The sequence below is a fragment of the Sphingomonas sp. DG1-23 genome, from assembly GCF_030730875.1.
GTDB lineage: Bacteria > Pseudomonadota > Alphaproteobacteria > Sphingomonadales > Sphingomonadaceae > Sphingomonas.
Genome location: NZ_JAVAMA010000008.1, coordinates 53,530 through 167,967, shown reverse-complemented (window position 1 = coordinate 167,967; position 114,438 = coordinate 53,530). Strand labels below are relative to the sequence as shown.

The 114,438-nt window shown below is 65.6% G+C and carries 99 protein-coding genes, 1 tRNA gene and 3 pseudogenes (2 of these 103 cut by a window edge); 50 read left to right on the top strand and 53 right to left on the bottom strand.

Features of this window, described 5'->3' with window-relative positions; translation table 11 throughout:
• Positions 1–266, bottom strand: partial view of a hydantoinase/oxoprolinase family protein gene (locus Q9Q95_RS14315; RefSeq protein ID WP_306097812.1) — the 5' portion only. Its footprint begins 1,360 nt before the window's first position; only the first 266 of its 1,626 coding nucleotides appear in the window; its start codon is at positions 264–266; its stop codon lies beyond the left edge, outside the window.
• Positions 267–487: 221 nt separating this feature from the next.
• Between Q9Q95_RS14315 and Q9Q95_RS14310 the strand changes: the two genes are divergently transcribed.
• The 3 genes from Q9Q95_RS14310 (at position 488) to Q9Q95_RS14300 (ending at position 7,249) form a co-directional block, all read left to right on the top strand.
• Positions 488–3,175: a LuxR C-terminal-related transcriptional regulator gene (locus Q9Q95_RS14310; protein ID WP_306097811.1), complete on the top strand. Its 2,688-nt coding sequence runs from the start codon at positions 488–490 to the stop codon at positions 3,173–3,175.
• A 289-nt stretch (positions 3,176–3,464) separates the two neighbouring features.
• Positions 3,465–5,453, top strand: coding sequence for a TonB-dependent siderophore receptor (locus Q9Q95_RS14305; RefSeq protein WP_306097810.1), 1,989 nt, complete (start codon positions 3,465–3,467; stop codon positions 5,451–5,453).
• Between the two features lie 65 nt (positions 5,454–5,518).
• The gene (locus Q9Q95_RS14300) at positions 5,519–7,249 is read left to right on the top strand and encodes an amidohydrolase (RefSeq protein WP_306097809.1); all 1,731 of its coding nucleotides are present in this window, start codon (positions 5,519–5,521) and stop codon (positions 7,247–7,249) included.
• Between the two features lie 52 nt (positions 7,250–7,301).
• Here the strand turns inward: Q9Q95_RS14300 and Q9Q95_RS14295 are convergent, their stop codons facing one another.
• Positions 7,302–7,727 (bottom strand): Lrp/AsnC family transcriptional regulator, encoded by a 426-nt coding sequence (locus Q9Q95_RS14295; RefSeq protein WP_306097808.1) that lies wholly within the window; start codon positions 7,725–7,727, stop codon positions 7,302–7,304.
• Between the two features lie 128 nt (positions 7,728–7,855).
• Between Q9Q95_RS14295 and Q9Q95_RS14290 the strand changes: the two genes are divergently transcribed.
• The 4 genes from Q9Q95_RS14290 to Q9Q95_RS14275 all read left to right on the top strand — a co-directional run bounded on the left by Q9Q95_RS14290 (position 7,856) and on the right by Q9Q95_RS14275 (position 10,744).
• Positions 7,856–8,911: an ornithine cyclodeaminase gene (locus Q9Q95_RS14290; RefSeq protein ID WP_306097807.1), complete on the top strand. Its 1,056-nt coding sequence runs from the start codon at positions 7,856–7,858 to the stop codon at positions 8,909–8,911.
• Positions 8,912–8,937: 26 nt separating this feature from the next.
• Positions 8,938–9,846, top strand: coding sequence for an alpha/beta hydrolase (locus Q9Q95_RS14285; protein WP_306097806.1), 909 nt, complete (start codon positions 8,938–8,940; stop codon positions 9,844–9,846).
• Between the two features lie 437 nt (positions 9,847–10,283).
• Entirely contained in the window at positions 10,284–10,454 is a 171-nt protein-coding gene (locus Q9Q95_RS14280) for a hypothetical protein (protein ID WP_306097805.1), read from the top strand.
• Positions 10,454–10,744, top strand: a complete 291-nt coding sequence (locus Q9Q95_RS14275; RefSeq protein WP_306097804.1) for a hypothetical protein — start codon at positions 10,454–10,456, stop codon at positions 10,742–10,744. Before Q9Q95_RS14280 ends, Q9Q95_RS14275 begins: the two co-directional genes overlap by 1 nt.
• A gap of 371 nt (positions 10,745–11,115) precedes the next feature.
• On the opposite strand, the gene Q9Q95_RS14270 is transcribed toward Q9Q95_RS14275, so the two are convergent.
• From Q9Q95_RS14270 to Q9Q95_RS14255, 4 genes are all read right to left on the bottom strand, one after another.
• Positions 11,116–12,135, bottom strand: a complete 1,020-nt coding sequence (locus tag Q9Q95_RS14270; protein WP_306097803.1) for an AraC family transcriptional regulator — start codon at positions 12,133–12,135, stop codon at positions 11,116–11,118.
• A gap of 88 nt (positions 12,136–12,223) precedes the next feature.
• A complete protein-coding gene (locus Q9Q95_RS14265) occupies positions 12,224–13,192 on the bottom strand; it encodes a hypothetical protein (protein ID WP_306097802.1) in 969 nt (322 codons plus the stop codon).
• Positions 13,193–13,671: 479 nt separating this feature from the next.
• Positions 13,672–14,973: an MFS transporter gene (locus Q9Q95_RS14260; RefSeq protein ID WP_306097801.1), complete on the bottom strand. Its 1,302-nt coding sequence runs from the start codon at positions 14,971–14,973 to the stop codon at positions 13,672–13,674.
• A complete protein-coding gene (locus Q9Q95_RS14255; RefSeq protein ID WP_306097800.1) occupies positions 14,970–15,908 on the bottom strand; it encodes an SDR family oxidoreductase in 939 nt (312 codons plus the stop codon). Before Q9Q95_RS14255 ends, Q9Q95_RS14260 begins: the two co-directional genes overlap by 4 nt.
• Positions 15,909–15,988: 80 nt before the next feature.
• Between Q9Q95_RS14255 and Q9Q95_RS14250 the strand changes: the two genes are divergently transcribed.
• Complete coding sequence (locus Q9Q95_RS14250; protein ID WP_306097799.1) at positions 15,989–16,591, top strand: TetR/AcrR family transcriptional regulator; 603 nt, start codon at positions 15,989–15,991, stop codon at positions 16,589–16,591.
• On the opposite strand, the gene Q9Q95_RS14245 is transcribed toward Q9Q95_RS14250, so the two are convergent.
• The 4 genes and pseudogenes from Q9Q95_RS14245 to Q9Q95_RS14230 all read right to left on the bottom strand — a co-directional run bounded on the left by Q9Q95_RS14245 (position 16,588) and on the right by Q9Q95_RS14230 (position 20,471).
• Entirely contained in the window at positions 16,588–17,136 is a 549-nt protein-coding gene (locus Q9Q95_RS14245) for a LysR substrate-binding domain-containing protein (RefSeq protein ID WP_306097881.1), read from the bottom strand. The two genes, Q9Q95_RS14250 and Q9Q95_RS14245, sit on opposite strands and share 4 nt — an antisense overlap.
• A 66-nt stretch (positions 17,137–17,202) precedes the next feature.
• Positions 17,203–17,358 (bottom strand): annotated as a pseudogene (locus Q9Q95_RS14240) (LysR family transcriptional regulator); the annotation flags it as partial.
• Positions 17,359–17,790: 432 nt separating this feature from the next.
• Positions 17,791–19,464: a hypothetical protein gene (locus Q9Q95_RS14235; protein ID WP_306097798.1), complete on the bottom strand. Its 1,674-nt coding sequence runs from the start codon at positions 19,462–19,464 to the stop codon at positions 17,791–17,793.
• 380 nt (positions 19,465–19,844) lie between these two features.
• Positions 19,845–20,471, bottom strand: coding sequence for an SOS response-associated peptidase (locus Q9Q95_RS14230; protein WP_371876770.1), 627 nt, complete (start codon positions 20,469–20,471; stop codon positions 19,845–19,847).
• Between the two features lie 103 nt (positions 20,472–20,574).
• On the opposite strand from Q9Q95_RS14230, the gene Q9Q95_RS14225 reads away from it, so the two are divergent.
• Together Q9Q95_RS14225 and Q9Q95_RS14220 are read left to right on the top strand one after the other, a co-directional pair.
• Entirely contained in the window at positions 20,575–21,042 is a 468-nt protein-coding gene (locus Q9Q95_RS14225; protein WP_306097796.1) for an SOS response-associated peptidase family protein, read from the top strand.
• 15 nt (positions 21,043–21,057) lie between these two features.
• Positions 21,058–21,468, top strand: a complete 411-nt coding sequence (locus Q9Q95_RS14220) for a hypothetical protein (RefSeq protein WP_306097795.1) — start codon at positions 21,058–21,060, stop codon at positions 21,466–21,468.
• Positions 21,469–21,508: 40 nt separating this feature from the next.
• Here the strand turns inward: Q9Q95_RS14220 and Q9Q95_RS14215 are convergent, their stop codons facing one another.
• The 3 genes from Q9Q95_RS14215 to Q9Q95_RS14205 form a co-directional block, all read right to left on the bottom strand.
• Entirely contained in the window at positions 21,509–21,685 is a 177-nt protein-coding gene (locus Q9Q95_RS14215) for a DUF3606 domain-containing protein (protein ID WP_306097794.1), read from the bottom strand.
• 183 nt (positions 21,686–21,868) lie between these two features.
• The gene (gene chrA, locus Q9Q95_RS14210) at positions 21,869–23,266 is read right to left on the bottom strand and encodes a chromate efflux transporter (RefSeq protein ID WP_306097793.1); all 1,398 of its coding nucleotides are present in this window, start codon (positions 23,264–23,266) and stop codon (positions 21,869–21,871) included.
• Positions 23,263–24,222, bottom strand: coding sequence for a chromate resistance protein ChrB domain-containing protein (locus tag Q9Q95_RS14205; RefSeq protein WP_306097792.1), 960 nt, complete (start codon positions 24,220–24,222; stop codon positions 23,263–23,265). Before Q9Q95_RS14205 ends, chrA begins: the two co-directional genes overlap by 4 nt.
• A 46-nt stretch (positions 24,223–24,268) precedes the next feature.
• Here Q9Q95_RS14205 and Q9Q95_RS14200 point away from each other — a divergent pair, with 46 nt between their 5' ends.
• Positions 24,269–25,627 carry an alginate export family protein gene (locus tag Q9Q95_RS14200; protein WP_306097791.1) on the top strand — a complete coding sequence of 453 codons (1,359 nt, stop codon included), beginning with the start codon at positions 24,269–24,271 and terminating at the stop codon, positions 25,625–25,627.
• A gap of 37 nt (positions 25,628–25,664) precedes the next feature.
• Here Q9Q95_RS14200 and Q9Q95_RS14195 read toward each other — a convergent pair whose 3' ends face one another.
• The 4 genes from Q9Q95_RS14195 to Q9Q95_RS14180 form a co-directional block, all read right to left on the bottom strand.
• Positions 25,665–26,000 (bottom strand): hypothetical protein, encoded by a 336-nt coding sequence (locus tag Q9Q95_RS14195; RefSeq protein ID WP_306097790.1) that lies wholly within the window; start codon positions 25,998–26,000, stop codon positions 25,665–25,667.
• Between the two features lie 15 nt (positions 26,001–26,015).
• Positions 26,016–26,279, bottom strand: a complete 264-nt coding sequence (locus Q9Q95_RS14190; RefSeq protein ID WP_306097789.1) for a DksA/TraR family C4-type zinc finger protein — start codon at positions 26,277–26,279, stop codon at positions 26,016–26,018.
• A gap of 391 nt (positions 26,280–26,670) precedes the next feature.
• Entirely contained in the window at positions 26,671–29,988 is a 3,318-nt protein-coding gene (locus Q9Q95_RS14185) for an error-prone DNA polymerase (protein WP_306097788.1), read from the bottom strand.
• Positions 29,989–30,067: 79 nt separating this feature from the next.
• On the bottom strand, positions 30,068–30,442 hold the full coding sequence (locus Q9Q95_RS14180; RefSeq protein WP_306097787.1) for a hypothetical protein: 375 nt from the start codon (positions 30,440–30,442) through the stop codon (positions 30,068–30,070).
• Between the two features lie 153 nt (positions 30,443–30,595).
• Between Q9Q95_RS14180 and Q9Q95_RS14175 the strand changes: the two genes are divergently transcribed.
• The gene (locus tag Q9Q95_RS14175) at positions 30,596–31,267 is read left to right on the top strand and encodes a hypothetical protein (protein WP_306097786.1); all 672 of its coding nucleotides are present in this window, start codon (positions 30,596–30,598) and stop codon (positions 31,265–31,267) included.
• Between the two features lie 2 nt (positions 31,268–31,269).
• On the opposite strand, the gene Q9Q95_RS14170 is transcribed toward Q9Q95_RS14175, so the two are convergent.
• The 3 genes from Q9Q95_RS14170 to Q9Q95_RS14160 form a co-directional block, all read right to left on the bottom strand.
• The gene (locus Q9Q95_RS14170) at positions 31,270–32,814 is read right to left on the bottom strand and encodes a DNA polymerase Y family protein (RefSeq protein ID WP_306097785.1); all 1,545 of its coding nucleotides are present in this window, start codon (positions 32,812–32,814) and stop codon (positions 31,270–31,272) included.
• Positions 32,735–33,466 carry an ImuA family protein gene (locus Q9Q95_RS14165; RefSeq protein WP_306097784.1) on the bottom strand — a complete coding sequence of 244 codons (732 nt, stop codon included), beginning with the start codon at positions 33,464–33,466 and terminating at the stop codon, positions 32,735–32,737. The genes Q9Q95_RS14170 and Q9Q95_RS14165 overlap by 80 nt, the downstream gene beginning before the upstream one ends.
• A gap of 63 nt (positions 33,467–33,529) precedes the next feature.
• Positions 33,530–33,793, bottom strand: coding sequence for a hypothetical protein (locus tag Q9Q95_RS14160; RefSeq protein ID WP_306097884.1), 264 nt, complete (start codon positions 33,791–33,793; stop codon positions 33,530–33,532).
• 542 nt (positions 33,794–34,335) lie between these two features.
• On the opposite strand from Q9Q95_RS14160, the pseudogene Q9Q95_RS14150 reads away from it, so the two are divergent.
• From Q9Q95_RS14150 to Q9Q95_RS14135, 4 genes and pseudogenes are all read left to right on the top strand, one after another.
• A pseudogene (locus tag Q9Q95_RS14150) lies at positions 34,336–34,737 on the top strand (TrbI/VirB10 family protein); the annotation flags it as partial.
• Position 34,738: 1 nt separating this feature from the next.
• Entirely contained in the window at positions 34,739–34,951 is a 213-nt protein-coding gene (locus tag Q9Q95_RS14145; RefSeq protein ID WP_306097783.1) for a DUF2274 domain-containing protein, read from the top strand.
• Positions 34,952–35,149: 198 nt separating this feature from the next.
• A pseudogene (locus Q9Q95_RS14140) lies at positions 35,150–35,915 on the top strand (IS5 family transposase).
• A 360-nt stretch (positions 35,916–36,275) separates the two neighbouring features.
• Positions 36,276–36,593: a hypothetical protein gene (locus Q9Q95_RS14135; protein ID WP_306097782.1), complete on the top strand. Its 318-nt coding sequence runs from the start codon at positions 36,276–36,278 to the stop codon at positions 36,591–36,593.
• Between the two features lie 245 nt (positions 36,594–36,838).
• On the opposite strand, the gene Q9Q95_RS14130 is transcribed toward Q9Q95_RS14135, so the two are convergent.
• Both Q9Q95_RS14130 and Q9Q95_RS14125 read right to left on the bottom strand, forming a co-directional pair.
• Positions 36,839–39,277, bottom strand: coding sequence for an RHS repeat-associated core domain-containing protein (locus tag Q9Q95_RS14130; protein WP_306097781.1), 2,439 nt, complete (start codon positions 39,275–39,277; stop codon positions 36,839–36,841).
• The gene (locus tag Q9Q95_RS14125; protein WP_306097780.1) at positions 39,274–41,310 is read right to left on the bottom strand and encodes a hypothetical protein; all 2,037 of its coding nucleotides are present in this window, start codon (positions 41,308–41,310) and stop codon (positions 39,274–39,276) included. The genes Q9Q95_RS14130 and Q9Q95_RS14125 overlap by 4 nt, the downstream gene beginning before the upstream one ends.
• A gap of 1,339 nt (positions 41,311–42,649) precedes the next feature.
• Here Q9Q95_RS14125 and Q9Q95_RS14120 point away from each other — a divergent pair.
• The 6 genes from Q9Q95_RS14120 (at position 42,650) to Q9Q95_RS14095 (ending at position 48,423) form a co-directional block, all read left to right on the top strand.
• Positions 42,650–42,871, top strand: a complete 222-nt coding sequence (locus Q9Q95_RS14120) for an AlpA family transcriptional regulator (RefSeq protein ID WP_306097779.1) — start codon at positions 42,650–42,652, stop codon at positions 42,869–42,871.
• Between the two features lie 295 nt (positions 42,872–43,166).
• Positions 43,167–43,682, top strand: coding sequence for a hypothetical protein (locus Q9Q95_RS14115; RefSeq protein ID WP_306097778.1), 516 nt, complete (start codon positions 43,167–43,169; stop codon positions 43,680–43,682).
• Positions 43,679–44,209: a dCTP deaminase gene (dcd, locus tag Q9Q95_RS14110; protein WP_306097777.1), complete on the top strand. Its 531-nt coding sequence runs from the start codon at positions 43,679–43,681 to the stop codon at positions 44,207–44,209. The genes Q9Q95_RS14115 and dcd overlap by 4 nt, the downstream gene beginning before the upstream one ends.
• Positions 44,210–46,180: a TIR domain-containing protein gene (locus tag Q9Q95_RS14105; protein WP_306097776.1), complete on the top strand. Its 1,971-nt coding sequence runs from the start codon at positions 44,210–44,212 to the stop codon at positions 46,178–46,180. It begins immediately after the preceding gene.
• Positions 46,177–47,205 (top strand): thiamine-phosphate kinase, encoded by a 1,029-nt coding sequence (gene thiL, locus Q9Q95_RS14100; RefSeq protein WP_306097775.1) that lies wholly within the window; start codon positions 46,177–46,179, stop codon positions 47,203–47,205. The genes Q9Q95_RS14105 and thiL overlap by 4 nt, the downstream gene beginning before the upstream one ends.
• A gap of 417 nt (positions 47,206–47,622) precedes the next feature.
• Positions 47,623–48,423, top strand: a complete 801-nt coding sequence (locus Q9Q95_RS14095; RefSeq protein ID WP_306097774.1) for an inositol monophosphatase — start codon at positions 47,623–47,625, stop codon at positions 48,421–48,423.
• Positions 48,424–48,426: 3 nt separating this feature from the next.
• On the opposite strand, the gene kdsA is transcribed toward Q9Q95_RS14095, so the two are convergent.
• The 5 genes from kdsA to Q9Q95_RS14070 all read right to left on the bottom strand — a co-directional run bounded on the left by kdsA (position 48,427) and on the right by Q9Q95_RS14070 (position 53,307).
• On the bottom strand, positions 48,427–49,254 hold the full coding sequence (gene kdsA, locus Q9Q95_RS14090) for a 3-deoxy-8-phosphooctulonate synthase (RefSeq protein WP_306097773.1): 828 nt from the start codon (positions 49,252–49,254) through the stop codon (positions 48,427–48,429).
• Between the two features lie 2 nt (positions 49,255–49,256).
• The gene (locus Q9Q95_RS14085; protein WP_306097772.1) at positions 49,257–50,567 is read right to left on the bottom strand and encodes a cytidylyltransferase domain-containing protein; all 1,311 of its coding nucleotides are present in this window, start codon (positions 50,565–50,567) and stop codon (positions 49,257–49,259) included.
• Positions 50,568–50,570: 3 nt separating this feature from the next.
• Positions 50,571–51,563, bottom strand: coding sequence for an SIS domain-containing protein (locus Q9Q95_RS14080; protein WP_306097771.1), 993 nt, complete (start codon positions 51,561–51,563; stop codon positions 50,571–50,573).
• Positions 51,560–52,735, bottom strand: coding sequence for a hypothetical protein (locus Q9Q95_RS14075; protein ID WP_306097770.1), 1,176 nt, complete (start codon positions 52,733–52,735; stop codon positions 51,560–51,562). Before Q9Q95_RS14075 ends, Q9Q95_RS14080 begins: the two co-directional genes overlap by 4 nt.
• A gap of 218 nt (positions 52,736–52,953) precedes the next feature.
• A complete protein-coding gene (locus Q9Q95_RS14070) occupies positions 52,954–53,307 on the bottom strand; it encodes a DUF3060 domain-containing protein (protein WP_306097769.1) in 354 nt (117 codons plus the stop codon).
• A gap of 656 nt (positions 53,308–53,963) precedes the next feature.
• On the opposite strand from Q9Q95_RS14070, the gene epsC reads away from it, so the two are divergent.
• Complete coding sequence (epsC, locus tag Q9Q95_RS14065) at positions 53,964–54,923, top strand: serine O-acetyltransferase EpsC (RefSeq protein WP_306097768.1); 960 nt, start codon at positions 53,964–53,966, stop codon at positions 54,921–54,923.
• Entirely contained in the window at positions 54,920–55,702 is a 783-nt protein-coding gene (locus Q9Q95_RS14060; RefSeq protein WP_306097767.1) for a gamma-glutamyl-gamma-aminobutyrate hydrolase family protein, read from the top strand. The genes epsC and Q9Q95_RS14060 overlap by 4 nt, the downstream gene beginning before the upstream one ends.
• 28 nt (positions 55,703–55,730) lie before the next feature.
• Here Q9Q95_RS14060 and Q9Q95_RS14055 read toward each other — a convergent pair whose 3' ends face one another.
• Positions 55,731–57,095, bottom strand: coding sequence for an MFS transporter (locus tag Q9Q95_RS14055; RefSeq protein WP_306097766.1), 1,365 nt, complete (start codon positions 57,093–57,095; stop codon positions 55,731–55,733).
• A gap of 149 nt (positions 57,096–57,244) precedes the next feature.
• Here Q9Q95_RS14055 and cyoA point away from each other — a divergent pair, with 149 nt between their 5' ends.
• From cyoA to Q9Q95_RS14020, 7 genes are read left to right on the top strand one after another with little or no spacing between them, the layout of a single operon-like run.
• Complete coding sequence (gene cyoA, locus Q9Q95_RS14050; RefSeq protein WP_306097765.1) at positions 57,245–58,270, top strand: ubiquinol oxidase subunit II; 1,026 nt, start codon at positions 57,245–57,247, stop codon at positions 58,268–58,270.
• Positions 58,271–60,271, top strand: coding sequence for a cytochrome o ubiquinol oxidase subunit I (gene cyoB / locus Q9Q95_RS14045; protein ID WP_306097764.1), 2,001 nt, complete (start codon positions 58,271–58,273; stop codon positions 60,269–60,271).
• A 31-nt stretch (positions 60,272–60,302) separates the two neighbouring features.
• Positions 60,303–60,905, top strand: a complete 603-nt coding sequence (gene cyoC, locus Q9Q95_RS14040; RefSeq protein WP_306097763.1) for a cytochrome o ubiquinol oxidase subunit III — start codon at positions 60,303–60,305, stop codon at positions 60,903–60,905.
• A complete protein-coding gene (gene cyoD, locus Q9Q95_RS14035; protein ID WP_306097762.1) occupies positions 60,902–61,300 on the top strand; it encodes a cytochrome o ubiquinol oxidase subunit IV in 399 nt (132 codons plus the stop codon). The genes cyoC and cyoD overlap by 4 nt, the downstream gene beginning before the upstream one ends.
• Positions 61,231–62,004 (top strand): SURF1 family protein, encoded by a 774-nt coding sequence (locus tag Q9Q95_RS14030; RefSeq protein ID WP_306097761.1) that lies wholly within the window; start codon positions 61,231–61,233, stop codon positions 62,002–62,004. The genes cyoD and Q9Q95_RS14030 overlap by 70 nt, the downstream gene beginning before the upstream one ends.
• Positions 62,004–63,308, top strand: coding sequence for an ATP-binding protein (locus Q9Q95_RS14025; protein ID WP_306097760.1), 1,305 nt, complete (start codon positions 62,004–62,006; stop codon positions 63,306–63,308). The genes Q9Q95_RS14030 and Q9Q95_RS14025 overlap by 1 nt, the downstream gene beginning before the upstream one ends.
• A gap of 1 nt (position 63,309) precedes the next feature.
• The gene (locus tag Q9Q95_RS14020) at positions 63,310–63,840 is read left to right on the top strand and encodes a response regulator transcription factor (protein ID WP_306097759.1); all 531 of its coding nucleotides are present in this window, start codon (positions 63,310–63,312) and stop codon (positions 63,838–63,840) included.
• A gap of 3 nt (positions 63,841–63,843) precedes the next feature.
• On the opposite strand, the gene Q9Q95_RS14015 is transcribed toward Q9Q95_RS14020, so the two are convergent.
• Together Q9Q95_RS14015 and Q9Q95_RS21230 are read right to left on the bottom strand one after the other, a co-directional pair.
• Entirely contained in the window at positions 63,844–67,593 is a 3,750-nt protein-coding gene (locus Q9Q95_RS14015) for an autotransporter domain-containing protein (protein ID WP_306097758.1), read from the bottom strand.
• Positions 67,594–67,793: 200 nt separating this feature from the next.
• Positions 67,794–68,234: a response regulator gene (locus Q9Q95_RS21230; RefSeq protein WP_371876766.1), complete on the bottom strand. Its 441-nt coding sequence runs from the start codon at positions 68,232–68,234 to the stop codon at positions 67,794–67,796.
• Between the two features lie 579 nt (positions 68,235–68,813).
• Here Q9Q95_RS21230 and Q9Q95_RS14005 point away from each other — a divergent pair.
• The 3 genes from Q9Q95_RS14005 to Q9Q95_RS13995 are packed head-to-tail and all read left to right on the top strand — an operon-like array spanning position 68,814 to position 72,993.
• Positions 68,814–69,509 carry a response regulator transcription factor gene (locus Q9Q95_RS14005; RefSeq protein ID WP_306097756.1) on the top strand — a complete coding sequence of 232 codons (696 nt, stop codon included), beginning with the start codon at positions 68,814–68,816 and terminating at the stop codon, positions 69,507–69,509.
• Positions 69,510–69,511: 2 nt separating this feature from the next.
• Entirely contained in the window at positions 69,512–70,816 is a 1,305-nt protein-coding gene (locus Q9Q95_RS14000) for a FecR domain-containing protein (protein ID WP_306097755.1), read from the top strand.
• 2 nt (positions 70,817–70,818) lie between these two features.
• Positions 70,819–72,993 (top strand): CHASE2 domain-containing protein, encoded by a 2,175-nt coding sequence (locus Q9Q95_RS13995; protein WP_306097754.1) that lies wholly within the window; start codon positions 70,819–70,821, stop codon positions 72,991–72,993.
• Here the strand turns inward: Q9Q95_RS13995 and Q9Q95_RS13990 are convergent.
• Positions 72,983–73,465: a hypothetical protein gene (locus Q9Q95_RS13990; protein ID WP_306097753.1), complete on the bottom strand. Its 483-nt coding sequence runs from the start codon at positions 73,463–73,465 to the stop codon at positions 72,983–72,985. The two genes, Q9Q95_RS13995 and Q9Q95_RS13990, sit on opposite strands and share 11 nt — an antisense overlap.
• Positions 73,466–73,834: 369 nt before the next feature.
• On the opposite strand from Q9Q95_RS13990, the gene Q9Q95_RS13985 reads away from it, so the two are divergent.
• Positions 73,835–74,002 carry a hypothetical protein gene (locus Q9Q95_RS13985; RefSeq protein ID WP_306097752.1) on the top strand — a complete coding sequence of 56 codons (168 nt, stop codon included), beginning with the start codon at positions 73,835–73,837 and terminating at the stop codon, positions 74,000–74,002.
• Positions 74,003–74,041: 39 nt separating this feature from the next.
• On the opposite strand, the gene aqpZ is transcribed toward Q9Q95_RS13985, so the two are convergent.
• From aqpZ to Q9Q95_RS13960, 5 genes are all read right to left on the bottom strand, one after another.
• The gene (aqpZ, locus tag Q9Q95_RS13980; RefSeq protein ID WP_306097751.1) at positions 74,042–74,773 is read right to left on the bottom strand and encodes an aquaporin Z; all 732 of its coding nucleotides are present in this window, start codon (positions 74,771–74,773) and stop codon (positions 74,042–74,044) included.
• A 222-nt stretch (positions 74,774–74,995) separates the two neighbouring features.
• Entirely contained in the window at positions 74,996–75,616 is a 621-nt protein-coding gene (locus Q9Q95_RS13975) for a hypothetical protein (protein ID WP_306097750.1), read from the bottom strand.
• Between the two features lie 8 nt (positions 75,617–75,624).
• Entirely contained in the window at positions 75,625–77,418 is a 1,794-nt protein-coding gene (locus Q9Q95_RS13970) for a LysM peptidoglycan-binding domain-containing protein (RefSeq protein ID WP_306097749.1), read from the bottom strand.
• A 105-nt stretch (positions 77,419–77,523) separates the two neighbouring features.
• The gene (locus Q9Q95_RS13965; RefSeq protein WP_306097748.1) at positions 77,524–78,879 is read right to left on the bottom strand and encodes a hypothetical protein; all 1,356 of its coding nucleotides are present in this window, start codon (positions 78,877–78,879) and stop codon (positions 77,524–77,526) included.
• 56 nt (positions 78,880–78,935) lie between these two features.
• The gene (locus Q9Q95_RS13960) at positions 78,936–79,622 is read right to left on the bottom strand and encodes a hypothetical protein (protein WP_306097747.1); all 687 of its coding nucleotides are present in this window, start codon (positions 79,620–79,622) and stop codon (positions 78,936–78,938) included.
• 256 nt (positions 79,623–79,878) lie between these two features.
• Here Q9Q95_RS13960 and Q9Q95_RS13955 point away from each other — a divergent pair, with 256 nt between their 5' ends.
• From Q9Q95_RS13955 to Q9Q95_RS13930, 6 genes are all read left to right on the top strand, one after another.
• On the top strand, positions 79,879–82,647 hold the full coding sequence (locus Q9Q95_RS13955; RefSeq protein ID WP_306097746.1) for a TonB-dependent receptor: 2,769 nt from the start codon (positions 79,879–79,881) through the stop codon (positions 82,645–82,647).
• 669 nt (positions 82,648–83,316) lie between these two features.
• Positions 83,317–83,742: a DUF2946 family protein gene (locus Q9Q95_RS13950; protein WP_306097745.1), complete on the top strand. Its 426-nt coding sequence runs from the start codon at positions 83,317–83,319 to the stop codon at positions 83,740–83,742.
• An 87-nt stretch (positions 83,743–83,829) separates the two neighbouring features.
• Positions 83,830–86,001, top strand: coding sequence for a TonB-dependent receptor (locus tag Q9Q95_RS13945; RefSeq protein ID WP_306097744.1), 2,172 nt, complete (start codon positions 83,830–83,832; stop codon positions 85,999–86,001).
• A 125-nt stretch (positions 86,002–86,126) separates the two neighbouring features.
• Positions 86,127–86,531, top strand: coding sequence for a MerC domain-containing protein (locus Q9Q95_RS13940; RefSeq protein WP_306097743.1), 405 nt, complete (start codon positions 86,127–86,129; stop codon positions 86,529–86,531).
• Positions 86,524–86,919 (top strand): hypothetical protein, encoded by a 396-nt coding sequence (locus Q9Q95_RS13935; protein ID WP_306097742.1) that lies wholly within the window; start codon positions 86,524–86,526, stop codon positions 86,917–86,919. Before Q9Q95_RS13940 ends, Q9Q95_RS13935 begins: the two co-directional genes overlap by 8 nt.
• A 560-nt stretch (positions 86,920–87,479) precedes the next feature.
• A complete protein-coding gene (locus Q9Q95_RS13930) occupies positions 87,480–89,063 on the top strand; it encodes an ABC-F family ATP-binding cassette domain-containing protein (protein WP_306097741.1) in 1,584 nt (527 codons plus the stop codon).
• Here the strand turns inward: Q9Q95_RS13930 and Q9Q95_RS13925 are convergent.
• The 3 genes from Q9Q95_RS13925 to Q9Q95_RS13915 all read right to left on the bottom strand — a co-directional run bounded on the left by Q9Q95_RS13925 (position 89,060) and on the right by Q9Q95_RS13915 (position 93,509).
• Positions 89,060–91,813 carry a winged helix-turn-helix domain-containing protein gene (locus tag Q9Q95_RS13925; protein ID WP_306097740.1) on the bottom strand — a complete coding sequence of 918 codons (2,754 nt, stop codon included), beginning with the start codon at positions 91,811–91,813 and terminating at the stop codon, positions 89,060–89,062. The genes Q9Q95_RS13930 and Q9Q95_RS13925 overlap by 4 nt on opposite strands.
• Positions 91,814–91,885: 72 nt before the next feature.
• Entirely contained in the window at positions 91,886–92,719 is an 834-nt protein-coding gene (locus Q9Q95_RS13920) for an oxidoreductase (protein WP_306097739.1), read from the bottom strand.
• Positions 92,720–92,732: 13 nt separating this feature from the next.
• Positions 92,733–93,509: a thioredoxin gene (locus tag Q9Q95_RS13915; protein ID WP_306097738.1), complete on the bottom strand. Its 777-nt coding sequence runs from the start codon at positions 93,507–93,509 to the stop codon at positions 92,733–92,735.
• 660 nt (positions 93,510–94,169) lie between these two features.
• Here Q9Q95_RS13915 and Q9Q95_RS13910 point away from each other — a divergent pair.
• Genes Q9Q95_RS13910 through Q9Q95_RS13900 form a run of 3 tightly spaced genes read left to right on the top strand, consistent with a single transcriptional unit; the run spans position 94,170 to position 96,521 of the window.
• Positions 94,170–95,285, top strand: a complete 1,116-nt coding sequence (locus Q9Q95_RS13910) for an epoxide hydrolase family protein (RefSeq protein ID WP_306097737.1) — start codon at positions 94,170–94,172, stop codon at positions 95,283–95,285.
• A 23-nt stretch (positions 95,286–95,308) separates the two neighbouring features.
• Entirely contained in the window at positions 95,309–95,722 is a 414-nt protein-coding gene (locus Q9Q95_RS13905; protein ID WP_306097736.1) for an organic hydroperoxide resistance protein, read from the top strand.
• Between the two features lie 22 nt (positions 95,723–95,744).
• Positions 95,745–96,521 (top strand): alpha/beta fold hydrolase, encoded by a 777-nt coding sequence (locus Q9Q95_RS13900; protein ID WP_306097735.1) that lies wholly within the window; start codon positions 95,745–95,747, stop codon positions 96,519–96,521.
• Between the two features lie 84 nt (positions 96,522–96,605).
• Here Q9Q95_RS13900 and Q9Q95_RS13895 read toward each other — a convergent pair whose 3' ends face one another.
• A complete protein-coding gene (locus Q9Q95_RS13895) occupies positions 96,606–97,139 on the bottom strand; it encodes a cytochrome P460 family protein (RefSeq protein ID WP_306097734.1) in 534 nt (177 codons plus the stop codon).
• Positions 97,140–97,149: 10 nt separating this feature from the next.
• The gene (locus Q9Q95_RS13890) at positions 97,150–98,181 is read right to left on the bottom strand and encodes an alpha/beta fold hydrolase (protein ID WP_306097733.1); all 1,032 of its coding nucleotides are present in this window, start codon (positions 98,179–98,181) and stop codon (positions 97,150–97,152) included.
• A 183-nt stretch (positions 98,182–98,364) separates the two neighbouring features.
• Here Q9Q95_RS13890 and Q9Q95_RS13885 point away from each other — a divergent pair, with 183 nt between their 5' ends.
• Complete coding sequence (locus Q9Q95_RS13885; protein WP_306097732.1) at positions 98,365–98,811, top strand: DUF1348 family protein; 447 nt, start codon at positions 98,365–98,367, stop codon at positions 98,809–98,811.
• Here Q9Q95_RS13885 and Q9Q95_RS13880 read toward each other — a convergent pair.
• Positions 98,808–100,043 carry an MFS transporter gene (locus Q9Q95_RS13880; RefSeq protein WP_306097731.1) on the bottom strand — a complete coding sequence of 412 codons (1,236 nt, stop codon included), beginning with the start codon at positions 100,041–100,043 and terminating at the stop codon, positions 98,808–98,810. The genes Q9Q95_RS13885 and Q9Q95_RS13880 overlap by 4 nt on opposite strands.
• Before the next feature lie 79 nt (positions 100,044–100,122).
• Here Q9Q95_RS13880 and Q9Q95_RS13875 point away from each other — a divergent pair, with 79 nt between their 5' ends.
• Both Q9Q95_RS13875 and Q9Q95_RS13870 read left to right on the top strand, forming a co-directional pair.
• Complete coding sequence (locus Q9Q95_RS13875; protein ID WP_306097730.1) at positions 100,123–100,689, top strand: TetR/AcrR family transcriptional regulator; 567 nt, start codon at positions 100,123–100,125, stop codon at positions 100,687–100,689.
• 48 nt (positions 100,690–100,737) lie between these two features.
• On the top strand, positions 100,738–101,706 hold the full coding sequence (locus Q9Q95_RS13870) for a quinone oxidoreductase (protein WP_306097729.1): 969 nt from the start codon (positions 100,738–100,740) through the stop codon (positions 101,704–101,706).
• Between the two features lie 256 nt (positions 101,707–101,962).
• Here the strand turns inward: Q9Q95_RS13870 and Q9Q95_RS13865 are convergent, their stop codons facing one another.
• The 3 genes from Q9Q95_RS13865 to Q9Q95_RS13855 all read right to left on the bottom strand — a co-directional run bounded on the left by Q9Q95_RS13865 (position 101,963) and on the right by Q9Q95_RS13855 (position 102,971).
• The gene (locus Q9Q95_RS13865) at positions 101,963–102,097 is read right to left on the bottom strand and encodes a hypothetical protein (RefSeq protein WP_306097728.1); all 135 of its coding nucleotides are present in this window, start codon (positions 102,095–102,097) and stop codon (positions 101,963–101,965) included.
• Positions 102,098–102,346: 249 nt separating this feature from the next.
• Entirely contained in the window at positions 102,347–102,652 is a 306-nt protein-coding gene (locus Q9Q95_RS13860; protein ID WP_306097727.1) for a hypothetical protein, read from the bottom strand.
• A gap of 226 nt (positions 102,653–102,878) precedes the next feature.
• Positions 102,879–102,971, bottom strand: a tRNA-Ser gene (locus Q9Q95_RS13855).
• A gap of 158 nt (positions 102,972–103,129) precedes the next feature.
• Between Q9Q95_RS13855 and Q9Q95_RS13850 the strand changes: the two genes are divergently transcribed.
• Both Q9Q95_RS13850 and Q9Q95_RS13845 read left to right on the top strand, forming a co-directional pair.
• Positions 103,130–103,882 (top strand): DUF1134 domain-containing protein, encoded by a 753-nt coding sequence (locus Q9Q95_RS13850; RefSeq protein WP_306097726.1) that lies wholly within the window; start codon positions 103,130–103,132, stop codon positions 103,880–103,882.
• Between the two features lie 98 nt (positions 103,883–103,980).
• Positions 103,981–105,945 carry a PAS domain-containing sensor histidine kinase gene (locus Q9Q95_RS13845; RefSeq protein ID WP_306097725.1) on the top strand — a complete coding sequence of 655 codons (1,965 nt, stop codon included), beginning with the start codon at positions 103,981–103,983 and terminating at the stop codon, positions 105,943–105,945.
• A gap of 4 nt (positions 105,946–105,949) precedes the next feature.
• Here Q9Q95_RS13845 and Q9Q95_RS13840 read toward each other — a convergent pair whose 3' ends face one another.
• Positions 105,950–106,729 carry an energy transducer TonB gene (locus tag Q9Q95_RS13840; protein WP_371876765.1) on the bottom strand — a complete coding sequence of 260 codons (780 nt, stop codon included), beginning with the start codon at positions 106,727–106,729 and terminating at the stop codon, positions 105,950–105,952.
• Between the two features lie 57 nt (positions 106,730–106,786).
• Positions 106,787–108,112: a dihydroorotase gene (locus tag Q9Q95_RS13835; RefSeq protein ID WP_306097723.1), complete on the bottom strand. Its 1,326-nt coding sequence runs from the start codon at positions 108,110–108,112 to the stop codon at positions 106,787–106,789.
• A 44-nt stretch (positions 108,113–108,156) separates the two neighbouring features.
• Between Q9Q95_RS13835 and Q9Q95_RS13830 the strand changes: the two genes are divergently transcribed.
• Positions 108,157–108,900 (top strand): folate-binding protein YgfZ, encoded by a 744-nt coding sequence (locus tag Q9Q95_RS13830; RefSeq protein ID WP_306097722.1) that lies wholly within the window; start codon positions 108,157–108,159, stop codon positions 108,898–108,900.
• Between the two features lie 381 nt (positions 108,901–109,281).
• Here the strand turns inward: Q9Q95_RS13830 and Q9Q95_RS13825 are convergent, their stop codons facing one another.
• The 6 genes from Q9Q95_RS13825 to Q9Q95_RS13800 all read right to left on the bottom strand — a co-directional run.
• Positions 109,282–110,415 carry an OmpA family protein gene (locus Q9Q95_RS13825; RefSeq protein WP_306097721.1) on the bottom strand — a complete coding sequence of 378 codons (1,134 nt, stop codon included), beginning with the start codon at positions 110,413–110,415 and terminating at the stop codon, positions 109,282–109,284.
• Between the two features lie 110 nt (positions 110,416–110,525).
• Entirely contained in the window at positions 110,526–111,029 is a 504-nt protein-coding gene (locus tag Q9Q95_RS13820) for a DUF2793 domain-containing protein (protein ID WP_306097720.1), read from the bottom strand.
• Positions 111,029–113,191 carry a phage tail protein gene (locus Q9Q95_RS13815; RefSeq protein ID WP_306097719.1) on the bottom strand — a complete coding sequence of 721 codons (2,163 nt, stop codon included), beginning with the start codon at positions 113,189–113,191 and terminating at the stop codon, positions 111,029–111,031. Before Q9Q95_RS13815 ends, Q9Q95_RS13820 begins: the two co-directional genes overlap by 1 nt.
• Before the next feature lies 1 nt (position 113,192).
• Positions 113,193–113,576, bottom strand: a complete 384-nt coding sequence (locus Q9Q95_RS13810; RefSeq protein ID WP_306097718.1) for an NlpC/P60 family protein — start codon at positions 113,574–113,576, stop codon at positions 113,193–113,195.
• The gene (locus Q9Q95_RS13805; protein ID WP_306097717.1) at positions 113,573–114,379 is read right to left on the bottom strand and encodes a DUF2163 domain-containing protein; all 807 of its coding nucleotides are present in this window, start codon (positions 114,377–114,379) and stop codon (positions 113,573–113,575) included. The genes Q9Q95_RS13810 and Q9Q95_RS13805 overlap by 4 nt, the downstream gene beginning before the upstream one ends.
• Positions 114,376–114,438, bottom strand: partial view of a DUF2460 domain-containing protein gene (locus Q9Q95_RS13800; protein WP_306097716.1) — the end only. It continues 2,190 nt past the right edge of the window; only the last 63 of its 2,253 coding nucleotides appear in the window; its start codon lies beyond the right edge, outside the window; it ends in the stop codon at positions 114,376–114,378. Before Q9Q95_RS13800 ends, Q9Q95_RS13805 begins: the two co-directional genes overlap by 4 nt.

The window sequence follows — 114,438 nt, the reverse complement described above, 5'->3', positions numbered from 1 at the left end:
CCCGAGGGGCTTGCCAGCCGGAGCACCCCGACCCGGTCGAGTTGGCTGCGCTCGACCAAAGCGTTGGCGAAATGGGTGGTGCCGATCATCACCGATGCGATCGTGCCCGGCGTCACCCCCGCCTGTCCTAGCACCGCGGTGATCGCCGCAGCGACTCCCGAACTCACATCGGCGGTGGTCGGCTGCTTGGTCCAGGCGCGCACCTCGCTCCCGTCCATCAGCACCGCGTCGGTATTCGTGCCCCCCACATCGACACCAATGCGCACTGACCTCACTCCTGCCCCGGTAACCCCTTGTGGGTAGGTGCCGCGTCGTTCGGCGCGCAACTCGTAAAACGGGTGCCGGGACAGCTGGTTCGGGTAATTGACCCGCCCAATCGGGTAATTCTTGTTATGGTAGCCTTGAGCGCACCGCAATTCAAAGCCTAGACTTGCCGACGGAGCGGATGCCGGAAAGCGACGAGGAGCTTTGGCGACAGGACGGCAAAGTGGATGAACTGATCCCCACGAAGATCGCGCCTCCCGCCTGGATGGGGAATCAGGTGCGGCGCGATGCGCTGCTCGCGCGGCTCGACGGCGCGCTGACGCGGCGCCTCACGCTCATCCACGCCCCCGCCGGCTATGGCAAGACTAGCCTGCTTTCGCAGTGGCGCGCCCGGGTCGATGGCGACGAAACGCTGGTCGCGTGGCTAACCCTCGAACGCGACGATGCCGATCCCGGGCGCCTCGCCCAGTATATTGCGCTCGCGGTGGACGGCATGGATGCCGAGGGCGAACGCAAGCTGGCCGATCTGCCACCGCGCGCCGCCTTGTCCGCGATCATCAATCGCCTCGCGCGCGAACCGCGCCGGGTGGTGCTGATCCTCGACGATCTCCATCTCGCCGAAGGCGCGCCGGTCGGCGAGTTCCTCAAGGCGCTGATCCAGCTCGCACCGCCCAACTGCCACTTCATCATCGCCTCGCGCGATTATCCCTGGCTCGGCCAGTCGCTGCTCGCGGCCGAGGAGCAATTGCTCGAGCTCCATGCCGAGGACCTCAAATTCTCCGCCGAGGAAGCCGGGGCATTGCTCGCGCGCGGCGACGGCGTCGCGCTCGCGGGCGACGACGTGGCGCGCATCGTCGAGCGTACCGAAGGCTGGGCGATCGCGCTCCAGCTCACTGCGCTCTCGTTGAAGCGCGGCGCCGATCCCCGCCAGCTCGTCGCGCATTTCAGCGGCGCGAGCCCGGAACTGGCGCGCTACCTTTCCGAGCAGGTGCTGATGACCTTAACCGAGGAGACGCAGCAGGTCGTCCTGCGCACTGCGCTGCTCGACCATCTCACCGGCGACACGATCAATTTGCTGTGCGATCGCCACGACGGCTGGCTACTGCTCGAGCGGCTCGAGCAGCAGGGCGTGGTGCTCACGCCGGTTTCGCCCGATCGCCAGGCCTATCGCTATCACCAGCTGTTCGCCGAATATCTGCGCGAACGCCTCGCCCGCGGCGACGCCGCGTTGTTCCGCACGCTGCAGCGGCGGGCGGCCTTGTGGTTCGCCGAGCGGGGCGAAGTGGTCGAAGCGGTAAATCATGCCGTCCAGGCCGGCGACGACGCGCTGCTTGCGACGGTGCTCGAGGATGCTGGCGGGTGGCGGCTGATCCCGCAGGGCTTTCAAGGCCTGGTCGAGCGTGGCCTCGCCGAACTGCCCGCCGCCACCATCGCCGCCCGCCCGCGGCTATTGCTGGCGAATATCTATCTCGAGGTGAAGCGTGGCCAGATGGAAGTCGCCCGCGCCGATTACGATCGCTTCGTCGCGAACGCGGCCCCCGATCTCTCCGCCGATCTATGGACCGAGATCCGCGTAGTCGGCGACGTGCTGGTCGAATATGAGAATTTACCGATGACGTTCGAGACCTTGCTTGAGCGCGAGGCGCTGCTCCGCACGCTGCCGACCGACGATCATCTGGTGCTCGCCAATTTCTACGAGACGCTGGGCGCAAAATATTACGAAGGCGGCTGGCTGGAGCGCGCGCTCCAACCGACGCTCGCCGCGCGCGAGCATTATCAGGCGCTGGGCTCACTATATTCGGACCTGTTCACGCGCTTCCACGAGGCGCGGATCAAGCGCGCCCAAGGCCGCATGCAGGACGCCGCGACGATCCTCGCCGACGCGCGCGAAGAAATCGAGCGCGACTTCGGCGCGCGATCGGACCTCGCGGCCAACTGCGCGGCGTTCGAGGCGGAACTGCTCTATGAGCAGGATCGCGCACCCGAGGCGCTCGCCTTGCTCGAATGGGCGCTGCCGCACATGGAATTGTTCGACGGCTGGGTCGACGTCTATGCCGCCGCTTATTTCACCGCCGCCCGCGCGGCGGCCGGCGACGGTGCGCTTGCCGCGGCGCAGGCATTGCTCGATCGCGCGCGGCGCACCGCCGAACGCCGGCGCTTCCATCAGCTCGGCTTGCTCACCGATCTGTGCGAGCTCGAGCTGCTGCTGCTCCACGCGCCAGACCTCGCCCCCGCGAGGGCAATGGCCGAGCGCATCGGGCTCGACGCGCTTGCGGAGCCGATGCGCGAGGAATCGCCGCGCTATCGCGCAGTGGCGGTTGCCGCCGCGATGTGCCGCGCGCAATTGCATCTGCTGGGCGGCGATCACGCGACCGCGCTTGGGGATCTCGCGCATATGCACCGCTGGGCCAGCCAGCACGGCGCGGGACGGCTGCTGATCGACGTCAATCTGCTCCGCGCGCATGGCCTGCGCCAGGCGGGCGACGGGGGTCGGGCGCAGGCTTGTTTCGACGAGGCGGTCGGCGTCGCGATGTTCCAGGGCGTGGTCCGCCCGTTCGTCGATGCGCGGCGTTTTTCGCGCGAATTGGTCGAGGCGGCGCTCGGCGGCGCCCCGCGGATCGATCGCTTCCGCGCCCAGTTCCTGCGCAATCTCTCCCGCGCCGTCGCCGTCCGCGCCGCGGCGCCGGTCGACGACGATGCGCTCAACCAAGCCGAAACGGCGATCCTCGCGCATCTGAGCTACGGTTATTCGAACAAGGAGATCGCCCGGCTGATCGGTATGTCGCCGGACACGGTAAAATACCGGCTCAAATCGGTTTTCCGCAAGATCGGGGTCAACAAGCGCCGCGATGCGGTGCGCGTCTCGCGCGAGCGGGGTTTCCTGCCGGGCACCGAAACGCCCTCCGCCTGACACCCGCTTGCCTCTGCGAGCTTACCCGTCTTCGCCCCTTGCTTACCCTGATTTGCGCGTGGCGTTGCCACGCCCGTGTTGTTGAATGCCGATGGGAGGACTGGCGCATGCAACGCACTGCGCGCCGGGATCAGCAATGAATTCACAACGACTTCACAAGGGGTGGCATATGGTACGGCAGTTCGAAATACGCGGTTCCCTGAGAACGAAACGACTGCGGTTTGGGCTGCTGTCGGCCTGCGCCACACTTGCCTGGGCCAATGCCGCGCTGGCCCAGGACGCACCGGATGTGAACGGCGAAGATGACATCGTGGTGACCGGCAGCGCGCTTTCGGGCACCAAGACCGATACGCCGCTGACCCAGGTCCCGCAGTCGGTGAGCGTCATCACCAGCGAGGATTTCCAGGATCGCGCCGCGGTCAATTTGCAGGACGTGATCCGCTACAGCGCGGGCGCCACCAGCGAGCTGAACGGCGTCGACACCCGCGGTGACTTCCTCGCGGTGCGCGGCACCGGCGCGGAGCAATATCTTGACGGCCTCAATCGTATGCCCGGCTTCATCTATGGCGGGCGGCTGGAAATCTTCACCGTCGAGCGCGCCGAGCTGCTGCGCGGCCCTTCGTCGACCTTGTACGGCGGCGGTGGCGCGGGCGGCATCCTCAATTCGATCAGCAAGCGGCCGGGGGAGGATTTCGGCGGCGAGGTCGGCGTCACCTACGGCACCGACGATTACAAGCAGGCGCAGCTCGACATCACCGGCCCGATCGTCGACGGCGTCTCGGCGCGGCTGGTCGGTCTGTACCGCGACGCGGACCTGCAGCAGCCGGGGCAGAAGAATGATCGCATCACGGTCATGCCGGCAGTCACGCTCCGGCCCGGTCCGGACACCGAAGTGACCTTCATCGGATTGTATCAGCGCGACAAGCTGGGCAGCCAGACCTATCTGCCGACCAGCAAAACGGTCGACGGCAGCGGCGCCACCCGCATCTCCGACGATTTCTATCTGGGCGAGCCGGACTTCAACCACACCCGCTCGAGCCATTATGCGCTGTCGCTATTGGTGACGCATCGTTTCAACGACAATCTGACGTTCAGCAGCCGCAACCGCACCTTCGAGCAGGACACCGACTATCAGGAAGTGTTCGGCTATACCGGCTTCGGCGGCGCTTATGCCGATGCGGGCCGCACCATCGCCAACCGCGCCTGGTATCTCAACCGCGCCCAATATACCGGCCTCAATAGCGACAACAATCTGGTGCTGAGCTTCGGCACCGGACCGCTCGAGCACCAGATCCTCGCCGGGTTCGACTATACCGAGTTCCGCGAGGACAAGGAGGAAGGCTTCGGCGCCGCGCCCGGGCTCAATCTCTATGCGCCGGTGTACGGCGTGCCCTTCGCAACCGGCGTGGGCTGGACCACCGACACCAAGAATTCGCAGACCGGCTTCTATTTCCAGGATCAGATCCGCGCCTGGGACCGGGTCTCGCTGGTGTTCGGCGCGCGGCACGACAATGTGAAGTCGAACGTCAACAACGTCCAGCTGGAGGCCAACAAGGCGTGGACCTTTCGCGCCGGCATCATCGCCGATCTGGTGAAGGGCGTGTCGCCCTATTTCAATTATTCGGAATCGTTCCTGCCCGTGTTCGGATCGAACTTCTTCGGCGTAGCCTATGTCCCGCGGTCGGGCCGTCAGTATGAAGCGGGCATCAAGTTCCAGCCTTCGTCGCGCATGCTGTTCACGCTCGCGGCCTACGACATCAAGGAACAGAATGTCCTGATCGCCGATCCGAACGAGCTGCAGAACTTCATCCAGGGCGGCTCTACCCGGTCGCGCGGCATCGAGGCGGAAGCCAATATCAAGCTGCCGGCCGATTTCGACGTCACTGCCTCGTACAGCTACACCCGCGCCGAATACCTGGTCGTCGATGGCCGCCTGCGCGGCGACCGGCGAGAGAATCTGCCCGAGCATCAGGCGTCGGTGTGGACGTCGAAGCGGTTCGATCTGGGGGACGAGCTCGGCCTCAAGGTCGGCGCCGGGGTGCGCTATCAGAGCGACAAGGTCAGCTTCGACCAGCTCTATCGGGTCGATCCGGTGACCTTGGCCGATGCCATGCTTGAACTCAGCTACGGCAAATGGTCGCTGTCGGTGAACGGCGCCAACATCTTCGACGAGAACGCCTACACCAACTGCACCTATTCCGCCGGCACGATCAACGAAGGCTATTGCTATCTCGGCAAGGATCGCACCGTCCTCGCCTCGCTGCGCCGCCGTTTCTAAGCGCGCCGCACAGGGCCGGAGCCGCACCGCTCCGGCCCTTCAACCCTAATATCGGGATCGATCGCATGAACCGCCCCACGCCCCGTCTCTTCAAAACCCGCCTCCTGCTGGCCGGCGCAGCGCTGCTCGCGATCGGTGCCGGCCCGGCGCCCAAGGGCCCGGCGGCCGATCTGATCCTGACCAACGCCCGAATCTATACGGTCGAGACCGGCCAGCCCTGGGCCGAGGCGGTGGCGGTCAAGGACGGCAAGATCCTCGCGGTCGGCTCCGCCGCCGAAATCGGCAAGCGCAAGGGGGCGACGACCCGCGTCGTCGATCTCGGCGGCCGTTTCGTGATGCCGGCGTTCGGCGATGCGCATGCCCATCCGATCTTCGGCGGAATGAGCCATGCGCGCTGCTCGCTCCACGCCGGCAAGACCCTCGACGATTATCGCCGGATCATCGCCGATTGCGTCGCGAAGACGCCTGGCACCGGCACGATCTTCGGCTCGGGGTGGAACCAGTCGCTGTTCCCGCCAAAGGGCATTCCCGACAAGGACCTGCTGGATTCGGTCTCGAAGGACCGCGCGCTGATCTTCGAATCCGACGGGCACACCTTGTGGGTCAACTCGAAGGCGCTCGAACTCGCCAAGATCACCCGCGACACGCCCGATCCGAAGAACGGCACGATCGACCGCGACGCCAGTGGTGAACCAGTCGGAGCGCTCGAGGAATCGGCGATGGCACTGGTCGAACCGCTGATCCCGCCACCCACCGCCAAGGACCTCGAAGGCGCGATCACCTACACGGTGACTCTGTTCAACAGCCTCGGCATCACCTCGTGGCACGACGCCTCGCTCGAATGGGACAAGGGCGGCACCAGCAAGGCGCTCGACGCCTATCAGGCGGTCAAGGATCGCGGGGCGCTCACTGCCCACACCGTGATGGACCTGCACTGGAATAACGATCGCGGGCTCGATCAGATGCCCGACATCGTCAAGCTCTCGGCCCGCGCCCGCGAGATCGGGCTCACCGCCAACGGCGTGAAGTTCTTCATCGACGGCGTCATCCCCCAGCAGACCGCGGCAATGCTCGCACCCTATGAGGGCACCGACGTGAAGGGCGCCACCCAGATCACCCTCGACGCGCTCTCCGCGGCCGTGGCGCAGCTCGACGCCCGTAACATGCAGTCGCATTTCCACGCGATCGGCGACGCCGGCGTCCGCCAGGCGCTCGACGCGGTCGAACGCGCCCGCAAGGGCGGCGGCGCGCACGATACCCGCCCGATGATCTCGCACATGAACGTCATCGATCCGGCCGATCAGCCGCGCTTCGCCCGGCTCGACGTCACCGCGATCTTCCAGCCGCTCTGGGCCTGCAACGAAGCCTATATGGACCTTGCGATCGAACGGATCGGCCCGAAGCGTGCCGCCTATATCTACCCCTCGGGAAGCGTGCTGCGCTTCGGCGGGCGGCTGGCTTACGGCGCCGACTGGTCGGTGGCCTCGGCCAATCCGATGGAAGGCATCGAAGTGGCGCTGACCCGCGTCGCGCCGGAGGGGGATCGCCCGCCGCTAGGGCCCAGCGAGCGAGTCACGCTGGCGCAGGCGCTGCGGGCCTATACGCTCAACGTCGCTTATGTGAATCACCTGGACAAGCAGACCGGCTCGCTTGCGCCGGGCAAGAGCGCCGACATCATCGTGCTCGACCGCAATCTGTTCGAGACGCCGGTGCGGCAGATACATTCGACCAAGGTGCTGCTCACCTTGTTCCAGGGCCGCGAAGTGTTCGGCAAGCTCCAGCCGCTGGCGCGCTGAACATGCGCGCCGCCGCACGCCCGCTTTCGCTGGCGGCGGCGTGACGGCGGCGTCAGGCGCTGCTCAGCAGGATGCTGGTCTCGCTGTTGAGGATTCCGTCGATCGCGCGGATCTCACGCAGAACGCGGTCGAACCCCTGAAGCCCCTCGGCGGCGATCTCGGCGACCAGATCCCAGCCGCCATTGGTGGTGTGGAGCGCACGGATCTCGGGAAAGCTGCGCAGGCGCCGGATGATCGCCGACGTGGAGCGGCCGGCGACTTCGATCATCATCACCGCGCGCAGCGATTCCGCACCGCCGGGCTCCTGCACGCGCACTGTGAACCCCAGGATCATGCCGGTATCGAGCAGCCGGTCGAGCCGCGCCTGCACCGTGGCGCGCGACACCTCCAGCATGCTGGCGATCTTGGCGACCGGCGCGCGTCCGTCGCCGCGGAGGACGGCGATGATCCGTCGATCGAGCTCATCGAGGTGCTGCATAGCAATATGCTCAGTCAAACCTGGCAAATTGTCAATTTTTACCGGCAATGTTTGCACATCATGCGCATTCTGCCGGCAACTCTGCTCCGCCTAGTGTCGCATCAATTCACCGCGACAGGGAGCAGAACATGACCAGGTTCATCGGCGTAGAGAGCCTCGCCACTATCGTCCACGAGATTGGCATCGAGCCGTTCCTTGTCGGCCTTGCCGGCTGTATCGAGCAGGATTTCCGCCGCTGGGGCGAGTTTCACAAGGTGCCGCGCCACGCCAGCCATTCCGATCTCGGCGTGGTCGAATTGATGCCGATCAGTGACGCTGCGCAGTTCGGATTCAAGTACGTCAACGGCCATCCCGGCAATGCGCGCGCGGGCCTCCTCACCGTCGCGGCGTTCGGAGTGCTTGCCGACATGGACACCGGTTATCCGCGGCTGGTGGCGGAGATGACGCTGCTCACCGCCTTGCGCACCGCCGCCACCTCGGCGCTGGTCGCCAGCCGCCTCGCCCGCCCGGACAGCCGCGTGATGGCGATGATCGGTCTCGGCGCCCAGTCGGATTTCCAGGCCCTTGCGTTCCGCGCCCTCCTCGGGATCGATCGGCTCCAGGTCTATGACATCGATCCCGCCTCGACCGCGAAGTTCATGCGGAATATGACCGCTCAGGGCTTTGCCGTCGAAACGTTTGACAGCGCGCAGGAAGCCGTGATGTCCGCCGACATCATCACCACCGCCACCGCCGACAAGCGCAATGCCACGATCCTGTCGGGCAATATGGTCGGCGCCGGGATCCACATCAATGCGATCGGCGGCGACTGCCCGGGCAAGACCGAGCTGCAACGCGACATCCTGCTGCGCGCCAGCGTCTTCGTCGAACTGGAGGAGCAGACCCGGATCGAAGGCGAGCTGCAGCAGATGCCCGCCGACTTCCCGGTCACCGAGGTTTGGCGCGTACTCGCGGGGATCGCGCCCGGACGCACCAGCGCGGCACAAGTCACCTTGTTCGACTCGGTCGGCTTCGCGCTCGAAGATTTCTCGGCACTGCGCTATCTCGACGCGCTCACCGCCGACGATGTGAATATCGCCGAGATAGACCTCATCGCCCAGCCAGACGATCCGGTCGACCTGTTCGGGCTGCTGCAACGCTACCGGCCCGCGCCCCACCCGTCGCTGGTGGCGCTATCGGCATGATTCCATAACGATCGAAGGGGAGCACGATGACTGACGTTGCATCACGCCGCTTGCTGGGTGTGGCCGTATTGACCTTGGGCGCACCGCTATCTCCGCCGTTGGCAGCGGCGCAGACGGCGCCGGTCGCCACGCCGACCACCGGCTATGTGCTCCCCGAGAGCGAGACATGGGAACTCAAGTCCGAAGACGGCTATCCCTATCAGATCTTCGTGTCGCAGCCGAAGGACCCGCCGCCGCCCGGGGGCTATCCGGTCCTCTATGTGCTGGACGGCAATGCGATGTTCGCCGGCTTCGCCGAAACCCGGCGAATCCTCGGCTATATGAAGGCGGACCTTGGTAAGACGATCATCGTCGGCGTCGGCTACAAGACCGAAGCCGCCTATGACGTTCGGCGGATCTACGACTTTGTCGAGGATTTCCGCCAGCCGGTCCCGCCCGCCCAGACGTATCTGACCAAATACAAGGCGGGGGGCCGCGCGCAGTTCGCCGCCTTCCTGCTCGATCGGCTGCGTCCCGTGCTCGCCCGGCGCTATTCGGTCAATCCGCATCGGCAGGCGTTATTCGGCCACTCCTTCGGCGGGCTGTTCGCTTTGTACATGCTCTACAACCATCCAGGCGCCTTTCATGCGATCGTCTCCGCCAGCCCGTCGATATTCTGGAACGATCAGGGCATCCTTGCCGAGGAACGCGCCTTCACCGCGAAACTGACCCAAGGAAAGTTGCAGGGTCCCGTCAGCAGACTTCGGCTGGTGACCGGCGAGCTTGATGAGACAGCCCTCGAACGTACCGATGCCGTATCGTTAGCGAAGCGCCTGGAGCCCCTCTCGGCCTATGGCTTGCGCAGCGAGTTCGAGATGTTCGCAGGCGAGACGCACATCACCGTGCCGAGCCGCTCGATCACCTCGACGCTCCGTTTTGCCTTCACCTGGCCGTGACCCGGCGGCACGCCAATAGCGTATCAGTGTCACCCATCTGCTGGCCCAGCGGATAGCCATTTTGAGCTTCTTTCGATCAGCGCTGTACGAGCAGTCTGGAGCGCGTTACCGCATGCATAAGGCCGCCATTCCCGCTCGCCCCAGCCTCATGGTTAGCCCCGCTGTTGAACCGATCTTAGGCAAACTTCCGTTATCGGGCATGAACGAAAGGCAGGTTTCGGGCGTCACAATCTTCATCGCGAATGACCGATTCTGGGGCGCAAAGCTGCCAAAGCTCGTGCGAACGTGCCGCCTTCGGTGACCTCCCGCCAGCTGCGCCGCAGCACGGTTGCGAAACGTTTCTCTCATCCCCATCTACACCCTATCACCGGCTTTCGATCCTTAAGCGCCAGTGGCTGGGTCCGTCATGTTCTCGCTTGCACCGCACGAGGCGTAAAATGGACCTCAATTATCTTCTCTCGCGTCACCAGATTTCGCTGATGCGCGCTCTCGCGGCGCCGTGCGTCGCATCGCGCGCTTCGCACCGTGCCTTCGCCGCCGGCTATGCCGGACGGATCCGTGAACTGCAGCTGGCGCTCGGCGTCCCGCTGTCGGCGGTCGCCGTCTGATGGGGGCGATTACCCGCATCGCGGTGGGCGAGACCTCCGAGGAGCGAGGGCGCAAGCGCTTCCGTTCGGCCACGCGTACCCAATTGGCGCCGGACGTCCACGCGCGCCAATCGCGCATCGCCTTGCTGGCCTTTCAGTCCTTCCCCGACCGCGAGGCCGCCTTGCTGTTCCTCAACGGCGACGACGACGCGCTTGGCGGACGCCCGATCGACGTGGCAAGCGCCAGCGAGGCGGGCGCAGGTCGCGTGGCAGCCGCGCTGCGCAGCCGCGGCGGGCACGCGGCCAGCTGAACCCGACACGCCGCGCATGTCTAGCGCCCGAGCTTGGGGCAGCACTGCCGGCGCGAGGGATCCCCCGCAAGATTGGGTTCCGTCATTGGCGAGGGCGGCCCTGCTACTTCATTCGCAGCGATCGCAGAGCTCGAGTGAGGCGCCCTCCGAAATCTCCCTGCCGTCGGTCCCGACATCGAGAACCACTCCGGCCCTCGCGCCGCCCCGTGTTCGGCCGTTAGCGGACAGGCTGCTTTTGGCCTGAGAAGCTCAATAGCCGCCGCTCGCCCACCGCACGGACGCGAACGACCGCTAATGAAGCGGATTCTGTGAACGCAGGATGCACCGTTATAGATTGGTAGATCAATTGCTGCATTCTGTGTGGCATCGCTTCAGCTTGGATGTAGCGTCGCGTTGCGGCTCCGCCAAACCTGGGGAGTGCAGCCCTCCCAACTGCGGAACGCCCGGTAGAACGAAGTTGTGTCCTGGAATCCGAGGATGCAGGCGACCTCCGCTATGTCGGTGGAATGGTCGGAGAGCAGCTTGCGGCCCAGTTCCTTTCGCGCCTCTTGTACCAGCGCGCGGAAGCTGCCGCCCTCGTTGGTGATACGCCGCTGCAACGTGCGTTCGCTCGTCCCGAGATCCCGCGCGACAGCCGCGATCTCCGGACGTCCGCTCGCGAAGCCGCGCTTCAGCACGGCCTTCACTTGCTCCGAAAAGGAGATGCGGGGCCGGAGGCGGCCGAAGCTTTCCTCCAGCGCCGGCGTGACGATCTCAATCAACTCGGCATTGTGTCCGGGAAAACGCCGATCCAGATCGGACGCCTTGAGCACCAGCGTGTCGCGCGCGCTGGCATAGACGACCGGGCAGCCGAAGAACGCCGCCTGTCCGGCCGTTGGCGCGCCGTCCCGCATCAGCTCAACTCGGATCGGAGTCAGCCTCTGGCCGGTCCCGCGCCGACCGAGCGACAGCAGAAAGGCAAAGCTGACGTCGACCGAGAGATCCGGTTCCTGCCCCGCCGCGTGGAACCAGTGCTTGCTGATATGGACCTCCGCGCCGCGCTCCTCGACCGTGATCCGCTCCGGCATCGTGAATTGCTTCAACCGCGCGATCCGCCGGACGCCATCTCGAAAATCGGACGCGTAGCAGGCGGCCACGAACATTGGCTGGTGCCCAACCGAGTCGGTCGCCTCCACGAACCGGAGCCAATAGTCCGGATCCCCGGCAAGCTCGGACATCGCGGTCCAGAGCGCGAACAGCTGCGCGGTGCTCACGAAGCGGCTTGTGTCGAGGTGCAGTGTCACGGGAAGCCGTGCCTGCGGCAGCACCGCGACGGGGCTCAGGCCGCTCGCCTCCATTGCCGACCAGAAGGACTGCTGCAGGCGGCACTTGTCGGGAATGCTGTTCTTCATCTTCGGCGCCCTCACGAGAGACCAGGTCGCGACGGCGGTCAAGGCCGCCGGGCAGCCCCAGTTGGGCGCCAGGCGATGCAAGCTCCTGTCACTTGACCTCGACCCGCGCATGGGGGGCGCAGTGAGCGACGAGCGCTTGCTCGGCCGCCGCCCAGGCATCGTCCCCCTCGTACAGGGCCGATCGCAGCCACGCCCAGGTTATCCGAAGGGCAATCTCCAGGCGCTCCGGGTCCTCGTCGTCCGTTTCCCGTGCATCATACCCCGCGATGCCGCCGAGCCCATGCTTGCCGCCGATCATGGTCAGCAGCGCCTCGGCGCCCGGACCCTCGTGATAGGCGTCCTCGTGCCAGGCGGGACCACGGACGGTAAGGTGCGCGGAGGCGTCCTCATCGCCGACGACGATCAAAGCCGGCGTGACCAGATATGAAAAGTCCGGGTTGAAGAAGCTGTAGCGGCTTGCCGCCATCTCGCTCAGCGAAGCCCCGCCGTTGCCGGGCGCCGTCAGCATGATCCCGGCCTTGATCCGAGGTTCGTGCATGTCGACATTCTGTGCCACCGGGTCGTTGGGATCGGTCAGCCGTGCGCCCAGCAGGAGGCCTGCGGTCTGGCCACCCATCGAGTGGCCGATGACCGCGATGCGGTCGCGATCGAGGCGCCCCGCGATCGGCGGGACCGCAGCCTCGATCGCGTCGAGCTGGTCGAGGATGGCGACCATGTCCTCGACGCGCGAGCGCCAGAAGAGGGGGCCTCCCGGGGCGTCGGCGGGCAAGCCGGCGACCTTCGAATTGAGGTGAGTCGGCTGGATCACCACGAAGCCGTGCTCGGCGAAGAAATTGACGATGGGTCCGTAGCCGTCCTTCGATGGGAGGTAGAGCGACGGTCCGTGGCCGTGGGAAAGCAGGACCACCGGCAGCTTGTCGCCGGCCAGCGGCGCCGTGATACGCAGTTCGAGCGGGATCGGGCGTCCTTCGACCTTGAGTGTCACGGGGCTGACCGAGATGGTCTGGCGCGGCTCGCTGACGGGGATCCGCAGGGCATCCTTGATGAGATTGTTCATGTGTCCGACTCCATCCATCGGGCCGATGGGAATGGCCCGGTGAAGTCGTGCTAAGCGGCATGCCGCTTGGAGGCATTGGCGCTTCCCGCCAATCGACTTGCAGAAGACGCCAAGTGCTTCAGCTAGGGTTGGTCATCTGTGGGAGCCAGAGCATTTTTGTTGGCACTAACCACCGAAACACCGGTCATAGGCCGATGGGCCAATCAATCAGCAGTTCGTACGCCGCGATCGAACGCGCTCACCCTTGGCAGCTGGGTGGGCCAGAAAGCATGCTGAACGGCGGCAATTAGGGCGCACAGCTGACATTGAGGTGGACGAAACCGCGCGTCCCCTATGCGCCCCCACTCCAGTCGTGCAGATGCGGTTTGCGCAACCATGAAGCTGCCGTCCGCCGCGGCATGACGCTTTCAGGCGCCACAGGGTGGCTCCGTTGGTCCGGCGACCGCGGGACAGGCGGCGGACGCGGCGATCCCCTCTGACTAACTGAAGACCGGTTCTGGTTGCCGGCCGATCCAGGCTGCGATGCGTCGGTTCGCGACCAACATAACAAGGCCGGTCACCAGGCCTGCGGCGGGGGCCATCATCAGACCGAATCCGAGGCCGTTGGAAAGCCCTGCCTCGGTAACGGCGTCGCTGATCATGCCGATGACGACAGGCCCCAGGGCCGGACCAAGCAGGCCGGAGCCGATCAGGACCAGGCCGGACGCCATTGCCTCCTTGCCCTTGCCCGCCACCAGATGCGCGGCCCCGAACGCCCAGGGCAGGAGGAAGGAGAAGGAGAGCATGAACGGCACCAGCAGAGCGATGGAAAGCCACGCGCTGGGGGCAAGCAGGGCCGGAACCGTCGTGATGCTGGCGACCAGGAACAGAATGGCCGGCGGTCCCAGTACCCGGCCGGTGCCGGACCGGACGGCGCGGTCGAAGCCGGCGCCGCCGACCATCGTGCCAACGATGCCCATGAGGCCCTGGAGCAGGCCGAAGCTCAAGCCGACCTCGCTGGCGCTAAGGCCGTAGCTGCGCATCAGGTAAGACGCGGCAAAGACATAGAAGGGTGGACCGGCGAAGCCGACGACCAGCGATCCGATGAAAATCCAGCGGAAAGCGGGATTGGAGAGCAGGCGCAGGCTGGCGCGAACGAAAGGCTCGCTGTTGTCCGGCGTGCATTGAAGCCGCGGGGTCGCGCGGATGGTGATCATGGCGATGAAGGCGATGAGGCCGCCCGCCGCGCCGGCGCCGATCAGCGTGGCACGCCAGCCGATCGCATCGCCCAAGGCGCCTCCGCCGGCAAAGCCCATCATCGTGCCGAGCGGGATACCCATGGTGACGATGCCGATCGCGCGACCGCGGCGCCCCGGCGCAATCTGGCGGGCGATGATGGCATGGGCCGAAGGTATCGCGCCCGCCTCGCCCAGCGCCACGCCGAAACGGGTAATGGCGAGGAAGAGGAAGCTGGCGGCCAGACCGCCGAGCGAAGTCATCGTGCTCCAGATCAGAATGCAGACGATCATGACGATCTTGGGCGAGTTGCGATCAGCCGCGCGCGCCAGCGGCAGTGACATCAGCGAATAGCAGACGGCGAAGGCGAGGCCAGTGACGAGACCGAGCTGGGTGTCGCTGAGGCCGAGATCGCGGCGGATCGTCTCCGCCAGAATGAAGGGGAGGATGCGGTCGATCTGGGAGAAGATGCCGATCAGGAGCAAGGTTCCGAGCAGCACCCAGGTTCTGCGGTGCGAAACGGGATCGACGGCCGATGGGGCGAGGGCTGCCGCAGCGGTGCTCATCGAGCGGCCGCCACTTCGCTTGACGGAAAGCTGGCGCCGGTCAGTTCCTCCGAGACTACCCATAAGCGCGCCATGACCCCCGCATCCAGCGCCTGGGGCGGGATTCGGGCTTCGACAGGATAGCCGCGGGTCTCGCTGAGCCAATTTGGCCCATAATAGCCGCCGCCCTCGGCCAGCGGCGAGGTTGCAGCGTACAAAGTCGGCAGGGCGCCCTGCCAGGCAGGCTGGAACAGGAAAGGCAGATAGCGGCGCACCCGCCCGTTGACGCTGTTGCTGCCCGCGCCGTTGGGGATCAGATCGGTACGGGTGACGCCGGGATGGGCACCGATGCTGTCGATGCCCCAGCCTCCGTCGACGCTGCGCCGGTGCAGTTCGAAGGCGAACATCAGGCAGGCGAGCTTGGACTGACTGTAGACCGGGAACGGACGATAGGCTTTCTTCGCGTCGAGATCGTCGAAGTCGATCGACCCGCTGCGTGCGGCGACGCTGGAAAGGGTCACGACGCGGGCATTGCCGCCACCGCGCAGCAGCGGCAGCAGGCCGGCGGTCAGCGCGAAATGGCCAAGATAGTTGGTGCCGAACTGCAGTTCGAAGCCGTCGCTGGTTTCCTGACGCTCTGGCGGGGCCATGACCGCGGCGTTGTTGACCAGCAGGTGGAGACTCTCACGCTGGTCCTTCAGCCGATCGCAGAAAATGGTGATGGAGCGGAGGCTGGCAAGGTCGACCTCCTCGAACCGCGTGCCGGTCGACCCGCAATCGGCGCGAATCTTCGCGATCGCCTCGGCGCCCTTGCGGGGATTGCGGCCTGCGATGATGACCTCCGCGCCATGCCGGGCGAGCACGAGGGCGGTCTCGTAGCCGAGGCCGCCGGTGCCCGTCACAATCGCCGAACGGCCCTTCTGCGAACGAATATCTGCTTCAGTCCATCGGGACATGGCATTGCCTTTCTGCGGATTTGCACTTAGTGTAAAAACCATATCTACACTGAGTGCGAAATTGCATCAAGGGTAAATTTGTGACAGCCGCGAACAATGAGAGCACGCCGGGCGGGGGGCTGCGGGAGCGCAAGCGACGCGAGACAGCCAAGCGGATCAAGGAAGCCGGGATCCGACTATTCATCGAGCGCGGCTATGACGCCACGACGATCGACGACATCGCTGCGGCCGCCGACATCTCCCGCCGGACGTTCTTCTATTATTACAAGACGAAGGACGACATTCTGCTGACCATGCAGAATGCGATGGGCGAAATCCTGTCGACGCATCTCGCCGCTGAGCCCGCGACCAAGAAGCCGCTGCAGGCGGTACGCGATGCGGCGATCCGGGTCGCGGCGCCGGTGCCGGCGGACGAGTTGCTGAAGCTCGACCGGCTGATGCGGTCAAGCGAGGCGGTGCAGGCACGCAAGGCCGCCAGTTATGTGCGGCACGAGCAGACCCTGTTCGCAGAGCTACGCAAAAAATGGCCGGAGCCGGAGCGCGAGACGGCGCTCAGAATGATCGCGATGCTCTCAATCGGCGCGGTGCGGTTGTCGCTCGACACGTTGGACCGGGAGGACGGCAAGCGCCCTCTGGGCGAGATATTGGCGGCGGCATTCGACGCGCTCGAGCGCGAGATTTAGGCCGGCGACGGAGCTGCGTCGACGGACGCCGCGCTCTCGACCAGTTCGCCAGCGGCGAGGCGATAGCGAGGCGCCTGGATCAAGCCAAAGCCTCTACGCGCCAGATCAGCCGTGGTATCCGAATGATTGGCACTGACCTGCATCGGCAACCGAATATCCATCGCTACGCCATCGACCGTGAATTCGAGTGGCAGGACATCACCGGTCGCGGGGGACAGGAAGCCGACCATGAGATGGCCATCGAGGTCGGCGATCGTCTGCGATACGCCGCGCCGCGCCAGATAGGCAGGGCTCGCCACGGTCACCTCGCGTAGCATTCCCACGCGCCGCATGATCAATCCGCTGTCGGACGGTTCGCCGACCCGGATCGCGCAGTCGATCCCTTCGCGCACAAGGTCGACCAGCCGATCGGCCTGGCCGATCTGAAGCTGGAGCCGGGGATAACGCGACAGGAAGGCCTCTAACTCGGGCACGATGAAGGTGCGGGTGAGCAATCCCGGCGCGTCGATCCGCAGCGCTCCATGGAGCTCGCTGTCGCGCGGCACCGCCTCGGCATCGTCGAGCTCGGCGAGAATGCCAAGGCAGCGTTCATAATAGAGGCGGCCGTCCAGAGTCGGCGCGACATGCCGGGTCGTGCGGTCGAGCAACCGCGCGCCCAATCGCCTTTCGAGTTGCCGGATCGTCTCCGTCGCCGTGGATCGGGGAATACCGAGGTCGTGCGCTGCGGCAGTTAAGCTGCAGCGTTCGACGACACGCAGGAACAGGCGAAGCGAATGGAGGTGATTCGTATATCATTGTTCGCGTTCTCCGAACGCAAATGTCTGATCATCCTAGGAACCGCCCGCTAGCTCTCGCCCTGAAGGAGATAGCCATGCCCAGAAGAGAACCCAACAAATACCGACATCAATTTGAGAAGATTTCTCTAACAAAAATTAAAGTCAATCTTGTACCAGCAAATACACCCCTTCTAACAAGTGAATTTGCGGTTCGAGTTCTCGCCAAGCTGCCTTCACCTGATCTCGCCGACAAGTCCTCCTCTACTACTACTTAGGCACCATGTCCATGCGTACTTACATGGATGCACAGGGCTCAACTGCGTATCCGGTCGGACTCGCATTGTTAAAGTGCAGGACAAGCTGCCGACTCGGGGTCATCAAGAACGAGTTCCGCGAAGTCCCGCGCTAGTTGCATCGTCAGATCTACTCGTCCTGCCACACCTGGTTGAGGATGCGGGCGGCGAGCGCCGCCTTGTCCTGCGGAAGGAAGCGACCGTAGTGCTTGGCCACCATCTCAGGCGTGTCTTGGATGGCGTAACTGGCCTGCTCGTAGGAGCCAGTGCGCTTGAGGATATGTGTGGCGAGCACGTCGCGCACATTGTGTGGCCCGTGGGGAAGCAGCCCCTTGATCGCGCCGCGGCCGGTATAGGGATTGAAGATCGCATAGCGCTGGATCACCAGCCGCCAAGCTTCGTAGAAGGTGGATTGGTTGTACGCCGCGTCGGCGCTACTGCGTTTCACCGTCTTGACGAAGAAGGTGCCCGGATCCTCGGCGTCGCCCAGCAGCAGCGGCCGGTGCCGAGCGATATAGGCTTCGATATGGCTATAAAGGCCGTCGAAATCCGGCAGGAGCAACCGGAAGGGTCGCTTGCCGAAGAAGGAGGAGTTGGCGTTCTTGAACGCGACCGATGGGATCAACACTTCCCAGCCTCCGTCGCGCGCGTTCCAGTGCAGCTCGCCGCGTCGCAGATTTTCCAGTTGTCGCTCGGTGCGATGGGGGGTGCCACGCGGGCAGAGCAGCAACTGGCGCAGATTCTTCTGGCGGACGCCGAGATGGAGACCCAAGCGCAGCATTAGGAAACCGCGCACCGCCTCGGCAGCGGCACGTGGATAGCGGTGCATGTCCGGCATCCGATCGAGGATCTCGGCGGTAATTCTGCGATACGCGCCGACCGGGCTTTCTTGTTCAAGGATCGGCAGGATCGGCTCAAACGGATCTCGGTGCACCCTGGCGATGCGGGCGATCTCTCGAGTGCGCGTCAGCGTGTGCGCATGCACGGCGTCGCAAAAGCCGTCCCAGTCGCTACGCGCTCGCTCAATATCCGTTTGATCCACCAACCCCGCGATCGGCCGGAGGCGCAACGCGAGTTCGGGGCTCTGGCGCAGCCAGCCCGTATCGCGCCGCGTTAGCGCGCTGCCCAGCTCGAGCATGTTCACTTCCCAGGCAGTGTAGAAGCCGCGCCGTCTTTCCCGCCATTGGAGATACCAGTCCCAGACCACGGGGAGTGCAAGCAGGGCCATTCCGAGGCGGTCGTGCGGGACGCCCTGGCCCTGCACCGGCGAGTCCGGTTCCGCGGCGAGCGCACCGAACATCAGCCCGAAATGCTCGATCTTCTGCGTCACCGATTCCTCATTCCAGACTCCGCTGCGTTTGAGACCGATCCGGGTAAGCGTTGCGGTCTTGAACCGGATCAACTCGCCGAGCTCCCGCGTAAGCGCTGGCGGGGCATGTAGCGAACCAGCTGGTGCTGGCACGCTCGCGCAATCTGGTCGCGGCAATGCTTTCGCACTGAATGACGCCAGGCTGGGGAACCGCAACGAGTAGCGCACCTTCATGGCCTCCGCCTGATAACGCCGATACTCAGTCGAGCCGGAGACGATCACGGTGCGTACCCATTCGAGAATCTCCTCTCGCTCGTGTATCGGCCGGTCCTCGAAATCGTCGGGCAAATGCCAGGCCAGTCGGCGATGCTCGGAAGTGCCGGTGACTCTCACTCGCCGCATAGGCGCGCGGCCGGAAGGCGCCAACTTGGCGCGGAAATAACCGCTCGGCAGGCGATACCGGCGTTCCGCACGCGCGAGCATCTCAAATGACATGGTCGACCCTGGTTGCTTCGTGCCAGTCACCCATTGTTGGAAAGTCTTGCGACCGAAGGTCTCGCCTGGACGCAGCAGCGCCCGGTGGAGATGCCAGCAGCTGTCACCGTGCCGTGCGAGTTGGAGTGCGAATGCTTCTGGGAAAGCGGTAGGATCCGTCCAATCAGCGGTCAGCGGCTGAGGGAATTCGACGACGGGGCGGGGCTTCGGTCCACGTCTTCTCAGCTTCCTTTCATCATCGGCAGCGATTGGGGAATTGGATGCTCGAGTAATTGACGGCACTTTGCGCAAAGAGTTGCTCCGGGATGTTGATAGTTTCCCGTGTCATGACGACGCCCAAGCCGTTCCTCCGGGGTCGACGCGCGATATTTTTGAGGTAGCTAGAGCAGCATCGGCGATGCACTCGGCATTGGCGCTCCATGGACCTGCCGGACCGACAGGCTGCCAGATGGCAGGATCGAAAGCACCTCCGCTGCGGGGACTGAGGGATCCAGCCAGTCCGCCCATTGGTCGCGCGCCAATGGAATGATCTGGCGATGATGGTAGGGCGCGACGTCCGGCCCTGCGTCGAGCGTCAACATCGTGAATGCTTCGCCGACTGCCGGATGGTTGCGCCAGATCCCCGCGATCGCGAACCACTCATGGTCATTCAGCGTAAATAGCCACTTGTTCTGGCGCTTCTGCTTCGGGTCATCGGACTTGGTGAATTCGTAGAAGCCATCGGCCAGGATCAGACAGCGCTTCGCGCCGAAATCTCGCCCTTCGGCGCGGTAGTTGTAGACCGGCTTGTTCGTCGGGCGGGGCCAGCTCCACCGCCGATTGACCAGCGCGCCACGCGAACGCGCTCCTTCGACCGACATTACGATCGGCGCGACATCGGTTATCTTGATATCCTCGCGGGCAGCGACGTTGGGCGTGCCTTCGGGCGTCTCGATCGCGATCTCGAGTTCCTCGAAGTCTTCCATGATCGATGCGATATCGACCTCGAGGCGATAGTCATTGCACATGAGCCGTCCCTGATTTGCACGTGGCACTCGTTCGCATTATGTTCTCACTATGCAAGCGAGTCCCTTCGAGTCGGATGCCCCTTTTGGAAGCCGCAAGATCATCGTGCGGCGTAACCCGCGCACGGGCAAGCCGCAGGCCATCGACGCGAGCTGGGGCCTCGAACCGTGGGAACCGGAAGGCAAGCCCTTCAAGTTCATTCGTTCCGAGGGTCGGACCTTCCCCCACCAGCGCTGCCTAGTGCCGGCGAGCGAGTTCCAGGTCACAAATGGTGAGCGGAAATTCCGCGTGACGCTCGACGACGGAAACTTCTTCTATCTTGCCGGCATCTGGCGGCCCTCGTCGGGCGAGCGCGACGTCAGCTATGCGATCATCACGATCGAGGCCAATCCCGATATCTTCTTCTATCAGGAGCGTCAGGGTGCGGTGCTGCTGCGGCGGCAGAACATGGCTTGGCTCGACCTGACCCAGCCCGAGTCCGAGCTGCTGCAGCCTATGCCGAAGCACAGCTTTCTCATCGAGGAAACCGGCCCGCGCGGCATCGCCGATCGACAGCGCATGCTGGCTCTGTAGCCAAGGGAGCAATGTATGTTTGCCGACGTGCCTATTACCGTCCCGGCGACCGGGGATGCCGTAAGTCCCACCGATCGACTGAACGCGATCATCCTGGCCGGGCCGCAGTTGGCTGCCGCGCTCGAAGTGCTCGCGATGCTTCCTGCCGGTCGACGCGCTGACCCCTATGCGCAGGCCGAGGTTCTCCAGGCATATGCGCGCGATGCGCGTTTTGCGGATGACGTGGTTGCAGGCGCGGCGCTGCACGCCCGCGTGACGGCGCTTGCCAAGTGGACCGCGGCGCATGATCCGTTGCGGCAATCCGGTCCCGAGGCCGTGCTCGAGGCTGCAGCGCGCCACCCTCTGGTAGAGACCGAAGCCGGTATCGGCTTCGAGGGGGCGGCATTTCAGGAGATGGTCCTCTTCGTTGAGGAACTGCCTTGGTGACCTGCCTCGCGCCCCGCCGGCCGGCGGGCGCGTAGAAGGGTCAACGCTTGAAATAGGCTTCGATGGCGTCGGCACCGCTGCCCACGGCGTCGACCGCTTCCTGAAGCCGTTCGCGGCTGACTCCGAACCTCTCGGTCCAGTAGCGCACTTCATAATCCTCGCCCATCGCGACTCGGCTACGGTCCTGCGGCGAGCGCAGCGTCTTGTCGTCTGCCATCCTGGCCTCCTCTGTCCTGCTTCCCTACCGCGTTCGATTCGCCAGAGTTTCCCGCTGCGAATGGAGCCGGACGATATCGAAGGGGAAAACGGGCGCATCGTTCATGACTGCGAACCAGCTATTGCAGGCGACCCGGCTGTTCCCGTGTTCTCGCATAACCCTCTTTGCATGGCAGTCTCCCGTTCAGGCGAGAAGGACATAGGCGGCGCCGAGCGTGGCGCTGGCGAAGAGGACGGGAATCATGCCCGCCTTGAAGCGAAAGACCGCGATCGCCGCTCCGGCGGCGAGGACCAGCGCAGGCAGGCTGAGCGAGGCGAGCACCGGGATTTCGAAGGTGGCAAGACCGAGGCGAACCGGTTGGACGTTACTGAACAGCGTGTGGATTGCGAACCAGACCGCGAGATTGAGGATCACGCCGACCACCGCCGCAGTGATCGCACCGAGCGCTGCCGACAGCGCGCGGTTGCCGCGCAGCCGCTCGACGAACGGCGCGCCGGCGAAGATCCACAGATAGCAGGGCATGAACGTCACCCAGGTCGTCAGGATCGCGCCCAAGGTCGCTGCGACGAACGGCGGGAGCCCGCTCGCATCGCGAAAGGCGGCGAGGAAGCCGACGAACTGGGTCACCATGATCAGCGGCCCCGGCGTGGTCTCGGCGAGCCCGAGGCCGTCGAGCATCTCGCCCGGCGTGACCCAGTGATAGGTGCCGACCGCTTCCTGCGCGACATAAGCGAGCACCGCATAGGCACCGCCGAAGGTCACCACGGCCATCTGGCTGAAGAAGCCGGCGATATGCGAGAAGACGTTGCCTGGCCCGGCCAGCGCGAACAGGAGTCCTACCGGCGCCAGCCAGAGGAACAGGAACAGGCCCGAGATCTTGAGCGACCAGCCGAGATTGGGCCGCGCATGCTCGGGCAGTTCCTCGCCAAGCGCAGTGTCGCGGTCGTGGACGATGTCGCCGCCCGAAGATCCGTGGCCGCCGCCGCCCCGGAAGGCGGTAATGCCCGCCCGCCCGCCGAGATAGCCGGCGAGCCCGGCAAGGAAGACGATCAACGGGAAAGGCGCGTTGAGGAAGAAAATCGCGACGAACGCGGTCGCGGCGATGCCGCGCATGACGTGGTTCTTGAGCGCGCGCGAGCCGACGCGGACCACAGCCTGGACGACCACCGCCAGTACCGCCGCCTTGAGGCCGAAGAACAACCCCTCGATCACGGGCGCGTGGCCGAGCAGCACATAGATATAGCTGAGCGCGAGGATCGCGAGGAAACCGGGCAGCACGAAAAGCGCTCCGGCGACCAGCCCGCCCTTGGTCTTGTGGAGCAGCCAGCCGATATAGGCGGCGAGCTGCTGCGCCTCGGGCCCTGGCAGCAGCATGCAATAGTTGAGTGCGTGGAGGAACCGATCCTCTCCGATCCACCGCTTCTCGTCGACCAGGATGCGGTGCATCACCGCGATCTGGCCGGCCGGGCCGCCGAAGCTGAGCGCCGCGATCCGCGCCCAGACCTTGACCGCCTCGCCGAACGAGATGCCGTGATCGTGCGGCGCGGCCGGCATGTCGGGGGCGACGACGGTAGCGTTCATCGGTCGGCCTTTCGACTGGAGAAGAAGGCGTAGAATTGGTCGAGCGCGTCGCTCGCCCGGGCGATGCGCTCGAGATCGTCGTCGCTGGAGGCGCAGACGCCAGAAAGCATCGCGCCGACACCGGCGGTCTCCGGACGCGCGAACTTGCCGTCGGCGATGTCGAGCTCGTGGATAATTTCCCCGAGCGCCGACAGGCCGGAGTTCTCGCTGAGGTTTGCGCGCAGCACGATGGTCTCGAAGCTGCAGCGGTCCTCCTCATGGGTGAACTCGGCATCCGCCATATCGAAGCCCAGTTCGCCGGGCTCGGGCACGTGCGTCTTTGCGTCGACGAAGCGGAAGACCGCTTGCGGGTCGACGAACCGCCGGATCAGCCACGCACAGGCGATGCGGTCGACATGCACCCCGCGCCGCGTGACCCAGGTCCTGCCGGTCAGGTCGGCCGGCTCGATCGCCGCGGCGGGCTCGCTGCGGCCGATATCGGGGTGCTGGTAGCGCTGGCGATCAAGCTCGGCGAGCGCGGCATCGGCGTCCTGGCGCCCATGCGCCCCGAAGAAGTCGAGCGCCTCGACGTCCGCCAGCCGCCGCTGCAGCTTGGCGATGTCCTGGCCGCTCGCCGGACCTGTGTCGAGCAGGCGGCGCGCCGCATCGGCGATCTCGGCATAGTCGGCATCGCGCGCGGCATCGAACAGCGCCCGCACCTCGCCGTCGCTCTGCCCCAGGAGAAGCCGGCCTTCGAGCAGGGTCGCTTCGCCGCCGCTCGCGACGATCTCCTCGAGCAGTTCGTGAAACGCGGCCTGGGCCGCTTCGCTCGTGGGCAGGACGTGGACGGCGTTCTTGAGCGGAACGGCACCGATCGCCTGCAACCGCCGCCAGATCTTCACTCGTAGATAGGGCGGCTTCGCAGGGAGCTGATGGAGCAGCGCAAGCCAGATCGCCGAGTCGGTTGTAGTCATCATGATGCATATGTATCATCACGATCGAAACGAAGGAACATATATATCAATGATGCCTGCTCGCTTTTCCGTGTTCGCATCGCTGGCGCTCGTCGGGACGCCGATGGCGGCAGTACCGGCGTCGGCGCAGGACGTGGCCGAGGGCCTCAGCGTCATGGGATCGATGCGCCTGCGCTACGAGGCGATCGATGGGCAGGCGCGCGCCGGGTTCAACGAGAGCGACGCGCTGGTGAACCTGCGCACCGCGATCCTGGCCGAATATCGCACGCGGGACGTGCGGCTCGGCGTCGAGCTTTACGACAGCCGCGTCTGGGCCGATCGCACCGGCACCCCGGTCACGACCAACGAAGTGAATGCTCTCGAGCCGGTGCAGGTCTATGTCGCCGGCGACATCGATGGCGCCTTCGGCAAGGGCACGAAGCTTACGCTGACCGCGGGGCGCATGACGCTCAACCTCGGGTCGCGGCGGCTGGTCGCGGCGGACGACTATCGCAACACCACCAACGGCTACACCGGGCTCCGTGCGGATATCGCGGCACCCGGCGGCGTCAAGGCAACGCTGATCTACACGCTTCCCCAAGTGCGCCTGCCCGACGATGCCGAAAGGCTGCGTGACGCCAAGGTCAAGCTCGACCGCGAGAATTTCGGCCTAGTGCTATGGGGTGGGCAGCTCAGCAGGGCCAGGACGCTAGGGCGCGCAATGGTCGAACTCACCTATTTCCGCTTGGGCGAGCGCGATGCACCGGCCCGGCCTACCCGGGACCGCTCACTCGACACCTTTGGCGGGCGGATCATCGCCGAACCCCGCACGGACGCCTTCGACTATGAGGTGGAGACGTTCTATCAGACCGGCAGCATCAGCGCCTCGCTCGCGCCGACCGCCGCACGGCAGGCCGTTTCCGCCAGCTTCGTCCATGCCGATCTCGGCTACAGCTTCTCGGGCGCCTGGAAGCCGCGCCTGTCGGTCGAGTTCGACCGGGCGAGCGGGGACAAGCCCGGCGGGAAATTCGGCCGGTTCGATACTCTTTACGGAATGCGACGCGCAGATCTTGCCCCCGCTGGTCTCTACAACGCAGTGGCGCGCGCCAACATCATGACGCCGGGCATTCGCCTGGAGGTCGCGCCGAGCAAGCGACTGGATGCCTTCGCCGTCTACCGGGCGATGTGGCTGGCCGCCGACGAGGACAGCTTCTCGACGACCGGAGTTCGGGACGCATCGGGACGCTCGGGCGATTTTGCCGGGCATCAGCTCGAGGCGCGGGTGCGCTACTGGTTGGTGCCGGCGCGCCTGCGCTTCGAGTTCGACGGCCTGTTGCTCGCCAAGGGGCGTTTCCTGCGCGACGCGCCCAACGCGCCGGCGGGGCGCTGGACGCGGTACGGCTCGTTCAACCTGACCGCGAGCTTCTAAACCGCCCGGTTCGCGGGCGGATCGTGGCGGGCATCGGTCAGTCGAGCGCCGCAAACCATGCGGCATACACCGTGTTGCGCGCGAGGCGCCGGTTAAGGTCCGGGGCGCCATCATCCCACCAGACCGGGCCGCGTTCGCCGAGCGCGCGCTTGGCGCGATCGACATCGGCTCGGGCTTCCGCTTCCGATGCCGGATCCTCGTTCCGCAGCGCCGTGCAGACCGCGCGCCGCGCCGCCATCAGCGTCTTGGTCAGCGTCTCGCGGTCGCGCGGTGCCAAAGCGGGGTTCGTCATGCGCCACAGGCGCCCGCGTACGACGAAATAGCGTCCATCGGGCGTGATCGGATGTCCACCCGCCAGCCCAGGCTCAGCCATGATGCCCCATGGTCATCAGCGAAGCTGGCTGTCCTTGCTGCCGCGGCGGTTGAAGCCGGTCGGCCGGATCGACGTGTCACGCTCGGACTGGCAGGCAATGCAGGTTCGGCTCGAAGGCTGCGCTTCGCGCCGCGCCTTCGGGATCTCCTCGCCGCAATCCTCGCAATAGCGAATGCCGTCGCCGGTCGCGAGACGCGTGCGAGCATGGCTGACCGCATCCGCGATGGTATCCTCGATCTGTTCCTGAACGGCGCCATCCTGCGCCCAGCCATTGGCCATTTTCCTTCCTCTCGATTTCCTGAACGCGCGACGGCGAGCGCCGCTCCGAAACGCGAAGGGCCGCCCCTTTCGGAGCGGCCCTTCCATTGTCATCCGAACGCGGACAGCTCAGCCGAGCCGGACCCCCGCGGTGGAGGCCATGCTCAGAATTCCTGCCGCGTGCGGCATGTGACAATGAGACATCTGACCACCTCCTTTCCGTTGTTGACGATAGCTGGGATGTGGGTGCGCGGACGCGCCGTTTCAATCGCAAGTTCATGAGATTGTGGATGTATCCCGCTGGCCCTCCGCCGCTTCGGGGTTGCGGCGCCTGCATCCTTAGTACCGGACCGTGCGAAGCCGGCGGCTAGGGCCGGTTGCCGAGTGCTCGGCCAGCGGCAGGCCGGCCGCCCTACCGAAAGTCGCGAGGTTTAATCTTGATGCCCTCGGTCGGCTGGCCGGGGATGATGCCCGAGCCCAGGCGCAGGTCCGGAATGTAGATATCGCGGGGGTTTCGGCCCAGCGGGCGTTCCGCGGGATCGCGGGGATCGGGTCCCTGACCATGCTTGACCACATCGGCCCGCGCGACCCGGTAGATATCGGCGACGTCGCTGCGGCTGCCGACGCTGGCAAGCAGCGGCGACAGGTCGTCGAGCCGGTCGACGATGACATGAATCACCTCGCCTTCGCGCTGGACCTTCCCGCGCAGACCCACCATCGACGCGCCGAGCACGACGCGCCGGTATTTCTCGAAAACGTTAGTCCACACGACCAGGTTGGCGATGTCGGTCTCGTCCTCGATCGTGATGAACATGACGCCCTTGGCCGAGCCGGGCTTCTGGCGGACCAGCACCAGCCCGGCGAGTTCGATCCAGCGTCCGTCGCGCATCGTCCGCGTCGCCGAGCAAGGCTGGATCTTCCGCTGGCCGAGCTCATCCCGGAGAAATGCGAGCGGGTGGGCACGCAATGAAAGCGCGGTGCTGCGATAGTCCTCGACCACTTCCTGGCCTTCGCCCATCGGCACGAGCGCCACCTCGGGCTCGAGCGCCTCGTCACGCCAGGCCTGGTCGCGCGCGTCGGCCGCGGCGAACAGCGGCAGCGGCGCGTCCGCCAGGCCCTTTACCTGCCACAGGCCGGTGCGCCGGGTCTGCTCGAGCGAGCCGAACCCATCGGCCTCGCCGATGCGATTGAGCGCGCCGGCGCCCACGCCGGCGCGGCGCTGGATCTCCTCGACGCTGGTGAAGCGGCCCTCGCCGCGCGCGGCCACGATCGCGGCGGCATCGTCATTGGCCAGGCCGCGCACCATGCGCAGGCCGAGCCGCACCGCCTTGTAGGGTCCGGGGGCATATTCGAGCGTGCAGTCCCAGCGGCTGCAATTGACGTCGACGGGGCGAACCTCGACGCGGTGCTCGCGCGCGTCGCGGACGATCTGCGCCGGCGCGTAGAAGCCCATGGGCTGGGCGTTGAGCAAAGCCGCGCAAAACGCGTCGGGATGATGGCATTTCATCCAGGACGAGGCATAGGCGATCAGCGCGAAGCTCGCCGCATGGCTCTCGGGAAAGCCATAGCTGCCGAAGCCCTCGATTTGCTTGAAGGTCTTCTCGGCGAAGTCATGGGCATAGCCGCGCGCGACCATGCCGCCGATCAGCTTGTCGCGAAAATGGCTGACGCCGCCGGTGAGCTTGAACGTCGCCATCGCGCGGCGCAGCAGGTCGGCCTCGCTGGCGGTGAACCCGGCGCATTCGATCGCGACGCGCATCGCCTGCTCCTGGAACAGCGGCACACCCAAGGTCTTCTCGAGCACGCGGCGCAGCTCCTCCTTGGGATAGCTGACCGGCTCTTTGCCTTCGCGCCGCCTGAGATAGGGGTGGACCATGTCGCCCTGGATCGGCCCGGGCCGCACGATCGCGACTTCGATCACCAGGTCGTAGAAGGTCCTGGGCTTGATCCGCGGCAACATCGCCATCTGCGCGCGGCTCTCGATCTGGAAGACGCCCAGGGTGTCGGCCTTGCGGATCATCGCATAGGTGGCGGGGTCCTCGGCGGGGATGGTCGCCAGGTCGAGCTTCAGGTTCTTGTCGTGCTCGAGGAACTCGAAGGCGCGGCGCATGCAGCTCAGCATGCCGAGCGCCAGCACATCGACCTTCATGAAGCCGAGTGCGTCGATATCGTCCTTGTCCCATTCGATGACCTGGCGATCCTCCATCGCCGCCGGCTCGATCGGCACGAGTTCGTCGAGCCGGTCGCGGGTCAGCACGAAACCGCCGGGATGCTGGGATAGGTGGCGCGGGGTATTGATCAGCTGCTTTGCCAGCTCGAGCGTCAGCGCAAGGCGCGGGTCGGCCATATCGAGGTTGAGCTCCTCGGCATGGCGTTCCTCGACGCCCTCGCGGCTCCAGCCCCAGACCTGGCTGGAAAGGCCGGCGGTCATGTCCTCGCTCAGCCCCAGCGCCTTGCCGACCTCGCGTACCGCTCCGCGGGCGCGGTACCGACTGACTACCGCGGTCAGCGCGCTGCGGTCGCGGCCATAGGTCTCGTAGATCCACTGGATCACCTCCTCGCGCCGCTCATGCTCGAAATCGACGTCGATATCGGGAGGCTCTCTTCGTTCGGCGCTGACGAAGCGCTCGAACAGCAGCTCCGAGCGCACCGGGTCGATCGAGGTGATGCCGAGGCAGAAGCAGACCGCCGAGTTGGCCGCCGAACCGCGGCCCTGGCAGAGGATCTCGCGCCGGCGCGCCTCGGCGACGATCGCATGGACCGTCAGGAAATACGGTGCATATTCCAGCTCGGCGATGAGCTTGAGCTCATGCTCCAGTTGGGCCCGGACCTTCGGCGTGATCCCCTCGGGATAGCGTTCCGGCGCCTTCTCCCAGGTCAGCCGCTCGAGCTCCTGTTGCGGGGTGCCGCCGGCATCGCCGATCTCGTCGGGATATTGGTAGCGCAGCTGCTCGAGGTCGAAACTGCAGCGCTCGACGATCTCGAGGCTGCGCGCGACCGGGCGGGTGTCGCCCAGGTTGCGGCGAAACAGCCGCTCCATCTCGGCGGCCGTCTTGAGATGACGGTCGGCTATGGCCTCGCGCCGGTCGCCCAGATCGTCGATCGTGCACTTCTCGCGGATGCAGGTGACCACGTCCTGCAGAAGCCGGCACTCGGGCGCATGATAGAGCACGTCGCCGGTGGCCACGGTCGCGACGCGCGCCGTCGCCGCCATCGCGGCAAGGTCGCGCAAGCGCACGGCATCGCGTGGGCGCCGACGCAGCGAAAGTGCGAGGTAGGAGCGGTCCCCGAAGATCCGGCTGGTCCGGGCCAATGCCGCCTGAGTATCGGCATTGGCCCGGTCCGGCACCAACATCCCGATCAGGCCCTCGTTCCACTCCTCGACGTCGCTCCAGTCGAGATGGCAGGCGCCCTTGCCGGCACGGCTCTTGCCGATCGACAGCAGGCGGGTGAGCCGGCTCCAGGCGGTGCGGTCTGTCGGGTAGACGAGCAGCGCGCTGCCGTCGGCGAGATCGAGCCGGCAGCCCGCGACCGAGCGCACGCCCGTCGCCTTTTGCGCGTCCCAGGCGCGGACGATGCCCGCGACGGAGTTGCGGTCCACCACGCCGATCGCCGGCAGGCCAAGCAGCGCCGCGGCCGCGAACAGCTCTTCCGGCGAGGACGCGCCCCGCAGGAAGCTGAAGTGGGTCGTGACCTGCAGCTCGGCATAGCGGACATCGAGTTCGGGCATGGTTCAGGCGATCGACCGGTTTGGCGAGCCGGGCACAAGGAGGCTCGGGTCGTCCCTCCGCTGGCGCGCGACCCGGCGATCAGGCAATCGCGGTGAGATTGCCGAGCTCGGGATGGAAGAGCGGAAGGTTGCGGGTCGACTGCTGTGCGACCGCGCTCGCATTGCAGTTGGTGGCGAGCGTGATCCACTCGATCCCCCAATGCATCGTCAGCGTCTTGCCGCTGGGATCGATCTCGATCGTGCCGGCGCCTTCGATGATCACATCCCAGCGCGGCTCGTCATGGCGCACCGCCTTGAGCAGCGAGCCGTCCGACAATGCGATGTAATAGGCGTGCATGAACGGTTCGCCGCCGAACTCGAAGCTCGGATCGGCCGGAATGGTCAGCTTGGTTTCGATGTCCCCGGTGATGCGCAGGCTCGCGGCCTCCGCGGAGGGAATCAGGGTGATGGACATCATGTTCTCCGAGTCGAAAGCACGAGAACATAAAGGGAACTTTTGTAGTTGCCGAGTCGAATCTGGATGCGTCTGCGCGCGAGTTTACCCTTGGAAGGCGATCATGTGCGAAAGCTATGCAGACGTGACTTGAGATAGAGCAAGCGCTAGCCGGTGTTGATGGTCATGCGCCCATCGCTTTCCGACATCCACGGCGTGCTCGCAGCACATAGCGCCGTCATCGTGCATTTTTCGGGGACGCCGAAAGGTGGTGGCTCGACCTTCGAATATCCGTTTCCGCGCGATCTCGAGGAAGTGATCGCGGGCCGATCCCTGACGGGCCTTTCCTGCTCGACGGTCATGCCGGGCGATGAGTTCTGCGACCTCAACAGGGCTAACGCAACGGGCTGCATCGGTGTGTTGCTCGGGCTGCAAACGCCTCAGTCCGTGCTGGACGCTCACCCACACGACTGCGGGACGTACATGGCGGACGGCGTTCGCCAGGTCCCCCATGCACGCGACATGACGGCGTCGGATTTCGATGCGACGATCACGGGTCGCGCGAACGGCGAGTACAATGAGTGGGTAATTGCCAATTATCAGGTGATCGGATTGTTCGTGGCGGAGCCATACCGCGTGTCGATCGAAGTAGAGATCGACTATCCTGAAGACATGCCCGACTATTTACGGGGTGCCGGCACCGCCGCCGGCTTTGACTATAAATCGCTCGCGGAGATTGCGACGCTTTTCCCGAATCTTCCCATTTACGCCTTCGCCAGTGGCGGTGTCGTTGAGCACATCGGTTCAGCTTGGGTGCCGGTTACGCATAAGACGCTCTATCCGTGAATCTAAGCGAACGCCCCATGGATGAACCAGGTCATCGAGCCGGTCGCCATGCGCTCGCCGTCGCCCAGACGGAACAGCCAGTAGCGGCCACCGCCCTCGACCTCGACCTGGAAATAGTCGCGCACCGCATAAGGCTGGCGGGCCTCGTGCCCGGCTTCGCGCCACCATTCGCCGTGCAGCCGTTCGGGGCCGTCGGCCTGGAGCACGCGGTAGCGCTTGCGCTTCCAGACGAACATCGCCGGCGGATGGTCGGGTAGCATCGCGGTCACCTGAATCGGTTGGGGCGGGTCGATCAACCTGCCTGGTCGCGGCAGGTCGTCGGCCCAGCGCGCCCCGCCGCCCCGGTCGAGCGCCGCGACGCTTGCGACCGATCGCTCGGGCATGCCGCCGGGGCGCGGCGCAGCTCGGTGAAGGCTGGCCGGTCCGAAGCGGTTGGTCAGCGCATCGACGAGTGCGCCGATATCCGCTTCCTTGTGCCCGGCGCGCGCGAGATCGGCCTGGCTCGACCCAAGTGGCTCGACGAGCGGCGCGACCAAGGTCATCGCCTCGATCCCCAGTCCCGGCTCGACCTGGTCGACTTGGGCCTGGAGCAGCTTGACGAGATGCGCCGCGTCGCGCGTCGGCGCGGCGGTGCCGATACGGATCGCCTGGGCGTGTCCGTCGACCCGGTGGAACCAGCAGTCGAGGCGCCGGGCGCCCTTGCCGAGCCGGACCAGCTGGCCGACGAGATCGGATACCAGATCGCCGATTACCCGGCCAAAGGCCTCGGGTGTCGCGATCGGCTCGAGCAGCCCGCGACGGCAGCGCGGAACTTGCGGAGGGAAGATCGGCTCGATCGCCTCAGGCGCATGACCGAGCGCCCGGTCGAGCTGCTGGTGAAGCGTGCGGCCGAACCGGCGCGCCAGCGGGCCGCGTGGCGTGCCAATCAACTGCTCGATCCGGTCGAACCCCAGCTTGCGCAGGCCGTCGACTTGCCCGGCCTCGAGCCTGAGCGCGGCGACCGGCAGCAGCGACATTGCCTTGCGCTGGTCGCCGGGGTCGATGGTGATCGGCCGGCCGGCCGGGACGTGCCGCGCTACCGCATGTGCGCAACCCGGCGTGTCCGCGACCGCGATCTGGAGCGCATAGCCCGCCTGGGCGATGCGGCGATGCAGGTCCTTGAGCAAGGCCCGCTCGCCGCCGAACAGCGCCGCGCAGCCGCTGATGTCGATCCAGATGCCGTTCGGGGGATCGGGCGCGACGAAGGACGAATAGCGGCCGCACCACAAGGCGAGCCGCCTCAGCGCGGCAAGATCGCCTTCCGGATCGGCATCGACCGCCGCGAGCTCGGGGGCGAGACTGCGTGCCTTGGTCACCGTCATGCCGGGCGCAATGCCGAGCGCGCGCGCAGCCCCGTCGACCGCAGCCACGACCTTGCGGCCATGGTCGGGAAGCGCGGTGCAAAGCGGCCGGTCTGGCGGAAACGCCTCAGCTCGCGATGCGCCGCTCTTCCGCCGGAGCCGGTCGGTCGACCAGCTGGGCAGGTAGAGCGAGACGACCCTGCGCATCGCAGGCCTCCACGATCCAGGATTTGGGCTCGCCGCCGCGCACGCGCTCGAGATGCACGTTCCAGCGCGGGCGGCCGAGGCTGGGGATGCCGAGCGCGAGGCTCGGCGCGGCGCGCACGCGCCAGCGCGTGACCGCGGCAGTGCCTTCGGCGACCGTATCGGCGGGAGACGCGCGCCGGAACACAAAGGCGGTCGTGCCCGAGCTTTCCGCCGCGAGCTGGAGGCGCTTGGACGCCGTGGTCGAGAGCTTGGCGACTTCGCCGACCACGCCGGCCAGCCCCGGCTGGCGCAGGCACTCCTCCATCGCGAGCAGCACATTGGTATCGCTGCCCGCCTCGACATGGATGACGCGGTCGGGATGCAGGCCGGCCAGGTCGAGCGCCGGCGCAAACAGGTCCCGCCACCTCAGGCACCAGAACACCGGGCCTTCGATCCTGGCGAGTATACCGGCAAGAAAGACGGTGGCGGCGGCATCGTCGCAGAGCTCGGTGCTGCCGGCGACCTCGTGCAGCGCACCGGTGGCGATGCCGCCCCCGGGGAGCTGGCGATCGACGGGCGGAATCCCGAACGGCACCGCCGCATGCCGGTGTCCCACGCCTTCGATGGCGGCGATGCGCGAACGCAGATCGGCGATGACAGCAGGCTGCCCCATAGGGATCCAAGACTCGGAAGGCGGTTGATTCGTTCCCTTTTTGTTCGGAAGACCTGAGCGCCGTCAAGCACAGGGCGCTTCGCCGAGGCGCCCGCTGGCCTTCCGAACCTTGCCCATCAAGCCGTTCGCGCAGACACGAATCGTCGGGTCGTTACGGTGCCATCTGCCACCGAAAATATTTTTACGGACGACCCCGTAGTCCGCCGCACCATCCGTCAATCGCCCCAACGCCGCACGAAGCTGGCGATTTGGGAGGGTGGAAATGAAAGTCTCGAGAAAAGCATTCTGCGCCGCGCTGCTCGGCGCGACGGCAATCCCCGCGGGCATGGTGATCCTGCCGGCGAGCGCACAGGAGGCGCCGATCGCCTTCGAGCTGCCGCCTCAGGATCTGGGCGTGACGCTGCGCGCGCTTGCCCGCCAGGGCGGCCGCGAGATCCTGTTCGCCGACGAGGATATCCGCGGCAAGCGTTCGCCGGCGGTCCGGGGCAGTTTCACCGTCGAGCAGGCGGTGCGCCTCGCCATCGGCGGCACCGGCCTCATGGTCGAGGAGCAGGCCGGGGCGCTCGTCGTGCGGGTGCGTCCCCAACTGGCCGAGGAAAGCGGCGACGATCAGGCGATCACGGTGACCGGTACGCGCATCCGCGGCGCGACCGGACCCTCGCCGGTCATCGTCATGACGCGGCGGACATTGGAGGATCAGGGCTTGCCCGACATGGCAAGCGTCTCGCGGATCATCCCGCAGAATTTCACCGGAGGGCAAAACCCCGGGGTCGCGGGGGGCGGTGACCAGGGCGGCTACAACAACATCAACAACTCGACGACGCTCAACCTTCGCGGGCTGGGCTCGGACGCGACGCTGACGCTCATCAACGGTCGTTGCGTTCGGACAGCGCCGCGCAGTGGTCGTCTGGCAGCGTATCCTGCTCCCGAACGGGAGTTCGATCCGAATCGACAACGTGCCGGCGACGGACGTGGCGGGCTATGCCGGTCTTTCGGACAAGGTCGACGTCCACACCTGGCAGTTGCTCAAGGGGGTGGCACTTTCGACGCTGCTCGGCGTCGGCACCGAGCTCAGCTTGGGCGACAGCGAGACCGACCTCGTTCGCGCGATCCGCGAGCCCACCCAGCAGGGCGCGTCGCGCGCCGCTGGCCAGATCGTCACCAGGAACCTCAATGTCCAGCCGACCATCAAGGTGCGGCCCGGTTGGCCCCTCCGTGTCGTGGTGCACAAGGACATCATCCTCGCGCCATGGCCGTGCCAGGAGCATTGACATGTCCGACCTCAAGCTCGCGCAACTTCCCGACCGCACGCCGGTCAAGCTCGGCATCTCGGTGATGCCGGACCTGCACCAGGCGCTCGTCGCCTACGCCGCGCTCTATGCCCAGGCCTATGGCCGGGAGGAGCCGGTCGCGGATCTGATTCCGGCGATGCTCGCCGCCTTCCTCGAGAGCGATCGCGCCTTCAGCAAGGGGAGGTCGAAATGAGCCGGCGCGCCTTGGAGCCGGGTGAAGCGACGCTGGAGCCTTCAGCGTGCGGATTTCCACCGCGAACAGAACGCTCGCCAGCGATCCGATGCCCGCAAAGGCCGCGATCCAGAAGCAGGCCGCTCTGAGTTGCGCATCCCTTATCGGCCCATGTTACCGACCTTTCATCCCGCGCCAAATCGTAATTCAGCAGCAACGATGAGCCGATATGATCTGACAAACTTCGAGTGGCCGTGATCGCGTCGCTGCTGCCCAACACGCCGCGAGGCGTGCCGCGCGTCGATGATCGTCGCGTGCTGAACGGCATCTTCTGGGTGCTGCGATTCGGGGGCACCGTAGCGCGATCTGCCCGAGCGCTATGGCCCGCGCACGACTTGCTACAACCGCTTCAATCGATGGCGGCAAGCTAGTTTGTGGAACCGGCTGACGGACGCCATCACCGTCGCACATGACGGCGACATTCAGACGATCGACAGCACCTCCGTTCGCGCCCACCAGGAGGCAGCGACGGGAAATGGGGGGTGCAGATCATTGTCTCGGTCGATCGCGCGGCGGGCTCACGACCAAGATCCACGTCGTCGTGGACGCGCAGGGCCTTACGATCCGACTTGGCCTGACCGCCGGCCAGACGCACGACGGGCAGATCGCCGACACGCTGCTCGACCATCTCGGCCCTCGCACCATCGTGCTGGCGAACAAGGTATACGCCGCCGACCGCATCCGCGAGCTGATCCAGGACCAAGGTGTCACGCCTAACATCCCGCCCAAAAGCAACCGACGATGGAAGCCGTGCTTCAGCAAACGCCCCTACCGCGAGCGCAACCTGATCGAGCGCTTCTTCTCCAAGCTGAAGCACTTCCGCCGCGTCGCCACCCGCTACGACAAACTCGCCGCAAACTTCCTCGCCATGATCCAGTTCGCCCCAATGCGCCTGTGGCTCCGGGCCTATGAGTCTATGTCCTAGGCGGCAGCAAAATCTTCAGCGTCACCGCCGGCCGATCGCCTCCGGCGGATCGCGTGAATAGAGGTTTCTCGATGTGAGACTGCTTGCCGTATTGACATCGTTCTCGTCGACTACATTCACAAGGGACGGCTGGATCGTTTGCCCCGCTGCGCTGGCGGCACCGACGACCAGCGCGACAGGAAGCAGAAAGACGGTGCCATTGTAGACTTGCACAACCGCATCAAATTTTTCCTAGTCTTCATGCCGAAGGCGGTATTGTCACCGCGGTCAGCCCGCCGTTCTCCGCGGGCCGGCCAAGCTGCCGCTCATCAAAGAACTGCAATACCGCGATTAACCCCCGAGCAATGCGTACTCCAGATCTTGATCACCATCCTGAGGCGCCGGGCCGCACCCGAAACGCTCCGAAAGCTGGGTCACTATCGTGCCGATGGCCATATCGAAATCATCAAAATCCCGGCGCCCTTCGGGCGCTACAAGCGAACATCGACCATTCATATTCAAGGTGAGCCAAATCTTATTGTATACCGTTACGGATCCGACAGCACGCCACATCTCTTTAAACAAGGCAGGCTGATCAATCCTGAACTCACCCTGCATTCGCCCAATGAAAATAGCCACCTGGTCTTCAAGAAAAAGGGAGCGGCTTATACGATCCTCGTAACCGAAGATATGAACTGACTGATCAAATAACGTTGCCCCGCCGCAATGGCCGAGGAATCTAGAATAAGCATCTGGGGCCGCGAAACCAAGCAGAGATTGAACGTGCTCTAGATAATTGGTCCGAAGGCCAGGGTACAATTTATGTAGATACCTCAATGCCTGACTCGGCACCAGATGCCTAATGAACTTTGCGCCGCTTGGAAGCGCAACATCACCATTGGAGCATCGCCCGGCGTTTTCCAGTACGAAGTCGATTGCAAACATTACGCACATCCTCCCCAACCGTCCTTCGCCGCCTGTATGGCCGCAGCTCGTCCGCACATCTGTGCAATATACCTCAGATTATCTTCCGGAGAGGGCAAGCCGACCATGTCGTACATAAAGTTACTAAAGCTGTCGGTCCTGATTCTGCCTGAGAGCGTGCCGGTGAAATCGGTGATCGGCCCGAGAGCCGAAGCGCTTCTGGACAGCAACTTCAGACCGCGGATCGGGTTCCGATAGCCGCCGGCTCTCAGATGCAGCTCATAGTGTTCGCGCGCAGTGAGAAATTCGATATTGTTAGGGTTCCTCGCCATCTCGAGCGAATTTCCGTTCACCGTGTTCCGGTGATGCCCCTTGAAACCCTTTACGTAGCCGTTTTCAAGAAGCTCCTTCCTCTGCGCCGGGGTCCAGTCTCGTGTCGATCCACCCTGTCGCACGAGTTCACGCTCTTCACGCCACGCCTGGCGGACAGCCGCCCTTCTCGCATTCCGTATCTCCGCAGCCGTCGGGCAGGGTACCCCGCGCTTGCTGCATTCGGCCTCGGTCCCGGTGGGATCGGTGCGATTGATCGGGTCGCCCCCGACATATGCATACAGGTTGAAATCGTCCTCATACCCGATCGGGTCGGTCTGGAGAAAGCGGCCAAGGGACGGCGAATAGATCCGCGCCTTGTAGTAAAACATGCCTATTTCAGGAATCCAAGCCTGACCGGTATACTGGAAGCGGCCGATGTTGGCCCTGGAGCCGACACCATATTCGTCATAGCTGTTAATCTGGATTGCGTTGCCGGAGGCATCGGCAACCGAAACTACGGACCCCTGGTGATCGGTTTGGAGACTCCGACGATCGGTCAATCCGGCGCCCTCATACCAAAGCAGCGGATCATCATCGCCGGTCCCATGGACATATCGCCGCAGGACATTACCGGCAGCGTCATATTCGAGCGTCAACTGGTCGCCATCGTACAGGAAGCGCGTAATTTCTCCCGACCCGATGCTAGTCTCGAAGAGGCGACCAAGCGGATCATAGACGAGTTTTGCGCCGTTCGGCGCCGAGATCAGGCGATTTTCAGCATCGTAGCCGTAATGCCTGTCACCCTCCGTGGTCAGGTTACCGTTACGATCATATTGAAAGAGCATTGCGTCATAGCCGGGGGTTCTAGCCTCGCTGTACTGGTTCAGACCGTTTGCTTTATAGCTGCGATCCACGTTCTGCCGGCTATTGACCCGGTACAGGTCCTTAGAGCGCGACATCTTGACGATCTGACCAGCGGGATTGTAGCCCTTGGTTGTAGCATCGCCAATAGCGGTTGTGATATCGTATTGAGTGTCCGCAAGATCGTCCTCGATGCTGGTGAGCCTTAGCGCCGCGTCGTAGCCATAGCGTGTCACCACACCTGCTCGAGTTTCCTTCTCCTGCAACCCTTGAGCATTCCACGTCGCAGACACGTAAGCCGAACCACCGTTTTCCTGAATGCTCAGGAGCCGGTCCAGACCGTCATAATTGTAGATGAAATGGGTGCCGCTATCCGGATGCGTGATGCGCACACGAGCGCCGCTTGAGTTATATTGATAGCCAAGCGCCCGGCTCACTCCTCCCATGGTAGTCGTGCTGCTCGTGACCCGTCCAAGGGCATCATATGCATTGCTGATGCCTTGACCAGTTCCCCAGCCGAATTTCGCGCTGGTCTGCAGTCCGCGCAGATCGTAATCGTAGCACACATCGTTGCTGTCGCTCCCAATCGCGAGCGCCGTCCCGATGTGGCAATCGACCGTTGCCGTTGCAGTTGGGCCGCCGGCCGGGTCGGGGACCTTCTTGTGGATTAGGCGGTTCAGCGAATCATATTGGTACTTGATGACGGCACCATCGCGCTTGGTGACTGTAATGCGATTGCCGTTCGCGTCGTATTGATACTCCTCCCGATTGTTGACGTCGAAGGCCCCGGCGCTGGACAGCGCCGTCGCTGCGGTCGTGGCGTTGTAGCTCGACGGCGCCGTGACAACCGAGGGGAATTGCAATTGGACCTGGCGGTCGAAGCCATCATATACCAGCCGGGCCTTATTCCCGTTGGCGTCAACTACAAATTCCCGTTTGCCGTTTGGAGTGTAGCCATAGGTGACTGTGGCCCGCTCGACGCCAGGCACTCCGACTGCTTCGCGAACTTGTACCAGCTGACCAGCGTCGTCGTAGACATTCCTCGAGATGCGGTCAGGGCCGTTCGGGCCGCTTAGCTGCGGTACGCATGCGTCGGCCTGCCCGCTCCACTGCAGCGGATCCATCCGAACGGCGGTACACTTGACGCGACCGAGTTCGTCATAGCTGATCTGGGTGACTGACTCGATGGTTTCAGCCGGCTGCGCGCGTGAATCAGACGTCCCGACAATGCAGGACACGAGAGCGGCGCCGGCCAATACGGCGAGCCATCTGCGTTGGATGATCATTTGTGTCCAACTTCTCTCTTTATAACTTCACCCGTTGATGGATCAAAACTCATTCGGGTGAAGCGCTGCACCGTGAAATCGGAACCATCACTGGCAACGCCAACGCCAAATTCGGTGAGAAACTCTCGCCCCACAGTGTCGTAATGGTGTTTGGTGATCGACCGGGGATTGCCTCCGGATCCATCTGGATCACCGCCAATTTCCAAAACCGGCCTGCGAAGCGAGTCGTAGGTCGTATATTTGCGATCATCGATACCCGCCCGGGGGCCATCCACGACGATTACATTGCCGACCGTATCGTAGGTGAAGCTGGTCGTCGCCGAGACCACTCCATCTCCGCTGGCGACTGTCTCCGCGGTCCGCAGCAAATTGTTGTTGTCATAGGCGTAGCTCGTTACCAATTCGTCGCCGGTGCCCACGCAGGATGCCGGATTGGCCTTTGTGGCGGTCAAGCACTGCGAAACGCGCACCAACCGCCATACCGGTTCCGCATTGACCAGCACCCCGCTGGCATTCCGCACCTTCGGATACCGCTGCTCGTAGAAATATCGTTTCTGCGGATTTACGCCGCTGGCGTCCGCTGGGCCCGTTTCTTTCTCGAGCAGACCGTGTTCTGCCGAATAATCGTATTTCGTTACGTTTCCCGCGGGATCCTTGATTTCCGTTGGCTTCGAAGCACAGAGAACGGAGCTGCATCCATATGTGAGTTTCGTGACCAATGGGAGGTCGGAGCTGTCGCGCGAAATGCGCTTCACTTCCGACACCTTGCCGAGTTCATACTGAAACTCTGTTTTACCCGCCGTCCCAGATCCTTGCGGAGGAATGATAAACGTGATCGGTGAAGGCAAAATGTATTTGGGCCGAGGAGAGGCCGAAGAATACGGCTCCTCGCGCCGATAGATAGTCTTCCGCTGCAACTCATCCGTGATCGACGCAACCTGCGAATCTCGATTGACATTCACATGACGACTCTGCCCCTTCGGATTGGAAATATCCCACTCAAGGACGATCTCCCTATAGTAGGGCGGGTATTCGGTCCAATAATATTTAGTATAGATCCATTCACTACCGCCACGTTTAACCGAAAATTTTCTCCTCAGTCCGTTACTATCTGAAACCGAGCTTACCGCCGAAAACGATACCTTGTCCCACAGAGGATCATAGCGCACAGCTTCCCCGTCAGACGTATAATCATATTTATATACGGGCACGTTGTTACGGTAAAATATTCTTGTGTTTCCCTGCGTTTCCTTAATAAGATTAGGATATGCGGGATTCAGTGCGCAGGATGCCGCATCGGGATTGCAGTAGGTTTCGGAGGTATTATAAGAATAAATAGCGCTCAGGTCGCCTGTCGACGCATAAACGTATTTTAGCATCCAGCCCAAGCTACTCCAAACTGTCTTCTTCTGAAGCGCGGTATAGTTGATCCTTATCACCTCACCGTCGCTACGATTTATCCGGGTAGCCATCCCGCGCAGAGCCTTGCCCGAGAAGCTCGACATCGGAGAATTGTAGGCCAGATCATAAACCACAGACCCACCGTCAGCGGTCAGCAGTGTACATGTCCCGCTGCTCGCGGTGATCCCGTCTGGGCAAACCAGTTTTTCAGGGCCGTCACCGGGGTAGGGGCTTGAGTAAAATGTCTGGGTTGAAGCGTGGTCGATCCAATTGCCGACCATGAACATGCGGGTTACCCCGTCAAAGCTGACGCTTGCAAAGACCGGCCCTCCAGGATCGCCCCAAGACGGCCCCGGAGCGGTCCATATCGAGTTCGAATAGTTGTCGACGTAATTTGTGACCTGGCCGTTATGTACCGGCGAACCAATCGTCGTATGAGAAAGACCGCTGTCATTCGTCCCTATCTCGAGCCTTGGGCCCGGCAGGGAAAATCGCCCATTTGCCAGGTCCATCCCATTGCTATCGAGGCCATATTCCTTGGGTGGCTGTGAGGCCTCCTGGGCGAAGGCCGTATGTGCGCCGAACATGATAAGCAGTGGAATTGCGGCTGAGGTCTCTCTTTGCCACATCAATGATACTCCTTTTACAGATTTCGGCGCGCGCGGTCAGAAGGTCTCAAGATGTCGCAAATCATATCCGACGACATTAGCGCCGTTCATGCGAGAGCGTCAGCACAACGCGCGTTATCATTATTCCTTGTCATCCCCCGCTGCTCTGACAAGGAGGCGAACTGCTGATCCGCTCGGCGGTGCCACGCGAACACTCCTGGAATGGCTTGGCAGTCGACTCTGACGGCAATCGCTCACAGGTCCATTTTTCAGAACGGTTCGCACGCCGCCTGCAGTGGCCACCAACACGATTGCTTCGACGCTTTCAGGCTCGGCGAACCACCAAGCCAGCGGGTCGCCGCGGTGTGTTGACGAGCCGGACCCTCATCGGAGATCGCCTGAATGGCGCAGCGAACAGTGGCGCCTATCGCCCTTCGAACCATCACCCCCCCACAGGTGCAATGCGGGCCCCTGCCTTAAAGAGACTCGTAGATGCGGTTTCAGCGACGCTCCCGTCAACTGTTAAATCAGGAATGGCGAGCGGGAGGGAATTGAGGCGGCGGCGACCTGCCGGCGCCCGCGCGTCGCATGGGGATAACGGGCCATTCTGACCTTCCATCACTTTCGAAAGTAAGCTGGCGGCACATGGCACCAATTTTGTGGCTTTGGAGCCCGCCCAGCCCATATCTGAAGCGCCGTTCGCACCGTCGAAGATCATGCCCGCGGGTATGTCGAACTCTTTGGCGCTAGGCGACGATCATGCCCGTTGCGGATCAGTCACCGCCAAGGCCAGCCCTTTCGGTACGGATCCGCCCAAATCCCGCCGGAAAAGATACTTGGAAAAATCTTTTAGCTCAGCCACTTACGCGACGCTGATGAACGTCAATGGACCGGGAAAACGGTGCTAAGAGAGGACTTGAACTACCTCGCCTCGGGACTCGAACTCACCTCTTCATTGAGAATTGGGATTGGGCAAATTGGTCTTGGCAAAACGGCTTTCGTTCGGAGGCGGCCGTGACTTCCCCGTGTCCCCGAAAGGGTGTTGGCCGTCCCCATACAGTGCCTATCGCCGAGGCGCATTTGTATCGAAACTTCGCATGAGGGGCCACGAACGGAGTACCCAAATGGATCTCGAGCCACTATCGATAAGGGTTGCTGACGCGGTGGCCATTACCCGGTTCGCCGATCACAGGATTAGAAAGCTGATCGGGTCGGGTGAACTCAGGGCAGTGACGATCGGCCGACTGGTTCTCATCGACTATCGACATTTCAAAGCGTTTTGCGAGTGGCATCGGCAAAACGAGATCAGGTCGCAGAAGGTCGTAACTCTGCGTTGGCCACACCCGGGCCGTCGAGCGATGTGATGGACACCGCAGGCATATCGTCGGATCGTCTCATCAAGCTGGATGAGGTGAAACGCCGCGTCGGTCTTGGTAAATCGATGATCTATAGACTGATCTCCGAGAGCAAATTCCCCGCACCCTACAAGATCTCGCCCCTCGCCTCCCGTTGGAGTGATCGCGAGATCGCCGCCTGGATTAACGATGTGAAGGATGGCTTCGAAGGCAAGAAACGAAAGCTCTGACCGCAGAGTTCGATTGCCATGGCCTCCATCCCAATCCGCTCGTAAACCTAGGATGTTTGAGCTTTTTCTTCTGACACTCTTCAGAAATGCCTTAACATGGCCCTCGCGTCGAGGTGGTGGGTGGGTAAAAGAATTCATCGAGATAATTCAGCGGGACAGATGGCGTGCCGCCTGATCACGATGCGCGCGAAGCCTTCTCCAGACGTCGCAAGTTGACACCCCGTGCGGCTCGCGAAATATTCGATGCCTCGACACGGTGAACGCGCCGGAGGCTCAGAGACCGCGGGGGGCTAATGTGATCCTGACCGGACAAGCGATCGCCAATGCTATCGAAAACGGGGACATCGAGATCGAATCGTTCGAACCCGATCAGCTCAATCCGAACAGCTATAACTATCGTCTTGGCCCCGAGGTGATTGAGGTGGCGAGCACCCACCCCTATCGGCTGGGCGACGCCATCAAGATCCCGGACGCAGGGCTGGTACTTCATCCACACCGCCTTTATCTCGCCGCCACAGCCGAGATCATTGGCAGCCGACGCTACGTCACAACGCTCCTTGGGCGCTCCTCAGTCGGACGTCTCGGCCTCTTCCTGAATGTATCGGCCGATCTAGGCCATGCCGGAAGCCGCAGCCGGTGGACGCTGGAGCTAACGGTGGTCCAGCCGCTCCGAGTGTACGGAGGCATGGTGGTAGGCCAGGTCGCCTTCTGGGGCCAAGAGGGGCGTTTAACGCCCTATTGCGGGCGCTACCACGAGGATATCGAGCCGCAGGGTAGCCGGGACCGCAGGCTTCAGGGTATAATGCCATGATCCTGACCGGAGCGGAGATCTTGGCTGCTCGTGAGCGCGGCGAGATCATCATCGAACCGTTCGACGAGGCCCAGCTTGGGCCGAACTCCTATGACTTTAGGCTTGGGGAGCGTGCGCGCTGGTACACCAGGCAGGTGCTCGACGCGCGAGGCCCAAATCCCACAGAATTTGCGCTTATCCCTGAAGAGGGGATGCTGGTGACGCCCGAGCGGCTAGTCCTCTGCAACACGCACGAAACCATGGGGAGCGACCATTTCGTTCCGATCATCCGCGGTCGGTCGTCGACGGGCCGTCTGGGGCTCTTCATCGACATCACCGCAGACCTCATCGACCTCGGATCAGTGAATGAGTGGACCTTGCAAATGCACGCGGTCATGCCGGTTCGCATATATCCGGGCATGTTGATTGGCCAAGTCACCTTCTGGCGCCCCGAGGGTCAAATCCGGCTCTACAACGGGAAGTACCGGGAGCGGCAAAGCCCGGTAGAGTCTCTCATTCATCTCTCGTATCCGTTGGGATCCGGTTAAATGCTCCACTCCGGTCTTCACGCGATTCACGACGCTGTCCACGGCGCGATCGACGTCACCAAGCTCGGCGGCGATGACTTCCAGAAGGCGGTGGACATGATCGTCAGCTCCGCGGATTTCCGGCGGCTAAAGCGGATCAAGCAACTGGGCTTCGTCTCAGCGAACCATATCAGCGCTGCACACGACCGCTATGCGCATTCGCTGGGTTCGATGTACATGATGTGGCACCTGCTGAACCGACTGCGTGAAGGTAGGCGGCTAAAGGGACCTGGCTTTGACATTCTCGGAGACGTCAGAACGACGTTCAACGCCTTTGCCGACCTTGAGGACGGCCCCTTGGCGGACACACTCGCTGAACATCTCATGCTCGCGGCGCTCATTCAGGACATCGGCGAACTTCCGTACCACCTCGCTCTCGCCCGTTTGCCCGCGTCCCCCCGCCTCCGGGCGTCGGTTCTCGCCCATGCTCCTACGGCCCCGGTAAACCAGCTCGAGCCCAAGACGGTCTTCGCTCTGGCATGGCTTCACCGGACCGAAAACGCACGCTTCCTGTCCCACTATGATCTGGAATTTCTTACGGCGCTCCTCGCTGGCCTCAACCCGGAAGCTCTGCCGGGAGTGCGGGCCGTCCGCCACATGCTGGATGGCGCGGTCGATGCCGACCGGCTCGACTATGTCTATCGCGACGCGTTCCATGTGCTCGGGATCCGCCGGGACACCAGTGATCTGATCGCATCGCTGGACTACTACGATCAGAACGGCCCGGTCTTTAGCAACGCGGGCCCGATCTCCGACTTCCTCGCCCTGCGCGCGACACTCTGGTCCACGGTCTATCTGAGCCCTCCCAACCGTTTCCGGGTCACCCTCCTGAGAGCAGTCATGAGCGACCTCGCTGGCGTCGGCACCTCAAATTCGCCTTTCGCGCCACTTAGGGAAGAGGGCTTGGACTACGATGACTTCAGCAAGCTTGACGACGGCAGCGTCGAAGCTGTGATAAACGCCGCCCGCACGGGCGGCGAGATCAAGGTCGGCCCCAAGGCTGAGCATGCCCTGACGGTCCTGCAGAACGCCACCCCGCGCTATGAATTCCATTGGTTGCCCGAACCGAAGGCCAATGGCCCTGAGTCGCGCAAGGTGGACGATGGGCCTCAAGAGCTACCTCCCGAGCTCTTCGTCGATACTTATTTCGAGTACCAAGGACATCGGCTCTACGACGCGAATTCCATTCGGGTGGACATGGCCCCCTACCGGTACATGGGCCAAGTCGTAGGGCTCGAGCACTGTAGTGGCCCGTTTAATCATCTCTTGGGTGACTGCGCTTCTGGACTGCCGATGCCGGATTGCATCGCGGTGTTCCGCCCGACGATCCGGTCGGGGGCGGGATGGCGGGGAATTGACGCAGGCATCGAGTCCGGAAGCCTTTATTATCGACTTCGGCGCGAAGGTCTCGTCGACGTCCTCCCCTTCAGCGGAGACACGCGGAAGATGACCGATTTCAAGGGCCCGGACATCTTCATATCATTCGCCTTCGAGGATCTCGTGGAGGTTCGGGAGATCGCATCTCGGCTGAAGCATCGCCGCCGTCGCTATTACTGCATTCAGGGTGCCTTCGATGGCTTGGGAGCAACGACCCTTGAGAACAGCAAACAGGCTGTTCGTGAGGCCGGCGCAGTACTCCTCGTCTACTCCCGCAGTTATACCTCTAAGTTCGCCACGAAGCTCAACGGCGGGAATATCGCCGCAGAGGTGTTCGAGATGATAGATCGCGTGCGCGACGGCTTGAAGATCATACCCGTGACGCTGGAAGACTATGACGGGTCGGTCGCTGAGGCCCTCCCATGGCGCCACCTCGGCTATGACGATGGCTCTGTTCCGATGATTGGCGGGAACCTCACAGGTGCGCTTCCGGATCGGGTGGACCAGGCGCTCGAAGAGGCCCTCAAACGGATCGATAGCGGCGGCGATCAGTGAGCAAATTTGATCGGGAACATGCCGATCTGACGATTGCAGACGTCGGCGAGAAAGCGCTAATCGTCCGCTACGTGCGGCCCATCTTTAACCCTGCCGGGGATCCTTGGGGTGTGGGCGACGACTGTGCGCTCGCTCGACTGTCAGCTGGACATGCCATTCTCGCGTCGACCGATCGGGTTCCGGCGGATCTCATCAGCTTCAAGGCGGGCGTGCTCGATCATGCCGGGCTCGGAAGTTATCTTGTGCGGCTAAACCTCAGCGATATCGCTGCTTGCGGGGGACGGCCGATTGGCCTGCTACTCAACTTCGGGCTACCTAGGCGCTTGCCGCTGGCCGACTTCGAAGCGCTTGTGGAAGGCGTTCGAGCGGAGGCGGCCTTACTTGGGTGCCCGGTACTCGGGGGCGACCTGAGCGACGCCACCGAACTCAGTATTTCGGCGACAGCGCTTGGTAGCGTGGATCCACGACGCGCCCTTTCTAGGTCCACCGCTAAGGTCGGCGATACGATCTTCGTCAGTCGCCCAATTGGGCTTACGCCAGCGGCATTCCGCTATTTGCGTGACCCCGAGCGGCTCCAGCTAGCGCTCTGCCCGGAGGCGTTGACAAGTCTACATGATCAGTTTCGGCTCTCCCCATTGCTCGACCTGGGTCAGGCCTTAGCAGCGTCGGGAAGCTGTTCAGCGTGCATGGACAACACTGATGGACTTTCCCAGACTTTGAACGAGCTTGCGGCGGCAAGCGGTGTGCGGATCGTCCTTGACGCCGCAGCGATCGATTTGCCCGACTTGGTTTGCCGCATAGCGAGGGCCTGCGGGGAGGAGCCACTCGATCTTGCGCTGTCTGCTGGCGCGGATTTCTCACTTGTTGGCGCCCTTTCTGGCTCATGGTCAGAAGAAGCAATCCGAGGGGTTTTCGGGCCGACGGTGCGCAGGATTGGGCACGCGACGACGGGTGATGGCGTCTATCTGCAGACGAGCAACCAAATGTTCCCCGTTCAGGCGACGGGCTGGAACTACTACGACTGACCCTCCATCAGGCGGATCGATGCGCTCCCAGGGCCGGTGCGGGGCTTCCGAAGGTCACTTGAGGAAGCGCGCGCCGGCCATTCTCGGATGCCGGCGTGAATGACGGGAAAGTCCAAGAGGGGGTTCTTTCGCTGACGAAAAACGGCCAAAAGCAACGCACTTCAAACTTGAGTCGTATCGAGAGTTCGAATACCGTGCGGGCAGTCGAATTGAGCCGCCAAGTGCCGGTTTTCAGGCGAAAAAGTCGACGTGGTACATTCCGAGGTGTCACGCGGAACGGATCGAAACAGGATCGCGGAATATCAGTCACTTAGCGCCTGAGTTCGAATCCCTCCCGCTCCGCCACTTTCACGCGCCACGCGTCGCCGACGCGTGGTACGGTCCGGAAATGTACTCGAACCCGGCACGCGGCCTCGCATGACATCGCTTCCCGACCAGATCGCCGCCGTCCTCCGCGAAGCGGCGGCGGTCGCGGTGATGCCGCGGTTCCGCCGCCTCGCCGAAGCCGAGATCGAGGAAAAGGCGCCGGGCGATCTCGTGACGATCGCCGATCGCGAGGCCGAGAGGATCATCGCGCGAGGCCTCGCCGCGATCCGCCCCGACGCGCGGTTCGTCGGCGAGGAAGCCTGTGCGCGAGATCCCGCATTGCTGGATGGGCTGGAACGCGGCGCGGTGTGGATCGTCGACCCGATCGACGGCACTGGCAACTACGCCGCCGGGCGCCGCCCCTTCGCATTGATGGCCGCATTGGTGGTGGAGGGCGAGACGGTGGCGTCGTGCATCCTCGACCCGGTCGACGATCGCCTCGCCGCGGCCGAGCGCGGCGCAGGGGCGTGGATCCATGGTGCGCGGATCACGCCCGCCGCCGGCTCGCCGGGATTGGGCGCGCTGACCGGGATCGTAAGCGACTTTTCGCGCCCGCCGACCATGGCACCGCGCATCGCTGCGCTGGCCGGGCGCGCGGCCGAGGCAGTGGCGACGCGCCGTTGCGCCGGTGACGAATATCCTTTGGTCGCGACGGGGGTGCGAGACTTTGCGCTCTACTGGCGCACCCTGGTCTGGGACCATGCCCCCGGCGTCCTGTTCCTGCAGGAGGCCGGCGGTGTCGCGGCGCGGCTCGGCGGCGCCGCCTATCGCCCGGCCGACCCGAGCAGCGCGATTCTCCTCGCGCGGACTCCGGCGATCTGGGACGAAGTCGCGGCGGTGCTGGCCGCCTGAGCCTCAGCCCTTGGCGAGCCGGTCGAACGCCTGAAGCCGGGCGAGCAATGCGGGCATTTCCTTGAGCGGCACCATGTTGGGGCCGTCGCTGGGCGCGACTTCCGGATTCTCGTGGGTCTCGATGAAGACCGCTGCCACGCCGACCGCGACCGCGGCGCGCGCCAGGACCGGCACGAATTCGCGCTGCCCGCCCGAACTCTCGCCCTGACCGCCCGGCTGCTGCACCGAATGCGTCGCGTCGAATACGATCGGGAAGCCGGTCTCGGCCATGATCGGCAGCGAGCGCATGTCGCTGACCAGCGTGTTGTAACCGAAGCTCGCGCCGCGCTCGCACAGCATCAGGCGCTCATTGCCGCTCGCGACAATCTTGGCGGCGACGTTCTTCATGTCCCAGGGCGCGAGGAACTGACCCTTCTTGACGTTGATCGCGCGGCCGGTCTCGGCGGCGGCGACCAGCAGGTCGGTCTGGCGGCAGAGAAAGGCGGGGATCTGCAGCACGTCGACGACTTCGGCGACCGGGGCGCACTGCCCGGCATCGTGCACGTCGGTGATCACCGGACAGCCGAAGCGCTCGCGGACTTCGGCGAAGACCGACAGCGCCTTGTCGAGCCCGATCCCGCGCGGCGATCCGATCGAGGTGCGGTTGCCCTTGTCGAACGAGGATTTGTAGATGAGGCCCATGCCGAGCCCGCCGCAGATCTCGTGCAGCGCGGCGGCCGTTTCGAGAGCATGCTCGCGGCTCTCCATCGCGCAGGGGCCTGCGATCAGGACGAACGGCTTGTCATTCGCGATCTCGAGCGCGCCGACGGTTACGGTCTTCATCGATTTCATCCTCAGAATGCGCCGCATTCGGCGAGGATCTCGCCGACATCGCGTCCGCGCGCCGCATACATGCGGATCCGCGCTTCGTTGCTCATCACGTCCCACGCCGCGGCTTCGACTTCGTCCCAGCGCTCGCGCGGAACGACGATCACGCCGTCCTCATCGGCGAAGACGACATCGTCGTTGCGTATCGGAACCCCGCCCATCGCGATCGGGCGGTTCATCGCGCGGACGGTGCCTTCCAGTTTGATGTCGTTGCAGTTGGTGACCCGCCCATAAACCGGGAAGCCGAGCGCGCGCACATCGGCAGTGTCGCGCGTCGTTCCGTCGATCACCGCACCGACCGCGCCTGCGCGGATCGCCAGATTGGCATTGAGATCGCCGAAATAGGCGCGCTCCGGCACGTCGGTCGCCACCATGATCACGTCGCCGGGGCGCACGAACCGATAGGATTCGAGCGCGCCGTAGATGCCCTTCCATGCGTCGGGCGCTTCGTCCGGAGTCAGCCGCCGCAGCTCCAGCGTCTTGGCGCGGCCGAGCAATTTGCCACCGCTGGTCGGGCGCAGGCTGGGCGGCAGGATCGCCGGAATGCCCCTGTCCTTGCAGATGTCGGCGAGGACGGTCGACGAAAGATGCGAGATCATCGCGCGGAAGCGCGTCACTTCGGCCGCACGCTGACCGGCGGCGACGGTTTCGGCGATGACGAGGTCGGAGCCGCGATTGATGTCGATCTGCTCGATCGGATCGAGGTCGAACAGGATCGGGCGCATGCCGTAGCGCCGCGTTGGGACCGCGCCCGATGCCGGCCGGCGGACGATGTAGAGGCTCATCGCCTCGATCACCGTCGCGGGCAGATCGACGCTGTTGGGGATGCGGCCGGTCCCATAGGCCGGCGTGTCGCCGTCCCAGCAATATTGTTTGGCACGGCTGACTGCGACGAGGCTGTCGGCTTCGGGATCCGCGAGCAACGCCTCGATCGCGCGCGAGATGGTCGCGGCGGACACGAAGGGCGCAGTGCACAGGATCTGGATCCAGATATCCGCGTCGGGACGCTGGCTGCATTCCCAGGCGAACATCTCGTGACCGTCGGTGGCGTTGCTGGCGAGCGAGGCCGGACGGGTCAGCCGCGTGATCGGCAGATCGGTCGCCAGATCCGCCAGCGCATCGGATTCGGTATCGAGGCACACTTCGGTGATCGCCGGGCAATCGAGCGCCTGACGCAGCTTGCGCTTGAACAGATAATCGCCGTCGAGGACCGCGAGGTTCTTGTCGGGAACCCGCTCGCTGGTGCCCTTGGCGGGGATGAACGCGACGATATTCATGAGTCAGCCTTGCAATAGATCATTGGCGTGGAGCATGCCGCGGAGCCGGCCCGATCCGTCGACCACGGGAAGGACCAGCCAGCTGCCCGAGCCGGCGCTGCGCATCAGCAGAACGTCCCCGACATTGGCTTCGGTTCCGATCACCTGCGGGCTCGGCTGCATGATCTCGCCGGCTGTGGCGATATGCACGTCGGGATGCGCCTGGATGTGGCGGCGCACGTCGCCGTCCACGATCAGGCCCACCAGTTGATCGTCCGCGTCGACGACGCACGCGGCGCCCATCCGCTTGCTCGACATCACTGCCAGCAGGTCGACGAACGAAGTCGATGGCGTCACCTTGGGCAAATCGTCGCCCTGACGCATGAAGCTGGCGACCGGAATCATCTGCCGGCCGAGCAGCCCGGCGGGATGATGCCGCAGGAAATCTTCGCGCGTGAAGCCGCGCGTCCGGCTCACCGCAACCGCCAGCGCATCGCCGATGGCGAGATGCAGCGTCGTGCTCGCGGTGGGCGCCATGCCGATATGGTCGGCTTCGCGCTCGACCTCGGCAGGGATGAGATAGTCGACGGCCCGGGCAAGCGGCGAGTCGATACGCCCGATGATCCCCACCAGGCTGCAGCCACGGGCTTTCAGGAGCGGCATGATCCGGACGATCTCGTCCGTCGCGCCGCTGTTCGACAGAATGACCACGACGCTGCCCGATTCGACTGCGCCGAGATCGCCATGCGCCGCCTCGGCCGCGTTGACGAACAAGGCGGCCGTGCCGAGGCTGGAGAAGGTTGCTGCCAGCTTCGCGGCGACATGACCCGATTTGCCGACGCCGAGCAGCACGATCGGCCGCGCTTGCCGGGCAATCAAGGCGACGGTGTCGGCCACCGCGGCCAAAGGCTGGCGCAGAAAGCCCGACAAGGCATTCCGTTCGGCCGCGACGACATCGCAGAACCACGCGGTCGCCAGATCGGACGCCGGCGGAGAAATCGCAGTCAGCGCATTCATTGCTTCACCTGTGGAACTGCGCTGAGACGCGCAAAGCCCTGCGCCCATCGCGCGGGATCGACGGGGCGATCCATCCGGTCCAGCAGCGCCGCCGCAGTGAGACCGGGATCGTTCGGATCGAGCAGATTGTTCGCAACATGAAACGCAAACCAGAGGCGCGCATCGTCCGGGTCTGCCGCCCTTGCGGTTCCCGCGGCCACCGCGGGCAGGAAGCTGCCGAGATTCGTATAGGCGTTCAGCCATTCGCCGGTCTTGAACCGCGACCGCCGCAGCATCGGGGTTCCGAAGAATGCCGCCATCGAATAGATTTTGGAATCGCCGGCCAGCACACCGGCAGCCTCGCGCGCCAGGAGCAGCGTGGTGCTCTCGCCGTCCGGTCCGGTTCCGGGAAGCAGCCGCATCCGCGCGCCGTGCGAAGCGATTTCCGCCTCGAGAACGCTGTTGTCGACATGCTTCTCGTTCAACGGATGATTGGTGACCGCCAGGAAGAACGAATCGTCGATGCACTCGGCCAGCTCCGCGACGAGGCGGTGGTTCGGCGCCGCTCCGACGCGGTGTACCGGGAAGAAGTTCTCCTCATGCTCATATTCGAGCGGAAGCACGAGAACCGGGCGGTCGGCGGGGATGTCGGCCCATTTGTGGAACGCCTTGCGCGTCTGCCGGGTCGGCTGGGCAAGCGGGAGCAGCGATGCCCATGTCGGTGCGACGAGGCGATCCAGTTCGGCCCGCTCGGCTGCGCCCAGATCGGGCAGCAAGCCATGATCGAAAGGCTCTTCCTGAAGGACGATCCAGCTGGGCGGAATCGACAGCGGCGACGCGCCGCCCTCCATCATGTGCCGTACGATACCGGGGAATTCCCGCACCGTATCGCAATCTGCCGAGCGACACAGGACGTAATCCGGGGCCAGTGCCCTGACGAATTCGACGATCCCCGCGCGCTCGACGGCATCGGTGCGCATCGACGGGTGGTTTTCGTCGTTGACGATGTGCCATTTCACCTGCGGCAGATGCGCGCACGCCGCGAGCTCGCGATTGCCGATGCCGGTCCCGCGCCAGGCGGTTGGGGCCAGCACATGCACTTCATGATCGCCGGCGAGAAGGCGGATGAGCGGTTCCACGACGGAGTCGAACCACCAGGGTGTGATCACCGGCAGGTAAAAGACTATCTTCACGCGAATCCCAGCTTCGGTGTGCGAGTGCCGCACCTCTCCCGTTCGGCCGGAAGAAGCGCTTGTACGACGCGACGCCTCCTGACCCGACACGCTCCAGGAGGCACCGCCACACTCTCATTATAGAGGCGACGCTTCGCAGGAGGGCCGGGATAGGAAAAAATTGCCTAGTGCCGGGTCCCGGATCGGGGGACTGCGTGAGATGCGGGCGAGGCCGGGGCTCAGTTGCGCGGTCGGGCGATGCGGTTGCCGGCGCCGGTCACGCTGACACGCGGCTTGGCCGTGCCGGGCGCGCGCCAATAGATTTCGTTGTCCGCGCCTTCGACCCGAATCGCCGACGTGCTGGCCAGATCGATCGTGATACGGTTGCTCGCACCGGCGATCGTAAGGCTGGAACAGGCTCCGGTAATCGTCAGCACGTTGCTCGCACCCTCGACGCTTACGGCGCCGCCTCCGCAATCGAGCTCCGAAGTTTCTCCGGCTCCGCTGAACTCAGCCTGCGCACAAGCGGGTGCAGCCGCCACGCCTGCAGCCAAGGCCAAAACGACAAACGTCGCTGCTCGAAGATCGCGCATCTACTCTCCCACTCCTCACAGGAACGCAGATAGGCTATTCGAGCGGGTTCCCCGGTTCGACACGCCAGCGCCGGACGGTTGCCGTGGCCGGACGGGTCGAAGCCGGCGCAGCGTACAGGCGTCACGATTTTCGATCTTCCATGCCGCGTGGCGGTCAGGGAACGGCAAGGTGATGATCATGCCGGCGTAGCGGGAGCGGGATCCGCATCGTCGCGGCGATCAGCCCGCCCAGGCCCATCACCAGCGATACCGTCATGAGCCCGCTGCCGCCCGCAAAGAGCGCGCTGGCGACGAGGGTCCGACCGCGGATCCCCGATCCCGATCCTGATCACGAAGCCGGTGCCGCTCGCCCGGAGCGCCACGGATAGGCCTGAACGAGGATCGGGTACATGCCGACGACCCGGCGTTGATGAAGAAGGCCGCGATCGCTGCGCCGCCGATAGCGACGCCTGGGTTCGCCGTCGCCTCGCCGTGACCTGTCCGCAAGGCTCGACGGATGATCGCTGGAGCGACGATATAGATTTCCTATTCGTTGAATGGGAATTGACTTGTTGGGCGAACACGTCACCCGCGTTAGGCATCGGCAAACGTAATCATCTGCCGTGTCGTGAGGATAGGATGCCCCAGCGCCCAGCGAAGCTTTGGCCCGAGCGCCCATGACCGGATCTCTCTCGGCATCGCCGTTCACGGCGGAGATCACACAAGCGGTCTCCGCGCTCAACGCGGCGCGCCTCGCCTGGCGGGGGCGCCAGGCGGGGCGCCACGACGTGTCCAGCTTCCCCTCACCTGTCGAACTCGCACGCGCGATCGAGCATCTCGCCGCCGCGCTCTATCCGGTGCGGCTCGGCGGGTTTCGCGGGGGCGCATTACGCGAGGACGATTTCGTTGCAGGGCAACTCGCCCTTGCCCTCGCCATCCTGCGCGATCAGGTGTCGAGCGAACTCGATTATTGGCAGGGCTGGTGCGACGCGCCGTTCGAGAAGGAGCAGCCCGACACGATCGTCCGGCTGTTCGCCGCCGCGATCCCGGAGATTCGCGCGCTGGTCGACAGCGACATCGAGGCGGCATTCGTCGGCGATCCCGCCGCGCGCACCGCCGACGAGATCCTGATCAGCTATCCCGGCGCGCTGGCGATCCTCCACTACCGGATCGCGCACCAGCTTTTCTCGCTCGGGGCGGCGATCGTTGCGCGGGTCATTTCGGAGCTCGCCAACGCCCGCACCGGCATCGACATCCATCCCGGTGCGACGATCGGGCCGCGCTTCTTCATCGACCATGGCACCGGCGTGGTGATCGGTGAAACCGCGATCATCGGCACGAACGTCCGGCTCTATCAGCACGTCACGCTGGGCGCGCGCAGCCCCCTCGGGCTCGCCAGCGTCGGCCCGCGCGATCGCCTCGCCCGGCACCCGATCGTCGAGGACGATGTCATCGTCTATGCCGGAGCAACGATCCTCGGCCGCGTGACGATCGGCCATGGCAGCACGATCGGCGGCAATGTCTGGCTGCTCCGCGACGTGCCGCCGGGCAGCGTGGTGGTGCAGCCCGAGGCGGTAACGCTCGACACGCCCACCGCGCGCGAAGTGACCGCCGAGCTTCGGGCGGCCCGCGCATGACCTTTCCCTTCATCCGTCATGCGCCGTCCACACCGATCAAACCGCTGATCGGCGTGCTCTGCTGCAACGAAGTGGCAGAGCGGCCGATTCAGGCGGTGGCCAGCCGCTTCATCGAACCGCTCAGCCGGATATCGGGCGCGACGGTGCTGCTCGTCCCGGCGCTCGCCGATGCGCTCGACGCCGGAGCTTTGGCCGGCCGGCTCGACGGTCTGCTGCTCACCGGTTCGCGCTCGAACGTCGCGGGCGCGCGCTATGGCTGCACGGGCGACGACGCGCGCACCGATCTTCAGCGCGACGAAGTGGCTCTGGCGCTCAGCGGCGCGATGATCGAAAATGGACGGCCGGTGTTCGGCATTTGCCGTGGCCTGCAGGAACTCAACGTGCTGTTCGGCGGGACGCTGACCTGCGCGTCGGGGCATCAGCGAGCGGAAGGGCCGTTCGAAGCGCTGTTCGAACACGAGCACGACGTGATGCTCGAGGCGGACGGCCTGCTCGCGGTATCGACCGGATTACGCCGCCTGACCGTCAACTCGGTGCACGAGCAGGGAATCGACAGGCTGGGCGCGGGGCTGCAGGTCGAAGCGATCGCCGATGACAGCCTGATCGAGGCCTTTTCGGCAAATCCGTGCGGCGGTACGATTCTGGCAGTGCAATGGCATCCCGAATGGAATGCCGATGCCCGCCCCGAAAGCCGCGCCTTCTTCGACCTGATCGGCACGGCGCTGCACATGGGCGACGCACCGGTTACCTTGCGGACGGGCGCCCGCTCCGAACGATAGCCATTCGGATCGGGTCACCTGCCCCGCTTCAGCGCGGTGCGGTCAGACCGGCGTCCGGCTCCGATTCGATGCGTCGCGCCCATTCCTTGTTGATGCCGAGCGCGGCGAGCGTGCAGACTGCACCGGAGAGCAGATAGACCCCGACGGACCACAGTCCGAAATTGCTCGCCAGCGCGAGCGCGACGAGTGGCGCGAAGCCGGCGCCGATCAGCCATGACAGATTGGCGGTGGTCGCGGCGCCCGTATAGCGACGCTCCCTCGAGAAGCTCCCGTTGACCGCGCCGGAGGACTGGCCGAACGCCAGCCCCAGCAGGACGAAGCCGGCCAGCATATATACCGTTTCGCCAAAGCCTCCCGCGCCGAGCAATTGCGGCGCGAACCCGCTATAGGCGGCGATCAGCACTGCCGAGACGCCCAGAACCGCACGACGCCCGACCCGGTCGGCGATGACTCCCGAGGCGAGCATAGAAAGCACGCAGGCGGCCGCGCCGATGATTTCGATGACGAGGAAGCGCTCCGCCGCTTCCCCCGAATACAAGGTCACCCACGACAGCGGGAACACCGTCACCAGATGGAACAAGGCGAAGCTGGCGAGCGGCGCGAACGAACCGAGCGCGATGGTCCGGCCCTCCAGCCGCACGGTTTCCCAGAACGGCGCGGGCTGAAGCTCGCGACTTTCGAAGAGATGCTCGAACTCGGGGGTGGCGACGAGCCGCAGCCGCGCGAACAAGGCCACCACGTTGATCGCGAAGGCGACGAAGAACGGATAGCGCCAGCCCCACGACAGGAAGTCCGCGCTCGACAAGGTCGACAGGAAGAAGGCGAATAAAGCTGCCGCGACGATCAGGCCGAGCGGTGCCCCGAGCTGGGGGATCATCGCATACCAGCCGCGTTGCTTCTCCGGCGCATTGAGCGCGAGAAGCGACGGCAGCCCGTCCCACGCTCCGCCCAGCGCCACGCCCTGCCCGACCCGGCATAAAGCAAGCAACCAGACCGCGACGATGCCGACCTGATTATAGCTCGGCAGGAACGCCATCGCCATGGTCGAGCCGCCGAGCAGGAAGAGCGCAATGGTGAGCTTGACCCCGCGGCCGTGATTGCGATCGACCCACATGAAGATCGCCGAGCCGAGCGGGCGCGCGATGAAGGCGAGCGCAAACAAGGCGAACGAATATAGCGTGCCCGTAAGCGGATCGACGAACGGGAAGACCAGCGAGGGGAACACCAGCACCGAGGCGATGGCGTAGACGAAGAAATCGAAAAACTCGCTCGTCCGCCCGATGATCACGCCAATGGCGATTTCGCCGGGCGCGATCCGGTGGTCGCTGGCATTCACGACCCGGGCATCGCGTTCGAGGGGCGTCGAATTCGACGCGGCGATCGGTGCACTCATTCGCTTCGCTCCGGCAGCCTTTTGCTGTGTTATTGCGTTTGAACGCCCGTTGCACCAGAAAAGCGCCACGGCGGGGATAGGACAAAATGTCCAATGTCGGCGCAAGGGGGCGCCGGGATAGGCGGAGGTCCATGCGCGAAGACACACCAATGTCCATTGCACGCCGGCTCCTCATCCTGCTTCCGCTCGCCGCCCTTTCGGCGTGCGATCGCGCGGTGCTCGATCCCGCGGGCGACATCGCTCTCCAGCAGCGTGACATCATCTATATCTCGACGGCGCTGATGCTGCTGATCATCGTGCCCGTGCTGGCGCTGATCGTCGTGTTCGCGTGGCGCTATCGCGAGAACAACAAGGACGCGACCTACGATCCGCATTTCGACCATTCGACTGCGCTCGAGCTGGTCATCTGGTCGGCGCCTTTGCTCATCATCATCTGCCTCGGCGCGCTCACCTGGTGGAGCACGCATCTGCTCGATCCGTTCCGGCCGATCAATCGCATCTCGGCGGAGAAGGCAATCGACCCCAGGGCCAAACCGCTCGTCGTGCAGGTCGTCTCGCTCGACTGGAAATGGCTGTTCATCTATCCGGAGCAGGGCGTCGCGACGGTCAACGAGCTGGTGCTTCCGGTCGACCGCCAGGTGCGCTTCGACCTCACCTCGACCAACATGATGAACACGTTCTACGCGCCGACGATGGCAGGGATGATCTACACCATGCCGGGCATGCGCAGCACGCTGCACGCGGTGCTCAACCGACCCGGCCAGTTCGAGGGCTTCTCGGCCAATTACAGCGGCGCCGGCTTCTCCGACATGCGTTTCAAGCTCTACGGCGTCGACCAGGGCGGATTCGACGGGTGGGTGACGCGCGTGAAGGCCAGCGGCCCTCCGCTCGACACCAAAGGCTTCCTCGCGCTCGAAAAGCCGAGCGAGAAGGTCCCGGCAATGTATTTCTCGGGCGCCGAAGCCGATTTGTTCGAGCGAGTTTACAAACGCTGCGTTCGCCCCGGCACGCCCTGCATGAGCGGCATGCATGGCGGCCATGGCTCGGTTCCCCAGACCGGCAAACCCGAAGGTGCGTTGCTCAAGAAAGGCGAGGAGAAGGGTGGCGGCGAAAGCCTCACCCCGCCGCCGGGCGTGCAAGGCAAGCCCGCATCGCATTCGCACCAGGAGCGCTAAATGTTCACCGAATCGCTGGCGCGCATGATTTTCGGCCGCCTTACCTTCGAATCCTTCCCGATCCATGAGCCGATCCTGCTCGTGACCTTCGTCGTTGTCGTCCTGCTCGGGCTCGGCATCGTCGGCGCGGTCACCAAATATCGGCTCTGGGGCTGGCTATGGCGCGAGTGGTTCACCACCGTCGACCATAAGAAGATCGGGATCATGTACATGATCCTCGGCATCATCATGCTGTTGCGCGGCTTCGCCGACGCGCTGATGATGCGGCTCCAGCAATCGATCGCGTTCGGCGGCAGCGAGGGCTATCTCAACTCCCACCATTACGATCAGATCTTCACCGCGCACGGGACGATCATGATCTTCTTCGTGGCGATCCCGCTGATCGTCGGGCTGGTCAATTACATCATGCCGCTCCAGATCGGCGCGCGCGACGTCGCCTTTCCGTTTCTCAACAATCTGAGCTTCTGGCTAACCGTCGCGGGCGCATTGCTCGTCATGATCTCGCTGTTCGTCGGCGAGTTCTCGCGCGGCGGCTGGCTCAATTACGTGCCGGTCACCAACTTGCAGAACAGTCCCGATACCGGGCCCGATTACTATCTCTGGGCACTGCAGATAGCCGGCGTCGGCACCACTTTGTCCGCGATCAACATGGTCACCACGATCATCAAGATGCGCGCGCCCGGCATGACGATGATGAAGATGCCGATCTTCTGCTGGACCGCCTTGTGCAGCAACGTGCTGGCGATCGCCATCTTCCCGGTGCTCACCGGCGCCTTCGCGCTGCTGATGCTCGATCGCTATATCGGGACAAACTTCTTCACCAACGATCTCGGCGGCAACCCGATGATGTACTGGAACCTCGTATGGATCTGGGGTCATCCGGAGGTGTATGTCCTCGTCCTGCCGGCGTTCGGCATTTATTCCGAGATCACCTCGACCTTCACCGGCAAGCGCCTCTTCGGCTATTCGTCGATGGTCTATGCCACGGTGGTGATCACCATCCTGAGCTATCTGGTGTGGCTCCACCACTTCTTCACGATGGGCTCGGGCGCCAGCGTCAACAGCTTCTTCGGCATCGCCACCATGGTGATCTCGATCCCCACCGGGGCCAAGATCTTCAACTGGCTGTTCACGATGTATCGCGGCCGCATCCGCTTCGAGCTGCCGATGATGTGGGTGGTCGCCTTCATGATCACCTTCGTGGTGGGCGGAATGACCGGGGTGCTGCTCGCGGTGCCCCCGGCCGACTTCGTGCTGCACAATTCGCTGTTCCTGGTGGCGCATTTCCACAACGTGATCATCGGCGGCGTGGTGTTCGCGCTGTTCGCGGCAATGGATTACTGGTTCCCCAAGGCCTTCGGCTTCCGGCTCGATCCGTTCTGGGGCAAGATCACCTTCTGGGGCTGGGTGATCGGCTATTGGGTCGCGTGGACGCCGATCTACATCGTCGGGCTGATGGGCACGACGCGCCGGGTCAACCATTTCGACGATCCGAGCCTGCAAATCTGGTTCATCATCGCCGCGATCGGCGCGGTGATCATCCTCGTCGGCATCCTCGCCTTCGTGATCCAGATCGCCGTCAGCATCTTCAACCGCGACAAGCTCCGCGACACCACCGGCGATCCGTGGGACGGCCGCACGCTCGAATGGGCGACTTCGTCGCCACCGCCAGCGTACAACTTCGCCTTCACTCCGCAGATCCATGATCTCGATGCGTGGTACGACATGAAGTCGCGCAATGCAGAGCGGCCGACCCGCGGCTTCCATCCGATCCACATGCCGCGCAACACCGGCACCGGCGTGATCCTGTCGGTACTCGCCGCGGCGCTCGGCTTCGGCATGATCTGGTACATGTGGTGGCTGGCGATCGTGGCGACGGTGGGACTGTTCGTCGTCAGCATCGTCCACACCTTCAACTACAACCGCGACTATTTCATTCCGGCGCACGAAGTGGCGCAGAGCGAGGACGCGCGCACCACGCTGCTCGCGGCGGGAGCCTGACATGGCCGCGGACGCATTGAACGGGGAACGTATGGCCGAGCCGACCTTCTACCTCGTCGAAGAGGAGCATCACGAGCCCGGCGGCAACACGCTGCTCGGTTTCTGGATCTATCTGATGAGCGACGCGCTCATCTTCGCGACGCTGTTCGCCACCTATGGCGTGCTGAGCACCAGCTATGCCGGCGGCCCCTCTCCGCGCGAAATCTTCGAACTACCGCTGGTCGCAGTGAATACGGCGCTGCTGCTTACCTCGTCGATCACCTACGGCTTTGCGATGATCGCGATGCAGGAGGGCAAGCTTCGCGGCACCCAGCTCTGGCTGGCGCTCACCGGGCTGTTGGGCGTCGGCTTTGTCGGAATCGAGCTCTACGAATTCTCCAGCCTGATCCACGAAGGCGCGACGCCCCAGACCAGCGCATTCCTGTCCGCCTTTTTCACGCTGGTGGCGACGCATGGCCTGCACGTCACGTTCGGCATCATCTGGCTCGTCGTGATGCTGGTCCAGCTGGGCCAGCGCGGGCTCCATCCGGAGAATCAGCGTCGGCTGATGTGCCTCAGCATGTTCTGGCACTTCCTCGACGTCGTCTGGATCGGCGTCTTCACCTTCGTATATCTGCTGGGGGTCCTGCGATGAACGACGCCGTCCATGCGCCTGCCGATCATGGCCATCACGATACGCAAGGCCATGGCGCGGCCCATGCGCCTCTCTCTCGCCGCGGCTATGTGATCGGCTTCCTGATCTCGGTCGTACTCACCGCCATTCCGTTCTGGCTGGTGATGACCGGGGTGCTGCAGGATGCGCAGACTACCGCGATCATAATCGTCGCGTTCGCGGTGGCGCAGATCATCGTCCACACGGTCGCCTTTCTTCACGTCAATACGCGCTCCGAGGGGGGGTGGACGCTGCTCGCCTATATCTTCACCGGCGTCATCGTGCTGATCGTGATCGCGGGCTCGCTATGGATCATGTACCATATCAACAGCAACATGATGCCGATGCCGTCGGCGGAAATGAGCGCCCAGCCCTGAGCGGATTCCGCCGGACTTCGTTCGCCGCGCTCGCGCTGCTCGCCGCTATCGGCTTCGCTGCGCTGGGTGTCTGGCAGATCGAACGCCGCGCGTGGAAGCTCGATCTGATCGCGCGCGTCGAGGCCCGGATTCATGCGCCGCCCGCTATGCTGCCGACGCCCGGCTCCTGGCCCCGCCTCGCCATGCGGGACGCGGAATATCGGCGCGTGCGTCTGAGCGGGACGTTCGACCATGACCGCGAAACTCTGGTTCAGGCGCTGACAGAGCGGGGCGCAGGCTTCTGGGTGCTGACGCCGCTGCGTACGCCGCAAGGGACCGTTCTGGTCAATCGCGGCTTCGTTCCGCCCGAGCGCCGCCAGTCCGCAACGCGATCGGCAGGCCAGATCGGCGGCGGCACGACGGTGATCGGGCTGATGCGGGCGAGCGAGCCCAAGGGCGGCTTTTTGCGTGCGAACGATCCCGCGGCCGGCCGCTGGCACTCGCGCGATGTGGCGGCGATCGCCCGGGCGCGTCGCCTCGGCGCGGTGGCACCCTTCTTCGTGGATGCCGATGCCTCTCCCAACCCGGGCGGCTATCCGCTAGGCGGGCTGACCGTGGTAAGTTTCCGCAACAGCCATCTCGTCTATGCGCTCACCTGGTTCGCACTCGCCGCGCTGAGCGGCGGCGCGGCGGTGGTCGCGCTACGCACCCGTGGCGGGCGCTGATGGACGCACCGCTACTCGCTTTGACCCGCAGACGCTCGGGGGCACCGGCCGGCCCCTCTCCCGAGACCGCCGCAGCGGAGAATATGCGCCAGCTCGTCCAGCTGCGCTGGATCGCAGTGGCCGGCCAGACCGCGACGATCCTGCTCGTCCATTTCGTGCTGCGCGTCCCGCTGCCGGTGATCGAAATGCTCGGCATCGTCCTCGTACTCGCCTTCGCCAACCTGCTGGGCATGATCGCGCTGCCACGGCACCGGGTGTATGACGGCGAGATCATGGTGGCGCTGTTGCTCGACATGGCGGCGCTCACGCTCCAGCTTTATTTCAGCGGCGGCGCGACCAATCCGTTCATTTCGCTCTATTTGCTCCAGGTCGTGCTCGGAGCGATCCTGCTCCCTTACGCGGCGGTTGCGGTGCTGGTGGCGGCGACAGCGCTCAGCTACGCGCTGCTCAGCCTCAACTATGTGCCGCTGGCGCTTCCCGGCGGGCTGATCGCCGACCGCGCCGATCTGTTCGCGGTCGGGCAGTGGATCGGCTTCGTCATGGTGGCGAGCCTGCTGGTTTTGTTCATCACCCGGATCAGCCGCAACCTGCATGCCCGCGACGCGCACGTCGCCGATCTGCGCCAGCATGCCGCGCAGGAGGAGGGCATCGTCCGTATGGGGCTGTTCGCCTCGGGTGCCGCACACGAGCTGGGCACGCCGCTCGGCACGCTTTCGGTGATCCTCGCCGATTGGCGGCGCATGCCGGCGATCATCGGCGATCCGGAGCTCGCGACCGAAGTCGAGGAGATGCAGGCCGAGGTCCAGCGCTGCAAGGCGATCGTCTCCGACATCCTCCATTCGGCCGGGCAACCGCGCGGCGAAGCGATGGAAAGCCAGGCCGCAGGGCCGTTTCTCGACGCTGTTGCCGAAGCCTGGCAGGTCGCCTACCCACAGGTGCCGCTCGCTTATGCCGGAGCCGCGGAAGGCGCAGTGATCGCCGTCGACGCCGCGCTGCGCCAGGCGATCTGGAATCTGCTCGACAATGCGGCGGAGGCCTCCCCCACGGGGGTGCGGCTGAGCGCCACGATCCAGGACCGTATGCTGGCGATTGCTGTGTGCGACTGGGGCGACGGGTTCACCCCGGAGGCGCTCGGCCAGATTGGCAAGCTGTACCAATCGACCAAGGGCGCGGGGCATGGCGTCGGGCTGTTTCTCGCCACCAATGTGGTGCGGCGCCTCGGTGGGCGGCTCGAGGCCAGCAATCGCGTCGGCGGCGGCGCCGAAGTTCGGCTGCTGCTGCCGCTCGCACGGGCGGAGCGCTGAGATGGACGGACCGAGCCTGATCATCGTCGAGGATGACGAGACCTTCGCCCGTACCTTGCAGCGTTCGTTCGAGCGGCGCGGCTATCGTGTCCGGGTCGCCGCCGACATCGCGCAGCTCGAGGTGCTGCTCGATACCGAAATCCCCGAGCGCGCCGTGGTCGATCTCAAGCTGGCGACATCGTCGGGCCTGCCGTGCATCCAGATGCTGCACGCCCGCGATCCCGCGATGCTGATCGTCGTGCTGACCGGCTATGCCAGCATCTCGACTGCGGTCGAGGCGATCAAGCTCGGCGCGTGCCACTATCTGGTGAAGCCGTCGAATACCGACGACATCGAGGCGGCGTTCGAAAAGCCGGCAGGCGATCCAACGACGCCGCTCACCAACCGGGCTTCCTCGATCAAGACCCACGAATGGGAGATGATCAACGAGACGCTGGCCGCGACCGGCTTCAACATCTCCGAAACCGCGCGGCGGCTGGGCATGCACCGCCGCACGCTGGCGCGAAAGCTCGAAAAGCGGCCGGTGAAATAACGCTCAAAAGCGGAACGTGAGACCGGCACTCGCGCCATGATCGCGGTTGCGCTGCGAAAGCGCCCCGCGATAGCTCAGATCGACCTCGACTTGCTCGCCCAGCCGCGCGACGATGCCGATATCGCCGACGAAGCCGTCCTGCGCGATTCCCAGCCCGACGCTCTCGAACCGCGCGCCGTCCACCGTCATCGCCACCGTCGGCACCCGATCGCCGAAGACGTGCTGCCACGCAGCCGAACCCCGCAACGACACTGCGCCACCGAGCAAGGTCTCGCCACGCACGCCCAGCGTGGCATAAGTGGTCGCCATGGTATCGTGCCCCAGCGCCAGCGCTCCCGCCTCGCCGCGCTCGCGGCCTCGCTCGACGTCGAGCGCGACATGGGCGAGACCGGCAAAGGGCTCGATCGCCGCGCCGCCCAACGCGACCCGCCAGGCGAGTTCGCCGAATGCCTGCGCCGTCGTGGCGCCGTAGCGGGCGCGGACCTGCTCCTCGAGTCCGCCGCCGCTGATCTCGCGCCGCGTCGCAACGTCTTGCCAGCCGATCGCCACTCCGCCGCGCAAGGCGAGGCCGCCGAATTGCGCGCCTGCGTAGAGGCCCGTCTGGTAGCTATCCACATCGGCGTCGCCTGCGCCGCGCAGGTCGGAATGGTGATAGCCGCCGAACACCCCCAGGCGCACGCTGCCTTCCGGCACCCGCGCCTCGATGCCCGCAAGTCCGCCCGCCGCCGATCGCTCGAGCCGGGCGGCGTTGCCGTCGCTGGCATAATGCCCCCAGCTGCCGATCGCCTCGCCCCATGCCGAGATTCCCGGCGCGCCGGCGGGCGCACGCAAGCGCGACAGCGCGGCACCACGCGTCAGCCGGCTGTCCTCGACCAATGCCGTACGCAAAGAGGCGTGGAAATCGCCAGAGATGCTGTCGAACGCCGCCCGCGCCTGCACGGCGTCGGCGGCGATCACCGCATCGTATAGCGGCCCCGCGACCACGGCCTGCAACGCGGTCCCCACCGCGCGCTGGTTCGCGCTCACCGCCACGTCGCTGAACTGGACGTCGTTGCGGTCGAGGATCAGCTGCACCGTCATCGGCGTGTATTCGAGCCGCGGTGTGAGGAAGGCGAACGACGAGGATACGCCGTCGAACCGTCCTTCGATCCCCCCGAACGCCGTGAGGATCGTATAGGTCGAGGATGGGGCATAATTGCCCCCGGTGCCGACATGGAACACCGAACCGGCAAGCCGCGCCACGCCGCGCACGTACAGATTGTCGGCGAAACCGAAAGGGCTCGCCGGATCGACATCCACCTCGAAGCGCGCGCCGGGCTCGAAAGTGATGTCGCCGTCGATCCGCAGCGAAGTGACAGGTCCGACGGCCGGCCGTGCGGCACTGGGCTGAGGCGCAATGGTACCCCCACGGGCGACGAACACCGAGCCCAACTCGCCTTCGCCCGACAGCCTGCTGTTGGCCTCGACGATCACTTGCCCGCCCAGCGTGCGGTCGACGACCAGCTCGCCGCCGGCAATCCGTGTCGTCCCTTCGAAGAGGCGCGAATGCTCGGTCAGCACAAGCTTGCCGGCACCGGTCTTGGTCAGGCGACCATTTCCGCGGAATTCGGTGTCGAAGTCGACCGCGCCCGTCGTCACGCCGAGCGCAAGCTCGCCGCCCGTCAGCGTAGTCAGGTCGCTGAGATAGCGGTCGGCCTGCGCCACCAGCCGGCCTTCCTCGACGGTCCAGTCGAGCCGGCTCTCCCTGGCGAGCGTGAGGACGCCGCTGCCGCGCTTGATCATCTTGCCCGCTTGCCCGCGCAGACCGAGGACCTTGTCGGCGAAAGTGCCGTTGGCGCGCTGATCGAACACGATCGTGCCGGCATTGAGCAAGGTGTTGCGGATTGAGCCGGTGTTGCCGACCAGCGTGCCGGCCTCGACCTCGGTCGCCCCGGCATAATTGTTGACGCCCGAGAGGATCAGCGTTCCGGCGTCGCTCTTGGTCAACCGGCCGGTGCCTGAAATCGGCGCGGAAATCTCCGCGGTGATCGTCGAGGCCCATTCGCTGCCGTCGCCGACCCGGATCACGGTGCGTTCGCTGCCCGCGAGCCGCAGCCCGCTCCCAGAAAGCGCATAGCCGGTCACTGCGAACTGCATGCCTCCGGTCTGGACCGCGCCGTCGATGACGACTTGCCCGCCGCGCCCGTCGAACACCGAGAATCCGGTTCCCACATAGGCTTGGTTCTTCTTGCCGGTGCGGTCGGTCCAGCCGGCGATGTTGCTTCGCCAGACCCCGGGCCCACCTTCGATCCTGCCATCGTTGAAGCGCGTCGGATCGCTGCCGTCCCAGAACTGCATCGGCATGCCGCCGATCTCGGAGATCAGGTCGACGGCCCAGGGAATCGTCGTGCTGATCGAGACCAGCGAGCGTTCCTGCCCGGTCGGCAGGGTACCGACCTTGAGGCCGTTATTGGTGAGCTTGCCGCCGAAATTGATCAGCCGATAGACGCCTGCGCCGATCGGGCCGGTGCCGGCGATGTTGATCGTGCCGTCGAGCGTCAGATCACCCTCGACCTGGAAGAATTGCGGTGTCGCCGGAGTTCCCAGCCGGGCATCGATGATCGCGCCCGAACCGAGCGCGAGCGACGACATGGTCAGGAATTCGCCGGGAGTCCCGATCAGCCGGCCGCCCGTGCCGACACTGACATCGCCGACCCTGCCGGTTCCGCCCAGGCGGCCGCCATCGCCGACCTGCAAGGTGCCGCCCAGCGATCCCTCTACGCGCAGGGCCGCGTCCCGCACTTCGGTATGGCCGGCGAAGCCGCCCGAATTGGCAGTGAGTGTCAACAGGGCCTTTCCCGCCACGTCGAACCGCCCCGCGCCCGACAATGCGTAGCGATAGGTCGAGGTGACGCCCGCGACCTCACCCGAACTGAGTGTCACGCGCGCGCCGCTGGAAACGTCGATATTGCCGCCGAATCCCTCGGCCCGCGCGATCAGCCCGCCTTGCTCGACACGCCAGTCGAGCTGATTGCCGCCGCCGAGCGTCAGGGTTCCCGCGCCGCGCTTGGTCATCAGACCCCAGAGGCTCGACAGGCCGCCGACCTCGCCGCGGAAAGTGTCGTCGAACGCCTGATCGAAGACGACGCTGCCGCCATTCGCCAGATCGCCGCGGATCGAGCGGGTGTCCCCGATCAGCGTGCCGCCATCGACGCGCGTGCCGCCGGTATAGCTGTTGTTGCCGCCGAGGATCAGCGTGCCGAGCGCGTTATAGAGCAATCCGCTCTCGCCGGTCAGTTCGCTGTCGATCCGCGCAGTCAGCCCGTCGCCGGTGCGGATCGACGTGAACGCGCCCCCGTCCAACCGAAACTGCCCCCCGGTCAGACGATAGCCGCCAGTGCCGAACAGCATCGAGCTGATCGCGGGCACGCCTTGACTGTCGTCGATCGTCACGGTGCCGGCTGTGCCCTGGAATACCGCGAAAGCCGGCACCGGCTGCATCGGCCCATTGATCGCGCCGCCAGCATCGGTCCAGTTCGGCGCGATCGCGCTCCACGTGCCGGAACCGCCGTCGATGGCGCCGTTGCCGTGCCTCGCAGGATCACCGCCGTCCCAGAAGCGCAACGTAGGCGCCGCGGCCACAGCCTGGTCGGCGGCGACCGGCGTCTCGGCAGCTGGCGGCGCAACAGAAACTGTCTGGCTTGCCGGCGGTGCCGCGGTCTGCGCCTGCGCCGCTCCCGATGCCAGCACCGCGCCGGCTCCGCAAAGCAACATGGCACGATATCCGCCACGAGCCCGTTCTTGCCCCCAACACGCTCCGCGTCGACCGTCTAGCCGCACACGCGCCTCCCTGTTACGCTTTACTATGCGGGCATCCCCTCAGCCGCGCGGGGGCTTGGCAACGACTTTGCGACAACAGGTGAAGAAGGCGGGAGGAGACGATCGCGCGCCGCTCGGCCGCGTCGGAAGCGCCGTCAGTTCGCTATATGATGGATCTGACCTGGTCGTCTGGTTGCCATCACCGAGGCCATTTGTCGTTCGACCGCCTCGCCGCGATACGGCTTCGCAAGGACAGGCAGAACGGCCCGAAGCTCCGGTTCCAGATCCTCGGAGCGGAAATTGCCCGAGGTAAGCAGAACCGCCAGTCCCGGACGATGACGAAATATCCAGCGGGCCAGTCCGACGCCATCCTGGCTGCCGGGCATCTGAACATCCGAGAAGACGCAGTCGATCGCGCTGCCGTCACGCTGGAGAAGCAGCACGGCTTCATCCGCGCTGGCGGCTTCCATGATCAGATACCCCTTTTGCCTCAGGTGATCGGCAATCTGCGATCGAATGCGCACATCATCTTCGACGACCAGAATCCTCAGGCCCGGGCCGATACTGCGATGCGGTTGGGAGGGCGCGAGATCCATGGCTGGCAGGAGCTACAGGCCGGCGAAGAGATGACCAGTAAATAGTTGTAAATCTCCGAGGGTGCTTCCCGAGCGCATGATGTAAATTGTCGTAAATTGCCAATGTTCCTGGTCCCGGCATCGCAAGATTACTGCTATTCCGCAGTCCCTCCGGTCAAATGGTCTTGCATTTTATCGAAGCAACAACAGCTGCCGGAGGGGCGAGGCACCGACATGTTCCCCCACGGCATGATCGGGCACGCGGCCCCGCCCGGCCCGGCCCGGCGGGGCCAACCGACGATATCCGTAGGCGGCCCTGCGCAGTTGACCCCGCATCGGGAAAGGGCCGTGCCGTAGCGGAATCTCGCCCGGCCGTTACAACTGTTTACAAGGCTGCGATTGTCGCTCTCCCGTGCCGTTGCTAGCAGCGACGCATGTCGCAGAGCAGCAACCTTGGAAACGGGATCGACTTGCTGCTGTCGGACACGCTCGCAACGCGCACGCTCGTGGCGACGCAACCCTATCCTATCCTCGCTGATTCGCGACATCCGGCAGAAACGCCGATGGCTGAGCCCTATTGAGATCACACAAGGGCCCTGCATGCGTATCGCGGTAGTCGACGACGATGAAAGCGTGATCGAGTTCGCTTCGGCAGCACTGGCCGCCGCGAACCATAGCTGCACCGGCTTTCGCACCGGCGCCGCCCTGCTGGCCGCCCTGCGCCGGCAGACCTTCGACCTCATTCTGCTCGACTGGAATCTGCCCGACAGTTCGGGAATGGAGCTGCTGCGTTCGATCCGGGACGCCGTTTCGCGGGCGACCGCCATCATCATGCTGACGAGCCGATCGGACAAGGATGACGTCGCCGCTGCGCTGCATGCCGGCGCCGACGATTATGTCGTCAAGCCCGAGACCGCTACGGTAATCGCGGCCCGCGTGCAGGCAGTATTGCGCCGCGCCATGCCCACCGCCACGCAGGACCGGGTTCTGCAGTTCGGCCCCTACGCCTTCGACCGCCTTACCGAACGGGTGGATGTCGGCGACGAGGAAATCGCGTTGAGTGCCAAGGAATTTCAGCTCGCGCTCACCTTGTTCGAGAACATGCATCGGGCGCTGTCGAGAAGCTATCTGCTGGAGACGATCTGGCAGAGCGCCGCCGATCTCTCGACCCGCACGCTGGACATGCATGTCTCGCGCATTCGCACCAAGCTCAAGCTGACCCCGGAGAACGGCTACCGCATCGTGGCGATTTCTGGTTATGGCTATCGCATGGAGCGTTTCGGGGCAGAGGGTTGAGCATGTTTCTTGCGGCCGCAATGCAGACCGCGCCTCTCCTGTCCCAGCCCTCCCAAAGCGATGTCGTCACCTACACCGTCCGCCGCGGCGACACGCTCGACCGGCTGAGCCGCAGCTTTCTGGTGCCGGAGCGCCGTTGGCGGTCCCTGCTCGGGCTCGCACGCATCCGCAATCCGAGGCGCCTGCCGATCGGTCGGCAATTGCGCATTCCGAGAGCATGGCTGCGCTTCAAGGTCGAGCCCGCACGCCTCGCGAGCTATCGCGGCACGGTCCGCCTCGCGATCGGCGGCAAAGCGGTCTCGCCCGCACCCGGAGCCCTTGTCGGGGAGGGCACTGAAGTCGCGACCGCCGCGAACAGCTTCGTCACGCTGCTGCTGGCGGATCGATCGCAAGTGGTGATTCCGTCGCAAAGCCGCGTCCGGGTCCGCGAGTTGCGGCGAATCCTGCTCACCGGCACGATCGACTATCGCATCGACGTCGAGCAGGGGCGCCTGGAGACCAAGGTGACGCCGCTGGATCAGCCTTCGGGCAGATACCGCATCCACACGCCGGTCAGCATGACCGCAGTGCGCGGCACCGAATTCCGTGTCTCCTTCGACGCGCAGAGCCGCACGGCCGCGACCGAGGTTCTGGCCGGAACCGTCGCTTTATCGGCGCCTGGAGGTCCTACAGCGCTCGCGCTCGAACCCAGCTTCGGCGCAACGCTCGATCAAGGCGGCGAACCGCATCGCGAAAAGCTGCTCGCCGCGCCCGATCTCGACGATCCCGCACCGCTGCAGACACGCGACGCGGTGGAGTTTCGTGCGCGCAGGCTGGCGGACACGATCCGCTACCGCGTTCTGATCGCATCGGATGCCGGGTTTATCGACAATATCGCCGAGCAATTCTCCGATGACGGAGTTTTCGCGCTTCCCGACATACCCAATGGCACGCTGTTCGTCCGGGTGTCCGCCATCGCGCGCAGCGGCCTCGAAGGGATGGCGCAGGCTTATAGCTTCAAGCGTCGGCTGGCCTCGATCCACGGCACCGTCGAAGCCGGAGAGGACGGATACCGGTTCCGCTGGTCCGGCGCCGGGGGCGGCGTGCGTCGCTATCGCTTCCAGCTTACGCGCGATACGCCGCAAGGCCGGCTCATGGTCGACGAAGTGGCGCTCGCCCGCGACGCGCTCACGCTGCGGCGGCTTCCGGGCGGCGTCTATTATTGGCGCGTCGGCCTCGTCCAGCTCGAGGACGGCGAGGCTGTCGAATCGTGGACCGATCCCGCGAAGCTGACGATCACCGATTCCTCCCGATCGCGAAGGCGATAGGATTGTTCCGGCGACTGCTGTTCGAATGGTGGGCAGTCGCCCTCCTGGTACTGGCGCTGACGTGCGGGCTCACGCTCGCCGGAGCCACCGCGCGCGCCGACGATGCGCTCTACGATCTCGTCGTCGAATTGCGCGCGCCCCCCGCTTCCGACCAGATCCTGCTGGTCACCATTGACGATGCGAGCCTGGCCACGCTTGGCCAATGGCCATGGCCGCGCACGGTGCATGCGCAGGCGATAGAAGCTCTCGCCGCGTCGCAGCCGGCCGCGATCGCCTATGACGTGCTGTTCACCGAGCCTGGCCGTGCGGCTGGCGAAGATGCAGCGCTCGCAGGTGCCCTGCGACGGACCAGGGTCGCGCTGCCCGTGCTTTTCGATGCACCCGGAATGAATGGCCGGGCTTTCGAAACCAGGATCCCGATCGCGCCGGTCGCGGACGCCGCCGCGGCACTCGGACAGGTGGCGCTGCCGCATGAAGCGGATGGCACGGCGCGCGCCGTGTTGCTCGGCGTGCGGGACGGATCGCGCATGTGGCCGCACCTCGTCGAGCAGACCTACAGGCTGGCGTTCGGCCGGCCGTCATCGGCCTGGCAGCGCGGCTCGGCCCGTGGCGAGATGTCGGTGCTGGTGCCCTATCGCGCAACCGGGGCATACCGCACCGTCGCGTTCGGCGACGTTGCCGCCGGACGCGTCCCGCCAGCCTTTGTTCGCGATCGCATCGTGCTGGTCGGTGCGGCGGCGGGCGGGCTCGGCGACCGTCATGAGGTCGCCGGCGCGGGCACTCTCCCCGGAGTCGAGGTTCAGGCCAATCTGCTGAACGCGATGCTTGCCGATCGCTTCATTCGCGAGGCGCCATTGCCGATCCGTCTGGTCGCGGGCGCGCTACCGGGCATCCTCCTGTTGCTGATGTTCTGGCGCCTCAAGCCTTCCGCAGCTTTGCTCGCCTCGCTCGCGATGTTCGCGCTGATCGCCGCACTCCCGGTGTTGCTCGTCGTCACGGCTGGCGTCTGGATTCCGCCCACGATCGCGCTGATCGGCGTGATGTTCGTATATCCGCTCTGGGGCTGGCGCCGGCTCCACACGGTCGACAAGGCCATATCGTGGGAGCTGTCGCGGCTGTCGGCGGACCTTGGCGGCACGGTCGCGCAAGAGCAGTCGCGGCTCGATCACGCGGGACGCAACGCGCTTGCACTCAGTGGCTCGATCGCGGCGCTGCGCGATCTCAAAAAGCTGGTCGGCGACACCATCGAAGGCGTCGCCGATCCGCTGGTCGTCACGACGATGGAAGGCGACATATTGGTCGCCAACAGCCGTGCCGAGGCACTTCTCGCGCAGGATGCCACGGTTCGCGCGGCACTCTACGGCATTCCCACGGTCAACGACCTGATGGCGCTGGACGGCCGGCATTTCTCGCATCGCCGGACGCCGCTCACCGATGCGAATGGCGCGCAGCGCGGATGGATCCACTTGCTCGCCGAGATCACCGGAATCCGTGCCATCGAACGTGACCGTGCCCAGGCGCTGGAATTCCTCAGCCATGATATGCGGTCGCCGCAAGCGACGATCATCACCTTGCTCGAAGCTTCGGCGGATAGCGGGTTCGACGCCGACACCGCGGACAAGATCGCCTATCACGCGCGCCGGACGTTGGGGCTCGCCGAGAATTTCGTTCAGCTTGCCAGACTCCGCGACACCAGCTTCGATCCCGAGGAGACCGACCTCCACGATTGTATCGCCGAAGCGAGCGACGCCTCGTGGCCGCTGGCGTCGAAAAAACAGGTGCGGATCGTGACGTCCGCAGGCGAACCCTGCTGCGTCGCAGGCGAGCGCCACGCGCTTACCCGGGCCTTTCTCAACTTGCTCGACAATGCAGTGCGGTTCAGCCCCGCGGGCGCCGAAATCCGCTGCGGGATCGACAGAACATCCGGAGATACCGTTTTCGAAGCGTGGGTCGAGGATGCCGGTCCGGGCATCTCGGAAGAGCGGCTGAAGGATCTGACCGGGCGCTTCGGTCCGCTCGCAGGATCCGCACCGGGACTGAGCGTCGGTCTCGGTCTCGCTTATGTCAGGACCGTAGCGGAGCGCCATGGCGGTCGTCTGCAATATGCGGCGGTCGGGCCGCACGGGTCGCGGTTCACGCTCGCGCTGCCGGCACTTGCCTCCGCCGTCACTCGCTGACGGCAGCACGGACCATTTTGGGCAGGATCTTGCCGAGGGATTTCCCGCAATATCGGGCGGCCGCGGCATTCCGGAAGAGGATGTCGCCACTCGAACGGTCGATCATGCCGACGGTGAGCACATAGCGCTTGGGACGGCACAGGACGATCAGATTCGGCGAGCCGCCTTTCCCACGCGCATCGCCGCTCTCGCGCTGCACCTCGACCTCGGGCGGGGCGCTGGCAAGGCCTATCTCGAGCCGGTAGCGCCCGTTCGCCGCTTCGCGATAGCCTTTGCCGGCAAGCGCATCGCGGACCAGCGAAACGGCACCAGCCGTCGCCGCGTCGCTGTCCCCCGGAACCGGCGCGAGCGCATAAGTGGCATCTGTGAGCCTCTCGCCGGCGGGCGGCAGCCGGCCCTCGCGGCTGAGCGGAGACGTGCACGCGCCGATGAGCGACAGCATCGCTCCCGCGACCAATGGTCCCTTGTTCACGCCGCACTCCCATCATTTGGGCGGGGCATAGACGAAACCGCGGCCGGGGCTCAACTCGGCTGTGATGCGATCGGGACGGCCGGAAAGGCCGGGTGACTTCCTGAATGATCTTTACCAAATATCTGATGTTACATCATTTTACAAAATGGTCGGGAGCGAAACGTCTCTTCGGACATTGTAGCTCCGCGGCCGCCGGTGCGGAATCGTAACAACTTGTAACAGGCGCTTGCGGCGGGACGACGGCGCACCAAAATGCTGTGTCCGACCGTCAGGGGGAACTCGAATGTACCGCATCGAACAATCGCGTCCGCACGTTTCCGATTGCGGCGGTTGACCGGTCCGATGCCTTCGCTTCGACGGGTAGCCAGGATGTTGGACAGGCTGGAGGCGGAACGGCTCGACCGCGCGCGTGCGATCCATGCGGAGGAAACCGGCCAGACCGGTCCGGATCGGGCAGAAGTCCGGAAAGCACGGCCGGCGATCCGCTGGCGAGCCGCCGATGCGCGCGATGACGGCTGCGGTGGCGCCGTTTCCTGATCGTATGGAAAGGCAATCGGGCCGGTTCAGTCGGCTCGCTTAGATTGCCTCGCCACTGATGTCCGGTTTGCCCGGAGGCGCGGCGAATTGACGATACAATAGTCCGCCTGCGGCAGCACCCAGAAGCGGCGCGATCCAGAAGGCCCAAAGCTGGGCGAGCGCCCAGCCGCCGACCAGCAACGCCGGCCCGGTGGAGCGCGCGGGATTGACCGAGGTGTTGGTGACCGGGATCGCGATCAGATGGATGAGCGTGAGCGCCATGCCGATCGCGATCGGGGCAAAGCCTTGCGGCGCCCGCGCATCGGTCGCGCCGAGGATCACGAGCAGAAAGCCCAAGGTCAGGATGAACTCGATGAGGAGGCCGGCCGCGAGAGAATATCCTCCGGGCGAATGCGCGGCATAGCCATTGGCCGCGAGGCCCGATGCCTGCAGGTCGAATCCGGCTTTTCCGGAGGCGATCAGATAGAGCGCCCCGGCGGCAAGTATCGCCCCGAGCAGCTGGGCGAGGAAATAAGGCGGGATGTCTCGTGCCGGGAAGCGCCCGCCGATCCACAAGCCGAACGTCACCGCGGGATTGAGGTGGCATCCGGAGATATGGCCGATCGAATAGGCCATGGTGAGCACGGTCAGGCCGAATGCCAGGCTCACGCCGACAAAGCCTATGCCTAGCCCGGGGAAGCCGGCCGACAAGACCGCCGAACCGCAGCCGCCAAAGACCAGCCAGAAGGTCCCGCAGGTCTCGGCGAGAAATCGTACGCGCAAGCTGGGCATGATCCTGCCTCCCCCATGATGTTCGAACCTGGGTACGCATGATCCGGGCGGCAATCAGCAACGGCGGCGACCGGCGGGACTCGCCGGTGTCAACCGGCAGCCCCGTATACAGCGACTCTGCCGATCGCGCATCAATACCGTTACTGCGTTACAACGATTTACAAGCGCGCAAACCTACACGCCGGGTGCAATCCGGTCGCCGCTCGGCGCGTTACCAATTGATCAGTCCGCACGCTCGGCGAGAACGATCCGCTCGTCGAACCATTCGAACGCCATTTGCCGTCCCATCGGCAATAGGAGCCCGAACCATTTGCCGCCCGGACCGCTCGGTAGCGCCCAATGCCCCTGATCGCAGCCGAGGTGGCGCGCCGTGCTCGCATCGCCATCCACCTTCCACGCCTTGATCGCCGCTGCCAGCGTCGCGCGTGAGGCATCCGGGCGCGGCGTGACCGCGGGGCTCAGATAGGGTCCGGTGCAGACGTCGCTGTGATCGAACTGGCCATTGTCGGGCCCGTCCCAGCGGATCGTCCCCGATACGTCGCCATTGGCCGTGACGGTGAAGGTCGACCCCACCATCCCCATCTCGTCCGCGAGCGGATCCTTGTTCGCGGGGTTGTAGACCTTGGTCACGCGCCACTTGCCGACGATCTGGCAAGGGCTCTCGGGCGCGCCAGTATCGCAGGCCGGATTGCTCGCGGCCGGCGAGGGTGACGCGACCGGTGTCGCAGCGACGGCCTCTGCCCGATTGGCCGCGGCAGCGATCGGCGCCTGTTGCTCCTCACCGTTGCTATCCGCGGGGCCGCATGCCGCAAGCAACAGCAGGGAAGCAAAAGCTGGGCGCATGCGGGATCCTATCGGCTGGCGTTCACCAGCACGTAGCTAAAAGTCGATTGCCGGCCAAGGCCATCGAGCAACGCGTTGAAGTCGCTCGGGCGCAGCGTCTGGCACCCTGCCGATCCGGTCGAATTGTTACCGCCCTGGTGGATCAGCAGCGATCGGCCGGCACCGGTGCGGTCGACCTGGTCGGCCGCGGTGAAGCGGCCGTCATGGTTGCTGTCGCGCAGGGCCGACTGGGTCTCGGTCGCCCGGAAAAAGCGATTGCCGGCGAAATTGCCCGATTGCAGCTCGTAGCGATAATTGCCCTCGACGAGCCGGCCGAGTTCCTTGCGTCCGTCGCCGTTGACGTCGTTGCCATAGCCGCGTGCGGCATATACGCCCGCGGGCTCCGTATTGCCTTCGAAGACCTGCGCACGATAGCTGCCATCGGCCTGGCGCGAGACCAGCGCCATGGTGTCGTTATATTCGCCGCGGCCGCCGCCGGCGCCCGTCGACGAATCGCTCCGTACTGCGACCAGCACCTTCCGCCCAGCCGCGAGATCGGCGCGCGCCTGTGCATCGCCGGAGGTGTTGATCAGGTTCGCGAAGTCGGCCCCGGTGCGGGGATTGGATACAGCGGCGGATTCGGTGCGAGTGCTCGCAGCGACATTGGCCGCCGGACGATCGAACAGCGCGAGGACATCGCGCCGTTCATTGGGGTAGCGGTTCTGGGTAACCGAGATCAGCTGGTTCGCCTCGGCGCGGCTATACCGTCCGCTGGCGGCGAGGCCCTGCAGGTAGGTCGTGCGCTCGGCATAGATGTTCGAGACCAACGCGCGGTCATAGTCCGCCGAATCGCGACCGACTTCGCGATCGGTACGCCGGATCGCCGCCTCGAGCAGCTGCGGCGCGCGGGCGTGCTGGACCGAGCTCGACCAGGTCGCCTCGCGTACAGCGGCATGGCGCGTGCTCAAATCGAGTCCGGTCGCGTCGCGGACGGTCGTGACCGCGGGGCTATAATGGGTGCGCTCGATAAAGGCGTGTTGCGCGTCACGGAAGCCCTGCGGATCGCGCGCGGCGATCGCCCGCCACTGCGCGTTGAAGGCGTCGCCGCCAATACCGGTGCCGAGCTCGCCGGCCCATTGGCGTCCTTCGTTGCGCAAGAACGCCCCGAGCGTGCCGGCATTGGAGGAGAGCTGATAGACACCATAGGAGACCCCGCCCGGATCGCCCGCGCCGGTCGAGACGGTGCCGGGGCCCCGGCCCCCGCTCTCATAGCGTTCGGAGACGCTGCCCAGCCGGGTCTGCGTCGCATTGTCGACCTGGGCGTTGCCCTGGCCCTGGACGCGAGTCGTGCCTTGATTCTGCTCGACCTGCGCCGAGGCGCTGCCCGAGACGCGCAACTCCTGGTTCGGCCGGATCAGATTGGGATTGTCGATGCCGTTGATCCGCGCGAGCGTCGCGACGTCGGTGCCGTAGCGGGCGGCGATGCCCGACAGCGTCTCCCCACGGCTGACGGTATGCGTGCCATTCTCCGCCGCGCCCTGCGGCAGGCGAATCACCTGATCGGGCATGATGCGGTCGGGATTGGTAATGCCGTTGATCCGCGCGAGCGTCGCGACGTCGGTGCCGAAGCGCGCGGCGATCTTCGAGAGCGTGTCGCCTGTCGCGACCTTGTAGCCCGGCGGCGGCGCGATCCGGTCGAGCGGCGAAGCGCCCGCCATCAGCCGATCGAGCGGCGTTGTCGCGCTCGATTGAGACTGGGTCGTCGTCGCGCTGCTGCTATCGGTGCTCGTGCCCGTGCGCGCGGTGGCATTTGCTTGCAACATGATCCGGCTGCCTTCCAATTACGGATGGCCGGTTCGTACAACCTCGCCGCAGCGCGGCCCATCGTCGGATCGACTAGTCTAACCGCCTAATCTGAAAGCCGATCCTCAAGGCTGGCGCTCGTAGCGCCCCCCGGCAAAGCCTTCGGGGATGAGCGCATTGCCGGCAATGCGCAGCCGCAGCGTAGTGAATGGTGGCCTGGTCGCTTGCTCCAGATCCACTGAGAAGCGCAGGATCCCGCTGCGCGCGGGGAGGAAGGTCATGGCTTCGCTCGCCGGCACGCCGTCGATATGCAGCATCGCGCTCACCGCCGGCTCCGTCGCCTTGCCGGCCATGAACGCGAAACCGCCCTCTGCCGTGGTCAGATTCTCGACACGTCCGTCGGCAAAACGAAGCGCGACCTGCACCCTGCGCAGCGGCTTGTCCGAGGCGAGATCGGTGACGCGCACGGCGAGCCCGCCGGCCGCCTCTTGCGGCAAATCGCCTGCGACTTCCTCCGGGAGGGTGCAGATCTCGGGTAGCACGGGATCGCGCAGCGCGGGTTCGGGCAGACCCGCTCTGTGCGCGGCTTCCAACGCGGCGTTGCGCGCGATCGACCACGCGGCCTGCGCCTCGATCACGCGTTCGACCTCGGCCTCCCCGCCTTCGGACGCCGCATTGCGCGCCAGCGCCTCGACCTTGGTCCGCGCGGCGCCGGCCGCCTGCAAGGCCGCGGCCGCCTGTTCACGAAGCACCGCCGCCGGCGCAGCTGCCGGCCCCTCGACGCCGATCATCGGCGCGAGCGTCGCCGGGACTTCCAATTCGGGGAGGAAAGGGCAACGCGCGCGAACGCGGTCTTCCATCTCTGTCCGCTTTCGCCGACGATATTCCTGTCCGGCCGCATCGTTCCACGGCTCGGTTCGCAGATAGGCGAACATCGGCCGGTCGGTGCGGACAGGGGTCGTGGCAAGCACAATGGCGTCGCCTTCGACCCGCCAGCTGCCCTGCGCCGTCTGGTCCAGCGCGCCGTAACTCAGATACCATTCGAACGAGCCGTCGGGGCGCAACAGCAGCTCCGAGCCCGTCTCCATGACGCCCGAAAGGTAATAATGGCCCGCCAGGCCGGCCGGGTCGGTCGTCCGCCTCGCGGGGGCGTCCGGCGCGCTCTGGCGAGCATCGGCGAGGCCCGCAAGGTCGGACAAATGGCAGCTGCGCCCGGGAAATTGCGCGGCGAACCCGCTGACCATGAGCGCGGGATGCCCGTCTTCCTCGCGATAGCGTCCGATCACTTCGGCATAGCCGGGGACCGGGTCGACGCGATAGCCGGCGACAAGATGCGAATCCTCGTCGTCGCGCAGCAAATAGCGCGTGCGGCCCAGATCACAGCGTGTGAGGATCACTTCCCCCCGCTCGGTGGCCAAGGTCCCGATGAAGATGTCGGGCAGGGATTGCGCGGTTGCAGGTGCCGCCGCAGCGAGTGCCATCGAGATCGCCGGCCATCCCCCGAAAATTGCACGACGCCGGCGGGGCATGCGCCCCGTCAAAGCGGCACTCCCTTCTCGTCCAGGATTTCCATCCGATAGGCACAGCCGTAGAAGGTCTTGCCCGGATGCGTGGTGACGTTGGAAATGCTGCGCGCCACCACAAAGCGGCTGCCGAAGCTCTCTCCTTTGGCCGCGGGCTCGGTGACCTCCTTCAAGACGCGCTCGCCGAGGAATTTGCGGAACTTGCTCTCGGCTTCCATTTGAGCCCGGGTCGCCTTGCCCGAGCGGACCATCTCGTCGATCATCGGTTCGGGGTCCAGCGCATTCTCGACCTGCGCGCCCCGTGCGATCACGCCCGGATCCGCCAGATCGAGGATCGCGAGAATCGCATCGGCGGTGAAGGCAATGCGTCTCGTGCTGTATGATCCCGCCACGACGATGGGCGTCGGCAGCGCATATTCGTTCATGAACGGATTGCCAGAGTCGATCTTCTTCCAGTGACGCGCTTTCGCGATGCCGCCCTCCTCGCCGACCGCCATGGCGAATTGAGTGTAACCGGGCACGTCGAGACGACATTCGATCGCATCGACTTCGCGGACCTGGGATGAGTCGATATCGGCATCGCCTGCCTGCGACGGCAGAGCGACGGACAGGGCGAGCAGGGCGAGGGTTCCAAACATCGCGGCGACCATAAACGCTATCGCGAGCTTGGAAAGCGGCCCCGTGCGCAAGCTCGGCAGCATCGCAGATATTGGTACCATACCATTTCCGCAAAACCGTACCTTTAAGGTCAGGCGAAGCGCTGAATTTCGGCTATTCTGCGACAGGCGGCCCCTTTCGCGCGCTACGCAGAGGGACAACCGGTGACGCAATGGTATGCATTAGCGCTCGTGATTGGTACGCCTCACATCGCCCCCGGGGTCGACTGACAAAGGCAAATGGGGGCGCGTTCGATAATGAGGCGGCACATTCAGTGCCGCGCGTATGAAGAGGAATATCATGAAGCGTTTGCGCCAGGCCGTCCTTCTGTCCTCGGCCCTTACCGGCTTCGCCGCCGGCGCTCAGGCGCAGCAGGCCCCCGACACGACGCCGCAGAGCGAAACCGCGGCCCAGCCTGCCGACCCCGCCAGCGAAGAGATCGTCGTCACCGGCTATGCCAACAGCCTTCGCCAGGCGCTCGAGATTAAACGCAATGCGAACGCCGTGGTGGACGCGATCTCGTCCGAGGATATCGGCAAGTTCCCCGATCGCAACGTCGCCGAATCCTTGTCGCACATTCCCGGCGTCTCGATCGATCGCCGCTTCGGTGAGGGCGAAAAGGTCGCGATCCTCGGCACCGATCCCGCGCTCAACCGCATGCTGCTCGACGGGCATGGCCTCGCCTCGGCCGATTGGGGCGGGAACGACAATGATCCCAGCAGCCGCACCTTCAATTACTCGCTGCTCGCCCCCGAGCTGGTCGACCGGCTCGAGGTCTACAAATCGCCCGAGGCGCGGATCGAGGAAGGCAGCCTCGGCGGCACCGTGATCGTCCGCACCCGCCGCCCGCTCGAACTCAAGGCCAACTCGATCTTCGCATCGGGCGGCTATTCGTACAACGACCGCGCCGAGAAGGGGAATATCCGCGCCTCCGGGCTATACAGCTGGAAGAACGACGCGGAGACGTTCGGCGCCCAGATCGCCGCTACCTACGACAAGCAGAACCTCGTGCGCTCGGGCGTCGAGTTCTTCGGCTACGACAATGCCAATGGCTCGGGCAGCCCGTTCATGACGACCAATGCGGCCGGTGAACGCGTGCTCAAGAATCCGGGCGCGGTGATCACCGGCGGCACCCTCGCCGATCTCGACAAGGCGGCGTCGCCCTTCGGCATCAACTATGCCTATTTCCAGCAGCAGCGCGAACGCGTCAGCGTCGCCGGCACCGTGCAGGTGCGTCCGTCGAGCGATCTGACGCTCACGCTCAACGGCACCCATATCGAGGGCAATTACAACAATTACAGCCAGTCGATGTACACGATCCCCGGCGCTTGGACCGGCGACGTGCTGCAATCGGCCACCATCTCCAACGGCGTGGTGACCGACGCCAGCTTCGGCGCCGCGACCGGCCAGAGCGCGCAGCTCGATACTTTAGTCCGTCGCACCAGGCTCAAGACCGACAATCTCAATTTCTTCGCCGATTGGGAAGGCGATGACGGCGCCAAACTGTCCTTCTCGGGCGGCTGGAGCAAGGCGACCGGCGGGCGCAATCCCGAATATCTGTTCAACGTCCAGACCCGGCTGCCGTTCAGCTATTCGATCAGCCCGACTTCGGCGGACGTCAATTTCGTCGGCGATCTGACCAACCCGGCGAATTATTTCACCAATCCGAACAACAATCCCGCGACGATCGAAGGCAGTCCCGTGCTGGTCAACGGCACCCCGCTCGTCGCCGCGCAGATCGGCGGGCTCGATTACAGCGTCACCACCGACAGCGACGTCTATGCCGGCTTCGACGCGACCGTTCCCGTGGGCGGCTTCTTCACCCAATTGCAGCTCGGCGGCCGCTTCAACCACCATATCAATCGCGTCGACGCGCGCGGCGTGAACTCCTATCTCCAGCAGTCGCTGCTCGGCTCCGGGTTGGGGGTAGATACCGCGGTCACCCCGGACGGGATCTTCGACGGCACCGGCGGCAGCGGCAGCGCAACCCAGTATCTCAACCTCGCCGATCAAGCGGTCATCGACATCCTCGCCAATGCGATCAATTCGCCGCTGGTCGACAAGGTCGGCGCCTCGACCCGCGTCAAGGAGACGGTGGTCGCGAGCTACGCCCAGCTCGATTTCGAGCATGGCGGCCTGCGCGGCAATATCGGCGGACGGCTGGTCTATACGCGAGACCTGTCGCAATATGCGCTGACCTTGCCGACCCCGGCCGATCCCAATCCGCGCCCGGTGCCGACGAGCACGTCGTCCGACTATCTGAAGTTCCTGCCGGCACTCAATATCGCCTATGAGGTCAACCCCAGGTTGATCTTCCGCGGCGCAGTGGCCAAGGTGATCTCGCGGCCGCGCTATCAGGATCTGGCGGCGTCGATTACCCAGAACGACGTCACGTACGACGCCGGCGGCGGCAATCCCAATCTGCGGCCGTATGAATCGACCAATTACGAAGTCACCGCGGAATTCTATCCGGCCCCCGGCGCATTGCTCTCGCTCGAACTCTATCGCCGCGAGATTTCCAACTACATCGTCAACACCCGCCGGGAAGGCGTCACGCTGTTCAACTCGCTGACCGGGCAGCTCGAAAGCCGGTACAGCGTCTCGCAGCCGGTCAATGGCGGCAAGGCGAAGGTCAACGGCGTGCTCGTCCATGGTCAGGCGGAGATCTGGGGCGGGTTCGGCATTCAGGCGAATTATGCCTATCAGGAGAGCAGCACCTCGACCACGCTCGACACCAACGAGACGCTCAACCTCCCCTATCTCTCGAAGCACACCGTCAACATCATTCCCTATTTCGAGAGCGGACCGTTCCAGGCGCGGCTGAGCTATAATTACCGCTCGGCCTATTTCCGGACGATCGGGCGGCTAGGCTCGCAGGAAATGGTCGCGCCGTACAATCAGCTCGATGCCTCGGCGTCGTTCAAGCTGACCGATAATGTCACGCTCGCGGTGCAGGCGCAGAACCTGCTCGACGAGACCTATCTGCAATATAGCGGCACCCCGGACCGGCCCTCGGCCTTCTACAAGAATGGCCGCACCCTCGTCGGCAGCATCTCTTTCCGCATGTAACGTTTCCCTGCCAGGCTCGGCTCGACAATGTTCGAGCCGAGCCGTGAGGTCCCCGCGCTCGTCGCAGGCGCGGCGATTGATTCCGGCACATCCGATCGCGAGCCTGCGGAGGCTGGCCGCTTCGCCCCGGGAGGATTCGCCCATGATGCCGAATCTGCTGTTTGCGCTACTGTCGGCGAGCACCCCCGCCCCTGTGATCGCGCCACCGGCGACTATGCGAGCCCATGCCCATGATCGCCCTCAGACGGCCTCGCGGCCCTGTTCGATGGATGCGCTACCCCCTGCGGAGAAGCGTCGCATGATCAGCGAGTATCGGCGCCGGCAGCGCGTCGACGGAAGGGCAAGTGCGGATGCCTGGGCCACCGAAGAGGGGAATCGCTTCCGCCGGCAGCTCGTCTCGGAAGGCATTTGTCCGCCGCTGGCGAGTGAAGGCCGGCAGATCGCGCAGGCTGGAAAACCTGCCGGCAAGAAGCCGCTTCTCCATGGACGGGGCAAACCTGCAAGAATGTCGGCGTGGAGAATCGCGCGGTTCCCGGCTTCGGGGGCGCGCCCATGACCATGGCAATCATACCGGTCTGCAAGGATTGACGGGCAGAGGGGGCTTGCCTGATGAGATAATACAACATATCAGAATTGCTACGCTGCTCCTGAATTTGAGACTGTTCCAGTTTGTCCCGCACCCCCTCCCTTGATCGGGCCGACAAGGCTCGTGCCGCCGCCGGTCGGTCGCGGAGGGAGAGGGGCGCGGCCGGGGCGAAGCGGCTTGTCCTGCTGTGCGCGTTGCTGCTCGCCTTGCTGTGGCAGGGTGTCATCGCCCAGGCGCATCAGCACCGGCAAATCGGATTCGGCGCCGCGCAGACCGAACGCAATAGCGCGAACGACAGGCGCGACGATTCGGCGCCCGATTCCCCCGCAAACTGCCCGATCTGCGAGGCGGCGAGTGCCGGCCCCGCGATTCTGCCGACGCCGGCCGTCGTCGCGAAGCCCGCCGCGCTTGCTTTCTTCGTCACCGCGTTCCGTCCCCGGCAGCTTCAGCGCCGGAGCCGGTCGCATCTCTGGCAGAGCCGGGCGCCACCCCACCAACACCAGGCCTGAGGATGCCCCTGATGGCCACGCGCATCGCTGCGCGTGGCTGCGTGCGGCGCCTCCAAGAAAACTGACAAGGTTCCTGGAGTTGAACACATGCGTCACTTGTTTCTGCTGAGCGCAGCTTCGCTCGCGCTCGCTTTCCCCGCCGCCGCGCGGTCCGCCGATTCCGACACATCCCCCCCTTCGCCGGCAGTGCCCACCGATGCCGCGCCCGACGGACAGGACAAAGGCGTGACCAGGGGCGACGAGATCGTCGTCACCGGCATCCTCCCCACCAGCGAGCGCGACGTGCTCGCGGGCACTTCGGTCGTCTCGGGCGAGGAACTCACCCGCGATCTGCGCCCGAGCATCGGCGAGACGCTCGCCCGGCAACCCGGCGTCTCGGCGACGTCGTTCGGCCCCAGCGCGTCGCGCCCGATCCTGCGCGGCTTCCAGGGCGAGCGCATCCGCGTGCTGACCGACGGGATCGGCTCGATCGACGTGTCGAACACCTCGGTCGATCACGCGGTCGTCATCGATCCGTTGCTCGCCGATCGCGTCGAGATCGTTCGCGGCCCCTCGGCCCTGCTCTATGGCTCGTCGGCGATCGGCGGCGTGGTCAATGTCATCGACAGCCGCATCCCGCGCGCCGCTCCCGAGGATGGCTACCGCGTCAACGCGATCGCGAGCTACGGCTCGGCCGCGAACGAGCGCTCGGTCGGCGCCGCCGGCGATGTCGGGCTCGGCAAGATCGTGCTCCACGCCGACGGCTCGTATCTCAAGAGCGACGACCTCGACATTGGCGGCTATGTCCTGTCGCCAAATGCACGCGCCGCGGCGCTGGCAGCGGCGGCGGGGCCGACCACGCCCGACGACCCGGATTTCGCCGCGTCCGCCGCGCTCAAGGATACGCTTCCCAATACCGCGGCGCGCACCTGGACTGCGGGCGTCGGCGCGGCGCTGGTCACCGACACCGGCAATCTCGGCATTTCGTACAGCCACTATGACAGCCTTTACGGCGTGCCGATCCGCTATGCGACCGAATCGGGTCAGGAGCAGGAAGCGCCACGACTGAGCGTCGTCCAGAACCGGGTCGACCTGCGCGGTGAAGTCGAAACCGGTGGCGGGTTCCTCGACAAGATCCGCGTCCGCGCGGGCTATGCCAATTATCGCCATTTCGAGCTCGAGGAAGACGGCGAGATCGGCACTGCCTTCTACAACAAGGGCATCGAGAGCCGCCTCGAACTGATCCAGTCGAAGCGCAGCGGCTGGAGCGGCGCTTCGGGCTTGCAATATTTCCATCGCGACTTTGACGTGGACGGCGAGGAAGCCTTCCTCCCCAGGAACCGCACCAGCCAATTGGGCATGTTCACGCTGCAGCAGTTCGAATTCGGCGCGCTCCGCGCAGAAGGCGGCCTGCGCTACGAATCGACCAGCCTCGCGGCCACGCCGCTTGCCGGCGACGCACGATTCTTTTCCGGCACGCGCCGTTTCGATGCGATCTCCGGTTCGGCGGGCCTGTCCTATGAACTGACGGATGGCGTGCGGATCGGATTCAATGCCTCGCGAACCGAGCGCGCGCCATCCGCCGAAGAGCTCTTCGCGCGCGGCGGCCATGCCGGCACCCAATCGTGGGAAGTCGGCAATCCGGATTTCAGGCTCGAAAAATCCTGGGGCATCGAGGGTACGCTCCACGTCCACCAGGATCGCTTCAGCCTCGATGCCTCGGCCTACTACAACTGGTTCTCCAACTACATCTCCGAGAACCAGGTCGATCCTTCGGTCTGCGAGACCGCCGCGGCACCCAGCGGCCGCGAGGTCGACCTGCCCTGCTTCCAATATCAGCAGGCCGACGCACGCTATTACGGCTTCGAAGCCGATGCCTCGGTCCGGCTGGCCCAGCTCGGCAGCTATGCGATCAACGTCGATGCCCTCGGCGACTATGTCCACGCCTCGATCGTCGATGCAGGCCCGGTCCCACGCATTCCCCCCGCCCGCGTGTTGGGGGGTATCGAGGCGCAATCCGATCGGGTGACCGCCCGCGCCGAGGCCGAGCATGTCTTCGAACAGAACCGCATCGCGCCGTTCGAAACCCCGACGGCCGACTACACGCTCGTCAACGCCTCGATCGGGTTCAAGCCCTTTGCCGGCAACGACAGGATCTCGCTGCTGCTGAGCGCCAACAACATCTTCGATGTGGAGGCCCGGCGGCATTCGAGCTTCCTCAAGGACTTCGCTCCGCTCGGCGGGCGCGATCTCCGCGCGACGGTGCGGGTCGGCTTCTAGGCAGGGTAAAGGGGGCGGCGGTGCCGGTCCGCGTTCGCGCCTGGGCGCGACGCGGTCGGTGCCGCCGTAATTCGACGCGGCGCGGCGAGCGCGCCGTCACCCACCTCTCATATCTGGAGAAGAGCATGCACCGCGAACAGGTTGCGCGCGCTTCGATCACCGACTGGCTTGACCGAACCGCGATTGGCGCTTCGTTTCTGTGCCTGATCCACTGCGCGGGTCTCCCGCTTCTGCTCGCGGCCTTGCCGGCATTGTCGCGGGGGATCGCCATCCCCGAGCGCTTCCATTTGTGGATGCTGGCATTCGCGATACCCATGTCGGCGATCGCGCTGGTGGCCGCGCTGCGCCGCCACGGCCGGGGCGAGACGCTGGTGCTGGGCAGTATCGGGCTGGCGTTGATGACGACGGGAGCCCTGGCTTTCGCCGAGACGTCGGCCGAAACCGCAATGACCATCGGCGGAAGCCTGTGTCTCGCAAGCGCACACATCCTGAACCTGCACCGGCGTCATTGGCCGCATCGCCATGGCTAGAGCGCGCCGGGAAGCGGGCGCGCTGGACGAGCTTCTCGTCGTGCTTCTCGAACGCGAAGCGCGCCCGCTGACCGGCCTGATGCTCATCGAAATGCTGCGGGACCAGGGCGAGACCGTCACCGCCAGCCTGGTTTTCCGGGCGCTGCACAAGCTCGTCGAACGCGGCATCTTGCACAGGCTGCTTACCTGCCGGGGCTATGTGCCGACGCATGCGCCGGAGGAAATATATCTCCATTGCACCGCCTGCGGGGCAGTCGGGCGGGTCACGGGCGAGACGTCCTTTCAAAAAATCGCGGAAGCTGCCGAACGCTGCGGATTCCGCGTGACGCGGCCGATCGTCGAAGTCGAAGGACGATGCGCGCAGTGCTCCGAACCGCAAAGCCGATGAAGCGGGCCAACCGGCGATGCGATGCTGCTACCGAATGTTCCGCATCTTGCATTCCCGGCGCCGTTGAGCGCTGGCGGAGACGGAGACGGAGTCTGCCAGCGTTGTCCACTTAATCCTATATGCATGAAGGTTTAATTCATTCTGTGGAACCAGATACCACCACAGGTACCACGTTCTGTCACTGCTTCGGATTTCATAACGGGCGCGTCGAACACTCTTCGCAAGAGTGTTCGAGGAGTGTTCCATGTCTGTTTGATCTCTTGGCGTCATTTGCCCTTGCGACGCTGGGCAGCCGGTGAGGGATCAGGCTACGCCTTGCGGCGGATATACGAGGACGACCGCTTTGCGCCCCAATTCCGGCCCTTCAGCGGCGCGACGACCGCTCGCGAAAGCGGGCGCTCAATCCTGGACCGATTGCATCCCCGCAACAGGAACTCGCGTGACTTGTGAGGCGACGGCTCGCCTCCTATCTCGGGCGCTACCAAGCGGAGTGTGCAGCGACATGGATTTGGCTTTGACAGCAGCGTCTTCAAATCTCGCCGTCAGGAAAGCCACGATTCATGCCTTCCATCACCCTCTCCAGCCTTTCCTGGTCCGCGCCTGACGGACAGGCCGTCCTTTCGGACATTTCGCTCAGCTTCCAGGCCGAACGCACCGGCATCATCGGTCGTAACGGCGTCGGCAAGAGCACGCTTCTCAAGCTCATCTCGGGCGCTGTGACCGCGAACAGCGGTCGCATCGCGGTGGAGGGCTCGATCGGTACGTTGCGGCAAATGGTGCAGATGTCTCCAGGCGATACGGTTGCCGATCTCATGGGCGCGTCTGCCGACCTCGCGTTGTTGCGCAAGGCGGAAGCGGGCACGGCATCGATCGACGAGTTGGCCGAGGCTGACTGGATGCTCGAGGCGCGCGCGGCCGAGGCGCTGGCCAAGGTCGGATTGGACGCGGCGCTGGACGCGCGGCTCGTCAGCCTCTCCGGCGGGCAGCGGACCCGCGCGGCGCTCGCGGGCGTGCTGTTCCGAGAACCCGATTTTCTGTTGCTCGACGAGCCCACCAACGATCTCGATCGCGACGGCCGCCGAGCGGTTCGCGAGCTGCTCGAAGGCTGGCGCGCGGGCGCGCTGGTCGTCAGCCACGATCGCGAGCTGCTCGAATCCCTCGACGCGATCGTCGAGCTGACCTCGCTCGGCGCGACGCGCTATGGCGGGAACTGGAGCGCGTATCAGGCGCGCAAGGCCGTCGAGCAGGAGGCCGTGGAACGCGATCTCGCCTCGGCCGAGCGCCGCACCGCCGAGGTCGCGCGCAAGGCGCAGCAAGCCGTGGAGCGGCAGCAACGCCGCGATGCTGTCGGCAGCCGACGGGGTACGCGCGGGGACTTGCCGCGCATCCTGGTGGGCGCGCGCAGGGATCGCGCGGAGAAGACCGGCGGAGAAGGCGCGCGCCTCGCCGATCGGATGCGTGCCGAGGCCGATCAGTCGCTTGCTATGGCGCGAAGCCGCGTTGAGCGGACCGCGGCCATGACCGTGCAGCTGGCCTCCAGCAACCTTCCGGCAGGAACCCGCGTGCTCGACGTGGAGCATGTCCGGTTCGGCCATGCCCCCGACCGCCCGTTGCTGGACGACGTGTCGCTGCATCTCGCGGGCCCCGAGCGGGTGGCGATCTGCGGGCCGAACGGCTCGGGCAAGTCCACGCTGCTCCGGGTGATCGCGGGTGAGCTGACGCCATGGGAGGGGCGGGCGACGGTCCATGTGCCGTTCGCCTGGTTTGACCAGCACGTGAGCATCCTCCACGCCGAGGCCACGATCGCGGAGAATTTCCGCGCGCTCAATCCCGACATGGTCTACAATGATTGCCGGGCGGCGCTGGCGCGGTTCCAGTTCAGGGCGGAGGCCGCGGACCGGCACGTGGCGACGCTCAGCGGCGGGCAGTTGTTGCGTGCGGGGCTAGCTTGCGTACTCGGCGGCGTGAAGCCGCCGCCGCTGCTCGTGCTGGACGAACCTACCAATCACCTCGACATGGACTCGATCGCTGCCGTCGAGGCCGGGCTGAGCGCTTTCGACGGCGCGCTTCTGGTCGTCAGTCATGACGATCGCTTCCTCGAAGCGATCGGGATCTCGCGCCGGATCGAGATGGCTGCCGCCTAGCCCGGCTGGAGTCCCTGATCGCTGGCGGCGAGGTCGGCGGCCACTCTCAGCTCCCATGCGCGCGCGCCTTGTTCGCGGCTGAGGGCCTGCGCTTTCTCGAGTATCGCGACGTGCGCATTCTCTTCCATCCCGTCGGAACCCATGATCCGCGCCTTTAGGCGGAGCAGTTCGGGCACCGCGAACCGCTCGCCATTGGCTTCGCAGCGCGCGAGCGTGGCGTCGATCAACGCCAGCGCCTCGCCGATACGCGACTCCGCGGCGAGGCCGCGGGCGAGCGCGATCGAGAAGGGTGTGGTCAGCAGCTCGTAGCGCGCTGCGCGGAGCCGCGAGAGGCTTTCCTCGACCGCGCCGAGCGCGTCGCCGGTCCGGCCGCGCTGGATGTCCAGCTCGCCGCGAAACCCCGCCGCTGCGGCGATATAGGGGCCGAGCGCGTTGACCTCGGCGCATTCCGTGAAGGCGGCGAGATCGGCCTCGGCTGCGGCGAAATCCTCCATCCATAGAAAGACCGACAGCGACCAGATCAGCGCGATGCAGTGGGTGAGCGGATGATCGAGCCGCGCCGCCTCGCAGACGAACTGTCGCGCCAGGCGGCCGGCCCGCTCGGCGTCGCCCAAGAGCCACGAGGTTCGTGCGAGCGCGATCCCCGAACGGTTCCGGTGATCGAAGCCGTAATGGATCGTCCGGCCTCGGGCGGAGGGCGGGCTCAATTGCAGCGAAAGTTCGAGCGCCCGCCGCGCATGCTTCTGGTCGCCGCCCAGATGATGCGAAATTCCCGAAAGCGAGGAGGCGACGCCGATCGCCTCGGGTGCGCCGATCGCCTCGGCAACCGCGACCGCGCGATCGGCGTGGCGCATCGCGACGGCGTATTCACCGACGCGCTCGTGGAAGATGTGGAGCCGGCCGAGCAGGCGCAGCTGATTCCATTTGTCGTCAAGCGCCGTGGCGATCTCGAGCGCGCGGGCGAGCGCATTCCCCGCCGCCTCGCTGTTGCCGCGCGTGAACATCAGGGTGATGCCGAGGGCGGCCTGAAGCTCGAGTTCCAGCGCGGTGTCGCGCTGGTCGTCCGCGATTTCGCCCAGCGCGCGCGTGCACCAAATGCGGCACTCGATCAGGTGCGACAGGTTGAGGAACACCGGCGCGCTGGCGGCGGCGAGGCGCACTGCCATCCGGCGATCGCCCTCGGGTCCAAAGCACCAGTCGAGCGCGCTGCGGATATTGCCGAGCTGGGGTCGGAGCGGCCGGGCGTCCTGCAGCACGCCTTCCTCCTGCTCGGCCATTTCGAGTTCGGTGAGGAAGAAGGCGGCGTGGCGGCGCGCGATGGCAGCCTGCGCGTCATCGCCGCGCGCGCGCAGCTTTTCGCGGGCATAAGCGCGAGTCATCTCGAGCAGCCGATAGGTACCGGTGCGGCGCGAGCGATCGGGCGCGATCAGCGATTTGGAGGTGAGTTCGTCTAGTGCGACGGCGACTTCGTCCGATCCGATGCCGGTGTCGGCCACCACGCCCAGCGCGGCGTCGATCGAGAAGGGGCCGACGAAGATCGAGAGCCGCTCGAGCACGATACGCTCGACATCGGAGAGCAGATCGTAGCTCCAGTCGAGCGTCGCCTGGAGCGTCTGCTGGCGCGGTTGGGCCGTGCGTCGGCCCGACCAGCCGAGGCTGAACCGCTCGCCGAGCTGGCGCGCGGTGGCTTCGATGCCGTGCGTCGCGACGCGGACGGCGGCCAGCTCGATGGGCAAGGCCATGCCGCCGAGGCGCTGACACATCTCGGCAACGAGCCGGGCGGCCTCGTTGTCGAGCACGAGCGTGCTATCGGCGGCAGTGGCGCGCTCTCGGAAGAGCTGCACCGCCGGATAGGCCAGCAACTCTTCGCGAGTCAGTCCGGACAGATCCTCGGGATAGTTGAGCGCGTCGAGGCGCAGGACATGTTCGGCGCGCACGCGCAGCGGCTCGCGCGATGTGGCCAGCACCCGTGCCCGGGGCGCCTCCTCGACGATTCGCTCGACGGTGCCGGCAACCGCCTCGATGACATGTTCGCAATTGTCGAGGATGAGAAGGAAAGGCCGGTCGCGGATATGGCCGAGGATCACGGCGAGCGGATCCTCGCTCTGCACCGCGATCCCCATCGCGCCCGCGATCATCGAAGGGACCACCGCCATGTTCTCGAGCATGCTGAAGTCGACGAACGCGACTTGATCCTCGAACAGGGGCGCCAGCGAGTGGCCGATCTCGACCGCGAGCGAAGTCTTGCCGACGCCCGCCGGACCGACGATCGAGAAGAGCGGCGTATCGCCGACACGCTCGACGAGGAGTTCCACGTCGCGCTCGCGCCCGATCAGATGCGGCAGACGCGCGGGCAGGTTGGTGGCGTTGGTGGTCCTGACGCTCTCCTCCGGGCGCCGCGCCGCCGCGCCGCCGTGACGCTCGACCGGCGCGACGAAGGCATAGCCGACTCCGACCTGGGTGGCGATGTAGCGCGCGCCGTCGACGCCGTCGCCGAGCAGCTTGCGCAGCCCGGCCATGTGGAAGCGCAGACTTCCATCCTCGACCACCACGTCCGACCACACGCGTTTGAGCAGCTCGCGCTTGGAGAGGACGCGGCCGGGCTGCTCGGTGAGCACCACGAGCAAGTCGAAGGAACGTCCGCCGATCTCGACCGGCTCGTCGTGGCGGGTCAGCAGGCGCGCGGCCGGGGACAGGCAAAAGGGCCCGAAGCACATGCGTTCGCCAAGCTGCTGATCCAGGTCCGCCACGATCCGCCATTACCCCTGTCTGGTCGGCCGACCATGCCGCGCGCGGCGGCGCGTCTCAATCCTGCCGGGCGATTATTCCTTCGGGAAATCGGTCGAGACGCTGAGCGCGCGCCAGCGCTCGAGCTCGGCGAGCCGGGCTTTGTCGCCGCGCTCGATTGCGGCGACGGCGTCGCTGCCGAGCGGCAGGCGGAGGGGGGAGTCGTCGTCGGCGACGATCGCGAGGATCGCCTGCGCGCCGCGGCGCGGATCGCCGGGCTGCTGACCGTGATACGCCGCCTGCATGCGCGCGGCATTGCCGACCACGGCGTCATATTCGGCGCGGCCGGTATCGAGCGTAGTCGAGGATCCGGCGAAATCGGTGCGGAAGCCGCCGGGCTCGACGATCGTCACGCGCACGCCGATCAGCTTCATTTCCTGCGCGAGCACTTCGGAGAAGCCCTCGACGCCCCATTTGGCAGCGGAATAGGGCGCACGTCCGGGCGCGCCGACCCGGCCGCCGACCGAGGAGAACTGGACGATATGGCCGCGCCGCCGCTCGCGCATGTGCGGGATCACGGCCTTGGTCATCAGGATCGTGCCGAACAAGTTGGTGTCGATCTGGCGGCGGAAGGAGTCGATCGGCGTGTCCTCGACCGAGCCGATATCGCCATAGCCGGCATTGTTGACCAATATGTCGAGCGCCCCGAACGTAGTGATCGCCGTGGCGACGGCTGCGATCGCGTCCTCTTCCGAGGTCACGTCCAGCCGGGCGGTGGCGAGCTTTCCGGGACGGCCGTCACCGAGGCCGGCGAGCTGATCGGGATCGCGCGCCGTCGCGAGCAGATTGTCGCCGACATCGAGGATCGCCTCGCACAGCGCGCGCCCGAAGCCACGCGAGCTGCCGGTCACCAGCCAGGTCCGTGTCATGGTTTCGCTCCCATCAACCGAAGGTGAAGACATAGGCGCGCACGCCGGGGCGCGAGAATGTGATCGCGACGGTGCGATCGGCGATCTCGCCGGACTGACGGACAAGCTGGTAGAGCCGGTCGTCCTTCACTTCGCCCCAGCCGGCCGCATCGACGTCGACGCCGTGGCTGGCGCCCGGCGCGCGGCCGTCGATCGTCACGCGAAAGCGAACCGGACGGCCATCGGCCGCGCCGCCCAGCACGAGATGCGCGTCGCGGGCATGGAAGCGGAAGCGGATCGTGCCGGGACCGCTCTCCAGTGCCGCATATTCGCCGCCGACTTTCCAGCTGCCCGCCAGATCCCAGCGGTTGCGCGACAGGCTTGCGGCGGGCGCATAGCTGCGTGTCGCATCGTTGCGGAGACCGCCCGGAGAGGCGAAGCCGACCGCCTTGGCATAGCCGAGATAGGCTTCGGGCGAACCCAGATCGGCCCAGCCTGCCTGCGCCTCCACACCCTTGCCCTCGATCGGGGCCAGCGGCACGTCGGAAACGTCGTGGCCGGCCTCGGCCAGCAGCGTGCGGATCAGCTGCTCGCCGTCGTCATAGCCGCCTTCGCCCAGCCGATAGCCGCGCACCTTGCCCTGCGCGTCGATGAAATAGATGCCGGGCCAGCCCCGATTGGCGAAGGCGCGCCACACCGCATAATCATTGTCCTGAATATTCGGATAGCGCACATCGAGCTGGCCAAGGGCTCGGCGGACGTTCGCCGCGTTTTGTTCGAAGCCGAATTCAGGCGCGTGAACGCCCACCACCTCGAGCCCTTTGCTTGCGTAGCGCTCGCTCCACGCGCGTGCAGGGAGTTGATGCAGGAGTAGGTCCAGAAATTGACGATCACGACCTTGCCGCGCAGCGACTTGGGACCGCCCGATGCGGGTAGCAGCCATGGCGCGGCGTCTTGCAGCACTTCGAGCGGATGCGGGGCAGAATGGAAGGGCGCTCCGGCCACGGCGTCGCTGGCCTTGGCCGGAGACTGGACGAGGCCGAGCGCATCGCCGAAGCACGGGGCGGTGGTGGCGGCAGCCGCCGCGACTGCGGCGGCGGAGAAGCCGAGCGAACGTCTCTGATCCATGGTGCCTGCCTCCTGTGCCGGTCACTGCGGATATAGGCTGCCGGCGCGGCGCCGCCCGTTAGCCGTCGCCGGGCGCGCGTTAGTTTCTGAAAGCCGGTCCCGTCGGCGCTAACGCCGCATCACTGCACTTAACGGGCGTCGCTGCGTCGCTTCTCTACATCTGAGCGCGACCAGATCGGGAGAAAACCCCATGTTTGCAGACCAACCCTCGCGCCGTCAGTTCGTCGTCGGAGCGGGCGTGGCGGGGGCGCTCAGCGCCATGCCGTCCATCGTTCGCGCTCAACCCGACGGCGGTGCCATCCGACCCTTCAGGATTGCCATTCCCGAGGCGGAAATCCGGGCGATGAAGCGCCGCATCGCCGAGACGCGCTGGGCCGACGCCCAGCCGGCCCCCGATGACGGCCAGGGCGTGCGCCGCCAGACGCTCGAGCCGCTGATGCGCTACTGGGCGCAGGGCTATGACTGGCGCAAGATCGAGGCGAGGCTCAACGCCTTGCCGATGTTCCTGACCGAAATCGACGGTCTCGACATACATTTCATCCATATCCGCTCACGCCACGCGAATGCGATGCCGATGCTTCTCACTCATGGCTGGCCGGGATCGATCCTGGAGTTCCTCAAGGTCATCGGGCCGCTCACGAACCCCACCGCGCATGGCGGCAAGGCCGAGGACGCTTTCCATCTGGCGATCCCGTCGATCCCGGGCTTCGGCTTCTCCGCGAAGCCGACGGTGCCGGGCTGGGGCTCCGATCATATCGCCCGTGTCTGGGCGGTGCTGATGCAGCGGCTCGGCTATGACCGCTATGTCAGCCAAGGCGGCGATTGCGGCTCGGTGATTTCGCAGCGCATGGCGCTGCAGCACGTGCCCGGCCTGATCGGCATCCATCTTAACATGCCCGCGGTGGTCCCCGCGGACATCGCCAAGATCCTCGCCGCCGGCGATCCCGCCCCGGCGAGCCTGACGCCGAAGGAGCGCGGCGCATTCGACCAGCTCGAGGCCTTTTACCGCGACAATTCGGCCTATGCGGCGATGATGAACACCCGGCCGCAGACCATCGGTTATTCGCTGGTCGACTCGCCGATCGGCATGGCCGCGTGGATGTACGAGAAAATCGGCCAGTGGACCTATCCCGCCGGCGATCCCGAACGCGTCCTCGGCCGCGACGCGATCCTCGACGATATCTCGCTCTATTGGCTTACGGGCACGGGCGCGTCCGCCGCGCGGATCTATTGGGAAGATCACTCCAACAACTTCAATGCGCGCGGCATCATCGACTTGCCGGTCGCGGTGAGTGTGTTCCCCGGCGAGATCTTCCGCGCGCCCAAAAGCTGGGCCGAGCGCTGCTACACCAATCTCTTCTACTTCAACGAAGCGCGCAACGGCGGCCATTTCGCCGCCTGGGAACAGCCGGCGCTGTTCGCCGAGGAAGTGCGTACCGCCTTCCGTCCGCTTCGCTGAGCTCATCCCCCAAGGAGAAGACCATGTCCGATACCAAGACCCTGTACACCGCCCATGTCCATGTGACCGGCGGTCGCGAAGGTGCCGCCCGCAGCTCGGACGGCCGGCTCGATCTCAAGCTCGCCATTCCGGGCAGCCCGGGCGCGGGCACCAATCCCGAGCAGTTGTTCGCGGCCGGCTGGTCTGCCTGTTTCGAAGGCGCCATGGAGATCGCCGCCAAGGCCAAAGGCGTGACCCTTCCTTCCGATCTCGGGATCGACGCCGAGGTCGACCTGCGCCACGGGCAGGACGGCTATGCGCTCGCCGCCCGGCTGAACGTCAGCGTTCCTGGCGTCGAGCCCGAAATCGCGCGTCAGCTGATCGAAGCGGCGCACCGCACCTGCCCCTATTCGAAGGCGATCAAGGGCAACATCGACGCCATGGTGCGGCTCGTCTGACCCCATTGCGAAGGAGACCGACATGAAGAAGCTGATTGTGGAGGGCCTGCTGCTCGTCACCGCGGCGCTGCCGCTCGTCGCGCAGGCCCAGACCGCCAAACCCACCGTGGTGCTCGTCCACGGCGCCTTTGCGGATTCGTCGAGCTGGAACGGCGTGATAAGGATTCTGGAGCGCGACGGCTATAGGGTGATCGCCGCCGCCAATCCGCTGCGCGGCGTCCGCGCCGATGCCGATGCGGTGCGCGCGTTGGTCGACAGCGTACCGGGCCCGGTCGTGCTCGTCGGCCATAGCTACGGCGGCTCAGTGATCAGCGAGGCGGGCGAGGGTGCATCGAACGTCAAGGCGCTGGTCTATGTCGCCGCCTTCGCGCCCGAGGCCGGCGAGACCGCGCTCGGGCTGACAGGCAAGTTCCCGGGCAGCACGCTCGCACCGACGCTGGCGCCGCCGGTCAAGCTCGCGAGCGGCGGCAATGACCTCTACATCCTCCAGGCGCGTTTCCACGATCAGTTCGCGGCGGACGTGCCCGCGGCCGAGGCGCGGCTGATGGCTGCCGGTCAGCGCCCCGTCGCCGAAGCGGCGCTGGGGGAGGCCTCCACCGCGCCGGCGTGGAAGCACGTTCCTTCGTGGTTCGTCTATGGCGACAAGGACCGGAACATCCCGCCCGCCGCGCTGGCGTTCATGGCCGATCGGGCGAAGTCGCGCGAAACGCTGGTGGTGAAGGGCGCCTCGCACGTGGTGATGGTTTCGAACGCGCCGGCGGTGGCGGGGCTGATCGAAAAGGCGGCGACCGCCCATTGAGCTGCGCGCCGGCGTTCCCCCCAACGCCGCCGGCGCCACGCCCGCGGCCGGCTTCGCCTCTGCGTCGCCGGTCGCGGGCGACCCTTATTGCGAATAGTCGGTGAAGACGAGATCCGCCTTCCCGTCGAGCGCCTTGAGCTTTGCGTGGCAAATGAAGCAAGCCTGCGTGAGGACGGGATCCTGGTTCGCCGCGCCGTTCTCGAACTGTCCATAGCCCCAGCCGCCGCTCGCGGCGTAGCGCTTCGAATCCTTGACGCTGACCTGCACGTTGATCAGGTCGCCGGCGATAAAGGATTGGGGAGCGGGGAAGACGCTGTCGTTGCGTGGCGAGGATTGAAATCGCCACGCCAGTCGCACGAGGACCGAGCCGTCGGGGAAAGGGCGCTTGCCCTGGCGGAAGGCCTTCACGGCGATCCCGTTGCCGAGGATGGCGCGGATATCGTTGTTCTTGCCCGCTTCGCGCGCGACACTGACCAGCTGCCAGTCGCGATAGCCCTTGGGGAGCGCGACTCCGTAGACCGGCGAGACATTTTGTGCCGGACGCCGCGCTGCGGCCACCGCCGACACTCCGAAGATCAAGACGGCGAGCGTGAGCCCGCCGGTTGCGAGACGCTGCATACCTGCTTCCTCAGCCGGCCAACCGGGTGACGTCGAGCACGGCCTTGGCGAACGCGGCCGGGGCCTCCTGCGGCAGATTGTGGCCGATCCCGCCGGCGATCAGCCGATGCTCGTAAGGCCCGGTAAACTTGCCGCGATATTGGGCGGGATCGGGATGCGGCGCGCCGTTGGCGTCGCCCTCCATCGTGATCGACGGGATCGTCACCGGCGGTGCGACGGCCAGCTTCGCCTCGATCGCGTCGTATCGGGTCTCACCCTCGGCGAGCCCGAGCCGCCAGCGATAATTGTGGATCACGATCGCGACATGGTCGGGATTGGCGAACGCGGCGGCCGAACGGTCGAAGGTCGCGGCGTCGAACTTCCATTTCGGCGAGGCGAGTTGCCAGATCAGCTGGTTGAATGCCTTGGTGTTCGCGGCATAGCCGGCCTTGCCGCGCTCCGTCGCGAAGTAGAATTGGTACCACCATTGCAGCTCGGCTTGTGGCGGCAGCGGCCTGGCGTTGCCGGCCTGACTGCCGATCAGATAGCCGCTGACCGAGACCAGGGCCTTGCAGCGCTCGGGCCAAAGCACCGCCATGATGTCTGCGGTGCGCGCGCCCCAGTCGAAACCGGCGACGGTCGCCTGCTTGATGCGGAGCGCATCCATCAACGCAAGCCCATCCGCCGCGAGCGCTGCCTGCTGGGCATTGCGCGGCGTCTCTGCCGAGCGGAACATCGTGCTGCCATGGCCGCGCAGATGCGGCACGATCACGCGATGGCCCCGCACGGCGAGCAGCGGCGCCACGTCGGCAAAGGCGTCGATCGCATAGGGCCAGCCGTGGAAGAGCAGGATCGCCGGCCCCGAAGCGGGGCCCATTTCGACATAGCCGATGCTGAGCGGCCCGGCGTCTATCTGCTTGACCGGCCCAAGGGGGGAAGCGGGCGACGACGCCCGTGCCGTCTGCGTCGGAACGGCGCCTCCGGCCAGCGCCGCGGCGATCGCGGCCGCGCGGTGGACGAAGCCGCGACGATCCGTGACGGTTTCGGGCAAAAGATTTGACATGGCTCGGGTCCTTTCGGCAGCAGAGAACGGCATGGTGATAGCCTTGTCGGAAAGGGAGCGCCCGTTAATCGCTATGATCTGCTGTGAGCCGGCTGCGTCATTCTCGAAAACTAACAGCGCCTAACTGGCCCTGGCCGCGCCCCGCGCCATAATCGGGAGACGCCTTGATGAGGTTCAAGTCCGATGCCCCGATTCAGTCCGGCGATGGAGCAGCATGCCCGCGCTGCCGAGGACGCCTGGAACCGCCGTGACCTGCAGGCGATCCTGCTCGCGAATGCGATCGATTGCCAGTGGCGCAACCGCGTCAACTTCCTGTGGGGACGCGAGCAGATTCGCACTTTTCTCGAACGCCAGTTGCGCCGCGAGATCGAGCTTCGCATCGTCATCGAGCTTTGGGCGGAGGGCGATCATCGGCTCAGCACCCGCCACGCCGCGGAGTTCCGCAACGACAGCGGCACCTGGTTTCGGGTCTATGGCAGTGAGGAAATCGAGTTCGACGCTGCCGGATCGGTCCGGCGCCGTCTCACCGCGGCCAACGAGCATCCGATTCAGGGGCATGAGCGCGCGCTGCGCTGGCCCGAAGGACCGCGTCCCGCCGACCAGCCGAGCCTCACCGAGCTCGGCTTCTAGGCGCCCTTCGATACCGGCGCGAGTTCCATGCCCCGCGTCTCGCGCAGCAGCCCCGCGGCGAGCAGCACGAGCAGATAGGCCAGGCATACATAGAGGCCGATCGAACGGGAGATGCCGATCGCGGCGATGCTGCCGCCCACCGCGAACGGAGCGAGGCCAGCCACGCCGCGCCCGACATTGTAGCAAAAGCCGAGACCCGAGCCGCGCAGCCGCGTCGGGTAGAGCTCGTTCAGCACCGGCCCGATCGCGCTGTAGAGACCCATCGCGAAGAGCCCGAGCGGGACGCCGAGCGCGAGCAGCGCGGCATCGGAAATCGCGGCTTCCGTGGCGAGGAGCACCGTGACGATCCCGCCGAGCGCGAACAGGGCGAGCGTCGCCCGGCGGCCGATCCGGTCGGCGAGCGTGGCGCCGAGCACATAGCCCGCGAGCGATCCGCCGACGAGCACTGCCATGTGCGTCGCGGCCTTCGCCGAGGTCATGCCGCGCTCGAGCCGCAGCATCGTCGGCCACCAGGTGGCGAGTGCCCAATAACCGCCATGCGTCCCGATCGCGAGCAAACTGCCCCGGGCCGTATTACCGCGCATCCGGCGCGAGAAGATCCGGTGCCACGCTTCGGCATCGGGGGCGGCGAGGAAGGTGGCGGACTCCGAGAGGCGTCGCCGCGCGACGAAGATCGCCAGCGCCGGCGGCAAGCTCACGAAAAAGGCCGCGCGCCAGCCCAGCTCGGGCGGCAGCAGCGCGATGGCGATCGTGGAGGTCGCGGCGGCGAGGCCCCAGCCGATCGCCCAGGCGCTCTGCGCGGTTCCGACCAGCCGGCCACGCGTCGCGGCAGTGGCGATCTCGCCCATGAACACCGCCCCGACTGCCCATTCGGCGCCGAAGCCCAATCCCTGGAGAATCCGGGCGACGAGCAGCTGCTCGAAATTCTGCGCCAGCCCGCAGCACAGGGTGGCGAGCGCCATCCAGACGATGGTCAATTGCAGCACGCGCACGCGCCCGAACCGGTCGGAGGCCAGTCCCGCCAGCCACCCGCCGGCCGCGGAAGCGACGAGCATCACCGTCGCCAGCAACCCGCCCGCCGCGGGGGAGAGCTGCCAGAGCGTCAGCAGCAGCGGCAGGATGAACGAATAGAGCTGGACGTTCATCGCATCGACGCTGAACCCGGCATAGGTGCTGCGGAACGCGCGGCGGCCGTTCGGGTCGATGTCGCGATACCAGCGCGGTGCGATCATCGGAGTGCGCGTGCCAAAGAATCCATCGCGACTCTCAAACACATCTTGAACGATCATTCCAGTACATTATCTACAAGCCATGGCCCGCCCCAAGCAATTCGATGTCGATAGCGCCGTGGAGGCTGCGATAGCGGTGTTCCGCGAGCATGGTTTCGAAGGCAGCTCGGCGCAGATGCTCGTCGATGCGATGGGGATCGGCCGGCAAAGCCTGTACGACACGTTCGACGACAAATGGGGCATCTACCGCGCCGCGGTGCAACGCTATTCGCGGGATGAAGTGCGGACGCATGCTGAGCTGCTGGCGAGCCGCGAGCGGGCGATCGACGGGATCCGCGCGATGCTCGATCGCGTCGCGGGCGAAGCCGACCAAGCCTGTCTCGGCCTCGGCGCCATCGTCGAGTTCGGTTGCACCCGGCCCGAGCTGGTCACGCTCCGCGAAGCGTCGAGCGCCACGTTGGCCCGCGCAGTGAAAGACGCCTTGGCCAAGGCGAGGGCGCAGGGCGATGTCGCGGCCGATCTCGATCTCGACCATCTCGCGACCTTTCTCATCACGACGATCTCCAGCATCCGCCTCGCCGCGCGTGCGGGCGCGGGGCAGGAGCAGATTGCCGCGCTGGCCGACCTCGCACTGCGTGCGCTGCGCTGATATTTTTTTACGCAATTCTAGAACGATCATTCAATAAGGAGTCTCAAGATGAGGACCATCGCAATGACCGCGATCGGCGGAACCGAGGTGCTCGAACTGCTGGACCTGCCGGAGCCCGTCGCGGGTCCGGGCGAGGTGCTGGTCGCGATTGCCGCGAGCGGGGTGAACTTCATGGACGTGGGAGTGCGCCAGGGAATGGCGTGGCACGAAATGCCGCTGCCGCGCGCTCTGGGCGTCGAGGGTGCCGGCCGCATCATCGCGCTGGGCGAGGGGGTGACCGATCTCGCGGTCGGGCAGCGCGTCGCCTGGATCTATGCTCCCGGCAGTTATGCCGAACGGATCGTTATCCCCGCCGCCGCACTCGTGCCGGTGCCCGCCGAAATCGACGATCGCACAGCGGCCTCCCTGATGATGCAGGGGCTCACCGCCAGCCACTTCACGACCGACTTCTATTCGGTCCAGCCCGGCGATGTCGCGCTGGTGCACGCCGCCGCCGGGGGGCTGGGGCAGTTGCTCACCCAGATCATCAAGCTACGCGGCGGCACCGTGATCGGCCGGGTCTCGAGCGCGGCCAAGGTCGAGGCCGCGAAGGCCGCCGGCGCGGACCATGTCATCGTCGACGCAGAGGGCGAATTCGCGGCCGAGGTCGTCCGGCTCACGGGTGGCGAGGGCGTGCACGTCGTCTATGACGGCTCCGGTCCCGCGACCTTCGACGGATCGCTGGCCTCGCTGCGCCGCGCCGGGACTTTCTGCTGGTACGGTCCGGTACTCGGCGGTCCCGGACGGATCGACATCATGAGCCTGCCGCGCAGTATCAAGCTCGGCTACGCGGTCTTTTCCGACCATGTCCACACTCCCGAACTGCTGCGCGCCCGCACGGAGCGGCTGTTCGACTGGGTGCGCGAGGGCAAGTTGCGGATCGCGCCGGCCCGCGACTTCTCCTTGTCGGATGCCGCGGAGGCGCACGCGGCAATGGAAAGCCGCGCCACAATCGGCAAGCTGCTGCTTATCCCGTAGGCCGGCCGCATGGTGGGGAACAGGTCGCAAGGCGACCGTCCTGGCGACCTTTTCGGGAGAATGCCAGCTATCGCGAATAGCCTATCGGAAGCGGACGGGCGGCATGCGGCCCGATAGCGGCCCATCGAGCAGCAACGGCGCTACTGATGTAGGTACCAGCGCCCGTACAGGGCAAAACCCAGCCACGCCGCTACTGCAACGAGCCCGTGAACGTAAGACCGCAGTAAGCTCGCACGGCCTTGCACAGCTCCTGGCATCAAGCTTCCTGCACCAACAACGCCAACGGAATCAGGGCGAACAGCACAAATGGTTCGAAAAAGCTGATGACGAACCACTTCAACGCGTTTCCGCCAAAATTGTAGGCGGCACGCCGATGATCTGCGCGTCGCACGGTGACTCCTTCGCCAGCCGTTCCGAGATATAAAAGGTGAAGGGTCGTAAATGCCGTGGCGGTAAATAGGGCAATGCTCGACCCCTTCCTACGTGGCGCGCGTTTCTGGAAAGAATGGTTCTGCGGAGGTGCTCGTAAGCCTCGGGGCCGCCATTGGAGCGCGGCGCCTAGAATGCGGCTTATCTCAGGAAGCGCTTGCGCATGCAGCCGGGATCGATCGTTCGCACATGGGCAAGATAGAGCTGTCGTCTATGTCTTCATGCGTAAGGAATGGATCGACCGAGATGAACTCGCATTCTTCTCGATAAGCCCGAATTCGGCTGCGCGTTGCTTCGCCAAGGCCGCGTCGCCCGTGACGGCACTGTTCGCGCTCTCCTGCTCCAAAACCCATGTGCGAACGGCGCGATCAATCTCTTGGCGATCTGGAACCCGCATCCCAATGCGGACAAGCTCTGCCCTTATCGTGGGGTCTGGCTTGCCAGTCGCTTTCGCGATCGCAGCGTCGCAGATTTTGCGGTGCTCAGCGGCCAGATGCTCAGCTTCGCGCAGGCTCACGTCGCCAAAACTCTTCACATATTCGAGCGCACCGCCGACGCGCCACGCGCTCGCGCTGGAATAGCCCGCCGATAGGTGTAGCCGCCGCCCCGACGGTACAGGTGTTTTGCAACCTGTTGCATTCTCGATCGAGAGGGTGTTTTTGTAGCCCTCATTGGAACAACGCTATCGCCGCAAACGGCGGCTTTCCAATGATTTCCGCGATTTCAGGCCCTTAGAGAAGGGCTGGCGGAGACGGAGGGATTCGAACCCTCGGTACCAGTAATCCCGGTACGGCGGTTTAGCAAACCGCTGGTTTCAGCCACTCACCCACGTCTCCGCAAGAGGCTCGAAGCCGAGGCCTATAGCGACGTAGTTTTGTCCAATCAACGGCAGAACCGCCTCGACGCAAAATCGATTCCTGTCGTCGTCCGTTCATTGCAGGGTCAGCCGCGCCGGCCTAGCGTGGCTGCCTGGTTTTGTGGGGGTGACGATCGAATGCGCGTGCGGACCTTGATGCTGTGGGCGGCTGCGGCCTCGCTCGGGCTCGGCGCTGTTCCCGCCTCCGCCCAGATCACGACGATCGATCCCAACACCGCGATCGATTCGGACCTGCAGACGCCGCCGCCGCCGCAAAACGATCCGCAGCCGGTCGATCAGGGGGCGTATCAGGAAGTTCCGCGGAACGACGCGCCCGTGGTCGATCCCCAGCCCGTCGCCCCCGCCACGGAACCCGACGCCGCCACCAGTGCCCGCGCCGAGGCGGCCAATACCTATGCGCGCGACGATCTGCTCAGCGCGGCGGAAGGCGTGTTCGGCAAGGGCGCGTCGGGGCTCGCCGGGATCATCGAGGACATTCTCAAGGACCAGGGCCAGCCCAACGCCTATATCGCCGGGCGCGAGGCCGGCGGCGCGATCGGGGTGGGCCTGCGCTATGGCTCGGGCGAGCTGTTCCACAAGATCGAGGGACAGCGGAAGGTCTATTGGACCGGCCCGTCGATCGGCTTCGATGTCGGCGGCGACGCCAACAAGGTCTTCGTGCTGGTCTATAATCTCTACGACAGTCAGGAGCTCTACAAGCGCTTCCCGGCCGGCGAGGGCCGAGTCTATTTCGTCGGCGGCTTCTCGGCGAGCTATATGCGCCGCGGCGACGTCGTGCTGATCCCGGTACGGCTCGGCGTCGGCTGGCGGCTGGGCGTCAACGCCGGCTATATGAAATTCAGCGAGAAGCAGCGCTGGCTGCCATTCTGACCGGCTGAACCACCCGATTTCAAGCGCTTGGGAACCCGGGCGGACGAAACGCGTTTTGCGCCCTGAGCCGGGCCGTGTGTGGGACCCGCGGGGAGCCCATGACCACGACCACCGCTTCGGCAGGATCGGAGATCAACCGCTTCGAACTTCTGGTTCAGAGCATCACCGATTATGCGATCTACATGCTCGATCCCACGGGTGTCGTTGCGAGCTGGAACGCCGGCGCGCAGCGCTTCAAGGGCTATGAAACCGGCGAGATCCTCGGTCAGCATTTCTCGCGCTTCTACACCGAAGAAGATCGCGCCGCGGGCATCCCTGCACGGGCGCTGCGGACCGCCGAGCAGGAAGGACGGTTCGAAGCCGAGGGCTGGCGCCTGCGCAAGGACGGCACGCGCTTCTGGGCCAATGTCGTGATCGATCCGATCCGCAATCCGGCGGGCGAACTGGTCGGCTTCGCCAAGGTGACCCGCGACCTCACCGAACGCCGCGCCGGCGAGGAAGCATTGCGCCGCAGCGAAGAGCGATTTCGCCTGCTCGTCCAGAGCGTGACCGATTACGCGATCTACATGCTGGACGTGGACGGCAACGTCGCGAGCTGGAACGCGGGCGCAGAGCGCTTCAAGGGCTATCGCGCGGACGAGATCATCGGCCGCCATTTCTCGAATTTCTACACCGCCGAGGACCGCACCGCGGGCATTCCTGCGAAGGCGCTCGAACAGGCGCGGAGCAAGGGTCGCTTCGAGGCAGAGGGCTGGCGCGTGCGCAAGGACGGCACGCATTTCTGGGCCAATGTCGTCATCGATCCGGTGCGCGATCCCTCCGGCACGCTGATCGGCTTCGCCAAGATCACGCGCGATCTGACCGAGCGGCGCCGCTCGCAACTCGCGCTCGAACAGGCGCAGGAGGCATTCTTCCACGCCCAGAAGATGGAGGCGATCGGCAAGCTCACCGGCGGCGTGGCGCACGACTTCAACAACCTGCTCGCCGCCATCGTCGGCAGCCTCGATCTCGCGCGCCGCAAGCTGGCCGAAGGCGGAGACGTCTCGCGCTTCATCGACAATGCGATGAAGGCGGCCGAGCGCGGCGCGACGCTCACCCAGCGCATGCTCGCCTTCGCGCGCAAGCAGGAGCTTCAACTCGAGACCGTCGACCCCGCCGCGCTGGTCAGAGGCATGGCCGAGCTGCTGCAGCGCACGATCGGCGGCGGCATCCGTATCGACACCCAGTTTCCGCTGGTGGTGAAGCGGGTGCATGCCGATCCCGCGCAACTCGAGCTGGCGCTGCTCAATCTCGCGGTCAATGCCCGGGATGCGATGCAGGACGGCGGACGGATCGTCATCGCCGCGCGCGAGGAGCAAGTCGGGGCAGGCGAAGGCCTCAAGCCCGGCGCCTATGTCTGTCTGTCGGTGTCCGATACCGGCGCCGGCATGGATGCGGCCACCCTGGCCCGCGCCACCGAGCCGTTTTACACGACCAAGGGCGTCGGCAAGGGCACCGGACTGGGCCTGTCGATGGCGCATGGCTTTGCCGAGCAATGCGGCGGCAAGCTGGTGCTCGACAGCCGCCCCGGCGAAGGCACCACTGCGGACATCTGGCTGCCCGTCTCGGACGGCGCGCTGACCGAACGATCGGACACACCCGCCGAGGACCGGAACGCGCATGCCGGGCAGCTGGTCGTGCTCGCCGTCGACGACGACGCGCTGGTGCTCACCAACACCGCCGCGATGCTCGAGGATGCCGGGCACCGCGTCCTCCAGGCCGTATCGGGCAGGATCGCGCTCCAGCTGTTGAGCGAATGCCGCGTCGACGTGCTCGTCACCGATTTCGCCATGCCCGACATGAACGGCGCGCAGCTTGCCGAAGCGGCGCGCGCCGGCTGGCCCGATCTGCCGATATTGCTGGTTTCGGGCTATGCCGAGCTCCCCGAGGGGACGGCGCACGATCTCCCTCGCCTCGCCAAGCCATTTCGTCAGGATCAATTGCTGCCCGCGGTCGAGCAGGCGGCCACCGCGCGCAACCAGGGCGGCGCCATCGTCCCGTTCCCGGGTCGCAAACGCCGCTAGCCCCCTACCAGCCGAACCGCCGCCGTCGCCGCGGCGGCGGGTCTTCCGCGGGTTCGCGCTGGATCGCCCAGCTATGGTTTTCGACGATCACCGCCGGAACCGCTTTGCCTCCGGCGTCGCGCGACGGGCGGAACCGGAAGCGCGACTCGATCAGCCGGCAGGTCGTCGCATCGAGCTCGGGGCTGCCGCTCGACCGGGTCACCTCGCAGTCGCGAACCCGGCCGTCCGTCCAGACGAGATAGCGCACGCCCACCGTTCCGCTGATTCCGGCCTCGGCCGCGGCATCGGGATAATCCGAATCCCTCAGCTGCCCGCGCATCCAGCGCGGCGGCGTCTCGGCGCCGCCATCGCCGCTGCCGTCCCCCTCGCCGCCGCTGCCGCGCCCGTCGCCCTGCCCGCCGCTGCCGGTGCCCGGCCCGGCGACTTCGGCGCTGCCGGCGGAAGGGTCGCTACCCACGCCGGCGACCGGCGCGGCGATGACCGGCGTCGCAGGCAGGGGCAGAACCGGTTCGGGCGCGACGATCTCGGTCGGTTCGGATCGCAGATTGGGCGGCGAGGCCGCGCCTTCGCGTCGGCTGCTCTGGAGCCGGTGCGGCTTGCGTTCCTCGCGCGGCGGCGGGGGCGGATCGGGCCCGATCTCGAAGATCTGCAGCGCTTCTTCGGGGGATGCGCCGCTGCCCAGCGCCAGCCCCGCAACCAGTGCATAGCCGAGGGCCACGGTCAGCGCCGCTGCAGCCAGCGCCGACCGGCCTCGCTCCGCTCGCGTCGATCGCACGAAACCCATGCTTGCAGAAACGTGCGCAGCGGCGGCAGGGATGCATCGCGCACCCTGCATCGTCGATCAGCCGAACTCGACCGCCTCGAACCGCACCGGCGCCCCGATCGCCGCCTTGGCGAGCTGGCCTTCCCACATCACCCGATTGCCGCGCACGATAGTCCCTGTCGGCTTGCCGGTGAGGGTCATGCCGGTGAAGGGCGACCATCCGCAACGCGAGGCGAGCCACTGCTCTTCGATCGTCCAGCGCGCCTTGAGGTCGACGACAGTGAAATCCGCGTCATAGCCGACAGCGATGCGACCCTTGCCGACGATGCCGAAGATGCGCTGCGGCCCGGCACTCGTCATGTCGATCAGCCGCTGCAGCGTCAGCCGCCCTTCGGCGACATGGTTGAGCATCAGCGGCAGCAATGTCTGGACGCCGGGCATGCCGCTCGGGCTCGCGGGATAGGGCTTGGCCTTCTCCTCGCGCGTGTGCGGCGCGTGATCCGATCCGATCACGTCGGGAACGCCCTGGTTGAGCCAGCGCCACAGCCCGTCGCGATGCGCGCCCGAACGAATCGGCGGGTTCATCTGCGCGAAGGTGCCGAGCCGCGGATAGGCGTCTTCGCCCGCAAGCGTCAGGTGCTGCGGCGTGACTTCGCAGCTCGCAATATCCTTGTTCCTGCCCAGCAGTTCGAGCTCGGCGGGAGTCGTGATGTGGAGCACGTGGATTCGGCGCTTCGCTTCGCGCGCCAGTCGCAGGATCCGCTGCGTCGCGAGCAGCGCGCTTTCGTCGTCGCGCCACACCGGATGCGAGGCAGGATCGCCCTCCACCCGCTGATCCATCCGGGCGTTCATCCGCGCTTCGTCCTCGGCATGGATCGCGACGCGGCGCTTGCCCGAGGCGAGCACCCGCGCCAGCTCCGAATCCTCGGCGACGAGCAAGTCGCCGGTCGATGCGCCCATGAAGATCTTGACGCCCGCGGTCCCCGGCAGCCGCTCGAGCTCCTTGAGCTCGGGCGCGTTGGCGGCAGTCGCACCGACATAGAAAGCGTGGTCGCACCACATGCGATCCTTCGCCCGCGCAAGCTTGTCGTTCACGGCCTCGGCGCTGTCGGTATTCGGCTTGGTGTTCGGCATTTCGAACACCGCGGTGACTCCGCCGAGCACCGCCGCGCGGCTGCCGCTCTCGAGGTCTTCCTTCATCTCGAGCCCCGGCTCGCGGAAATGGACCTGGCTGTCGATCACTCCGGGCAGCACGTCGAGCCCGGTGCAATTCACCGTCTCGCCCGCATCGCCGACATCGCCGATCGCGACGATGCGCCCGTCGCGGACTCCGACATCGACCTCGACGGGTCCGCCGGGCAGATGCACGCGGCCACCTTTCAGCTTCAGATCGACGTTCGTCATATCGCCCTCTTCCGTCGCGCCTTCCCGGCTCCTACCTGTTCCCCATGAGCGAAACCAGTCCCGCAACATGGCTTTCCGACCGCGCGCTGCTGCGTGTCAGCGGCGAGGACGTACGCGGCTTCCTGCAGGGGCTGGTGACGCAAGACCTGACGCTGGTGACGGCCGACACGCCGCAAGGGGCAGGGCTGCTGACTCCGCAAGGCAAGGCACTGTTCGATTTCCTGCTCTGGGCCGACGGCGACGCGATTCTGATCGACTGCGAAGCCGCGCAGCGCGAGGCGCTCGCCCGACGTCTGACGCTATATCGTCTGCGCCGCGCGATCGCGATCGAGCCGGTCGACGGCAATGTCCATTGGCGTGCGGATGGGGAGGAGGGCGTCTTCGACCCCCGCCTGCCCGCGCTCGGCCGGCGCTGGCTGAGTGAAGATCGGGGCGGTCAGGCGGACGCCGCCTGGCGCGCCCACCGCCTCTCCCTTGGAGTCACCGAAGGCACAGCCGAGCTGGGCCAGGACAAGACGCTCTGGCTCGAATGCAATGCCGCCGAGCTGAACGGCGTCAGCTTCGCCAAGGGCTGCTATGTCGGCCAAGAGAACACCGCGCGCATGCATTATCGCGCCAAGGTCAACCGCCGCCTCGTCGTCGCGCCGGCCGGCACGCCGGGTGAGCGGACCCGGACAAGCTACCCGGAACTGGGACTGATGATCGAGCTGCGGCGAACCGATGCCCTCGGTGACGCAATCGTCCCCGAATGGCTCACGGTCGCTGTCGAAGGCGCGCCGGACAGCTGATCGCGCGCGGGGCATGCACGCCCGATATCTTTCAGCCCGTGCAGAACATCGCCTGGGATCGCGGCGAATACGCCAGATCATGCCCGGCGCCAGGCCAGGCCCAGCCTTGCATTCGTGCGGCGTCGGCGCGCGCAATGCCGTGACGCGCCGGGATCAACTGCTCGGCTGCGCTGCGGAGCAATGGCATCGGCGGCACGATCTCCGCGCGATTGCGAGCGGGATCACGCAATAGAGCGCCGGTAGCGCGACGAGGACGCGCAAAACTGCCCTGCGGATCATCCGGGAACGCTCACGCATTTCCCGCGCCGTCTCCACAAAGAAAAAGGGAGGCCGGTTTCCCGACCTCCCCAATTCTTTGCCGTTCCGAAGAACCGGCGTGGCTTACATGCCCGAGCCGGGCCCGTACATGATTTCCACGCGGCGGTTCTGCAGTTCGCGGACGCCATCGGCGGTCTCGACGCGCGGGCGGCTTTCGCCGAACGCTTCGGTCGAGATGACACCGTCGGAGATGCCGCGGCCCGACAGATACTTCTTAACTTCGTCAGCGCGACGCTGCGACAGACCGACGTTGTAGCTCGCCGAACCCGAACGGTCGGCGTGGCCCGCCAGCATGACCTGCGAGTTACCGCAGTTCTGGTAGTTGCTGATGGCGTTGTCGAGAATGCTCGCTGCCTCCGGCGTGATGTCCGACTTATCCCAGTCGAAGAACACGATGTACGGTCCGGGGGTGCACTGCACGGCCGGCTGAACCGGAGCCGGCTCCGGCGGCGGCGTGTAGGTCGGCGCGGGGGTCGGTTCCGGAGTCGGAGCGACCACCTCGGGCTCAGGCGCACCGAAGTTGAACGTCAGGCCACCGAGGATGCTGTGCGACCGGAAACGGCCATACCAGTTGCGGCCGGCAACATCGACGAGCTCGACGCCCGGTGCGTTGAAGAAGCGATACTTCAGCGACACGTCGATATTGTCGGTGATCGGCGCGCGGATACCCGCAACCGCCTGCCAGGCAACGACGGTGTCCGAATCGTCGAGCGCATCGCCGTTGGCGTCGAGGCCGAGGCGGCTCTTCACGCGTGCGACGCCGAGACCCGGGCCGACAAAGCCCTGGACGCCGTCGTCGTCACCGAAGTCCCAAAGCGCGTTGACCATGAAGCTCAGCGCCGAGGTGCGGCCACCGGCAAGGTCATAGCTGCCGGCAGGAGCGAGAACGGTAGCGCCGCCCCCGGTCACGCTCGGAATAGTCGTGGTCGAGCGCAGGCCCGTCACGTTGGCGGCACGATAGCCGACTTCCGCCTCGAGGCGGACGACACCAAGGTCATAGCCGACGGTACCACCGACGTCATAGCCGGCGCGGTGGTCGACAGTGACGCTGTCAATCGCGGCACCAACGTCCCAATCAATGTCTTCGACCAGCATGGCGCCGCCCTCGACACCCACGTACCACGCATCGTCGCGTGCAAGTGCGGGCGTGCTGAGCGCGGTCGTCGCAAGTGCCAGAGTTACGGCAAGCTTCCGCATCTTAATCCCCTTTCAAAGTTGTCACTACGGACAGCGACAAACTCACTACCGAAACGAAAGTTTCTGCGCAAGCACACAAAACCGGTCACTGTTGCATGAACGTCACAGGTTCAACCTCCCTCGATCAAACCATGTGCGCGCAATGCTTCCAGCACCGAAACGATCGCGGCCCGCGCCTCGGCATCAACCGTCGACCCTCCCATGGGTTCCGCGACTGCACCGCGCCTTGCGCCAACCACTTGCTCTCCCTCGACAAAAACTTTCCCGTGGAGCTCGCTCAGGCGCCAGACGCCGTCCGAGAAGCGTGCCATCCCCTGCCCGGATCCGAGCCATAGCGCCATGCCTTCGCGCGGCTCGACGAAAATCCAGCCCGAGCTGGTCCAGCCCGCGAGCGCATGCGAATGTCCTGCCCAGGCGCCCTCGGGGGCGCCGCCGACGAGCCAGCATGCCCCTTGCTCGGGACTCGCGGGGGGCGCGTCGACGCCCGCCGCGACGATCGCACCGTGCAGAGCCAGGTCGAGTCGCGCCAGGGCCTCGTTGTGAGTCATCTCTTTCTGGGCCTGGCCCGGCTGGAGCAGCGGCAATGCGAAACGGTGCGTCACGGTATCGATCATCAACCTTCTCCCGGGAGTGGCAGCGCGAGCACCGCAGGCAGCGACAGCCCATGCGCTCCGATCTGGCGGACAGCGATGGCGACGACCGCCAGTCGCTCTTCGACATTCAGCACGACGTGCGGCACGTCGGCTGCGATCATGCGGTCACCGCCATCTGCGAGCGTCAAGGTCAGCTGATAGCGTTCGCCTTCTTCGCCGAGAGGGGCGTCTACGCCGTCGATCCAGTCCCAGCCATTGCGGCTGCGGCGTATCCAGCGGATCTCGGTCGTCCCGTCGAGCAGGGCGCGAGCACGGAGGTGAACCGGCGCCGGCGGCACCAGCGAGACGCCGCGCACCTGCGCCTGCGCCTGCGCCGCTTCCGCATCGCTCACGCCCTGGGCGAGCACCTGCGCGCGCGTCGGCTGGGTCGGCAGATCGATCGCGACCAGCGACTCGGCTTCGACCAGTACGAAGCGATCGCCGGCTGTCTGGCTGCCGATCGCCGCTTCGGTCCCGCGGCGGCCGCGCCACAATCGGCTCAATGCCCATAACCGCCCGCCGAGCGGGACTGCGTGCGCGAACTGGAGCAATTCGTCACCGACCATCGCGAGGTTCGATCCCTCCGCCAGCCCCGAATCGTCGGCGTCGTGCAGCAGCATGGCCCCGTTTGCCAGTTCGACGACGATCACGTGGATGCGGTCGGCGAGATGCGCGGGCGCCACGCCCGGCGGCGTCACCAGCCGTCCCAGCACCGCGGGCATTGCAGTCGTCCCGGCGGGCGTCCAGCTCGCGCCTTCGTCGGTGCTCAGGAGGAGCGCCGCGCTTCGCCAGCCGGGTCCCGTCCCGCCCGCGGCGATCGCGAGCCGTGGCGTGGCGGCGAGGCTCCCCAGCGGGGGCAATTCGAATGCGTGCACCACGGTCTCGCCCATTGCGAGATCGGGTGCGGACAGCACCCGCCCGCCGCTCGCGGCTCCCGGCAATGCCCCCGAGGCGACTGCGACGCACTCGAGCAGCACGACCATGTCTTCCAGCCGCCACCGGTCGACTCGCCAGAGCCCCGGGGCACCCGCGATCGTCACCCGCTCGCCGGGTCGGATCGCCAGCGCCCCCAAGGGTAGCGCCAGCGTTCGCCGCTCGCGCTCCATGTCGAGCCGGGTCAGCGCAGCCTCGGCGATCGCCTTCGCGGCCGACGCGTCGATCGCCGCGGCAAGTTCGATCCGCGCCTCGCGCATGCCCGCGCCCGGACGCACTGCCCGCTGAATTCCTGCCTGATAATCGCGCGCCGGCTCGTAGTGCGCGAGCGTCAGCGTCCGCGGGGCAGTCTCGGCCGCCGCGATATCGCGCTGCCCTCGAATATCCCGTTCCGCACCCGCTCCGACATCGGTCAACGCAATCGCCGTGCCGGGGCCGTCCAGCAGCGTCAGCGCATCCGCTTCGGCGCGGAACCAGCCGCCAGTGGCACCGGCCAGCGTCTCCATGGCGGCACGCACGCTCGCACCCGCAGCGGCGAAGCCGGCAAGCGCAAGCGTATTTTCGGGACTGGCCACGGCGCCCTCGCCCAGCTCGGCGAGGATCGCGCCGGCCGCGATCGGTGCGGGATCGGCGATCACTTCGAAGCTCAGCGACGGAATGCGATTGCCGAAATCGGCGAGCTCGAGATCCTCGAACACCACATAAGCGATCCCGCGATGCGCCGGCGTCAGCGCCGCCCCCTCGACCGACGCGATCAGCGGGTCGGGCGCCTGATCCTCGCTGCCGGCGTGGATCCGGAACCCGGTGCGGGCCTTGAAGTCGCCGGCCGCCCCGCGCAGCAGCTTGCCGTCGGCCCAGATCCGCCCGACGCCGTGGATCGGTCGCGCCGAGAGCGCCACCGCGAACGACGCCGTATAGCTGAAACTGGTCGTGCTCGGCCGCCCCTTGCCGCCGCCCTGCTTGCTGCGATGCTCGATCAGGTCGGTCGCCCAGATCACCGATCCCGCCACGCGCATCGTCCCGAAGATTCTCGGGATCTGGGTACCGTAGGAAGATGTCTGTACCCGCAGCTCGGTCAGCCTCGGGCCTTCGCGCCCCTTGGGCCTGAACAGCACTTCGCGGTCGATGACGTTGCCGGCCAATGCGCCGATCGCGCCACCCACCGGTCCGCCGACCAGGCTGCCGGCGACCGTCAATACCATCGTCGCCATGTCAGTCTCCTGCTGTGCGCCAGCGGCCGATCACCGGCCAGACCAGCTCGCGCCGCTCGACCACGCGCCGCAGCATCGCGTCGGCGTGGATCATCCCGGTCCCGGTCTGGATCGCGAAATGCAGCTGCCCCGGCCCGGCGCGCAGCAGCACGAGGTCGCCGGCACGGACATCGGCGGCCGGCACCAGCCCCGCCGCCTCGATCACCCGCACGACATGCGCCACGTCGTCATAGCGCAACGCATATCCGCGCGGCACCGCTACGTTCAGCGCCAACGCCACCAGCCCGACGCAATCGAGTCCCGTCGCAGGATCGCGCCCGTGCAGGCGAAACCGTGCCCCGATCGCCCCCCGCGCCGCCTCGACGACGCGCGCGCCGGCATTCATGCGCCCGGATAGCGCGTCAGCAGGTCGATCCCCGGCAACCACGGCTCGCCGCGGAAATTGGCGGCATTGCCGAACCGCGCCGAACAGGTCGCGAGACGCTTGTCGCAACCCTGCTCGATCTCGACCAGCGCGCCGACGGCGGCGAACCGCGGCGGCCGCCGCAGCGTCACCATCGCGCCCTCGGAGCGGGCAATCGCATCCTCCAGCCCCGAATTCGCGCCTCTGAACCAGCGCAGCCGCCCACCCCCATAGGCGTTCGCAACCGGCTCCTCCGCATCCAGGGTCAGCACTGCCTCCTCCGCGCCGGTCACCCGCGCGAACCGCCGCCGTCCCGCCATCGCGACGCGGCAGCGTCGGTCGCCGAACGCGGCACGGCATTCGGGCGACGTCTCCTCGACCACCGGCCGCTCGAGCTCCGCCGAAACCCCGCGCAGTTCGGCGGTCAGCATGCCTCCGCGCGTCTCGATCGCACCGATCGTCCCTTCGCCCAGCGGCACCCGCGCCCCGGGATCGCGCCAATCGACCGCGAACAGCATGACCCGCGCTCCGTCCCAGCGTCCGGCGAGCAGATCGGCCTCCCCGATCGCGCTGCTGGTCAGCGCGCCGGACACGTCCATGCTGTCGGCATCGAGGCGCGCGCTGCGGTTGATCGCGCTCGGCGTCATCCCCGGCGCGGCGCGATAGACCAGTCCGTCGATCGCCAGATCGCGATCATGCGCGGTGATGCCGATCGTCACGCCGTCGCGCCGGTCGATCCGCCAGCACAAAGCCAATGTAGTGAGGTCGCCGTCGAGCCAGCTCATTCGCGCACCTCGACCAGCGGCACCGAAGCCGCCGCCCCCGCCAGCCAGGTCGTCCGGTT

Excerpts from the sequence above, each read along its gene's own strand:
- Q9Q95_RS14200 (WP_306097791.1), top strand. The coding sequence starts at position 24,269 with ATGATGCCTGCTCGCTTTTCCGTGTTCGCATCGCTGGCGCTCGTCGGG.
- Q9Q95_RS13850 (WP_306097726.1), top strand. The coding sequence starts at position 103,130 with ATGCGCGTGCGGACCTTGATGCTGTGGGCGGCTGCGGCCTCGCTCGGG.
- Q9Q95_RS13870 (WP_306097729.1), top strand. The coding sequence starts at position 100,738 with ATGAGGACCATCGCAATGACCGCGATCGGCGGAACCGAGGTGCTCGAA.
- Q9Q95_RS13805 (WP_306097717.1), bottom strand. The coding sequence starts at position 114,379 with ATGAGCTGGCTCGACGGCGACCTCACTACATTGGCTTTGTGCTGGCGG.
- Q9Q95_RS14095 (WP_306097774.1), top strand. The coding sequence starts at position 47,623 with ATGACATCGCTTCCCGACCAGATCGCCGCCGTCCTCCGCGAAGCGGCG.
- Q9Q95_RS14000 (WP_306097755.1), top strand. The coding sequence starts at position 69,512 with ATGTTTCTTGCGGCCGCAATGCAGACCGCGCCTCTCCTGTCCCAGCCC.
- Q9Q95_RS14085 (WP_306097772.1), bottom strand. The coding sequence starts at position 50,567 with ATGAATATCGTCGCGTTCATCCCCGCCAAGGGCACCAGCGAGCGGGTT.
- Q9Q95_RS13895 (WP_306097734.1), bottom strand. The coding sequence starts at position 97,139 with ATGCAGCGTCTCGCAACCGGCGGGCTCACGCTCGCCGTCTTGATCTTC.
- Q9Q95_RS14165 (WP_306097784.1), bottom strand. The coding sequence starts at position 33,466 with ATGGGGCAGCCTGCTGTCATCGCCGATCTGCGTTCGCGCATCGCCGCC.
- Q9Q95_RS13960 (WP_306097747.1), bottom strand. The coding sequence starts at position 79,622 with ATGCTGCCGAGCTTGCGCACGGGGCCGCTTTCCAAGCTCGCGATAGCG.
- Q9Q95_RS13825 (WP_306097721.1), bottom strand. The coding sequence starts at position 110,415 with ATGCGGAAGCTTGCCGTAACTCTGGCACTTGCGACGACCGCGCTCAGC.
- Q9Q95_RS13840 (WP_371876765.1), bottom strand. The coding sequence starts at position 106,729 with ATGGGTTTCGTGCGATCGACGCGAGCGGAGCGAGGCCGGTCGGCGCTG.
- Q9Q95_RS13910 (WP_306097737.1), top strand. The coding sequence starts at position 94,170 with ATGAAGCGCCGCATCGCCGAGACGCGCTGGGCCGACGCCCAGCCGGCC.
- Q9Q95_RS14030 (WP_306097761.1), top strand. The coding sequence starts at position 61,231 with ATGGATCATGTACCATATCAACAGCAACATGATGCCGATGCCGTCGGC.
- Q9Q95_RS13965 (WP_306097748.1), bottom strand. The coding sequence starts at position 78,879 with ATGGCACTCGCTGCGGCGGCACCTGCAACCGCGCAATCCCTGCCCGAC.
- Q9Q95_RS14215 (WP_306097794.1), bottom strand. The coding sequence starts at position 21,685 with ATGGCAGACGACAAGACGCTGCGCTCGCCGCAGGACCGTAGCCGAGTC.
- cyoC (WP_306097763.1), top strand. The coding sequence starts at position 60,303 with ATGGCCGAGCCGACCTTCTACCTCGTCGAAGAGGAGCATCACGAGCCC.
- Q9Q95_RS14130 (WP_306097781.1), bottom strand. The coding sequence starts at position 39,277 with ATGATCATCCAACGCAGATGGCTCGCCGTATTGGCCGGCGCCGCTCTC.
- cyoB (WP_306097764.1), top strand. The coding sequence starts at position 58,271 with ATGTTCACCGAATCGCTGGCGCGCATGATTTTCGGCCGCCTTACCTTC.
- Q9Q95_RS14060 (WP_306097767.1), top strand. The coding sequence starts at position 54,920 with ATGACCTTTCCCTTCATCCGTCATGCGCCGTCCACACCGATCAAACCG.
- kdsA (WP_306097773.1), bottom strand. The coding sequence starts at position 49,254 with ATGAAATCGATGAAGACCGTAACCGTCGGCGCGCTCGAGATCGCGAAT.
- Q9Q95_RS14020 (WP_306097759.1), top strand. The coding sequence starts at position 63,310 with ATGGACGGACCGAGCCTGATCATCGTCGAGGATGACGAGACCTTCGCC.
- Q9Q95_RS13940 (WP_306097743.1), top strand. The coding sequence starts at position 86,127 with ATGCACCGCGAACAGGTTGCGCGCGCTTCGATCACCGACTGGCTTGAC.
- Q9Q95_RS14195 (WP_306097790.1), bottom strand. The coding sequence starts at position 26,000 with ATGGCTGAGCCTGGGCTGGCGGGTGGACATCCGATCACGCCCGATGGA.
- Q9Q95_RS14190 (WP_306097789.1), bottom strand. The coding sequence starts at position 26,279 with ATGGCCAATGGCTGGGCGCAGGATGGCGCCGTTCAGGAACAGATCGAG.
- Q9Q95_RS13945 (WP_306097744.1), top strand. The coding sequence starts at position 83,830 with ATGCGTCACTTGTTTCTGCTGAGCGCAGCTTCGCTCGCGCTCGCTTTC.
- Q9Q95_RS13810 (WP_306097718.1), bottom strand. The coding sequence starts at position 113,576 with ATGAATGCCGGCGCGCGCGTCGTCGAGGCGGCGCGGGGGGCGATCGGG.
- Q9Q95_RS14180 (WP_306097787.1), bottom strand. The coding sequence starts at position 30,442 with ATGTCCATCACCCTGATTCCCTCCGCGGAGGCCGCGAGCCTGCGCATC.
- Q9Q95_RS13890 (WP_306097733.1), bottom strand. The coding sequence starts at position 98,181 with ATGTCAAATCTTTTGCCCGAAACCGTCACGGATCGTCGCGGCTTCGTC.
- Q9Q95_RS14285 (WP_306097806.1), top strand. The coding sequence starts at position 8,938 with ATGACTGACGTTGCATCACGCCGCTTGCTGGGTGTGGCCGTATTGACC.
- Q9Q95_RS14255 (WP_306097800.1), bottom strand. The coding sequence starts at position 15,908 with ATGTCCCGATGGACTGAAGCAGATATTCGTTCGCAGAAGGGCCGTTCG.
- Q9Q95_RS14230 (WP_371876770.1), bottom strand. The coding sequence starts at position 20,471 with ATGTGCAATGACTATCGCCTCGAGGTCGATATCGCATCGATCATGGAA.
- Q9Q95_RS14160 (WP_306097884.1), bottom strand. The coding sequence starts at position 33,793 with ATGCCCGCGGGGATTGCCGTCGCGCCGAGCAGCGCGGCGCAGAATGCT.
- Q9Q95_RS14145 (WP_306097783.1), top strand. The coding sequence starts at position 34,739 with ATGTCCGACCTCAAGCTCGCGCAACTTCCCGACCGCACGCCGGTCAAG.
- epsC (WP_306097768.1), top strand. The coding sequence starts at position 53,964 with ATGACCGGATCTCTCTCGGCATCGCCGTTCACGGCGGAGATCACACAA.
- Q9Q95_RS13875 (WP_306097730.1), top strand. The coding sequence starts at position 100,123 with ATGGCCCGCCCCAAGCAATTCGATGTCGATAGCGCCGTGGAGGCTGCG.
- Q9Q95_RS14025 (WP_306097760.1), top strand. The coding sequence starts at position 62,004 with ATGGACGCACCGCTACTCGCTTTGACCCGCAGACGCTCGGGGGCACCG.
- Q9Q95_RS14270 (WP_306097803.1), bottom strand. The coding sequence starts at position 12,135 with ATGAAGAACAGCATTCCCGACAAGTGCCGCCTGCAGCAGTCCTTCTGG.
- Q9Q95_RS13905 (WP_306097736.1), top strand. The coding sequence starts at position 95,309 with ATGTCCGATACCAAGACCCTGTACACCGCCCATGTCCATGTGACCGGC.
- Q9Q95_RS13885 (WP_306097732.1), top strand. The coding sequence starts at position 98,365 with ATGCCCCGATTCAGTCCGGCGATGGAGCAGCATGCCCGCGCTGCCGAG.
- Q9Q95_RS13935 (WP_306097742.1), top strand. The coding sequence starts at position 86,524 with ATGGCTAGAGCGCGCCGGGAAGCGGGCGCGCTGGACGAGCTTCTCGTC.
- Q9Q95_RS14300 (WP_306097809.1), top strand. The coding sequence starts at position 5,519 with ATGAACCGCCCCACGCCCCGTCTCTTCAAAACCCGCCTCCTGCTGGCC.
- dcd (WP_306097777.1), top strand. The coding sequence starts at position 43,679 with ATGATCCTGACCGGAGCGGAGATCTTGGCTGCTCGTGAGCGCGGCGAG.
- Q9Q95_RS14055 (WP_306097766.1), bottom strand. The coding sequence starts at position 57,095 with ATGAGTGCACCGATCGCCGCGTCGAATTCGACGCCCCTCGAACGCGAT.
- Q9Q95_RS13975 (WP_306097750.1), bottom strand. The coding sequence starts at position 75,616 with ATGCGCCCAGCTTTTGCTTCCCTGCTGTTGCTTGCGGCATGCGGCCCC.
- Q9Q95_RS21230 (WP_371876766.1), bottom strand. The coding sequence starts at position 68,234 with ATGGATCTCGCGCCCTCCCAACCGCATCGCAGTATCGGCCCGGGCCTG.
- Q9Q95_RS14295 (WP_306097808.1), bottom strand. The coding sequence starts at position 7,727 with ATGCAGCACCTCGATGAGCTCGATCGACGGATCATCGCCGTCCTCCGC.
- Q9Q95_RS14220 (WP_306097795.1), top strand. The coding sequence starts at position 21,058 with ATGTTTGCCGACGTGCCTATTACCGTCCCGGCGACCGGGGATGCCGTA.
- Q9Q95_RS13955 (WP_306097746.1), top strand. The coding sequence starts at position 79,879 with ATGAAGCGTTTGCGCCAGGCCGTCCTTCTGTCCTCGGCCCTTACCGGC.
- chrA (WP_306097793.1), bottom strand. The coding sequence starts at position 23,266 with ATGAACGCTACCGTCGTCGCCCCCGACATGCCGGCCGCGCCGCACGAT.
- Q9Q95_RS14015 (WP_306097758.1), bottom strand. The coding sequence starts at position 67,593 with ATGTTGCTTTGCGGAGCCGGCGCGGTGCTGGCATCGGGAGCGGCGCAG.
- Q9Q95_RS13880 (WP_306097731.1), bottom strand. The coding sequence starts at position 100,043 with ATGATCGCACCGCGCTGGTATCGCGACATCGACCCGAACGGCCGCCGC.
- Q9Q95_RS14185 (WP_306097788.1), bottom strand. The coding sequence starts at position 29,988 with ATGCCCGAACTCGATGTCCGCTATGCCGAGCTGCAGGTCACGACCCAC.
- Q9Q95_RS14205 (WP_306097792.1), bottom strand. The coding sequence starts at position 24,222 with ATGATGACTACAACCGACTCGGCGATCTGGCTTGCGCTGCTCCATCAG.
- Q9Q95_RS14070 (WP_306097769.1), bottom strand. The coding sequence starts at position 53,307 with ATGCGCGATCTTCGAGCAGCGACGTTTGTCGTTTTGGCCTTGGCTGCA.
- Q9Q95_RS14260 (WP_306097801.1), bottom strand. The coding sequence starts at position 14,973 with ATGAGCACCGCTGCGGCAGCCCTCGCCCCATCGGCCGTCGATCCCGTT.
- Q9Q95_RS13820 (WP_306097720.1), bottom strand. The coding sequence starts at position 111,029 with ATGATCGATACCGTGACGCACCGTTTCGCATTGCCGCTGCTCCAGCCG.
- Q9Q95_RS14280 (WP_306097805.1), top strand. The coding sequence starts at position 10,284 with ATGGACCTCAATTATCTTCTCTCGCGTCACCAGATTTCGCTGATGCGC.
- Q9Q95_RS14265 (WP_306097802.1), bottom strand. The coding sequence starts at position 13,192 with ATGAACAATCTCATCAAGGATGCCCTGCGGATCCCCGTCAGCGAGCCG.
- Q9Q95_RS14080 (WP_306097771.1), bottom strand. The coding sequence starts at position 51,563 with ATGAATGCGCTGACTGCGATTTCTCCGCCGGCGTCCGATCTGGCGACC.
- Q9Q95_RS14005 (WP_306097756.1), top strand. The coding sequence starts at position 68,814 with ATGCGTATCGCGGTAGTCGACGACGATGAAAGCGTGATCGAGTTCGCT.
- aqpZ (WP_306097751.1), bottom strand. The coding sequence starts at position 74,773 with ATGCCCAGCTTGCGCGTACGATTTCTCGCCGAGACCTGCGGGACCTTC.
- Q9Q95_RS13815 (WP_306097719.1), bottom strand. The coding sequence starts at position 113,191 with ATGGCGACGATGGTATTGACGGTCGCCGGCAGCCTGGTCGGCGGACCG.
- Q9Q95_RS13985 (WP_306097752.1), top strand. The coding sequence starts at position 73,835 with ATGTTGGACAGGCTGGAGGCGGAACGGCTCGACCGCGCGCGTGCGATC.
- Q9Q95_RS14120 (WP_306097779.1), top strand. The coding sequence starts at position 42,650 with ATGGACACCGCAGGCATATCGTCGGATCGTCTCATCAAGCTGGATGAG.
- Q9Q95_RS14275 (WP_306097804.1), top strand. The coding sequence starts at position 10,454 with ATGGGGGCGATTACCCGCATCGCGGTGGGCGAGACCTCCGAGGAGCGA.
- Q9Q95_RS13845 (WP_306097725.1), top strand. The coding sequence starts at position 103,981 with ATGACCACGACCACCGCTTCGGCAGGATCGGAGATCAACCGCTTCGAA.
- Q9Q95_RS13970 (WP_306097749.1), bottom strand. The coding sequence starts at position 77,418 with ATGTTGCAAGCAAATGCCACCGCGCGCACGGGCACGAGCACCGATAGC.
- Q9Q95_RS13930 (WP_306097741.1), top strand. The coding sequence starts at position 87,480 with ATGCCTTCCATCACCCTCTCCAGCCTTTCCTGGTCCGCGCCTGACGGA.
- Q9Q95_RS14105 (WP_306097776.1), top strand. The coding sequence starts at position 44,210 with ATGCTCCACTCCGGTCTTCACGCGATTCACGACGCTGTCCACGGCGCG.
- Q9Q95_RS13900 (WP_306097735.1), top strand. The coding sequence starts at position 95,745 with ATGAAGAAGCTGATTGTGGAGGGCCTGCTGCTCGTCACCGCGGCGCTG.
- Q9Q95_RS14170 (WP_306097785.1), bottom strand. The coding sequence starts at position 32,814 with ATGCGCAGGGTCGTCTCGCTCTACCTGCCCAGCTGGTCGACCGACCGG.
- Q9Q95_RS13920 (WP_306097739.1), bottom strand. The coding sequence starts at position 92,719 with ATGACACGGACCTGGCTGGTGACCGGCAGCTCGCGTGGCTTCGGGCGC.
- Q9Q95_RS14235 (WP_306097798.1), bottom strand. The coding sequence starts at position 19,464 with ATGTCATTTGAGATGCTCGCGCGTGCGGAACGCCGGTATCGCCTGCCG.
- Q9Q95_RS14290 (WP_306097807.1), top strand. The coding sequence starts at position 7,856 with ATGACCAGGTTCATCGGCGTAGAGAGCCTCGCCACTATCGTCCACGAG.
- cyoA (WP_306097765.1), top strand. The coding sequence starts at position 57,245 with ATGTCCATTGCACGCCGGCTCCTCATCCTGCTTCCGCTCGCCGCCCTT.
- cyoD (WP_306097762.1), top strand. The coding sequence starts at position 60,902 with ATGAACGACGCCGTCCATGCGCCTGCCGATCATGGCCATCACGATACG.
- Q9Q95_RS13830 (WP_306097722.1), top strand. The coding sequence starts at position 108,157 with ATGAGCGAAACCAGTCCCGCAACATGGCTTTCCGACCGCGCGCTGCTG.
- Q9Q95_RS13835 (WP_306097723.1), bottom strand. The coding sequence starts at position 108,112 with ATGACGAACGTCGATCTGAAGCTGAAAGGTGGCCGCGTGCATCTGCCC.